This is a genomic window from Micromonospora sp. C97 (genome assembly GCF_018070385.1).
Lineage (GTDB): Bacteria > Actinomycetota > Actinomycetes > Mycobacteriales > Micromonosporaceae > Micromonospora > Micromonospora parva.
Genome location: NZ_JAGPXU010000008.1, coordinates 1 through 111,528 on the forward strand (window position 1 = coordinate 1; position 111,528 = coordinate 111,528).

At 71.0% G+C, this 111,528-nt stretch carries 110 protein-coding genes, 3 tRNA genes and 1 rRNA gene (1 of these 114 only partly in view); 64 read left to right on the forward strand and 50 right to left on the reverse strand.

The window, feature by feature from the left end:
• A 16S ribosomal RNA gene (locus KBX26_RS13525) occupies positions 1-90 on the reverse strand; the annotation flags it as partial.
• A gap of 760 nt (positions 91-850) precedes the next feature.
• Complete coding sequence (locus KBX26_RS13530; RefSeq protein ID WP_030338067.1) at positions 851-1,105, reverse strand: SCO4848 family membrane protein; 255 nt, start codon at positions 1,103-1,105, stop codon at positions 851-853.
• 377 nt (positions 1,106-1,482) lie between these two features.
• On the opposite strand from KBX26_RS13530, the gene trpS reads away from it, so the two are divergent.
• From trpS to KBX26_RS13555, 5 genes are all read left to right on the forward strand, one after another.
• Positions 1,483-2,541, forward strand: a complete 1,059-nt coding sequence (trpS, locus tag KBX26_RS13535; protein WP_030338070.1) for a tryptophan--tRNA ligase — start codon at positions 1,483-1,485, stop codon at positions 2,539-2,541.
• 64 nt (positions 2,542-2,605) lie between these two features.
• Entirely contained in the window at positions 2,606-3,817 is a 1,212-nt protein-coding gene (locus KBX26_RS13540; RefSeq protein ID WP_167337357.1) for a low temperature requirement protein A, read from the forward strand.
• 111 nt (positions 3,818-3,928) lie between these two features.
• Positions 3,929-4,276: a YciI family protein gene (locus KBX26_RS13545; protein WP_051708915.1), complete on the forward strand. Its 348-nt coding sequence runs from the start codon at positions 3,929-3,931 to the stop codon at positions 4,274-4,276.
• A 2-nt stretch (positions 4,277-4,278) separates the two neighbouring features.
• Positions 4,279-5,535, forward strand: coding sequence for an RNA polymerase sigma factor (locus KBX26_RS13550; RefSeq protein WP_030338075.1), 1,257 nt, complete (start codon positions 4,279-4,281; stop codon positions 5,533-5,535).
• Between the two features lie 231 nt (positions 5,536-5,766).
• Complete coding sequence (locus KBX26_RS13555; protein ID WP_307857809.1) at positions 5,767-6,147, forward strand: HAD-IA family hydrolase; 381 nt, start codon at positions 5,767-5,769, stop codon at positions 6,145-6,147.
• 4 nt (positions 6,148-6,151) lie between these two features.
• Here KBX26_RS13555 and KBX26_RS13560 read toward each other — a convergent pair whose 3' ends face one another.
• The 4 genes from KBX26_RS13560 to KBX26_RS13575 form a co-directional block, all read right to left on the reverse strand.
• Entirely contained in the window at positions 6,152-7,123 is a 972-nt protein-coding gene (locus KBX26_RS13560) for an NADP-dependent oxidoreductase (RefSeq protein WP_209444627.1), read from the reverse strand.
• A gap of 135 nt (positions 7,124-7,258) precedes the next feature.
• Entirely contained in the window at positions 7,259-8,338 is a 1,080-nt protein-coding gene (locus KBX26_RS13565) for a WxL protein peptidoglycan domain-containing protein (RefSeq protein WP_030338084.1), read from the reverse strand.
• Positions 8,339-8,428: 90 nt separating this feature from the next.
• Positions 8,429-10,402 (reverse strand): metallophosphoesterase family protein, encoded by a 1,974-nt coding sequence (locus KBX26_RS13570; RefSeq protein ID WP_030338085.1) that lies wholly within the window; start codon positions 10,400-10,402, stop codon positions 8,429-8,431.
• A gap of 143 nt (positions 10,403-10,545) precedes the next feature.
• The gene (locus KBX26_RS13575) at positions 10,546-12,000 is read right to left on the reverse strand and encodes a HupE/UreJ family protein (protein ID WP_245233800.1); all 1,455 of its coding nucleotides are present in this window, start codon (positions 11,998-12,000) and stop codon (positions 10,546-10,548) included.
• Here KBX26_RS13575 and KBX26_RS13580 point away from each other — a divergent pair.
• Complete coding sequence (locus KBX26_RS13580) at positions 11,972-12,607, forward strand: hypothetical protein (protein ID WP_036412792.1); 636 nt, start codon at positions 11,972-11,974, stop codon at positions 12,605-12,607. The genes KBX26_RS13575 and KBX26_RS13580 overlap by 29 nt on opposite strands.
• 72 nt (positions 12,608-12,679) lie before the next feature.
• Here the strand turns inward: KBX26_RS13580 and KBX26_RS13585 are convergent, their stop codons facing one another.
• The 3 genes from KBX26_RS13585 to KBX26_RS13595 all read right to left on the reverse strand — a co-directional run bounded on the left by KBX26_RS13585 (position 12,680) and on the right by KBX26_RS13595 (position 15,757).
• On the reverse strand, positions 12,680-14,227 hold the full coding sequence (locus tag KBX26_RS13585; RefSeq protein WP_210865562.1) for a cellulose binding domain-containing protein: 1,548 nt from the start codon (positions 14,225-14,227) through the stop codon (positions 12,680-12,682).
• 329 nt (positions 14,228-14,556) lie between these two features.
• Entirely contained in the window at positions 14,557-15,264 is a 708-nt protein-coding gene (locus KBX26_RS13590) for a hypothetical protein (protein WP_030338092.1), read from the reverse strand.
• The gene (locus KBX26_RS13595) at positions 15,257-15,757 is read right to left on the reverse strand and encodes a sigma-70 family RNA polymerase sigma factor (protein ID WP_030338094.1); all 501 of its coding nucleotides are present in this window, start codon (positions 15,755-15,757) and stop codon (positions 15,257-15,259) included. Before KBX26_RS13595 ends, KBX26_RS13590 begins: the two co-directional genes overlap by 8 nt.
• Before the next feature lie 181 nt (positions 15,758-15,938).
• Between KBX26_RS13595 and KBX26_RS13600 the strand changes: the two genes are divergently transcribed.
• Positions 15,939-19,163: a S8 family serine peptidase gene (locus KBX26_RS13600; protein WP_210865563.1), complete on the forward strand. Its 3,225-nt coding sequence runs from the start codon at positions 15,939-15,941 to the stop codon at positions 19,161-19,163.
• Positions 19,164-19,318: 155 nt separating this feature from the next.
• Here KBX26_RS13600 and KBX26_RS13605 read toward each other — a convergent pair whose 3' ends face one another.
• Positions 19,319-20,086 carry a glucose 1-dehydrogenase gene (locus KBX26_RS13605; RefSeq protein ID WP_307857810.1) on the reverse strand — a complete coding sequence of 256 codons (768 nt, stop codon included), beginning with the start codon at positions 20,084-20,086 and terminating at the stop codon, positions 19,319-19,321.
• 280 nt (positions 20,087-20,366) lie between these two features.
• Here KBX26_RS13605 and KBX26_RS13610 point away from each other — a divergent pair, with 280 nt between their 5' ends.
• Entirely contained in the window at positions 20,367-21,848 is a 1,482-nt protein-coding gene (locus tag KBX26_RS13610) for an MFS transporter (RefSeq protein WP_210865564.1), read from the forward strand.
• 168 nt (positions 21,849-22,016) lie between these two features.
• Positions 22,017-22,559: a trans-aconitate 2-methyltransferase gene (locus KBX26_RS13615; RefSeq protein ID WP_210859300.1), complete on the forward strand. Its 543-nt coding sequence runs from the start codon at positions 22,017-22,019 to the stop codon at positions 22,557-22,559.
• Positions 22,560-22,653: 94 nt separating this feature from the next.
• Here the strand turns inward: KBX26_RS13615 and KBX26_RS13620 are convergent, their stop codons facing one another.
• A complete protein-coding gene (locus tag KBX26_RS13620; protein ID WP_210865565.1) occupies positions 22,654-24,183 on the reverse strand; it encodes a non-reducing end alpha-L-arabinofuranosidase family hydrolase in 1,530 nt (509 codons plus the stop codon).
• A gap of 570 nt (positions 24,184-24,753) precedes the next feature.
• On the reverse strand, positions 24,754-25,866 hold the full coding sequence (locus KBX26_RS13625; RefSeq protein ID WP_030331585.1) for a ricin-type beta-trefoil lectin domain protein: 1,113 nt from the start codon (positions 25,864-25,866) through the stop codon (positions 24,754-24,756).
• A gap of 257 nt (positions 25,867-26,123) precedes the next feature.
• Between KBX26_RS13625 and KBX26_RS13630 the strand changes: the two genes are divergently transcribed.
• On the forward strand, positions 26,124-26,465 hold the full coding sequence (locus tag KBX26_RS13630) for a hypothetical protein (RefSeq protein ID WP_030331587.1): 342 nt from the start codon (positions 26,124-26,126) through the stop codon (positions 26,463-26,465).
• 348 nt (positions 26,466-26,813) lie between these two features.
• On the opposite strand, the gene KBX26_RS13635 is transcribed toward KBX26_RS13630, so the two are convergent.
• A tRNA-Arg gene (locus tag KBX26_RS13635) sits at positions 26,814-26,886 on the reverse strand.
• Positions 26,887-26,921: 35 nt separating this feature from the next.
• Positions 26,922-27,012, reverse strand: a tRNA-Ser gene (locus KBX26_RS13640).
• A gap of 239 nt (positions 27,013-27,251) precedes the next feature.
• Here KBX26_RS13640 and KBX26_RS13645 point away from each other — a divergent pair.
• Positions 27,252-28,490 carry a hypothetical protein gene (locus KBX26_RS13645; protein WP_307857811.1) on the forward strand — a complete coding sequence of 413 codons (1,239 nt, stop codon included), beginning with the start codon at positions 27,252-27,254 and terminating at the stop codon, positions 28,488-28,490.
• Positions 28,491-28,494: 4 nt separating this feature from the next.
• On the opposite strand, the gene KBX26_RS13650 is transcribed toward KBX26_RS13645, so the two are convergent.
• Positions 28,495-29,265 (reverse strand): CPBP family intramembrane glutamic endopeptidase, encoded by a 771-nt coding sequence (locus KBX26_RS13650; protein WP_210865566.1) that lies wholly within the window; start codon positions 29,263-29,265, stop codon positions 28,495-28,497.
• A 144-nt stretch (positions 29,266-29,409) separates the two neighbouring features.
• Between KBX26_RS13650 and KBX26_RS13655 the strand changes: the two genes are divergently transcribed.
• A complete protein-coding gene (locus KBX26_RS13655) occupies positions 29,410-30,525 on the forward strand; it encodes a globin domain-containing protein (protein WP_210859707.1) in 1,116 nt (371 codons plus the stop codon).
• A gap of 68 nt (positions 30,526-30,593) precedes the next feature.
• Here KBX26_RS13655 and KBX26_RS13660 read toward each other — a convergent pair whose 3' ends face one another.
• Positions 30,594-32,123 (reverse strand): peptide deformylase, encoded by a 1,530-nt coding sequence (locus KBX26_RS13660; protein ID WP_030331595.1) that lies wholly within the window; start codon positions 32,121-32,123, stop codon positions 30,594-30,596.
• A 325-nt stretch (positions 32,124-32,448) separates the two neighbouring features.
• On the opposite strand from KBX26_RS13660, the gene KBX26_RS13665 reads away from it, so the two are divergent.
• A complete protein-coding gene (locus KBX26_RS13665) occupies positions 32,449-33,225 on the forward strand; it encodes an IucA/IucC family C-terminal-domain containing protein (protein WP_210865567.1) in 777 nt (258 codons plus the stop codon).
• Positions 33,226-33,247: 22 nt separating this feature from the next.
• Here KBX26_RS13665 and KBX26_RS13670 read toward each other — a convergent pair whose 3' ends face one another.
• On the reverse strand, positions 33,248-35,083 hold the full coding sequence (locus KBX26_RS13670) for a hypothetical protein (protein WP_247680604.1): 1,836 nt from the start codon (positions 35,081-35,083) through the stop codon (positions 33,248-33,250).
• A gap of 213 nt (positions 35,084-35,296) precedes the next feature.
• Between KBX26_RS13670 and KBX26_RS13675 the strand changes: the two genes are divergently transcribed.
• Positions 35,297-36,007 carry a class I SAM-dependent methyltransferase gene (locus KBX26_RS13675; RefSeq protein ID WP_030331601.1) on the forward strand — a complete coding sequence of 237 codons (711 nt, stop codon included), beginning with the start codon at positions 35,297-35,299 and terminating at the stop codon, positions 36,005-36,007.
• Between the two features lie 99 nt (positions 36,008-36,106).
• Here the strand turns inward: KBX26_RS13675 and KBX26_RS13680 are convergent, their stop codons facing one another.
• Positions 36,107-36,649 carry a YbhB/YbcL family Raf kinase inhibitor-like protein gene (locus KBX26_RS13680; RefSeq protein ID WP_030331603.1) on the reverse strand — a complete coding sequence of 181 codons (543 nt, stop codon included), beginning with the start codon at positions 36,647-36,649 and terminating at the stop codon, positions 36,107-36,109.
• A gap of 128 nt (positions 36,650-36,777) precedes the next feature.
• On the opposite strand from KBX26_RS13680, the gene KBX26_RS13685 reads away from it, so the two are divergent.
• Positions 36,778-36,933, forward strand: a complete 156-nt coding sequence (locus KBX26_RS13685; protein ID WP_156057529.1) for a hypothetical protein — start codon at positions 36,778-36,780, stop codon at positions 36,931-36,933.
• Positions 36,934-37,234: 301 nt separating this feature from the next.
• Positions 37,235-38,125, forward strand: a complete 891-nt coding sequence (locus KBX26_RS13690; protein ID WP_210865568.1) for a hypothetical protein — start codon at positions 37,235-37,237, stop codon at positions 38,123-38,125.
• A 40-nt stretch (positions 38,126-38,165) separates the two neighbouring features.
• Here the strand turns inward: KBX26_RS13690 and KBX26_RS13695 are convergent.
• Positions 38,166-38,255: transfer RNA gene (locus KBX26_RS13695), tRNA-Ser, on the reverse strand.
• A 161-nt stretch (positions 38,256-38,416) separates the two neighbouring features.
• Between KBX26_RS13695 and KBX26_RS13700 the strand changes: the two genes are divergently transcribed.
• A complete protein-coding gene (locus KBX26_RS13700) occupies positions 38,417-39,415 on the forward strand; it encodes an NAD(P)H-quinone oxidoreductase (RefSeq protein WP_210857665.1) in 999 nt (332 codons plus the stop codon).
• A gap of 100 nt (positions 39,416-39,515) precedes the next feature.
• On the opposite strand, the gene soxR is transcribed toward KBX26_RS13700, so the two are convergent.
• Complete coding sequence (gene soxR, locus KBX26_RS13705; protein ID WP_030331609.1) at positions 39,516-39,989, reverse strand: redox-sensitive transcriptional activator SoxR; 474 nt, start codon at positions 39,987-39,989, stop codon at positions 39,516-39,518.
• A gap of 47 nt (positions 39,990-40,036) precedes the next feature.
• Here soxR and KBX26_RS13710 point away from each other — a divergent pair, with 47 nt between their 5' ends.
• On the forward strand, positions 40,037-40,729 hold the full coding sequence (locus tag KBX26_RS13710) for a transketolase (protein ID WP_210865569.1): 693 nt from the start codon (positions 40,037-40,039) through the stop codon (positions 40,727-40,729).
• A gap of 8 nt (positions 40,730-40,737) precedes the next feature.
• Entirely contained in the window at positions 40,738-41,631 is an 894-nt protein-coding gene (locus KBX26_RS13715) for a transketolase family protein (RefSeq protein ID WP_210865621.1), read from the forward strand.
• Here KBX26_RS13715 and KBX26_RS13720 read toward each other — a convergent pair.
• Complete coding sequence (locus KBX26_RS13720) at positions 41,617-42,324, reverse strand: glycosyltransferase family 2 protein (RefSeq protein ID WP_030331614.1); 708 nt, start codon at positions 42,322-42,324, stop codon at positions 41,617-41,619. The genes KBX26_RS13715 and KBX26_RS13720 overlap by 15 nt on opposite strands.
• Positions 42,325-42,447: 123 nt before the next feature.
• Between KBX26_RS13720 and KBX26_RS13725 the strand changes: the two genes are divergently transcribed.
• Both KBX26_RS13725 and KBX26_RS13730 read left to right on the forward strand, forming a co-directional pair.
• Positions 42,448-44,673: a glycosyltransferase family 39 protein gene (locus KBX26_RS13725; RefSeq protein ID WP_210865570.1), complete on the forward strand. Its 2,226-nt coding sequence runs from the start codon at positions 42,448-42,450 to the stop codon at positions 44,671-44,673.
• A 245-nt stretch (positions 44,674-44,918) separates the two neighbouring features.
• Entirely contained in the window at positions 44,919-46,520 is a 1,602-nt protein-coding gene (locus KBX26_RS13730; protein WP_210865571.1) for a ricin-type beta-trefoil lectin domain protein, read from the forward strand.
• 40 nt (positions 46,521-46,560) lie between these two features.
• On the opposite strand, the gene KBX26_RS13735 is transcribed toward KBX26_RS13730, so the two are convergent.
• The 6 genes from KBX26_RS13735 to KBX26_RS13760 all read right to left on the reverse strand — a co-directional run bounded on the left by KBX26_RS13735 (position 46,561) and on the right by KBX26_RS13760 (position 52,319).
• A complete protein-coding gene (locus KBX26_RS13735) occupies positions 46,561-47,160 on the reverse strand; it encodes a hypothetical protein (RefSeq protein ID WP_030331620.1) in 600 nt (199 codons plus the stop codon).
• Between the two features lie 56 nt (positions 47,161-47,216).
• Positions 47,217-48,683 (reverse strand): HAMP domain-containing sensor histidine kinase, encoded by a 1,467-nt coding sequence (locus tag KBX26_RS13740; protein ID WP_210857663.1) that lies wholly within the window; start codon positions 48,681-48,683, stop codon positions 47,217-47,219.
• Positions 48,676-49,368: a response regulator transcription factor gene (locus KBX26_RS13745; RefSeq protein ID WP_210857662.1), complete on the reverse strand. Its 693-nt coding sequence runs from the start codon at positions 49,366-49,368 to the stop codon at positions 48,676-48,678. Before KBX26_RS13745 ends, KBX26_RS13740 begins: the two co-directional genes overlap by 8 nt.
• 90 nt (positions 49,369-49,458) lie before the next feature.
• Complete coding sequence (locus KBX26_RS13750) at positions 49,459-49,965, reverse strand: hypothetical protein (protein WP_030331626.1); 507 nt, start codon at positions 49,963-49,965, stop codon at positions 49,459-49,461.
• 111 nt (positions 49,966-50,076) lie between these two features.
• Positions 50,077-51,090 (reverse strand): phosphotransferase, encoded by a 1,014-nt coding sequence (locus tag KBX26_RS13755; protein ID WP_210865572.1) that lies wholly within the window; start codon positions 51,088-51,090, stop codon positions 50,077-50,079.
• 56 nt (positions 51,091-51,146) lie between these two features.
• Entirely contained in the window at positions 51,147-52,319 is a 1,173-nt protein-coding gene (locus KBX26_RS13760; protein ID WP_030331630.1) for an acetyl-CoA C-acyltransferase, read from the reverse strand.
• A gap of 112 nt (positions 52,320-52,431) precedes the next feature.
• Between KBX26_RS13760 and KBX26_RS13765 the strand changes: the two genes are divergently transcribed.
• A complete protein-coding gene (locus tag KBX26_RS13765) occupies positions 52,432-52,860 on the forward strand; it encodes a PH domain-containing protein (RefSeq protein ID WP_210865573.1) in 429 nt (142 codons plus the stop codon).
• Between the two features lie 4 nt (positions 52,861-52,864).
• Here KBX26_RS13765 and KBX26_RS13770 read toward each other — a convergent pair whose 3' ends face one another.
• Entirely contained in the window at positions 52,865-53,776 is a 912-nt protein-coding gene (locus tag KBX26_RS13770) for a rhomboid family intramembrane serine protease (protein ID WP_030331633.1), read from the reverse strand.
• 88 nt (positions 53,777-53,864) lie between these two features.
• A complete protein-coding gene (locus tag KBX26_RS13775; RefSeq protein ID WP_030331635.1) occupies positions 53,865-54,395 on the reverse strand; it encodes a peptidylprolyl isomerase in 531 nt (176 codons plus the stop codon).
• An 84-nt stretch (positions 54,396-54,479) separates the two neighbouring features.
• Between KBX26_RS13775 and KBX26_RS13780 the strand changes: the two genes are divergently transcribed.
• Positions 54,480-55,259, forward strand: a complete 780-nt coding sequence (locus KBX26_RS13780) for a hypothetical protein (RefSeq protein WP_030331637.1) — start codon at positions 54,480-54,482, stop codon at positions 55,257-55,259.
• 67 nt (positions 55,260-55,326) lie between these two features.
• Here KBX26_RS13780 and corA read toward each other — a convergent pair whose 3' ends face one another.
• The 4 genes from corA to KBX26_RS13800 all read right to left on the reverse strand — a co-directional run bounded on the left by corA (position 55,327) and on the right by KBX26_RS13800 (position 58,937).
• Complete coding sequence (gene corA / locus KBX26_RS13785; protein ID WP_210865574.1) at positions 55,327-56,475, reverse strand: magnesium/cobalt transporter CorA; 1,149 nt, start codon at positions 56,473-56,475, stop codon at positions 55,327-55,329.
• Between the two features lie 325 nt (positions 56,476-56,800).
• A complete protein-coding gene (locus KBX26_RS13790; RefSeq protein ID WP_030331641.1) occupies positions 56,801-57,895 on the reverse strand; it encodes a PLP-dependent aminotransferase family protein in 1,095 nt (364 codons plus the stop codon).
• 106 nt (positions 57,896-58,001) lie between these two features.
• On the reverse strand, positions 58,002-58,460 hold the full coding sequence (locus KBX26_RS13795) for an ester cyclase (protein ID WP_210865575.1): 459 nt from the start codon (positions 58,458-58,460) through the stop codon (positions 58,002-58,004).
• Positions 58,461-58,544: 84 nt separating this feature from the next.
• Positions 58,545-58,937: a cyclic nucleotide-binding/CBS domain-containing protein gene (locus KBX26_RS13800; RefSeq protein ID WP_030331644.1), complete on the reverse strand. Its 393-nt coding sequence runs from the start codon at positions 58,935-58,937 to the stop codon at positions 58,545-58,547.
• A gap of 109 nt (positions 58,938-59,046) precedes the next feature.
• On the opposite strand from KBX26_RS13800, the gene KBX26_RS13805 reads away from it, so the two are divergent.
• The 5 genes from KBX26_RS13805 (at position 59,047) to KBX26_RS13825 (ending at position 62,824) form a co-directional block, all read left to right on the forward strand.
• The gene (locus tag KBX26_RS13805; protein WP_030331646.1) at positions 59,047-59,499 is read left to right on the forward strand and encodes an NUDIX hydrolase; all 453 of its coding nucleotides are present in this window, start codon (positions 59,047-59,049) and stop codon (positions 59,497-59,499) included.
• Positions 59,496-60,263, forward strand: coding sequence for a hypothetical protein (locus KBX26_RS13810; protein WP_030331648.1), 768 nt, complete (start codon positions 59,496-59,498; stop codon positions 60,261-60,263). The genes KBX26_RS13805 and KBX26_RS13810 overlap by 4 nt, the downstream gene beginning before the upstream one ends.
• 77 nt (positions 60,264-60,340) lie before the next feature.
• Positions 60,341-61,072, forward strand: a complete 732-nt coding sequence (locus tag KBX26_RS13815; RefSeq protein WP_210865576.1) for a sugar phosphate nucleotidyltransferase — start codon at positions 60,341-60,343, stop codon at positions 61,070-61,072.
• Complete coding sequence (locus KBX26_RS13820; RefSeq protein ID WP_030331652.1) at positions 61,060-62,127, forward strand: iron-containing alcohol dehydrogenase family protein; 1,068 nt, start codon at positions 61,060-61,062, stop codon at positions 62,125-62,127. The genes KBX26_RS13815 and KBX26_RS13820 overlap by 13 nt, the downstream gene beginning before the upstream one ends.
• Positions 62,102-62,824, forward strand: a complete 723-nt coding sequence (locus KBX26_RS13825) for a CDP-alcohol phosphatidyltransferase family protein (RefSeq protein WP_030331654.1) — start codon at positions 62,102-62,104, stop codon at positions 62,822-62,824. Before KBX26_RS13820 ends, KBX26_RS13825 begins: the two co-directional genes overlap by 26 nt.
• Before the next feature lie 114 nt (positions 62,825-62,938).
• Here the strand turns inward: KBX26_RS13825 and KBX26_RS13830 are convergent, their stop codons facing one another.
• A complete protein-coding gene (locus KBX26_RS13830; RefSeq protein WP_210865577.1) occupies positions 62,939-64,279 on the reverse strand; it encodes a glycosyltransferase family 4 protein in 1,341 nt (446 codons plus the stop codon).
• A gap of 24 nt (positions 64,280-64,303) precedes the next feature.
• Here KBX26_RS13830 and KBX26_RS13835 point away from each other — a divergent pair, with 24 nt between their 5' ends.
• From KBX26_RS13835 to KBX26_RS13855, 5 genes are all read left to right on the forward strand, one after another.
• Positions 64,304-65,164, forward strand: coding sequence for an Fpg/Nei family DNA glycosylase (locus KBX26_RS13835; protein ID WP_030331658.1), 861 nt, complete (start codon positions 64,304-64,306; stop codon positions 65,162-65,164).
• A 263-nt stretch (positions 65,165-65,427) separates the two neighbouring features.
• On the forward strand, positions 65,428-66,999 hold the full coding sequence (locus KBX26_RS13840; protein ID WP_030331660.1) for a sugar transferase: 1,572 nt from the start codon (positions 65,428-65,430) through the stop codon (positions 66,997-66,999).
• A gap of 39 nt (positions 67,000-67,038) precedes the next feature.
• Positions 67,039-68,265 carry a sensor histidine kinase gene (locus KBX26_RS13845; protein ID WP_210865578.1) on the forward strand — a complete coding sequence of 409 codons (1,227 nt, stop codon included), beginning with the start codon at positions 67,039-67,041 and terminating at the stop codon, positions 68,263-68,265.
• A 23-nt stretch (positions 68,266-68,288) separates the two neighbouring features.
• On the forward strand, positions 68,289-69,050 hold the full coding sequence (locus KBX26_RS13850; protein WP_030331664.1) for a LytTR family DNA-binding domain-containing protein: 762 nt from the start codon (positions 68,289-68,291) through the stop codon (positions 69,048-69,050).
• A gap of 65 nt (positions 69,051-69,115) precedes the next feature.
• Positions 69,116-69,778 (forward strand): DUF5701 family protein, encoded by a 663-nt coding sequence (locus tag KBX26_RS13855; RefSeq protein ID WP_210865579.1) that lies wholly within the window; start codon positions 69,116-69,118, stop codon positions 69,776-69,778.
• A gap of 34 nt (positions 69,779-69,812) precedes the next feature.
• Here KBX26_RS13855 and KBX26_RS13860 read toward each other — a convergent pair whose 3' ends face one another.
• Positions 69,813-70,364 (reverse strand): Uma2 family endonuclease, encoded by a 552-nt coding sequence (locus KBX26_RS13860; RefSeq protein WP_210865580.1) that lies wholly within the window; start codon positions 70,362-70,364, stop codon positions 69,813-69,815.
• A 203-nt stretch (positions 70,365-70,567) separates the two neighbouring features.
• Here KBX26_RS13860 and KBX26_RS13865 point away from each other — a divergent pair, with 203 nt between their 5' ends.
• The 4 genes from KBX26_RS13865 to KBX26_RS13880 all read left to right on the forward strand — a co-directional run bounded on the left by KBX26_RS13865 (position 70,568) and on the right by KBX26_RS13880 (position 75,245).
• Entirely contained in the window at positions 70,568-70,981 is a 414-nt protein-coding gene (locus KBX26_RS13865; RefSeq protein WP_245233621.1) for a hypothetical protein, read from the forward strand.
• Entirely contained in the window at positions 70,982-72,625 is a 1,644-nt protein-coding gene (locus KBX26_RS13870) for a cation acetate symporter (RefSeq protein WP_030331672.1), read from the forward strand.
• A gap of 167 nt (positions 72,626-72,792) precedes the next feature.
• Positions 72,793-73,557, forward strand: a complete 765-nt coding sequence (locus KBX26_RS13875) for an ABC transporter ATP-binding protein (RefSeq protein WP_030331674.1) — start codon at positions 72,793-72,795, stop codon at positions 73,555-73,557.
• A complete protein-coding gene (locus tag KBX26_RS13880) occupies positions 73,554-75,245 on the forward strand; it encodes an ABC transporter permease (RefSeq protein WP_210865622.1) in 1,692 nt (563 codons plus the stop codon). Before KBX26_RS13875 ends, KBX26_RS13880 begins: the two co-directional genes overlap by 4 nt.
• On the opposite strand, the gene KBX26_RS13885 is transcribed toward KBX26_RS13880, so the two are convergent.
• Positions 75,242-75,448, reverse strand: coding sequence for a DUF397 domain-containing protein (locus KBX26_RS13885; RefSeq protein WP_030331677.1), 207 nt, complete (start codon positions 75,446-75,448; stop codon positions 75,242-75,244). The genes KBX26_RS13880 and KBX26_RS13885 overlap by 4 nt on opposite strands.
• On the reverse strand, positions 75,445-76,230 hold the full coding sequence (locus KBX26_RS13890) for a helix-turn-helix transcriptional regulator (RefSeq protein WP_210859166.1): 786 nt from the start codon (positions 76,228-76,230) through the stop codon (positions 75,445-75,447). Before KBX26_RS13890 ends, KBX26_RS13885 begins: the two co-directional genes overlap by 4 nt.
• Positions 76,231-76,889: 659 nt before the next feature.
• Here KBX26_RS13890 and KBX26_RS13895 point away from each other — a divergent pair.
• The 12 genes from KBX26_RS13895 (at position 76,890) to KBX26_RS13950 (ending at position 88,927) form a co-directional block, all read left to right on the forward strand.
• On the forward strand, positions 76,890-77,642 hold the full coding sequence (locus tag KBX26_RS13895) for a flavin reductase family protein (RefSeq protein WP_210865623.1): 753 nt from the start codon (positions 76,890-76,892) through the stop codon (positions 77,640-77,642).
• Positions 77,643-77,819: 177 nt separating this feature from the next.
• Complete coding sequence (locus tag KBX26_RS13900) at positions 77,820-78,185, forward strand: DUF485 domain-containing protein (protein WP_030331682.1); 366 nt, start codon at positions 77,820-77,822, stop codon at positions 78,183-78,185.
• On the forward strand, positions 78,163-79,854 hold the full coding sequence (locus KBX26_RS13905) for a cation acetate symporter (protein ID WP_030331684.1): 1,692 nt from the start codon (positions 78,163-78,165) through the stop codon (positions 79,852-79,854). The genes KBX26_RS13900 and KBX26_RS13905 overlap by 23 nt, the downstream gene beginning before the upstream one ends.
• Positions 79,855-79,943: 89 nt before the next feature.
• Positions 79,944-80,921 carry an NAD-dependent epimerase/dehydratase family protein gene (locus KBX26_RS13910; RefSeq protein WP_030331686.1) on the forward strand — a complete coding sequence of 326 codons (978 nt, stop codon included), beginning with the start codon at positions 79,944-79,946 and terminating at the stop codon, positions 80,919-80,921.
• Between the two features lie 76 nt (positions 80,922-80,997).
• Positions 80,998-82,224: an LCP family protein gene (locus tag KBX26_RS13915; RefSeq protein ID WP_030331688.1), complete on the forward strand. Its 1,227-nt coding sequence runs from the start codon at positions 80,998-81,000 to the stop codon at positions 82,222-82,224.
• Positions 82,225-82,383: 159 nt separating this feature from the next.
• On the forward strand, positions 82,384-83,652 hold the full coding sequence (locus KBX26_RS13920; protein ID WP_210858681.1) for an LCP family protein: 1,269 nt from the start codon (positions 82,384-82,386) through the stop codon (positions 83,650-83,652).
• A 175-nt stretch (positions 83,653-83,827) separates the two neighbouring features.
• Positions 83,828-84,790, forward strand: a complete 963-nt coding sequence (locus tag KBX26_RS13925; protein ID WP_030331691.1) for an LCP family protein — start codon at positions 83,828-83,830, stop codon at positions 84,788-84,790.
• 58 nt (positions 84,791-84,848) lie between these two features.
• Positions 84,849-85,184, forward strand: a complete 336-nt coding sequence (locus KBX26_RS13930) for a rhodanese-like domain-containing protein (protein ID WP_030331693.1) — start codon at positions 84,849-84,851, stop codon at positions 85,182-85,184.
• A 10-nt stretch (positions 85,185-85,194) separates the two neighbouring features.
• Positions 85,195-85,983 (forward strand): glycerophosphodiester phosphodiesterase family protein, encoded by a 789-nt coding sequence (locus KBX26_RS13935; protein WP_210865581.1) that lies wholly within the window; start codon positions 85,195-85,197, stop codon positions 85,981-85,983.
• Positions 85,984-86,038: 55 nt separating this feature from the next.
• The gene (locus KBX26_RS13940; protein WP_030331697.1) at positions 86,039-87,493 is read left to right on the forward strand and encodes a PAS domain-containing sensor histidine kinase; all 1,455 of its coding nucleotides are present in this window, start codon (positions 86,039-86,041) and stop codon (positions 87,491-87,493) included.
• A gap of 67 nt (positions 87,494-87,560) precedes the next feature.
• Positions 87,561-87,980 (forward strand): ATP-binding protein, encoded by a 420-nt coding sequence (locus KBX26_RS13945; RefSeq protein WP_030331699.1) that lies wholly within the window; start codon positions 87,561-87,563, stop codon positions 87,978-87,980.
• 59 nt (positions 87,981-88,039) lie between these two features.
• Entirely contained in the window at positions 88,040-88,927 is an 888-nt protein-coding gene (locus KBX26_RS13950; protein WP_210865582.1) for a DUF5926 family protein, read from the forward strand.
• A 15-nt stretch (positions 88,928-88,942) separates the two neighbouring features.
• Here KBX26_RS13950 and KBX26_RS13955 read toward each other — a convergent pair whose 3' ends face one another.
• Positions 88,943-90,160, reverse strand: coding sequence for an arginine deiminase (locus KBX26_RS13955; RefSeq protein WP_210865583.1), 1,218 nt, complete (start codon positions 90,158-90,160; stop codon positions 88,943-88,945).
• A gap of 163 nt (positions 90,161-90,323) precedes the next feature.
• Here KBX26_RS13955 and KBX26_RS13960 point away from each other — a divergent pair, with 163 nt between their 5' ends.
• The 5 genes from KBX26_RS13960 (at position 90,324) to pheA (ending at position 93,821) form a co-directional block, all read left to right on the forward strand.
• Positions 90,324-91,061 (forward strand): hypothetical protein, encoded by a 738-nt coding sequence (locus KBX26_RS13960; protein WP_030331709.1) that lies wholly within the window; start codon positions 90,324-90,326, stop codon positions 91,059-91,061.
• A 167-nt stretch (positions 91,062-91,228) separates the two neighbouring features.
• Positions 91,229-91,687, forward strand: a complete 459-nt coding sequence (locus tag KBX26_RS13965) for a hypothetical protein (protein ID WP_030331711.1) — start codon at positions 91,229-91,231, stop codon at positions 91,685-91,687.
• 75 nt (positions 91,688-91,762) lie between these two features.
• On the forward strand, positions 91,763-92,152 hold the full coding sequence (locus tag KBX26_RS13970) for an ACT domain-containing protein (protein ID WP_210865584.1): 390 nt from the start codon (positions 91,763-91,765) through the stop codon (positions 92,150-92,152).
• 207 nt (positions 92,153-92,359) lie between these two features.
• Positions 92,360-92,854: a hypothetical protein gene (locus KBX26_RS13975; RefSeq protein ID WP_030331715.1), complete on the forward strand. Its 495-nt coding sequence runs from the start codon at positions 92,360-92,362 to the stop codon at positions 92,852-92,854.
• A 10-nt stretch (positions 92,855-92,864) separates the two neighbouring features.
• Positions 92,865-93,821, forward strand: a complete 957-nt coding sequence (gene pheA, locus KBX26_RS13980) for a prephenate dehydratase (protein WP_030331717.1) — start codon at positions 92,865-92,867, stop codon at positions 93,819-93,821.
• A 71-nt stretch (positions 93,822-93,892) separates the two neighbouring features.
• Here pheA and KBX26_RS13985 read toward each other — a convergent pair whose 3' ends face one another.
• From KBX26_RS13985 to KBX26_RS13995, 3 genes are all read right to left on the reverse strand, one after another.
• The gene (locus tag KBX26_RS13985) at positions 93,893-94,615 is read right to left on the reverse strand and encodes an AIM24 family protein (RefSeq protein WP_030331719.1); all 723 of its coding nucleotides are present in this window, start codon (positions 94,613-94,615) and stop codon (positions 93,893-93,895) included.
• Positions 94,616-94,756: 141 nt separating this feature from the next.
• Entirely contained in the window at positions 94,757-95,104 is a 348-nt protein-coding gene (locus KBX26_RS13990; protein WP_030331721.1) for a metallopeptidase family protein, read from the reverse strand.
• Between the two features lie 171 nt (positions 95,105-95,275).
• Positions 95,276-95,707 carry an OsmC family protein gene (locus KBX26_RS13995; protein WP_210859572.1) on the reverse strand — a complete coding sequence of 144 codons (432 nt, stop codon included), beginning with the start codon at positions 95,705-95,707 and terminating at the stop codon, positions 95,276-95,278.
• Between the two features lie 131 nt (positions 95,708-95,838).
• On the opposite strand from KBX26_RS13995, the gene KBX26_RS14000 reads away from it, so the two are divergent.
• The 3 genes from KBX26_RS14000 (at position 95,839) to KBX26_RS14010 (ending at position 98,733) form a co-directional block, all read left to right on the forward strand.
• Complete coding sequence (locus KBX26_RS14000) at positions 95,839-96,576, forward strand: hypothetical protein (protein WP_210865585.1); 738 nt, start codon at positions 95,839-95,841, stop codon at positions 96,574-96,576.
• Positions 96,577-97,099: 523 nt separating this feature from the next.
• Positions 97,100-97,921: an HAD family hydrolase gene (locus tag KBX26_RS14005; protein WP_030331724.1), complete on the forward strand. Its 822-nt coding sequence runs from the start codon at positions 97,100-97,102 to the stop codon at positions 97,919-97,921.
• Positions 97,921-98,733, forward strand: coding sequence for an HAD family hydrolase (locus tag KBX26_RS14010; protein WP_030331725.1), 813 nt, complete (start codon positions 97,921-97,923; stop codon positions 98,731-98,733). Before KBX26_RS14005 ends, KBX26_RS14010 begins: the two co-directional genes overlap by 1 nt.
• Before the next feature lie 2 nt (positions 98,734-98,735).
• On the opposite strand, the gene KBX26_RS14015 is transcribed toward KBX26_RS14010, so the two are convergent.
• Complete coding sequence (locus KBX26_RS14015) at positions 98,736-99,338, reverse strand: bacterial proteasome activator family protein (protein ID WP_030331726.1); 603 nt, start codon at positions 99,336-99,338, stop codon at positions 98,736-98,738.
• Between the two features lie 84 nt (positions 99,339-99,422).
• Here KBX26_RS14015 and KBX26_RS14020 point away from each other — a divergent pair, with 84 nt between their 5' ends.
• Positions 99,423-100,220 carry a S9 family peptidase gene (locus tag KBX26_RS14020; protein WP_210865586.1) on the forward strand — a complete coding sequence of 266 codons (798 nt, stop codon included), beginning with the start codon at positions 99,423-99,425 and terminating at the stop codon, positions 100,218-100,220.
• Positions 100,221-100,301: 81 nt separating this feature from the next.
• Positions 100,302-101,489, forward strand: coding sequence for an ABC transporter substrate-binding protein (locus KBX26_RS14025; RefSeq protein WP_210865587.1), 1,188 nt, complete (start codon positions 100,302-100,304; stop codon positions 101,487-101,489).
• Between the two features lie 66 nt (positions 101,490-101,555).
• Here KBX26_RS14025 and ddaH read toward each other — a convergent pair whose 3' ends face one another.
• Positions 101,556-102,389 (reverse strand): dimethylargininase, encoded by an 834-nt coding sequence (gene ddaH, locus KBX26_RS14030; protein ID WP_342446904.1) that lies wholly within the window; start codon positions 102,387-102,389, stop codon positions 101,556-101,558.
• A gap of 59 nt (positions 102,390-102,448) precedes the next feature.
• On the opposite strand from ddaH, the gene KBX26_RS14035 reads away from it, so the two are divergent.
• Both KBX26_RS14035 and KBX26_RS14040 read left to right on the forward strand, forming a co-directional pair.
• On the forward strand, positions 102,449-102,913 hold the full coding sequence (locus KBX26_RS14035) for an Lrp/AsnC family transcriptional regulator (RefSeq protein ID WP_030331732.1): 465 nt from the start codon (positions 102,449-102,451) through the stop codon (positions 102,911-102,913).
• Between the two features lie 72 nt (positions 102,914-102,985).
• Positions 102,986-103,942 carry a zinc-binding dehydrogenase gene (locus KBX26_RS14040; protein ID WP_210865588.1) on the forward strand — a complete coding sequence of 319 codons (957 nt, stop codon included), beginning with the start codon at positions 102,986-102,988 and terminating at the stop codon, positions 103,940-103,942.
• Positions 103,943-103,948: 6 nt separating this feature from the next.
• On the opposite strand, the gene KBX26_RS14045 is transcribed toward KBX26_RS14040, so the two are convergent.
• From KBX26_RS14045 to KBX26_RS14055, 3 genes are all read right to left on the reverse strand, one after another.
• Complete coding sequence (locus tag KBX26_RS14045) at positions 103,949-105,055, reverse strand: hypothetical protein (protein ID WP_030331736.1); 1,107 nt, start codon at positions 105,053-105,055, stop codon at positions 103,949-103,951.
• 81 nt (positions 105,056-105,136) lie between these two features.
• Positions 105,137-105,403: a DUF6457 domain-containing protein gene (locus tag KBX26_RS14050; RefSeq protein ID WP_030331739.1), complete on the reverse strand. Its 267-nt coding sequence runs from the start codon at positions 105,401-105,403 to the stop codon at positions 105,137-105,139.
• Positions 105,400-106,128 carry a molybdenum cofactor guanylyltransferase gene (locus KBX26_RS14055; protein WP_210865589.1) on the reverse strand — a complete coding sequence of 243 codons (729 nt, stop codon included), beginning with the start codon at positions 106,126-106,128 and terminating at the stop codon, positions 105,400-105,402. The genes KBX26_RS14050 and KBX26_RS14055 overlap by 4 nt, the downstream gene beginning before the upstream one ends.
• Positions 106,129-106,247: 119 nt before the next feature.
• Here KBX26_RS14055 and fdhD point away from each other — a divergent pair, with 119 nt between their 5' ends.
• Positions 106,248-107,102 (forward strand): formate dehydrogenase accessory sulfurtransferase FdhD, encoded by an 855-nt coding sequence (gene fdhD / locus KBX26_RS14060; RefSeq protein WP_030331743.1) that lies wholly within the window; start codon positions 106,248-106,250, stop codon positions 107,100-107,102.
• On the opposite strand, the gene KBX26_RS14065 is transcribed toward fdhD, so the two are convergent.
• From KBX26_RS14065 to KBX26_RS14080, 4 genes are all read right to left on the reverse strand, one after another.
• Positions 107,092-107,805: a GAP family protein gene (locus KBX26_RS14065; RefSeq protein ID WP_030331745.1), complete on the reverse strand. Its 714-nt coding sequence runs from the start codon at positions 107,803-107,805 to the stop codon at positions 107,092-107,094. The two genes, fdhD and KBX26_RS14065, sit on opposite strands and share 11 nt — an antisense overlap.
• A 177-nt stretch (positions 107,806-107,982) precedes the next feature.
• The gene (locus KBX26_RS14070) at positions 107,983-108,381 is read right to left on the reverse strand and encodes a hypothetical protein (protein ID WP_210865590.1); all 399 of its coding nucleotides are present in this window, start codon (positions 108,379-108,381) and stop codon (positions 107,983-107,985) included.
• Entirely contained in the window at positions 108,378-108,629 is a 252-nt protein-coding gene (locus KBX26_RS14075) for a hypothetical protein (RefSeq protein ID WP_030331749.1), read from the reverse strand. The genes KBX26_RS14070 and KBX26_RS14075 overlap by 4 nt, the downstream gene beginning before the upstream one ends.
• 61 nt (positions 108,630-108,690) lie before the next feature.
• On the reverse strand, positions 108,691-109,737 hold the full coding sequence (locus KBX26_RS14080) for a DUF4192 domain-containing protein (RefSeq protein WP_030331751.1): 1,047 nt from the start codon (positions 109,735-109,737) through the stop codon (positions 108,691-108,693).
• A gap of 173 nt (positions 109,738-109,910) precedes the next feature.
• Here KBX26_RS14080 and KBX26_RS14085 point away from each other — a divergent pair, with 173 nt between their 5' ends.
• Entirely contained in the window at positions 109,911-110,825 is a 915-nt protein-coding gene (locus tag KBX26_RS14085) for a fructosamine kinase family protein (RefSeq protein ID WP_030331753.1), read from the forward strand.
• Positions 110,822-111,528, forward strand: partial view of a GTP 3',8-cyclase MoaA gene (moaA, locus tag KBX26_RS14090; protein ID WP_210865591.1) — the 5' portion only. It continues 307 nt past the right edge of the window; only the first 707 of its 1,014 coding nucleotides appear in the window; its start codon is at positions 110,822-110,824; its stop codon lies beyond the right edge, outside the window. The genes KBX26_RS14085 and moaA overlap by 4 nt, the downstream gene beginning before the upstream one ends.

Consider the following 111,528-nt stretch of genomic DNA (forward strand, 5'->3'; position numbering starts at 1 on the left):
CGAGTACCCCGAAGGGCCTTTCCGCTCGACTTGCATGTGTTAAGCACGCCGCCAGCGTTCGTCCTGAGCCAGGATCAAACTCTCCAACAAAAAATTAGTTGAACAGCTATCCCGACAACAAACAAATGTTGCCAAAGGAATCCCAACCAGCCAAACCAAAAGGCCTGACCAGTCCGGGGTATAAATCATAATTGGCACTGGCTTTACAAGCACCCTGTTGAGTTCTCAAAGAACAACCACACACCGACCAGAAGCCCCACCTCAGTGGAACCCCGACCGGGGCTTTTCGTTCCGTGTCCCCGCCGCTCTCGCGCCGGGCACTTTTACTACGTTACCTCACCGTCTCTGCCGTGTCAAACCGTGTGTCCCGGTCTGTCATGCTTCGTACGGGTCAGCGCCGGCGCACTCACGCAGCAGCGAACCGCTGCGTCAGGTCGTCGGATTCGGCAGACCGGCCGCTGCGGTGTCCCGCAGTCTCGCCCGGTTCCCTGCCGGTCGTGAACCTTACCCGGTCGGCTTCGCCGCACCAAATCCGCCTCACGGCCGATCCGGCGAGCCCCGCCCGGACCGTGTCCCGCAGGAGTGAACCCCTGCCTGACCCGGTTGCCATCTCGTTCCGGTGCTTCAGGACCTTCGTCCCGTTTGCCCCGTTCCGCGCTGGCAGAGAGAAAGTTACGCGTCTGCGGGTTTGATCGTCAAATCCACGGGTAGCGGCGCGCGTCACATTCGCACGTCCGAGCCGTTTCCCCAGGTCAAGACCGCCGACGCCGGCCGTGGCGTGAGTGCCTCCCGGTCTACGGCGGTCACCCGGCCACCGCTGGCGCCTGATCTGCGCGAGCGGCGAGGGGAATCAGGACGTCTGCCGCCGCCGGGTGGCCAGCCAGGCCCGGACGCCGAGAACGCCGGCGGTGGTGCCGATCGCCAGCGACGCGGCGATCAGCAACGCGTGCACCCACAGGAAGCTGGTGGCCGGGCCGTCGGCCACCGTTCCGGACGCCCAGGACCGCGGGTCCTGCCAGATGGCCACCGCGAACCTCGGCCAGATCACCCAGGTCCAGACGCCGACTCCGACCAGGAAGAGGCTCCACCCTCGCGACAGCACCATGGCAGCCGAGTATGCCAGCGCACCTGCTCAGCGGCCCGCCGCCGGCAACGCGAACGCGCTGACCCGCCAACCTTCCCCCTCCCGGCGCCATCCCACGGGTAATCTGAGGCCGTGGTCCGGACGGGCAACTGCGCATCCGAGGCTGTCGACCCGGTCGACGGCCTCGACCTCGGTGCCGTGCCCCAGACCCCGACCAGCTCCGGCGACGGCCGTGAGCAACTTCTGAACGTCCTCCGTGCCGGTGGTCTGCGGTTCCGCGCCGGCGCGCGATGGCGGACGACTCGCTGAGTCGATTCCGCTGACCGACCTGGGCTGAGCCAGCCCTGGTCGGCGCGCGCCCGTGCGTGACCCACCTTCGGATAACGAGAGGCACCACCATGTCCGTCGCACGAATGCTCACCGGTGACCGACCCACCGGCCGCCTGCACCTCGGCCACTACGTCGGCAGCATCGCCAACCGGGTACGGCTGCACCAGCGTTACGAGAGCTTCTTCATCATCGCCGACCTGCACATGCTCACCACTCGCAACCGCCGCGAGGACATCGACCAGGTCTCCGGCAACGCCCGCGAGATGGTGACCGACATCCTCGCCGCCGGGGTCGACCCGGACCGGGCAACCTTCTACCTCCAGTCGGCGATCCCCGAGGTCGGCGATCTCAACACCCTCCTGCAGAACCTGGTGACAGTTCCCCGGTTGGAACGGGTGCCCTCGCTCAAGGACATGGCCCGCGACGCCGGCAAGGAGGAGATGCCGTACGGGCTGCTGGGTTACCCGGTGCTCCAGGCCGCGGACATCCTCTGCGTCAAGGGGGAGGTGGTCCCGGTCGGCCGGGACAACGCCGCTCACGTCGAGGTGACCAGGGAGATCGCCCGGCGGTTCAACCACCTGTACGGACCGGTCTTCCCGGTGCCCGAGCTGATCCCGGCGGACACGCCGAGCCTCGTGGGCACCGACGGCGCGGCCAAGATGAGCAAGAGCCGGGGCAACACCATCGCGCTCTCCGACGACGCGGCGACGGTGCGTCGCAAGGTGCTGGGCATGTACACCGACCCGAACCGGGTACGGGCCGACGTGCCGGGCACTGTGGAGGGCAACCCGGTGTTCGCGTACCACGAGGTTTTCAATCCGGACCGCGACGAGGTCGCCGACCTGGCCCGGCGTTACCGGGCCGGGCGGGTGGGTGACGTGGAGGTCAAGGAACGGCTGGTCGTCGCGCTGGAGGGGTTCCTGGCGCCGATCCGACAGCGTCGGGCCGAGATCGAAGCTGACCGGGGTCTGGTCGACCGGCTGATCGTTGAGGGCACGGAACGGACCCGCCAGGAGGTACGCCAGACAGTGCTCGAGGTGCGCCGGGCGATGGGGCTGACCGGCGCGTACCAGCAGGTGCGGCGGCGGGCTGAGCGCAGCCGACGCCGGACAGAAGCGGCAACCTGACGCCGGGCGGCGCTGAGCGAGGAGACCGGACGAAGCGCCGAGCGAAATGGCGCAGAATGCCAGGATGAGGAGGATCTCGGATATTCGTCCGGTGCCTACGGGGGTGACGCACCGGACCACGATGTTCGAGATCTTCTTCGACCTGGTCTTCGTCTTCGCACTCACCCGGGTCATCACGTTCATGGCGGGGTCGCCGGGCGCGCTCACCCTGGCCCAGGGGCTGCTCCTGCTGCTCCTGCTGCTCTACTCCTGGTCGCCGTACATCTGGGTGGGAAACCTGGTCCGGGCGGACGTCGGCCCGGTCCGCGCCGCCACCCTGGTCGCGATGGCGGCGATCTTCGTGGCCGCGCTGGTGATGCCGGACGCGTGGCAGCAGAGCCCGGAGCTGTTCGACGCGCCGCTGACTCTCGCGCTGGCCTACGTGGTGGGCCGGGCCGTGCAGCTGGTGATTCTGTTCTGGGCGAGCGCGACGAACCCCGCGCTGCGCTCGACGCTGAGGTTCTTCACGGTGCCGGTCGTGCTGGGCTGGGTTCCCCTGATCATCGGGGCCCTGCTCGGCGGTGCGGCCCAGACGGCGCTCTGGACGGTGGCGTTTCTGCTGAACATCGGCGGTGCCCGGATCGCGTCCGCCTTCCGGCCGTGGCAACTGCGCAGCGTGGACCACTTCACCGAGCGGTACGGCCTGGTGCTGATCATCGCGCTGGGTGAGTCCCTGATCTCCGCCGGCGCGGGCCCCAGGGCGATGGCCCCGGTCGGCCCCGCGCTACTGGCCGCACTGCTCGGCCTCACCAGCACGGTCTGCCTGTGGTGGCTCTACTTCGATCGGCTGGCGTCCACCGCCAGCGAGGCCGTCAGCAGCGTGCCGGGTGAGCGACGGGCCAGCGTGGCCGGCGACGCGTACGGCCTCGCGCACTCCACGCTGATCATCGGCGCGATCTACGTGGCGCTCGGCATCGAGGAGGTGATCGCCCACCTCACCGCGGAGTCGGCGCATCCGGGTCGCCTCGGGTGGGAGGCAGCGACAGCGCTCTACGGCGGCACCGCCCTCTACCTGCTCAGCAGACTGGTCTTCCGACGGCTGACCGTCGGCACGGTGGTCCCGACGCAGGTCGTCGCCGCGCTGCTGCCGCTGCCCCTGCTGCCGATCGGCCGGTCCCTGCCGCCACTGGCGGCGCTCACAGTGCTGACCGCCTTCCTGATCGGCGTGACCTGGTTCGAGCGACGGATGGACCGACGCGACGAACGATCCGACCCGGCGCGGCCACGCCTGCGGTGAGCGGTGCCGGGCAGAAAAGGTTGCCGGGCCGTGTCGATATCCGCGGTCACCGTTCGTCGTCATGCTGTACGGCGACACCGCCGCACCGAGAGGAGCCAAAACGTGAAGTACATGCTGCTGTTCATGAGTCCCATGGTCGACGGAGAGGTCGTCGACAAAGGGTGCAGCTTCGAGGACTGGATCCGCTACGACCGGGAGATGAAGGACGCCGGAGTCTGGGTCTCCGGGCACCCGCTACAGGACCTGACCACCTGTACGACAGTGCAGGTGAGCGCCGGTGGCGAGCGCACGATCACCGACGGGCCGTTCGCCGAGACCCGTGAGCTGCTCGGTGGGTACGACGTCATCGACGTGCCGGACCTCGACGCCGCGCTGGAGTGGGCCGCCCGCAGCCCCGGGGCCGCCGGTCCCGGATCGGTCCAGGTCCGTCCGATCGCCGAGATCGACGTGCAGGTCTGAGCGTGCCGGATGAGAGGGCAGCCGTCGGGTCGTCGGTGGAGGCCGTGTTCCGGGAGGAGCGCGGCCGACTGCTCGCTTCGCTCGTGCGCCGCTTCGGCGACCTCGACCTGGCCGAGGAGGTCGCCTCCGAGGCCATCGAGGCGGCGCTGACGCACTGGCCGACCGACGGCGTCCCGAGCCGGCCGGGCGCCTGGCTGCTCACCACTGCCCGGCGTCGGGCCGTGGACCGGTTGCGTCGTGACCGGGTGCTGGCCACCCGGCTCGCCGTGCTCCGGGCGGAGGCCGAGCGGGCCGATCACGCCCCGCCCGCCGACGCGGACCGTGACCTGCCCGACGACCGGCTGGCGCTCTTCTTCACCTGCGCGCACCCGGCCCTGGCCGCGCCGGACCGTGCCGCGCTCACAGTGCGGTTCCTGGCCGGCCTCACCACCGCCGAGGTCGCGCGGGCCTTCCTGGTGCCGCCCGCCACCATGGCCCAGCGACTCGTCCGCGCCAAACGGAAGATCCGTGACGCACGCATCCCGTTCCGGGTGCCGGGCGACGACGAGCTGCCCGGCCGTCTGCCCACCGTGCTCCAGGCCGTCTACTCGATCTTCACCGAGGGGTACGCGGCCAGTTCCGGCCCGGATCTGCAACGGATCGACCTGGCCGAGGAGGCCATCCGGCTGGGCCGGATTCTGCGCCGGCTGCTGCCCGCCGAGCGGGAGGCCGCCGGGCTGCTCGGCCTGATGCTGCTCGTCCATGCCCGGCGCGACGCGCGTACCGGGCCGGACGGGGCGATGATCCTGCTCGACGACCAGGATCGGGGGCGCTGGGACCGTCAGATGATCGAGGAGGGGCGCGGCCTGGTGGTGGTCGCGCTGACCGGCCGGGCTCCCGGGCCGTACGCGGTGCAGGCCGCCATCGCCGCGCTGCACGACGAGGCTCCCGACGTGGCCAGCACCGACTGGCCGCAGGTGGTGGCGCTCTACGACGTGCTGCTCGGCCTGGTGCCCTCGCCGGTCGTCGCGCTGAACCGGGCCGCCGCGGTGGCCATGCGGGACGGACCGGAGGCGGGGCTGGCGCTGCTCGACGAGTTGGCCGACGATCCGCGCCTGCGCGGCCACCATCCCTATCCGGCGGCTCGGGCCGATCTGCTGCGCCGGCTCGGCCGGTACGACGAGGCCGCGGCCGCGTACCGCAGCGCGTTGACGTTGGTCGGCACCGAACCGGAGCGCGCGTACCTGCTCAGCCAGCTGAAGGCTGTCACGAGCGGGTGAGCTGTACCCTTCCCCGGGTGAGTCTGCCGCTGCCTCCCGGGCCGTTCGCCGCGTACCTGTTCGACTGCGACGGCACCATCGTCGACTCGATGCCGCTGCACTACGTGGCCTGGCAGCGGGCCCTCGCGGAGTGGGGCTGCGAGTTCCCGGAGGACCTCTTCTACGCGTGGGGTGGGCGGCCCACCGCCGACATCATCCATCGTCGAGCTGAACGAGCAGCAGGGTCTGGCCATGCCGGTGGCTGCCGTGGTCGAGCGCCGGGAGGGCTACTACCAGGAGTTGTTGCCGCAGCTCGCCGCGGTGCCGGAGGTGCTGGCGCACATCCACGACGCGCACCGGCGGGTTCCGTTCGCCGTGGTCTCCGGCAGCACCCGCGCGTCGGTCACGGCCTCCCTGGACGCGCTGGGCCTGCTGGACCGGTTCGACGTGCTGGTCTGCGCCGACGACTACACCCGGGCCAAGCCCGACCCGGAGGCGTTCCTGCTCGCGGCGCGGCAGCTCGGCGTACCCCCGGAGGCTTGCCTGGTCTTCGAGGACACCGACCTGGGCATCCAGGCCGCGACGGCGGCCGGCATGGCATCGGTACGCGTGCCGCAACAGCGCACGCCCTGACCTCTCAGGCCACCGTCAGCAGGAGCTTGCCGGCGTAGGAGGTCTGGAGGCGCTGGTGCGCGTCCCGCACCTTGCCCAGGGGGAACGTCTCGGCGACGTGCACCACGAACGGCCCCGCTTCGATGAGTTCGTTGAGGCGCTGCAACTGTCGGGGGTTCGATTCGCCGTCGTACGCGCGGACCGTGACGCCCGGACGTTCCTGTGGCTCCGGCCGCACCCCGTGGGCGTACGCGACCACCCCGCCGTCGGCCAGCGCCTCGGTGAGCCGGTCCAGCGTCGGCCCGCCGGCCATCGCCAGGATGGCGTTGACCCCGCCCGGTGCCGCGTCCCGGATCCGGGCCAGCACCTCGGTCATGTCGCCGTGACCGTCCACCGACACGTCGGAGCCGAGCCGGGTCACCAGCGCGACGCCGTCCGCCCCGGACGCCACGGCGATCACGTTGAGGCCCTGCCGCTTCGCCAACTGCACGGCCAGGTGGCCCTGACCGCCGCTCGCTCCGAAGATCAGCAACCAGTCGCCGGCCGACAGGCTGACGGTGTCGAGGCCGGCCAGTGCGGTCAGCGCGTCGGTGGGCATGGCACCGGCGTGCTCGGCCGGCACACCGTCGGGCACCTTCGCCGCGTACTCCGCCTTGACCGACGCGTACTCGGCGTAGAGGCCGCCCTTGGGCCGGGTGGTGGCGGAGACGTAGACCAGGTCGCCCACGGCCAGGCTGGTCACCGTGCCGCCGGCCGCGATGACGGTTCCGGCACCGTCGGAGCCGGGCACGATCGGCAGTGCCGAGCCCTCCGGCACCAGCACACCCTCCCGCTCGTACGCGTCCCACACCCCGACGCCGGCGCTCCACACCTTGATCAGCACTTCGTCGTCGGCGACCTGCGGGATCGGCAGCTTGCGCAGGGTGATCACCTCCGGCCCGCCGAACTCGTCGAAGGCCGCGGCCTGCATCCGCTCTGGCACACCCCCGTCAACCATGTGGATTCCCCCTCCGTGCCGGCGTCACCGTCGCAGCATGCCGGCTCGGGAACGGGCGCGCTCCGGAGCTGAGGGCCGTTCACCCACAAGGACTAACGTGCAGGCTCGCCGAACCTTTTGGGGCGGCTGCGGCGATCAGGAGGCCTGCGGCTCCGGGCCACGAAGCGCCTGCTCGACGGCGTCGCGGACGCGGGCGTCCTCGCGCGCCTTGCTCAGCGCCCGGTTGCGGCGCCGGTACAGGTACGCCCCGACGAGCACGGCGATCAGCACGACGAGGGCCAGCACCAACGTCCAGGGCAGGGCCCAGCCGTGCGCGGTGGCCTGCACCGGCTTGAGCGGGGTGGTGGAGCCCGAGGCATCGGTGAGCAGCGGCGTCAGGGTCGCGGTAGCGGCCAGCGAGATGACCGGAGCCACCCCGTGTACGGGCACCGTCACGTTCCAGCTCTCACCCGGGAGCAGCTCCGGCGGCGCGGCGACGTCATCGGCCCGGACCCGCAGCAGGCCGAACGGGCCGGAGACGGTCACCGCCTGGTTTCCCGACAGGGCCGCGTTGCCGACGTTGTGGACCTTGTAGGTGATGGTGGCGTCACCCTTGCTGAACGGGTTGGTCGGTCCGGCGTACGTCACGTGCAGGTCCTCGATCGCGAGGTTCGGCTTCAGCTCGCCGCCGACCCGCAGCTTGATCCGGATACCGAGGCGCCGGTCGACGTTGATCCCCTCAGCCTGGTCGGCCTGGGTCAGGGTGGTGAGGATGCCGCCGACGTAGTCCCCGGGCGTGGCGTTCTCCGGAACGCTGACCGTGAACGGGACCTGGGCGGTCTTTCCGGGCTGGATCACGACGCTGCCGGCGTTCGGCTTCACCCAGGCGCCGATCGCTGTGGACTTCTGGTCCTTGGTGAGCAGGTCGAGTTGGCCGGCGTCGGTGGTGAAGCCGTCGGCCGCGTACACGGAGAGGGTCAGCGGGGCCGCGCCACGGTTGGCCACGACCATGGCGTCCTCGACGGCCCCACCCGGGTTGACGTTGTAGCTGTAGCTGGACCGGGCCTCGCCGTAACCGTTGGACGCCGTCCGGACCGTCCAGGCGACGTTGCCGTCCGCCGCCCGGGCGGGGCCGGCACCGACGCCGACTGCCGCGACGACGGCGAGCAGGGACAGTGCTGTCGTACGGAGGAGTGCGGTGGGCCTGGTCTTCCAGCGCGTGACGGACGGGTACATGTCGGTTCCTTGAGGTGATCTTGGACGGATGGCAAATGGGTGGCGGGGTAGACACCCGAAGGTGCCTACCCCGCCCATGGAACTGTTCGGTCAGCTGCTCAGCGCGGTGATCGTGAGGGTGGTGCGGTAGCTACCCTTCGCGATGCTGTCCGGGATCTTCAGATCCAGGTCGGCGCCGAGCTTCGCGCCACCACGCGGGTGACCCTGCGCGGCGGCGGCGAGGGCGCTGGAGACCGAGAGGCCCTTGCCCTGGTCGTCGTAGGACGACAGGACCGGGGCACCGGCCTCGGCGCCCGCTCCGGCGTCGAGCACGTACGGGCTCCAACCGAGGTAGGAGCCGGAGAACTTCTTGTCGGCGTCGGAGAAGTCGCCGACGTTGGCCGAGATCGACCACGGGGCGAGCGAACGGCGGCTGTCCGACACGAGGATCGGGTTGATCTTGCCGTTGGCCTGGAAGTAGGTGCCGTCGCGCTCCTGCGCGGTGCCCAGGTCGACCAGACCGTTGTAGCCGTCGATCGTCCAGCCGAACTCACCCGGAGCCGGGTTCGGCACGTTGACCTGGATGGCCTGGCCGTCACCGTGGTACGGGTGCACCGTCACGTTGTCGACGATCGAGCCGACCGGCTGCCCCTCCGGGGTGTTGACGCAGGAGAGGCCCTTCTCGACCGCCGCGTTCGGGGCCGCGCAGGTGCCGCTGCGGACGTTCGCGAGAACCAGCTTGTCGTTGCGCACCTGCACCTTGACGTAGCTGCGGACGTGCTCCTGGTTCTGCACGGAGTTGTACCAGTACTTGTTCGGGTCCAGCGGGTCCGGCCCGTTGCCGCGGATGCCCGTGCCGGAGCTGTCCGGCTTCTTGATGTCGTAGTACTTCGAGCCGGAGGCCGAGTTGGCCGTCACGTAGATGACGCCACCCGGGCCGGGGTAGACGTCGGCAGCGCCCGGCTTCTCGTCCGGGTTCTCCTTCTGGCCGTTCTTGATGGAGTAGCTGCGGGTGTAGCTGTGGTCGTGACCCTGCAGCACCATGTCGACGCCGAGGTTGGAGAACGCGGTGGTGAAGTCCTCCCGCCGCTGCTTGTTGTCACTGTCGGTCGCGTGGCTGGCCGGCGAGTAGATGGAGTGGTGGTAGACCAGCACCTTCCACTTGGCCTCGGAGCCGTGCTTGTTGATGACGTCGGTGACGTACGCGACGTGCGCCGCGTCGCCGCCGGCGGAGCCGTCCGCCGGGTTGACGTAGCTGTTGCTGTTCAGGTCGATGAACAGCACGTCCTTGTGGATGAACCAGTAGTCGCCGCCGGACCGGGTCGCCTGGTCGCCGTTGTAGTACTGCGACGAGCGGTCGGTGTTCGGGGTGAAGTGGTGCTGCTCGTAGGACTTGCCGCCGACGTCGTGGTTACCGATGGTGGCGACGAGGGGGACCTGGCGCAGCTGGTCGGGGGCGAGGAACGAGGTCCACTGGCCCTCGTCGTTGGCGCTCTCGACGTGGTCGCCGGCGGACACCAGCAGCTCGGCGTTCGGGTTGGCCGCCGTCGCGACCTTCAGGGTGTCCTCCCAGCCGGCCTGGTCCTTCAGCCGGTCACCGGAGGAGCCGATCTGCGGGTCGCCGAAGAACAGGAAGTCGTAGTCGCCCTCGAAGTCCCGCGTCTTGAAGGAGTACGCCGGGGACCAACTGCCCTCGGCGCCGACCCGGTACGAGTACGCCGTGTTCTCGCGCAGGTTGCTGATCGTGGCGTGCCGGTTGAACCCGGTGGTGGAGGTGTTCGCCGCACCGACGGCGTCGAAGCTGACGGCGCCGGCCGGGAACTCGCCGTTGACGATCTCGGCGGTCGGGGCGAGCTGGATCTTCTGCGCGGTGTCGGCGGAGGAGTACCAGCTCACGATGCGCTGGGTCTCGTTGGCGCCGACGCCGAGGACCACACCGGTGATCGTGGTGGACTCGGCCGCGCTCGCGGTGGCCATCAGGCCACTGCCGAGAGCCGCGCCCATGCCCAGGAAGCCGGCTGCGACCCCGGCGACCAGGCGACGCCGTACGAGCGCGGAAGCCCGTGACGAGGTGCTCAATGTCATCGACATTGTTCCCTTTTCAAATAGAGAAATGGATGTGCCTTCACCCGACGCTGGGGAAGCAAATCCACGCTTTCGCTGCCCGATGAACCGACCGTGAACGTGATCTTGCGAAAGACTGCACTTCACGAACTACTTAGCCTTACTCATGATCCAGAAATGCGCTGCACAAACCAGATCAACCCCATAAGGGACACGCCCGCAGAAACGGCCCCGGTCGCCCAGAGGCCGGCTTTGGGCGCACGACGCCGCAGCACGAACAGCAACGGGAAGACGACCGCGATAATCGTCAACTGAACGACTTCGATGCCGATGTTGAACACCAGCAGGGACCACAGCAGGGTCCACGACCACGCCTCGTCGATGCCCAACGCGCCAGCGAAGCCCAGGCCGTGCACGAGACCGAAGCAGAACACCACGCCAAGGCGGATCCAACCGGCCCGGTCCAGGTTGAAGTGACCGCGCCCGGCCGTCTCCAGGTCGGTCGCGTGCTCACCGCGCCGCCAGATTCCCCACAGGTGCCAGCCGGCGACGACGGCGATCGACAACGCGATGATCGGCTCCACGATCGCCCCCGGCACCTCGACCAGGCCGAGCGCGGCGAGCATGAACGTCACCGAGTGCGCCACCGTGAAGCTGGTGGCCGCGAGCACGATCTCCCGGAGCCGCCGCGACCCGGCGATGAGCGCCAGCAGGAACAGAATGTGGTCGATACCGCTCAGCAGGTGCTCGGCGCCCAGGACGAAGAACTCCCCGAACCGCTCGTACCAGGCCTGCGCGGTCGAGAAGGACGGGTGGGCGGCGTCGAGCGCCGCACTGCCCGACCGGCCGTCGATCTCGTAGGTGACGATCGTCTTCGTGCCCTTGACGTAGCCCTCGCCGTCCGGGAAGAGGCCACTGCGCACCACGTGCTCGTCGACCCGCTCGGGGCAGGTCCAGTCGAGCAGCAGGTCCGCGTACGGCACGCCCTCGCGGGCGCCGATCGTCGCGTCACCCACCTGCGTCGGCCGGCAGGCCGCACCCCGGGAGCTCACCGAGAACCGGTCGGAGACGTAGCCGAGGACCGTCGACGCGTGGCCCTTCAGGGCGGCGGCCTGCGCAGCGGTGTCACCCGCCTCGAACGCCGCGGTTCCGGCCTGGAAGAGCGGGTCGTCGTGGCCGGCGTCCGCGGCGGAGACGACGAGGAGGTCGTATTCGAGCTCCACCGCCGTTCGAATGTGACCCTCATCTCCCGCCGTTATTTCCGCGTACACAGTCGACGAAAAACCGTGCGCGGACGCCGGTTCGGCGGCCAGAAACGGAACCACCGCTGCGGCGAAACCGACAGCGGCGACGATAACGGTACGGCGGATCCGGCCTGACATTCGACTCCCTCGGTTGGCCAGTGCACGTTGCATGTCGTTGGTGAACACCAACCCGCGTACCGACGAACCGCCGGAGAACAACATCCCCGAACCGCCGCCCACCGATTGCCGGTGACCGGAATTGAGATAGGAATACGAAGAAGTACGCGCACATTCCGCCACCACCCGGAGGACGATCACCTTGCGCCCCCCGCTTCGGGCCGTCGCCATGCTGGCCGCGACCGCCGCGCTGGTCACCGCCTGCAACTCCAGCGACGACTGGTCCGAACCACGTCCGGCGCCCAGCGCCATCGGCACCCTCGGCCCCGGGTTCGTCGACCCCTCCACGAAGCCCGCGCCGGAGGCGACCATCACCCCGCAGCCCGGCTCGTGGGCCGGTGTCCACCCGCCGAAGGACTACCGGGTCGTCCTGCTGACCAGCGGTACCGACAACCCGACCAAGGCCCTGGTGACAGCGGTCAAGGAGTGGGCCGACGACGAGCATGTCGACCTCAGGACGATCGTCGTCGGCAACGCGCACGAGGCCGTTCCCAGCATCGCCAAGGCGATGGAGATGGGTCCGGACCTCATCGTCAGCGCGGGAAACGATCTCATCGACGGGCTCGCACTGGTCACCCCGAACCACCTGGACGAGAAGTTCCTGGTGGTCGGCGCGGAGCTGGCCGAGCCCACCCACAACGTCACCGCCGTCGACTGGGAGGGCGCGTCGTTCCGTGGTGAAGGGCTCGGCATGTCCTCGACGTACGACCCGAACTCGTTCACCGCGGAACGTTGCGCGGCGGCCATCCGGGCGGGCGTGGCCGCCGTCCTCAACGACCTGACCGGGATCGTGGTCTGGCTCTGACGACGAGGGCTCGCCCTCGGGGCCGCCCGGCCCGGTGCGGAGGCCGGTGAACCTCCGCACCGGGCCGGCGGGTCACCCGGTCGAGCAGGTGGCCGTCATTCCCGTACCGGTGCCGGTGCCCTGGTAACCGAACTCGGTCGACTGCCCTGCGGCGACCGAGCCGTTGTAGGCGACATTCGTGAACTGGACGGTGCCGGTGGTGCCGCTGCGGTTGGCGCTCCAGACGCTGGTGATGCTGGCCCCCGAGGGCAGGGTCATGGCTACCGTCCAGCCGTTGATCGGCGCGGCGCCGGCGGTCACCCGCACCGTGGCGACGAAGCCGCCCGTCCACTGGTTGACCGACACCGACGCCACACAACCCGCACCGGTCGGCGGCGGGGTGGTCGGGGGAGGCGTGGTTGGCGGCGGGGTGGTCGGCGGGGGCGTGGTCGGCGGCGGGGTGGTCGGGCCGTCAGCCAGGACCGGGGTCGACCAGTCCCGCCAGTCGGCCAACCGACCGAGCGCCCTGCTGGAAATCCGGATCACGCCCGGCTCGTTGCCCGTCTTCAGCAGGAACCTGCGGATGCTGTTCTGCAACGGGGTACGCCACTCGGGGCGGTTGGCGCAGTGGGTGCCGTCCTGCACGTCGGACCAGTAGGTGATGTTGTCGCCGGCGCCGAGCGCCCGGTAGACCTCCGCGCCGCCCAGGGCCGCCACGCTCGCCGACCGCGGGCCGAGGTTGGCGATGTGCGGGTTGTCCATGATGAACAGTCCGCGCGGTGCCACCATGGCGACCATCTCGTGCGTGTCCACCGGGAGCCGGTTCGGGCTGCCGGTGAAGGAGCCGAACGCGTCGCCCAGCCAGGGTTGCTCCCCGTACGCGCTGCTCAGGCTCTGCGCGCCCTCACCGGGGATGCCCCGGAAGATGGGCACGCCCGCGCTGCCCGATTCGATCGGCATGGTCAGGGCGATGCGTTGGTCGAACACCCCGATCGCGAAGGCGCCCTTGCCGTACCGGGAACAGCCGGTCACACCCATCGCGTCCGCCTTGAGGATCCGGCCGTCGGACTGCTCGATGACGTCGATGATCCGGCTGACGCCCCAGCCCCAGGCGGCGAGCAGTCCTGTGCTGCTCGATGAGCCGTAGATGCTGTAGAACGCGCCCTGCTTGTTGTTCCGGGGGGTGCCCTCGCGGCCAACCGCCAACGGGTCGTAGCTGATCACGGCAGCGCCGGCGGCCTTGATGGTGGCCGTGTCCGCGCCGAACCCGCCGACGACCACGACGGCCGGGAAGGGACCGGTGCCGCTGGGCAGCTCGACCCGTGCCGAGAAGCTGGTGCTCCTGCCGTTGTGTGACACGTTGACGGTGATGGTGCTGTTGGACACCGTCCCGGTGACCGTCGCCGGTTTGGCGGGCTTCTCGCCGAAGACGAACTTCTCCGCCAGTTCCTTGATCTCCGCCCGACGGCAGCGCCAGTCGGACTTCGAGGTGATGGTCTGGCCGTTCAGCTTCTTGAAGGGGTCGGGAAGCTTGGCGTTGGTGGGCAGCGAACCCAGGTCCGGCAGGCCGGACACCGCGCAGTCGGCGCCCTCGTCCTCGACTGCGGCGGCCAGTGGGGCCACGGCGGCGTACGCGCCCATGGTTCGTGTTGCTACCGATGCCGATCCGGCGACCGTGAGCGCTGCTACCGCCAGCGCGACGACCACCGATCGGGTGGTAGAGCGGCCCGAGCTGATGACCACGGGGCTCTCCTTCCGAGTGGTGATGGAAAAGGAAGGAACGAAACGTGATCGATGATCACGAATGCCAGCCAGGTAAAGCTTGAGCGCTTCGATCGGGAAGTGTCAATATTTTGCCGAAACTTTCGAGCCTTCCCACCGCCTCAGACGACGCTGGGACCGGCCGCCGGGGCAGCCACGCGGGTGAGATCACGGATCCTGCGCGCGGCAGATATCGAAAGTTTCGACGGTCAGCGCGGGGTCGGCCCACGATCCTCGAACTCGTACGTGGTGGTCAGGCCCTCGGGCAGGTCGGGGACCAGGGCGTTGGTGCCGTCGACCACCTGGACGTAGCGCCTGCCCTGGAAGATCGAGTAGCTGCCGTCGGGAACCTGATCGATCCGGAAGAGCTGCGTCGACGCGGCGGCATCACACGCCCGGCCGCGTACGCTGCCCGGCGCGGCGTCGTGCACGACGGTCATGCAGACCTCGGTGGCACCGGCCGCCAGCAGGATCCGATACCTGTCGCCCTCGGGGCGCAGCACCCACAGCGCCCGATCGTCGATGCCCTGGTCGGTGGTGGCCCGCACCTGGTCGCCGTCGCTGTCGATCGCCAACGTCGCGCCGCGCATGCCGGGCAGGGTGATCTGGACCTGCCGCCGGCCGCCGAGGATCTCCTGCGGTCCCGCCGAGGCGGTCGCGGACGGCACCACGGGCGGGGTCACGGGCGGCGCGACCTGGGTCGCCGGGCCGGCGTCCGGCGTCTCGACGTCGTTCCGGATCTGTGACAGGGCGGTGCCAGCGGCGACGGCCACCACGGCCAGCCCCGCCGCGCCAACTGCAGCCCGACGCCGCCGACGCCGGTCGCTGCGCTGCCGCAACGCCTGCGCCCCCGGCAGCGTGGCGACTCGCCGGACCTCGTCCACGATCGCGGTGAGATCGTCGCGCGGATCAGCCATGGGAGGTCTCCTCCTGGTGCGCATCGGTCAGCAACCCGGCCATCGCTCGCCGGCCACGGGCGAGGTACGTCTTCACTGTCCCGACGGGCGCCCGCATCTCGGCTGCCACCTCCGCGACGCTGAGATCGTTGAGGTGGTGCAGCACGACGGCGCGCCGCTCGTTGGGGCTCAGCCGTTGCAGCGCCTGCAACAGCGCGACGTGGTCCTCGTTCAGGCCGGGCACACTCTGGTCGACCGCGGCCCGGCGGTGTGCGCGTACCCGGTTGAACGCCTTGCGCCAGCTGCTCACCGCGATCCGGGAGGCCACCCGCCGGACCCACGCCTCCGGGCTGTCCGTCTCCCGCACCGTCCGCCACCGCTGCCAGGCCCGCATGAACGCCTCGGCGACGGCGTCCTCCGCCTCGGCGCGGTTGCCGGTGAGCGCGTACACGTGACCCACGACCCGACCGGCGCAGGCCGCGTAGAGGGCGTCGAACTCCTCGGCGTCACGCATCCGACCGGTGCCCTCCCACGCTTCGTCCCCTGGTCACCGCCGCATGGAACTCGGCTGGCTGGACCGGTCGCGTCGGCGCGGGGCGAGATTGTGGCCCGCGTCACACCGGAGTGATCAACCCGACGACCCGGCCAGGCGTCATCGTGCCGACCCGGGAGACGCCCGTGGCGGAGAGGACGATGTGCGACGACGGCAACGACGCGCCCTGACAGCCGGCGTACTCGCGACCGCGCTGGTTACCGCGGGGCTGACCGCCCAACCGGCGAGCGCGCAGCCGACGCCCCCGACTCCCGGCACCGCCGGGACCTTCACCCTGATCACCGGGGACCGGGTGTCGCTGGACGCGGCGGGTCGCCCGCAGATCCAGCGCGGCCCGGGTCGGGCCGCCATGCGGTTCGTCAGCAACCGGGAGGACGGTCACCAGTACGTCATCCCGGTGGACGCGGTGCCGCTGGTGCGGGACGGGCGACTCGACCGCCGCCTGTTCGACCTCACCACGCTCGCCGAGTTCGGCTACGACGACCGGGCCGCCGAGTTGCCGCTGCTGGTCGCGTACCCCGAGAACACGGCGGCGCGGGCGCGGACCGCGACCACCGGGGGTGCCGGGCGCGTGCGGGCCGACCTCCCCGCCGCCCACGCGCTCGCGGTCCGGGCGGACCGGGACGACCGGGTGACGCTCTGGGCGTCGCTGACCCGGGGTACGCCATCCGCGCGCACCCTCACCGCCGGCGTCACCCACATCTGGCTGGACGGCAAGCGCACGGTCTCCCTCGATCGCAGCGTGCCGCAGATCGGTGCCCCGGCGGCGTGGCAGGCCGGGTTCGACGGCACCGGCGTCACCGTCGGCGTGCTGGACACCGGGATCGACGCCAACCACCCCGACTTCGCCGGCCACCTCACCGAGGTCCGGGACTTCACCGGCGGTGGCGACCCCAGCGACTCGGTCGGCCACGGCACTCACGTGGCGTCGACGATCGTCGGCAGTGGCGCCGCCTCCGGCGGCAGGTACCGCGGCGTGGCGCCGGGGGCGAAACTGCTGGTCGGCAAGGTCTGCGCCACCACCGAATGCCAGGACTCGGACATCATCACCGGCATGCAGTGGCTCGCCCCGCGGACCCGGGTGGTCAACCTGAGCGTGGGCGGCGACGACACGCCCGGCCTCGACCCGCTGGAAACCGCGGTCCAGGAGTTGAGCCACCAGTACGGCACCCTCTTCGTGGTCGCGGCCGGCAACGAGGGCAAGCCGAAGTCGGTCTCCTCGCCGGCCTCCGCCGACGACGCTCTCGCCGTCGCCGCTGTGGACGCCGACGACCAGCGGGCCTACTTCTCCAGCCGGGGTCCCCGGATCGGCGACAACCACATCAAACCCGAGATCAGCGCACCGGGCGTCGACATCGTGGCCGCGGCCCCCGGCGGCGACTACGCCGCCATGTCGGGTACGTCGATGGCGACCCCACACGTGGCCGGCACCGCAGCGATTCTCGCCGGGCAGCACCCGGACTGGACCGGCCCGCAGCTCAAGGCCGCCCTGATGGACTCGGCCAAGCCGACCGGCGAGGACACCCTCTACGAGCAGGGCGCCGGCCGGGTGGACATCGCCCGCGCCGTCGCCCAGCCGGTGGCCGCCGACATCGCCGCCATCGACTTCCCGGTGCAGCGCTGGCCACATGCCGACGACAGCCCGATCACCCAGGTCGTCGGCTACCGCAACACCGGCACCACAGCGGTCACCCTGACGCTGGCCATCGCTCCGGCCCCGGCCGGCATGCTCACCGTCAGCCCGGCCACGCTGGTGGTTCCGGCCGGTGGCCACGCCGAGGCGACCATCACCGTGGACACCCGGGTGGACGCCCCGGACGGCGTCTACCAGGGAGCGCTGACCGCCACCGGCGCCGATGACCTGCGGGTACGCACGCCGTTCGCGCTGAACCGCGAGATCGAGAGCTACGACGTACGGCTCGACCACACCGGACGCGACGGCAGGCCGGCCACCGAGTACACGACAGTGGCGGCGAACCTGACCACCGGCGAGTTCAGCACCCTCGCCGTGGCACCGGGCGGCGGCGTCCTGCGGCTGCCCAAGGGTCGTTACGCGTTGTACAGCACCATCCACGAGGGTTCCGTGTCGACCCTGCTCGCACAGCCGGTCCTGGACGTACGCGGCCCGGTCACCGAGGCGGTCGACGCCCGTGCCGCCAAGCCTGTCGCGTTGACGGTGCCGCAGCACGACGCCGCGCCGACCTCGATCAACGTGAGCGCCAACTGGGATGACGGCCTTCGCTACCCGGGCGTCCAACTCAGCGGGCTGTCCTTCGCGGACCTCTTCTTCGGCCGGATCGGACCCGCCGTCACCGCACCCGAGTTCACCGCGACGCTTGGCGTCGGGCTCGCGCGACCGGGCAGGGACGGCACCTTCCGGAACAGCCCCTACACCTACGACCTGGCGTACGTCCGGCAGGGCGACATGTTCACCGGCCTGACCAGGAAACTGTCGCCGAAGAACCTGGCCACCGTCCGGGCGACCTACCGCAGCCAGTCCAGCACGACGACGGCCACCCGGTTCCACCGCGCGTCGGGTCCCGGAGGCTCCGGTCCGGTCGGGTCGAACACGCCCGTCGACCTGCCGTTCAAGGGTGTCGAGTACTACAACACCGACGGGGGCGTCGTCTGGACGTCCACCTTCCTCGAAGGGGACAACCTCACCGCCCAGGACTCGACCTTCGTAGCCGGCCGGACGTACACCCAGACCTGGAACGCGGCACCGTTCGGGCCGACAGTGACCCAGGCGCCGGCCCTGTCGCCACTGGGGTACGCGGGCCGCGACGGCGACACCATCTCGATCGCGTCGCTGCCCCTGTTCGGCGACGCGTCAGGTCGCCCCGCCAGCCGCGACGACCAGCCGGTGCGGATCCGGCTGTTCCGCGACGGTAAGGAGGTCGGCAGCTCGGACAGCCCGTGGGCCGAGTTCGCGGTGCCCTCCGGCAGGGCCACCTACCGACTGGAGGCGGCCGTCACACGCGGCGCCCCGGACACCCTGTCGACGTCGGTGTCGGTGGCCTGGACCTTCACCTCGGCGCACACCACGTCACCGGAGCGGTTGCCCCTCAGTACGGCTCGACCGACCCCCGTGCTCGACGACACCAACACGGCACGGATCGGCCGGGTCATGGCGATCCCGGTGACGCTGGACCGGCAGGCCGGTTCGACTGCCACGCCCAACCGCACGCTCAGCGTGTCCGCGTCCTTCGACGACGGCCGCACCTGGGTCGGGTTGCCGGTGCTCCGGAACGCCGCCGTGATCAGTCATCCGCGACGGGCCGGGTTCGTCTCGCTGCGACTGGCCGCTACCGACACCGCCGGCAACACCGTCACCCAGACGATCCAGCGGGCCTACCGGATCTCCTGACGCGTTGCAGCGTCCGGGGTGGCGGCTGCTGGAGCCGCCACCCCGGGCAGGACGGTCACTGAGGTGCCGCGATGCGCCGGCCGCGGAAGGCACCGTCGAAGCCTCAGGCGCGGCGGACGCCGTCGAGGCCTCGGACGCGGCGGGTGCCGTTTGCCTCAGGCGGTGAAGGCGCCGTCGATGGCGATGGACGCGCCGCTGATGAAGGTGGCCTCGTCACTGAGCAGGAACGTGGTGAGTGCGGCGACCTCGTCGGAGGTGCCGGCGCGGCCGGTCGGCTGCGTGGACAGGTAGCGCTGCGCGGCCTCCGGGGCCTGGCTGACCACGTTCTGCCAGAGCGGGGTGTCGATCAGGCCGGTGACCAGGGCATTGACCCGCACATTGGAGCGCGCCACGTCGAGGGCGGCCGAGCGCGTCAGACCGATGACCCCGTGCTTCGCCGCGTTGTAGGCGGCCTGCGTCGGGTCACCCTTCACGCCGGAGACGGAGGCGTTGTTGACGATCGCGCCCCCACCGGAGGCGATGATCGCCGGAAGCTCGTACTTGAGTCCGTAGAAGACGCTCGTCAGGTTGAGGGCGAGCGACCGCTGCCAGTTGTCACTGTCGGTCTCGCGCACGCTGGCCATCGGGCCACCGCCGGCGTTGTTGAACGCACCGTCCAGCCGCCCGTACTCCGTCACCGCGGCGTCGACGAGCCTCGCCATCTCTTCCTCCACCGTGACGTCGGTGGGCACGAAGAGGGCGGCACCGCCCGCCGTCCGGATCTGCGCCGCGACCTCCTCGCCGCGGTCCTTGTCCCGGGCGCCGATGACGACCCGAGCACCTTCCGTGGCCGCCCGCCTGGCGAACGCCAGGCCCATGCCCTGCGTGCCACCGGTCACGACCAGCACCTTCGATTCCAACCGTCCAGACATCTCGCCGCACATCCATTCGAGTGATGAGCCGCCGCAGAGCGCGGGGCTTCGCGAGACGGAACGCTAGCCTTATCTGGAACGTTCGACAAAGTAACCGCCCTCACAATTTGAACGCTGCGTAGTGAAGCTGCTCGCCATAACCCGGCTTTTGGCGTCAAAGCGGTCGCCCGAACGGTGTTACCTGGCGATGCAGATCCTGTAACCGCACGCACATTCTGTGGCGATCGTTCCATAACCTCACTAACGTGGGGCGGGTCGCTAAATCCCAGCAAATCACCCTTAAGGAACAGTCATGCCCACAGCTCACGCCGCCCCGGAGTCCCACCGGTGGGAGGCCCTGCTGTTCATCTCCATCGCGCAACTGATGGTGGTGCTCGACGGGGCAGTCATGAACATCGCTCTCCCCTCGGCGCAGCAGGCGCTGCACTTCACCGACGGCAGCAGGCAGTGGGTGGTGACCGCGTACGGTCTGGCCTTCGGCGGCCTGCTGCTCGTCGGCGGCCGCATCGGTGACATGGTCGGGCGCAAGCGCACCTTCCTGGTCGCGCTGGCCGGCTTCGCTGTCGCCTCGGCGATCGGCGGCCTGGCCGCCAACGCCGCGATGCTGCTGCTCGCACGGGCGCTACAGGGTGTGTTCGCGGCCCTGCTCGCGCCGGCCGCGCTGTCGTTGCTCTCCCTGTCCTTCACCCAGCCCAGGGAACGCGCCAAGGCGTTCGGCGTGTTCAGCGCGGTGTCAATCGCCGGCGGTGCTGTCGGCCTGATCGTGGGAGGGCTGCTCACCCAGTACCTGAACTGGCGCTTCGCGATGTTCGTCCTGGTGCCGATCGCGGTCGTCGGGATCCTCGGCGCCAGCCGCACCGTGCACGACGACGGCGAGCGGCACCGCGCCCGACTCGACCTCCCCGGCGTCCTGCTGGCCAGCTCCGGGCTCGTCGGCCTGGTCTACGGGTTCGGCGTCGCCGAGAGCCACGGATGGTCGGCAGGCGTCACCATCGGATCCTTCACCGCCGGGGTGCTGCTGTTGGCGACCTTCGTCGTGGTGCAGGCGCGGGTCCCGTCCCCGTTGCTGCCCCTGCGCGTCCTGACCGAGCGCAACCGGGCCGCCGCGTACCTCTCGGTCGGCCTCGCGATCGTCAGCATGTTCGGGATGTTCCTACTGCTCAGTTACTACTTCCAGCAGGTCAAGGGATGGTCGCCGGTGATGGCCGGGCTGGCGTTCATGCCGATGGCCGTGCCGCAGGCCATCGGGGCCACGCAGATCGGCGCCCGACTCGCGCACCGGATCGCCCCTCGACCGATCATGGTCGGTGGATACCTCGTCACCGCTGTCGGTCTGGTACTGCTCGCGCTGCTCGACGCGGACAGCGGCTTCCCGGAGATCGCGCTCGCCGAAGCCGTGATCGGGCTCGGCATCGGCACCGCCTTCATGCCCGCGATGAGCATCTCCACCCACGGCGTCGAGCCCACTGACGCCGGTGTCGCCTCCGCGATGATCAGCTCGTCGCAGCAGGTCGGCGGATCGATCGGCACCGCGCTGCTCAACACCATCGCGACCAGCTCCGCCGCCACCTATCTGCTCTCGCACGGCGGCCCGGCGGCCCAGACCCAGGTACGGAATGAGGCGCTGATGCACGGCTACTCGGTCGCGTACTGGGTCGCCGTCGGATTTGTGGTCACGGCGGCCCTCGTCTCCGCGACCATGGTGAACGCCGGCGCTCCGAAGCACGTCCCGGCCCCGCCGGACGCCCTCGGGGACGTCGCGCCCGTGCACTGATCGCTGTCGTACCTGTCAGATGGGGCGCGGTGACCGAGGACACGGTGCACTGACTCCGTCGAGAGAGTGGAATCAGAGCTGTGAGCAGAGAAGGCACCGGCGAGTGACGTGGTGAGGCCCGCTCTTTCGGCCCACGATCGGGGTCCGTCCCGTCCTGACCCGACGCCCGTGGCGAGCGAATCGGTCCGGGTAACTGCCGGGCACCGCCAGCGCTGGGCGGTGGAGACCATGGCCGTGGCGCCCGACGACCAGGTGCTGGAGATCGGGTGCGGCCGGGGAGCGGCAGTGTCCCTGGTCGCCGGTCAACTCACCACCGGCCGGATCGTCGCCATCGACCGCGCCGCGACGATGGTACGGCTCGCGACCCGGCGGAACCTCGGCCACATCGACGCCGGCCGAGCCGAGATCCGGTGTGCCGGGTTCGAGTCCGCGGACCTCCCGACCGAACACTTCACCAAGATCTTCGCGGTGAACGTCAGCCTCTTCTGGTTGGGCGACGCGGCGCAGCTGATCGCTCGGATGCGAAGCCTGCTGGCGCCGGGGGGACGGCTGTACGTCTTCGGCGAACGACCCAGCGCCGCGCACGCCACCGCGAACCTCGCCGCCACCGAACTACTGCTCGCAGCCCAGGGGTTCGCGACGACCACATCGAGCGTCACCCGTGGTCAGGGCCGGGTGCTGACCTGCGTCATCGGCACGCCTGTCGAATGAGCTGGGGCGTGACCGCGTATCCAACGTGAGCCGGGCGGGCTCGGCGTCCTGCCGAGCCCGCCCGTGCCCTGTCAGTCGAGTGTGATCAACCGGGTCAGCGCTGCAGCGTCAGCAGACCCGGCCGGTACGGCAGCAGACCGTAGTCGACGCCGTTGGAGCTGGGGGAACGACCCTGGTAGAGCAGTTGCAGGTTGCAGGCGTTGACAGTCATCGTCTGGTCAGCGCTGGTCCGCAGCAACTCACCGTGGCTGATGTCGTTGGTCCAGGTCGCGCCACTGTTCGCCTTACCCGCGAACGGGTTGCTCTCACTGGTGGCCTGCGGCGTCCACGAACCGCCCAGGCTGGTGGCGGTGAACGACCGGAAGTAGCGACCCTGCGACCCGATCGCCTCCACGATCATCAAGTACTTGTTCAGGCCCTGCAGCTTGTACACCTGCACCGCCTCGAACAGGTTGTTCGTCGTGTCACTCATGATCGTCGTGTAGTTCGACCCGAAACTGCCCGGGAAGTTCCCGATCGGCATACTCGCCCGGTAGATCTTCCCGTTGTCACCGGCGAAGAACAGGTACATGTTCTGGCTGTCACCGATCACCGCCTGATCAATCGGACCCGTACCCGAACCAGTGATGCTCCCACTGAACAACGTCTGCGGCGACGACCACCCATTCGGGTTCGTCGGATCCGACGACGTCCGGTACGAGAACGCCGGCCCACCCCACTGATACGCCAACACCCAGATGTTGCGCGGCGCGAAGTAGAACAACGACGGCGCCACCGTCCCCGAGTTCATCGCGTTCTGACTCGCCGAACCCATCTGCGAGTAATTCGAGAACAGGCCGAAGTTCATCGAACCCCAGCTGCTCCCGAAATCGTGGGTGGTGGCGTAGACCAGCTGCTGACCGTTGTACGGCGCGACGGTGAAGTCCTTCAACGACACCCATCCCGACCTCGGCTGCGCCAACGCACCCGTCGACGACCACCGGTACGTCGAGGGCAGGTCACAGGTGCCGGTCGGCGGCGGCGTGGTGGGGTCGGTCCCACCGTCGACGCGGACGAACTGCCACTGCTGGTTGGTGCCGTTCCAGTCGTCGTACTGCACGATGTTTCCGCCGTCGGCGGTCGAGGCGCCCTGCACCTCCATCACCTTGTTGCTGTTCCGATTGATCAACCGGACGTAACCGCCGTCCGAGTCGGCCAACCGGAACTGCTGGTTGGTGCTGTTGTTGTCGCTCCACTGCACGATTGCGCCGCCGTTGGCGGTCGAGAAGCCCGAGACGTCCAGCACCTTGTTGGACAGCCGCGACTTCACCCGGTAGTAGCCTCCACCGGAGTCGACGAACTGCCACTGCTGCTGGTTACCGTTGTTGCGGGTCCACTGCGTGATCCGCGCGCCGTCATTCGTGGCCAGGTTGTACACGTCCAGGGCCTTGCCGCTGTTGCGATTGATCAACACGTACCACGCGTTCGTGTCGACAGTCGCCGCTGCGGCGGGCGACGACACCACCGCTACGGCGGCGCCACCGACCATCAACGCCGCCGCGCTGGCGGCGAGGAGACGGGGCAACCACCAACGTTGCCGCCGCGACGGCGGTGCGATTGTTGGAGACCTATCGAGGGCAGACATGATCCTCCTCCAATGACCAAGAGCCGAACGGCCTGCCCGGGGGTGGGCGTACCGCGACGCGTGGCCGAGCAAACAGGCGTCAAGAAGTTAGCGTTAACAAGATGCCGGCGAGCCCTGGCGCACGCCTGATTCGAGATCGACGAGGCAGGGCTTGCCCGGAAAGCCAAGGTGTCGTCGTCCTTAGGCATCGACTGTGAGCGATAACATGCCGTTCGTCAAGACGTAACGTGCTGGGAACATCAACCGTCGTCGAACCACGGATCTTGGAGCGGAACACCCTCGACCGACTTCCCGCAGGCATCGCCCCAGATCCCCGCCCAGAGCACGACCACCACCCTTGAGGCGGCGTCGAGCGCGCGTTAACATCGACGTTTGCCCATCGCCTGGGGAGCCGTGCGCCGTGGCCATCAGCGCGGGCGTCCTGGTCGGCATCACCCTCACCGACACCCGGCGCCAACGGCGTGCGGTGTCGGCGGCGCCGGGTGGACGGAGTGGTTGATCCCGCAGTCCAGCCGTCTGTTGACGTCGAACGTGGGGATGCGGTCCGACCACCCGGCGCGAGCGCCCGAACTATCGGCGGCTCCACTGCTGGTTGGTCTGTCCGGTGCAGGTCCAGAGGACGAGCTTCGTGCCGTTGCCGGTGCCCATGTTGTAGGGGTCCAGGCAGAGGCCGGACTGCACCCCGGTGATGGTGCCGTTGGCGTTCACGTTCCACTGCTGGTTCGTGCCGCCGTGGCAGTCGTAGATGGTGACCTGGGTGCCCGGGGAGGTGCCGTAGCCGGCGGCGTCGAGGCACTTGTTGCCGTACACGGTCAGGGCCTTGCCGCTCGTGTAGGTCCACTGCTGGTTGGTACGACCGTGACAGTCCCACAACTGCACCTGCGTGCCGTTGGTGGTGGACGAGCCGGGGACGTCGACGCAGCGGCCGGACAGCGCACCCACGATCGCGTTGGTCTGCCCGGAGCCGGTGCCCGGGTCGCCGATGCTGCCGGGCACCGACTGCAACGCGCTGTACCAGCGGGCGGCCATCTTGTCGTAGCCGCCGGAGGTGGGGTGGATGCCGTCGATCAGGTCGCCAGTGGTGAGGGCGCTGTGCATGTCGACCAGGCGCACGCGCTTGCCGGCGTTCACCTTGCTCTGCACGATGCCGGGGATCGCCGCGTTGAACGTGCGGACGGCTGCTTCCTGGTTGCTGTTGGACAGCGGGATGATCTGCGCGACGAACACGTCAGCGGTGGGAGCCGTCGTCGTGATCCGGTCGATCAGGGTGGAGAGCCGGTTCGGCGCGGTGCTCACGTTGTAGTTCTGCAGGATGTCGTTGGTGCCGATGTGCAGCAGGACGGTCCGCGGCCGTTGGGTGTTCAGCCAGCCGACGATGTTCGCGTCGATCTGGTCGATCCGCCAGCCCGGGTGCCCCTGGTGGTCGTGGTCACCCAGGCTGGCCGGCCCGTTGAACTGCGACCCGACGAAGTCCACCGTGTACCGACCGTTGACGAGGCGCTGCCAGAGCCCGATCCGGTACCCACCCGGCACCTGGGTGCCCTCGGTGATGGAGTCGCCGAGCGGCATCACCCGTACCCCGCCGTTGGATTCCGCGCTGGCCGGACCGGTCGAGGTCAGCACCCCGGCGAGGACGACCCCGAGCGCGGCGGTCGCCGCGAGCCATCTTGCCCTCGTTCGCATAGATTTCTCCCCTGCAGTGGTAGTGCTGACCGAGGAGTCAGGCCGTGGCGACCGTCACCACATCGGCATGACGATGCCGTCGCAGCACTGGGACGGGTTTGTTAACGCTAACAGCGATCCATGTAAATTCTTGTCGCTGACCTCGCCCACGTCAAGCGTGCCAGCACCCTTGGGTAGCGGCGCCGAACCAGCGCGACGCCCGCGCCCCTGCTGGCGGCGGTGATCCACGTCAACCGAGCCGACAGATCAACCAGTTCGTGGCCGTAGAGAGCCGGATCAGCGAGAACGTCGCCAGCACGAACAGCACCATCGAACACGGCGGCGGCGTCTACAACGGCAGCGGCACCGTCGTACTGCGCCGCACCCACGTCGACCGCAACCGGGCCATCGGCTCAAGCTCGCAGGGCGGCGGGATCTACAACAACGCCACCCTCAACCTCACCGAAAGCAAGATCACCGACAACATCTCCACACTGGCACCCGGCGGGATCTTCAACGACGGCGGCCAGGTCACCGTGGACCAGAAGACGGCCATCACCGGCAACCGGCCCACCAACTGCACACCCAGCTCACCGCCAGTGCCCAACTGCTTCGGCTGATCAGCCGAGGCGCACGGCACGTGGGTTGTCAGACGGGCATCCGGTCCCGCACGGATTCGATCATGACGATCGGACCGCTGCGGGACCGGACACCTGTCTACGGGACGACCTCAGCTCGGCCCCGCAAAGCGGGGACACCAACTGACGGTGCAGGGCGCATTGCGGCGACCCGAACTGCGCAGACCTACGCCCGTTCAATGCCCCCACCAGGAGAGCGGGGCCACCAACCGACGACCCAAGCGTGATTACGGAAAGCGACGACACCAACCTGGCAGCCAGCGCCCGACGGGGGTGGCCAACAAAAAACGTCTGGCCGCGTTTCCGCAGGCCAGACGTTTTATGATCTTGTGCGCCCGAAGGGACTCGAACCCCTAACCTTCTGATCCGTAGTCAGATGCTCTATCCATTGAGCTACGGGCGCTTGTGCTCAGCCAGTGTACACACCCGGCTTTCGCGCGGAGACTCCGGGATTCGAACCCGGGAGGGGCTTTAAGACCCCAACCGCATTAGCAGTGCGGCGCCATAGACCAGACTAGGCGAAGTCTCCCTGGTGATCCTCAGACCACCGCGCCCGAGGATACAGGTCGCCACCCACCGGGAGCAAAACGACTTCCGGGGTACGCCCGCCAGGGCCACCCGCCCTCGGTGATTCCACGCTGTGCGACGGCGTGATCGGGACTACGCTCCATCGATATGCAGGAGCAGCCGCCCAGCGAGTCGACCCGTCGAGAGCCTGCTGAGGGAGCGCGTCGGCGCTCCCCACGGGCCACCTTCAGGCCGCCGATCGTGGCCGAGCCGACGGTGGCCGAGGAGCCGACCGGGACGGCGGAGTCCACCGAGGCGGCGGCATCCCCGGCAGCCGCGCCGGCGAGCCCGCGTCCTCGACGGGCCAAGGCCGCCCCGGCGGTGCTCTTCCAACCACCGGATCCGGACCGCCCACTGCCCCGACAGCCTGGACGCGCACCGGCCGACCTGACCACCGACGCGACAGCGGGTCAACCAGAACCGTCGAACGGTGACGAACCAGGCCCGCCGAAGGCCCGCACCACCCCCACCCGCAAGGCAGCTGCCCGGAGCGCGGCCGAGCCGCCCGCCGAGGCGATCCCGACCACGCCGGCACCGCGCAAACGTGCCGCGAGCCCCACCAAGGCCGCGAACACCAGGGCCGCGAGCCCCACGAAGGCCGCGAGCACCACAGCCACGAGCCCGAACGAGGCGACGAGCCCTAGCAAAGCGGCGACCCCGGCCAGAGCCGCAAAGGCCACCAAGCGCGCGGCCGCCCCGCGCAAGAGCACCACGCCGGCCGAGCCCGCCCCCGAACCTGTCGCCGAGCAGGTCACGGCACCGGCGGCGCCCGTCGCGCGGCAGGCTGAGCCGGCTCTGGGGCGTACCCCGGAATCGGAGCTGCGGGCGGTCGCCGCGCGCGTGCTCGACCACCCTGGCTTCGCGCCGGAGCTGTTGGCGCTGGCCGCGGTGCGGGCGTTGGGGCCCGGCGCGGCCGGATGGGCGGCGGGGTTGCGCACCCGGTATCCGGACGCGTCGGCGGACGGCCTGGGACGGTTGGCGACCCGGCGGTTCGTCCGTTCGGCGGGTGCGGGCGGGGCGACCGCCGCGCTTGCCGGTGTCTTCGCGCCGCTGGCCGAGTTGGCCGCGGTGCTGTGGACGCATGCGGAGCTGGTGCTGCACCTGGCCGCGGCGTACGGCAAGGATCCGACGCATCCCGACCGGGCCGTCGACCTGCTGGTGCTGACCCAGGTGCACCCGGACCGGGCGAGCGCGGTGGCGGCCCTGGCCGCCGCGGAGTCGGCGGGCGACCCGGTCGAGGGGGCGTGGCCTCGGGCGGCGGAGGCGGCCTGGCGGTTGGCCGCGCCGCTCACCGCGCAGGCCGGTGGTTGGGTGGCGTTGCGGCTGGTGGCCCGGTTGCTGCCGGGGGCGGCGGTGCTCGCGGCGGCGCTGGGTGACGCGGCGGCGGCCGACCGGCTCGCGGCCCGGGCGGTGGCCGTCTATCGACCCGGTCGGGGCTGACCGGTCAGAGCCAGTCGAACCATTCGCGGGGCAGCAGCGCGTAGCCGACGAAGGCGAACACGTCGAGCAGTGTGTGCGCGATGACCAGCGGCATCACCCGCCGGGTGCGCAGGTAGAAGAGGCTGAACACCACACCCATGACGGCGTTGCCGACGAACGCGCCGAAGCCCTGGTAGAGGTGGTAGGAGCCGCGGAGCAGCGCGCTGGCCGCGATGATCGCGGCCAGCCGCCAGTGGAGCTGGCGCAGCCGGGTGACCAGGTAGCCGACCACGATCACCTCTTCCAGCACGGCGTTCTGCACGGCGGCGAGGATCAACACCGGGACCGCCCACCACACGTCCGGCAGCGCGGCCGGCACCAGCGTCGCGTTGAGGCCCAGGTGGGCCGCGACCCAGAACAGCGCCAGCCCGGGTAGGCCGATGAGCGCCGCCAGGCCGGCACCGCGCGCCACGTCCTGGCCGGGCCGCCGGGCGTCCAGGCCGAGGGTCCGCGCCGGGTCGCCGGGGTCACGGCTGAGCAGGTGTACGGCGAGCAGCACCGGCAGCAGCGCGAACACGATGCCGAGCAGTTGGTACGTGAGGTCCAGCCAGGGTCGGGCCGACGCCGAGGTGTTCAACGAGGCGGTCTGCTTGGAGAGCGGACCGTCGGCGGTCAACTTCGCGATGATCGACACCACCGCGTAGATCGCGGACTGGCCGAGGGAGAGGCCGAGGACCAGCAGCGTCTCGGTGCCCAGCAGTCGGCGGGACACCGGGCGGGTCAGCTCAACGGTCACCGCACCACTCTGCCCGACGGGCGGCGGCGGTGACATGGCCGACCGGCCAGCATGAGCCGATCGCACATTCTGTGCGACCAGTCGACACTCTCCGTGGAGATTCTATGGGCGCCCGATCCGTTGCCGTCTGGAGAAGGAGCGCCCGTGGACAACCTCGCGCGGTTGCTGAAGGAGAGCTGGGCCCTGGTCGAGGACGACCGGGTCCGGTTGAGCGGTCACTTCTACGCTCGGCTGTTCCTGCTCGACCCCGCCCTGCGGCAGCTCTTCCCGGTGCAGATGACCGGCCAGGGCGACCGCCTGCTCGAAGCGATCATCGCGGCGATCCACACCGTCGACGACCCGGAGAGCTTCGACGAGTTCCTCCGGGCGTTGGGTCGCGACCACCGTAAGTACCACGTCGACGAGCAGCACTACGCGACGATGGGCACCGCGCTGCTGGACGCCTTGCGCAGCATCGCCGGTGACGGCTGGAACCTGGAGTACGACCAGGCGTGGCGGGAGGCGTACGCGGCGATCGCCGCCCTGATGGTGGCCGGCGCGGCCGCCGACGACGACCCGCCGTTCTGGCACGCCGAGGTGCTGACCCACGAGCGGTACGGCCCGGACACCGCCGTGCTGACCTGCCGGGCGTTGCAGCATCCGCTGCGCTGGCAGGCGGGGCAGTACGTGAGCCTGGAGGTGCCCCGCTACCACCCCCGGGTGTGGCGCAACTACTCCGTGGCGAACGCCCCGAACGACGACAACGTGCTGGAGTTCCACGTGCGGTCTCCCGGGGCCGGCTGGGTGTCCGGCGCGCTGGTCCGGCGGGTGCGGCCGGGTGACCTGCTGCGCCTGGCGGCGCCGATGGGGTCAATGACGGTGGACCGCGCCTCGGAACGGGACATCCTCTGCGTGGCCGGCGGCGTCGGGCTGGCACCGATCAAGGCGCTGGTGGAGGAGCTGGCCACCTTCAACCGGACCCGGTGGGTGCACGTCTTCTACGGCGCCCGGCAGGCGGCCGACCTGTACGGCCTGGCCGCGTTGCAGGAGTTGGTGGCCGTACACCCGTGGTTGTCGGTCACCCCGGCGTGCAGTGAGGACCCGGACTTCGACGGCGAGCAGGGCGACATCCCGGACGTGGTGGCCCGGTACGGCCCGTGGACCACGCACGACTGCTACGTCTCCGGTGCCGCCCGGATGGTCCGGTCCACCCTGCGGGTGCTCGCCGCGGACGACGTACCGCCGCCCCGCATCCGCTACGACACCTTCGGTGACCTCTAGACGTTCCTCCCCCCACACCGGGGCGCGTGCCCCTGCCCCCTGGGGCACGCGCCCCGGTCCCTCGTCGGTCAGTAACTCCACGGGTGGGCGGTCTCGCGGTACTCCTCCACCGGCACCAACGGCACGCCGGGTGCCATCCGGTCCACGTAGAGCCGGCCCTCCAGGTGGTCGACCTCGTGTGCGACAAGGCGGGCCATGCCGAACTCGAACGAGGTGATGATCCGGCTGCCGTCCCACCGGGCGTGCTCCACGTCCAGGCGCAGCGGTCGGGGCACCAGGCCTCGGTGGTCGAAGAAGGAGAGGCAGCCCTCGTACTGCTCGTCGGTTTCCAGGTCGGCGTCGACCACCCGGGGGTTGAGCAGCACGACCGGCTCCGCCGCCCGGTCGGGGGGCCGCACCACCGCTGCCGCCCGGTCGATGCCGAACTGCGGGGCGGCGACCCCCACTCCCTTGCTGAACGGGTGCAGCTCGTCCAACCGGGTCAGGATCGCGGTGAGCCGGTCGACAACGGCCCGGGCCCCCCGTTCCTCACTGGGCAGATCGAACGGGCGGGCACGCTGGCGGAGCAGATCGGCGCCGCGTTGCAGCACGCCGAGGCCGCGCATCCGGTCGCTGGGTCGGACCCGGGTGGCGCCGGGTCCGACGTCCGGTTCGGTGTCCGGTCGGGCCCGGAAGCGCCACTGCATCCGGTAGCGGGCGTTCAACGGCGGGTCGTCGGTCTGCCAGTCGTAGATCGCCCGGTCGTCCTCGTCGTGACGCTGCGGGGCCGTCCGCAGCGGGCCCTCCTCCGCGCTGAGCGAGGTCTCCACGCCCCAGACCTGTGGGTCGAGCGCCGCCGGCAGGTCCAGGCGTACGGCCAGCTGCCGGGTGGGCAGCCGGACGGCTCGCTGGAACCAGAGGCCCCACTTCTCGTGCCCGACGCTGTACGCGTACTCGACGGTGGCCCGGTCACCCGGGTAGAGGGGGAAGCGCCGCTCTCCGTTCTCGAAGAGCAGCCAGATCTCCTTGAACGCGTCCCGGTCGTGTTTGGCCCGCCAGTGCATCGGCTCCGGGTCCCCGCCGCCGTCGTCCCGGCGGGCCTGTATCTGCAGCTCGGCGAAGGTGAGGGGGTGCTCCCGGTGGTGCCGGTTGGAGCGGCCGGGGTCGTTCGGGTAGCGGTCGACGGCGACCCGGACCAGGTAGCGGGTGACCGGCTCAAGGCCGGCGTTGTACAGCTCCCGGCGGATGACGCACCGGTAGCCGTCCTCGGTGTGGGTGAGGGTGGCCAGTTCCCGTTCCACGACCAGCCCGGTGCCGGGTGGCAGCCACTGTCCCGGCAGGTACGGCCCGCGGTGCGGCTGGCCCACCCGGGCGTGCCGTAGGTCGTCGTACTCCCGGAAGCGTTGCCAGATCGCGCCGCTGGCTTCCAGGACGGCCTCGGCTCGGCGGGCGAAGTCCTCGGTGGGGCGGTGCCGGCGCCCCTCGACGTGGCTCACGTAGGACGGGTCGAACCCCATCAGAACGGCCAGTTGCTTCTTTGACAGCCCGCGCCCGGTCCGTTGCCGGGCGAGTTCGGCCGCGAAGGAGTCGGCAGCCCGTTCGAGGGGTGAGGTCGTCATCAGCTTCCTCGTGGCCGGGGATATAAGTTTCACGTTCCGTGCCCGAGCACACACTCATGTGGCATCTTTTCGACACACCGCTTGACAATTCACCGAAGACACCAGCCGTGTGGCGGCGTTTCCCAGCATCGGCTCCGGGTAGTAGCCGAGGCGTCACACCCGCCGGATGCGGAGTGACCTGCACCTCCGGGATTGGACCAAGGTGAGCCTTCCCTTACGGTCGCAGGTCTGGTTAGGCTAGCCTTAGCTCAGGACGGCACTCGTTCGTCCGCCGGGGCGCACTCCTCGGTCACAGAGACAGGGGACGACTCAGGTGACAGCGGTGATGCCGAGGCGGGAGGCCGCCACCACGCCGCTCGCTCCCGTCACCGCTGCGCTCCGGGCCATGTTCGGCACCGACGACCTTCCCGGCCTCGCCCGGGGTCTGCTGGTCGAGGACGAGTTCGGCTGGTCGCCCGCCACCACCCTGATCGACGGCAGCCGACTGCCGGAGCTGCTGAACGGCGCCGCCGTCCGCTGGGGCGGCACCCCGCACGCCTGCGCGGCACTGGCCTGGAAGTCGTACAGCTACTGGGCCGCCCTGCCGGTCGTGCTCGGCTGGGCCTCCGCCCGGCGGGTGCCACTGCTCGATCCGGCCGACCTCCTGATCCACTTCGAGGACCACCGGCAGCTGCTCACCATGGGTCTGCGGCGGGGCACCACGGTGGCGGTGCTGCCGAACGACCCGCTGGCGCTCGCCGGCCTGCCGGAGGTGCGGGTCGTCGCCGACGAGGCGGAGCTGCTCGCCGCACTGCGCGCGTCACTGCTCGACGCCCATCTGGCGCCGCTCATCACGGCGATCCAGTCCGAGGTCCGGGTGGGCACCCGGACGCTGCTCGGCTCGGTCGCCTCCGGCATCGCGCACGGCATCCTGCGGGCCGCCGACGGTCTGCCCGGCTCCACGGTGCAGAGCATCGAGACCCTGCTCGGCGCACTCGGCCTGACCGACCTGATCGAGTTGGTGCCCGGACCGACCGGTGAGCCGACAGTGCAGCGGCGTACCTGCTGCCTCGCCTTCACCCTGCCCCGGCCGAAGGTCTGCCAGGGCTGCTGCGTCCGCTAGGTAAGGGCTGGGCAGACGCGGCTCAGTCGGTCAACGACCGGACGTCCCACACCCACACCCCACCGGTGAAGACCGGTTCGATCCCGGTCAGCTCGGTCATCCCCCGACGCAGCGCGGCCTCGTGCTCGTGTGGCCCGAGGATCACCACCCCCGCCCGCCAGTAGCGCAGGTCGTCGACCGCTCGGACCCGACTCTGCGGGGTGATCGGCGGCACCGCGCCGGTGCGCCGGATGGTGGCGAAGAAGTTGCTGGTGGGGCGCGGAACCGCCCCGAACAGCGCGACCTTCGGCGGGTCGGCGTTCGGGCGGGTGTCCGGGCCGAGGAAGTAGCCCCGTGCCAGCGGCATGTCCAGCCGGGTCGACGCGGACCAGCGCAGCGGCTCCGCGTACGTGGTGTCCGGCAACGGCAGGGTGACCACACTGCGCCCACCGCTCACGTACGGACGCCAGGCCCCACTGGTCACGAAGGTGGGGATCGGGTCGAGGCGGGCCACCGGCAGCGGGGTGGGAACGATCGGCAACAGGGCCATCGTGAGCATGGTGGCGGTGACGAAGCGGATCTGTCCCCGGGCCACCGGGTGCGCGTACGCCAACTCGCGGGCCCGTTCGGCGCCGTAGGCGAGCAGCAGCCCGATGATCGGGGTGATCGCCAACGCCCAGCGCGTCGGCACCACCGAGTGCAGGATGGGCAGGTTCTCCAACGCCGCCCAGGGGCCCGGCACACCGGTACCCCGGTTGTTGAAGCGGACCTCCCGACCCAGTGAGAGCACCGCGAAGAGCAACCCGAGCCCGGCCAGCGCGAGCACCACTATCGAGCGGCGCAACCACCAGACCAGGGCGATCACCAGCACCACCAGTGCCCAGCCGAAGAAGCTGTTCTCCTCGGTCGGGTTCTTGGCCAGGCCCGCTGCGGTGCGCGCGTTCCCGGCGAGGGACTCCCGGGAGTACGCGACGAACGAGGCCAGGTCACTGGAGTAGCCGCGGATCAGGCGGGACAGCCCGGAGTACGCGTCCGGGCCGAAGAACTGCACGTACAGGGGGTACGCCAGCAGGAGCGCGGCGATCCCGGCGGCGAGGGCCAGGCCGGCGAGGAAGGACCGGGCCCGTGACCGGATGTCCGCGCGGCCGACGGCGAGCACACCGATGACCACGCCGAGCCCGATCGCGGTCATCAGCAGGATCTCCAGGTTGAGGAATGCCTGCCAGACGATGACGAGCGCGAGGAGGACCCCGTTGCGCAGCCAGCGGCCCGGTTCGCCGAGTCGTAGCGTGCGCCAGATGATCAACGGGACGACGAACTGCGACACGATGTTCGGGTGACCATTGGCGTGCGACACCATCGCCGGCGCGAACGCGCAGAAGCCGGCGCCCAGCCAGGCCGGTCCCCGGCTGCCGATCAGGACCCGGGAGAGCACGAAATACCAGGCCGTGGCGGTGGCAATCATGCCGACGGTGAGAAAGACCAGGAATGAGGCGCGCGGCCCGAACAGCAGGGTGATCGGCGTCATTGGCAATGAAATGGATAATACGGACGTATTGGCCATCAGATTCACGCCGTCGGGCACGTTCATCTGATTGGAATGGAACGGATACGCAAAGTGCGTGACTACTCGCGCACCGTGGGCCATCATCCATTCGAACTGCGACTGGTCGGACTGGTTGTCCCGCACATCGCTGCCCGGGTCCAGCCAGAGTCGACCGGTGACCCAGAAGCCGAGCACCACGAAGCTCAGCACGGCGGCCAGATCCGCCCATTTCCCCCTGCGGGAAGGCCGAACGGCACCGGAGGCCCCCTCCGCCGGCGGCGCGGCGGCCGGGCCGTCGCTGCCGCTGGGCACGTCCGATTCAGGAGTAGTCATGACAATTCATAGGGTAGTCAGCGCATGGCACCGCCGTGACATGTTTCGGGGTACTGCCGTACTATGTGCCGGGTTCGCCGACCGCCGATCACGAATCCACCCCCCCGACCACAATTCGGCCACCCCGATGCCCCGATTCTTCTGCCGTCCCAGCGGATGATTCACTCTGTCGGTCCAGGCACGGGTCGAGTTCATATCGTGAGGAATCGACGCATGGCAGAAATCACTGGGGATCAGCGCGTGCAGTCCGAGGTGCTGGAAGGCCTGGCAACCGCTGTCAACCACCGTCGCTGGTTCATCGAGCTGGCCGTGCCGTACCTCGGCGACGACCCGATCGAGATCGGCAGCGGCCTTGGTGACTACGCGCTGGAATGGTCAGAGCGGCTGCCCCGGTTCACCGCCACCGAGGCCGACCCGGACCGGCTGGTGCAGCTCAAGGAGCGCCTCGCCGACCGTCCGAACATCGACGTCCGGCAGATGCTGCTGCCGCACAACGGCCGGGGCGACTACAGCGCTGCGGTCTCGTACAACGTCCTGGAGCACATCGAGGACCACGTGGGCGCGCTGCGGAGCATGCGCGACCTGGTCCGACCCGGCGGCGCCGTGATCATCATCGTGCCCGCGTTCCAGTTCGCGATGGGCCCGGCCGACATCGCCACCGGGCACGTCCGCCGCTACACCAAGAAGACGCTCGGTGCGGCGATGGCCGACGCCGGCCTGACCGTCGAGAAGATCCACTACGCGAACGCGCTCGGGCTGATCGGCTACTTCATGGCCACCAAGGTCTTCCGGCTGATGCCGAAGGAGGGCCCGATGGTCAAGGTGTACGACACCCTCGTCCTGCCCGCCACCAAGGCCGCCGAGCAACTGGTCCTCCCACCCTTCGGCCAGTCCGTCTTCGCCGTGGCCCGAGTCCCCTCCTGACCCCACCGCCGCGCGATCTTGCGCTTTCGGTCGTCGCTATGCCCTTTATGTCGGGAAAGTCGGGACAGAAAGTGCAAGATCGCGGCGGCTGGGCGGCGGTTACTCCTTGATCTGGTACGTGGGGCGGATTACCGCTCTCGCCAGGGTGTGGAACGTGAGGTTGAAGCCCACGTAGGCGGGGGTGGCGTCCGGGGTCAGGTCGAGGCGCTCGACGTCCACGGCGTGCACCGCGAAGACGTACCGGTGCGGGCGGTCGCCGGGGGGCGGAGCCGCCCCGCCGTAACCCTGGTCGCCGTAGTCGTTACGCACCGAGAACGCCCCGCCGAGGTCGGCGCCCGCCGCGCCGCCCGCCCCGCTGGGCAACTGGGTGACGCTGACCGGCAGGTTCACCAGCACCCAGTGCCAGAAACCGCTACCGGTCGGCGCGTCGGGGTCGTAGCAGGTCACCGCGAAGCTCTTCGTCTCAGCGGGAAAATCCGACCAGGTCAGCTGCGGCGAGACGTTGTCGCCCCCGGTGCTGCCATGCGCGTGCCGGGCGTCCATCGGCTCGCCGTTCTGCACGTCGTCGCTGGTGAGCGTGAACGAGGGCAGCGTCGGCAGCAACTCGTACGGGTCCGGGGCGATCGGTCGTTCCAGGGTCATGGGGACGCGTCCTTCCGATGTGCGGAGATACCAGCCCCTTCATACCCCGCTGCGGCCTGTCCGACGAGCGGCACTGTGGTTTTCCGGAGCTACGGTGGAGTTTCGGGCAACGTCCTCAGGGGGACATCGTGGCCGGCATCTGGCGGGACTTCGTGGTGGCCGTCTTCACCGCGTTCCGCCGCCGGGACGAACAGGCCATCGCCGACGAACGGCGACGCGCGGTCGAGCGACTGGCCGACGAGACGATCCGCCAGCAGCGTCGGACCACCGACCCTCCGCAGTGACCGGAACGTGGGGCCCAGCGGCAGCACAGGGCTGCCGAATGAGCCTTCCACCGGCTCCCGGAAATGGCGTCGTCAGCGTATCGCCACCATCAATCCCCTGGCCGGTGCCGATGTCGTCTACCCGACCTTGGCTGACCCTCAACGAGCGAACCTGCTATCTCTGAATAACGGCGAGACGTCGGCGATATGAGGCGGCAACCCCGCTCGACTGCTAACGAATCCGTGGAATATTCACCGGCCGGGCAGAGACGACGGCAGGGTGTGGGCGACTGATCAGTAGGCCGAGTCACGGAGGAACCGAGTGACTGTCATCGCGGACGGCATCCTGGTCGTCAACTCTCTGCGGTACGCACCACAGTGGGCAGCTGCCGAAATCTTCGCACTGGCGAGAGCGGGACACCTCACACTCGAATCAACAGCAGAGGGTGTGGCAATCACCCGCACCGACAAGGCCACCACCGGCATGGAGCTCGAGGAGCGACTGCTGCTCAATGCCGTCTCGCCACAGGCCGTGCTGCACACCGAACACCAGGTGCCGGTGGCGCAGACAGTCACAGCGCTCACCTGCCAGTTGCTACGCCACCGGGGGCTTGCCCGCAAGCTGAGCCCCCGCCGGTTCATGCGCCGGGTGAGCATCTGCAGCTATGCCTTCTCGACCGCCCTCGGGATAGCGCCGATCGCCATCTTCCATTCCGTCAATTCGGTGTGCCTGGGGCTCGCGCTCTTCGCGACGGGGGTCATGAGTTGGAACACCAACGCCGGTGTCAACAAGGCGAGGGCGCGGGCCGTGCGCTTCACACGGCAGGGAAAACGGCAACACAAGCGGCTCAAGAAGCTCAGCCGTCGTCTGATATCCAGGTCCGAGCCGAGCCAGGAGGATCTACTTGCCCACGAACTGCTCTGGACCATTCACGTTCCACTCGTTCATGCCCCGACCGAGGCACCGCAATGGTTCACGGGCGATTGGCCCACGGATGCGGCGGAACGAACCGCATTGCTGCGCACGATGTTCGAATCCATCGCGACGGGATTGAACCAGCCCGCCGACAAGAAGGGCCGTTTCGCGTTGGACGAGAACACCATGAAGGAAGCCGAGCTGTATCTGACCATCGATGGCATCAAGGAGACGGGTCAGATCCTGGTCGGTGTCGACACCGGCACGGACGTCGACTTCTCGCCGGGCGGCTCGTAGTCAACGCCCCCGGCAGCCGAGCTGATCACCACCGGGTTGGTGGCGGAGGGTGTGGGATTCGAACCCACGAAGACATCGCTGCCTTACCGGTTTTCAAGACCAGCGCCATCGGCCACTAGGCGAACCCTCCTGGACCGCCACCCGTGGGCGTACGGCCACGCATAGTCTGCCACGGCTCACTCCGGGCGGCCCAGCGTCCCTCCCCGCTGCGCCGGCCAGGCATCTTGTCCCGTCCACTGTGGGCTGGAGGGTGCGCCTGCGGCACCGGGTGAGATCGGGAAGACTGGCCCCATGCGAGCCATCACGATTCCGGAGCCCGGTGGTCCCGACGCGCTGGTCTGGGCCGAGGTGCCCGACCCGGAGCCGGGCCCCGACGAGGTGATCGTGGATGTGCGGGCCACCGGGGTCAACCGCGCTGACCTGCTGCAACGGCAGGGGCACTACCCACCACCGCCGGGCGCGTCGGCGTACCCCGGGTTGGAATGCTCCGGGGTGATCACGGAGGTCGGCGCCCAGGTCGCCGGGTGGGCGGTCGGGCAGCAGGTCTGCGCGCTGCTGTCCGGTGGCGGGTACGCGGAGCGGGTCGCGGTCCCCGCCGGGCAGTTGCTGCCGGTGCCGGCGTGCGACCCGGTCGACGCGGCGGCGCTGCCCGAGGTGGCCTGCACGGTCTGGTCGAACCTGGTCCAGGTGGCCCGGCTCGGCGCGGGCGACACCCTGCTGGTGCACGGCGGGGGCAGCGGGATCGGCACCTTCGCCATCCAGTTCGGGGCGGCCCTCGGCGTCACGGTGCTGACCACCGCGCGCGAGGCCAAGCACGCCCGGCTGCGCGAACTGGGCGCGGCGCACACGATCGACTACCGGGAGCAGGACTTCGTCGAGGAGGCCCGGAGGGTCACCGACGGGCGCGGCGTGGACGTCATCCTCGACATCATGGGCGGGTCCTACCTGGGGCGGAACGTCTCCGCGCTGGCCACCGGCGGCCGGCTCGTGGTGATCGGGATGCAGGGCGGGCGCAGGGCCGAGTTGGATCTCAGCGCGCTGCTGGCCAAGCGGGCGAGCGTCGCCGCGACGTCGCTACGGTCCCGACCGCTCGCGGAGAAGGCGGAGATCGTCCAGGGGGTACGCGACGAGGTGTGGCCGCTGGTCGAGGCGGGCCGGATCCGGCCGATCGTGGACCGGCGGCTGCCGATGACCGAGGCGGCGGAGGCGCACCGGCTCGTCGAGTCGAACGACCACTTCGGCAAGGTGCTGCTGACCCGCCCGCCGGGAGGCGGGTCAGCCGTCAGCTGAGCGAGCCCGCCGGGAGGCGGGTCGGCCGTCAGTTGAGCGAGCCCGCCGGGAGGCGGATCGGCCGTCAATTGAGCGAGCCCGCCGGGAGGCGGATCGGCCGTCAGCTCAGCGAGCCCGCCGGGGTTGGGGCGTCCGTCGGTCGGGGCAGCACCAGTCGGGCACCCGGGCCCTCGCCGGCCAGCGTGTCCTCGGGGTTGTTGAGCGTGCAGCGCTGCAAGGACAGGCAACCGCAGCCGATGCAGCCGTCCAGGTCGTCGCGGAGCTTGGTGAGCAGCCGGATGCGTTCGTCCAGTCGGCTCCGCCAGCTCGCCGAGAGCCGCGCCCAGTCCTGTGGGCTGGGGGTGCGGGCCTCGGGGAGCGAGTCGAGTGCCTCCCGGATCTCGTCGAGCGAGACGCCGACCTGCTGGGAGATCCGGATGAAGGCGACCCGCCGCAGCTCGGCGCGGGCATACCGGCGCTGGTTGCCGCCGGTGCGGTCGGCGCGGATCAGCCCGAGTCGCTCGTAGTAGCGCAGCGCCGACGGCGCCACCCCGGAGCGGGCGGACAGCTCACCGATCGTCAACAAATCCGGCATCACCAGGTCCTTGAGTTGAAGTGCACTTCAACTCACACAGTAGTGGCATGACCACCGCACTGACCACCGACAGCAGCGCCCGCCTACCCGGGTTGATCCGCCGACTGACCGGCGACGAGAAACACGCACCCAGCGCGCACTCCACCATCGACGTCCTCCAGGTGCTCTACGACCGGGTGTTGCGGGTCACCCCCGACACCGTCGACGACCCGGAGCGGGACCGGTTCCTGCTCTCCAAGGGCCACGGACCGGCCGCCTACTACGCGGTGCTCGCCGCGCACGGCTTCATCCCGGACACCTGGCTCGACGACCTGGCCGGGCCGGCAAGCCGGCTCGGCCACCACCCGGACCGGCTCCTGGTGCCCGGGGTCGAGATCGGCTCCGGCTCCCTCGGGCACGGGTTCGGGCTGGCCGTCGGCACCGCGCTCGGCCTGCGCGCCCAAGGGCTGAGCAAACCCCGGGTGTACCTGCTGCTCGGCGACGCCGAACTGGACGAGGGATCCAACCACGAGGCGATCGCGTACGCCGGAGCGACCGGCCTGGACAGCCTCACCGCGGTCGTGGTCGACAACGCGTCGGCCAGCCACGGGTGGGCCGGCGGCATCGCCAGCCGGTTCACCGTCAACGGCTGGACCGCCGACACCGTCGACGGCCGGGACCACGAAGCCCTGTACGCGGCGTTGACCGGGCACCGGCCACGACAGCCGCACCTGGTCGTCGCCCGCATCGGGAGCAACTGATGACCGACATGCGTACCGCCTTCATCGACACCACCACCGCGCTCCTCGACGAGGATCCGCGTACCGCACTGGTGCTGGCCGACATCTCGGCGAGCCAGTTCGCCCCAGTCGGGCACCGGCACCCGGACCGGGTTCTCAACGTGGGGATCCGGGAGCAGCTGATGATCGGTGTGGCCGGCGGGCTCGCCCTGACCGGGCTGCGTCCGATCGCGCACTCGTACGCGACGTTCCTGGTGGACCGGGCGTACGAGCAGATCAAGTTGGATCTGGACCATCAGGGCGTGGGCGCGGTCCTGGTCAGCATCGGCGCGTCGTACGACGGGTCGGCGGAGGGCCGCACCCACCAGTCGCCCGGGGACGTGGCGCTCTTCGACTCACTCGGCGACGGCTGGACGGTCCGGGTGCCCGGTCACCCGGACGAGGTGGTGCCGCTGCTGCGCACCGCCGCCACCACCGACGATCCGATCTACCTGCGCCTCTCCGAGCAGCGCAACGCCGAGGCGTACCCGGATGCCGCCCGGCTACGGGTGCTCCGGCGCGGCGGGTCGGACGCGCCACTCGTGGTGGCGGTCGGGCCGATGCTCGACCCCACACTGGCGGCGACGGAGGGGATGGACGTGACGGTGGCGTACACCCACACACCCCGGCCGTTCGACACGCGCGGGCTGCGGGCGCTCGTCCACACCGACGTGGTGCTGGTCGAGCCGTACCTGGCGGGGACGTCGAGCGCGCTCGTCAGTCGGGCGCTGGCGGACGTACCTCATCGGCTGCTCGCCCTCGGGGTGGGTCAGACCGACCTGCGACGGTACGGGAATCCGGCCGACCACGCCCGGTGGCATGGTCTGGACGCCGACGGTCTGCGGCGGTCGATCAGCGCGTTCCTGGGGTCAGTTGGCGGCTGAGGCGGTGGGGCGGCGACGAGCGCGCTCGCGCCCGAGGATCCAGATCGCCTCGACGCCGTCCTTCCAGGTGATCTTCTTGCCCTCTTCCCGGCCGCGCGCCCGGTAGCTGATCGGCACCTCGTACGGCCGGATCCGGCGACGCAGCAGCTTGCCGGTCACCTCGGCCTCCATGCCGAAGCCGCGCGAGCGCACCTCGAGCGACCGGTAGAGCGCCACCGGCATCAGCTTGAAGCAGGTCTCCAGGTCGCCGATGTAGGAGTTGAACAGCACGTTCGCCGCCATCGTGACGCCCTTGTTGCCCATCACGTACCAGAAGCTGTAGGCGCTGTGGCTGCCGAAGGTGCGGTTGCCGTAGACCACGGTGGCCCGCCCGTCGAGCACCGGGTCGAGCAGCTTGGGGATGTCCTGCGGGTCGTACTCCAGGTCAGCGTCGAGGATGACCATGTAGTCGCCCTCGGCGTTGTCGACCGCCGTCTTGATGGCGGCACCCTTGCCGGCGTTGCGCTGATGGGTGATGACCCGCAGGCGGGCGTCGTCGGCGCGACCGAGGACCTCCCCGGTGCCGTCCCGGCTGCCGTCGTCGACGACGACAAGCTCGACCTCACAGGGATAGTCAACCGCCAGTGCCTGCTTGAGGGCATCCGCGATGCGTTCTTCCTCGTTGTAGACCGGCATGAGGATCGAGAGCTTCACGGGGATCTCCACGGTGGCGGCAACACGTCGGCCATAGCCTAGCCTGGTTGGTTTGTTCATCACCTACCGCCACTGCGGGGCAGTCGACGTGGCGGGTTCAGATCAATGGTGTTTACTTCCGCCATGTCGGCTGCCGGCTCCCTGCTCGCGGTGGTTCCCGCCGCCGCGGTGCTCCTGCTCACCGTCGCGGCGAGGCCACGCACGGTGGGCGCTGTGGCACCGCTGCGGCTCGCCGTGGTGCGCGCCGTCCTGCTCGCCGGGGCGTACGCGGTGCTCGTCGTCGAGGTGCTCGGCGCGACCCACGCGCTGACCCGGCCCGCATTCGCCGTCGCCTGGCTGTTCTTCCTGGTCGCTGCCGCGCTGGCGGCAGGTCTGCGCTGGCGACGGGAGACCCGCCGCGGGCAGTCGGCGGCCGCCGTACCGCTGGCGGTGCCGGTCGGCGCGGTGGTGTCCGGTGGTGGCTCCGAGGTGTCCGCCCCGACCGCCGAGCGCGGTGAGCCCGCGCCCGCGCCGCCCCGGGCCGGTCGGGGGCCTGCCGGTCTGCTCGCCTCAGCGGTCGACACCTGGCGTACGGCCCGACCGGTCGAGCGGCTCCTCGCCGCCACGATCGGCGGGCTGGTCCTGGTGGAGTTGCTGGTCGCGCTGCTGGCCGAGCCGAACAACTTCGACTCGCAGACGTACCACCTGCCGAAGGTGGAGCACTGGGTGGCCCAGGGTGACCTGGACTTCTGGCCCACCGCTATCCACCGGCAGGTGACCATCCCGCCGGGGGCCGAGTACCTGCTGCTGCACCTGCGCCTGCTCAGCGGCGGGGACCACCTGTACAACCTGGTGCAGTGGGTGGCCGGGGTGGTCTGCCTCCTGGTGGCCGCACGGATCACCGCTCAGCTCGGCGGTGGCCGGCGGGCCCAGTTGCTCACCGCGTTCGTGCTGGCGACCACGCCGATGGTGGTGCTCCAGGCGACCAGCACGCAGACCGACCTGGTCTGCGCGGCGTGGGTGGCCTGCGCGGCGACCCTGGCGCTGGACGGGCTGCGTCGACGGACCGGCTGGGGCACCCTGCTCGGGCTGGGGGCGGCTACCGGGCTGACCGCGGTGACGAAGACCAGCGGCCTGATCGCTGTCGGTCCGCTGCTGGTGCTCTGGGGGTTGGCCCAGCTACGGCTGGCCCGCACCGGGAGCGCGGCGACGACCGAGCCGGCGGCGCGGAGCGCGGCTCGGCGGTCCCGGCCGGTCGGCGGGCTGGCCCGCACGGTCGGCGGTTCGGTGCTGATCCTGGTGGTCGCGGCCGTGGTGGTCGGCCCGTTCCTGGCCCGGGTGACAGTCGAGTTCGGCCACCCGCTGGGGCCACCCCGGCTGCGCGAGTCGATCCCGATGGAGCGGCACGACCCGGCGTCGGTGGTGGTCAACGCGCTGCGGATCGGGCACACCGCGTTCGACACGCCGCTGGCGCCGCTGCGCCGGGCCGGGGCCGAAGTGATCATCAGTGGTGCCGAGGCGATCGGGGTCGATCCGCAGGACCGTGCGATCACCTTCGGCCGGGAACTCTTCCCGGAGCCGGCCTGGTACCCGGACGAGGACCGGGTGGCGTTTCCGCTGGGCGGGGTGTTGGCGGTGATCGGCGCGGTGATCGCGCTCGGCCGGCCACGGCAGATCGCCCCCGAGCGGGCCGGGTCGCTGCGGGCGTACGCGGTGGTGGTGCTGACCGCCGTGCTGCTGCACACCGCGATGATCAAGTGGCAGCCGTGGGGCAACCGGCTGCTGCTCTACGCCGTGGTGCTCGCCGTGCCCCTCGCCGGCCTCTGGTTGGACGCGCTCTTCCGCCGCCGCTCGGACGACCCCGCACCAGCGGCTGCCGGCGGCGCGTCGGTGGGCGGTCGGGGACGTCGTTCGGTGGCCACCGTGGCTGCGGTCACCGTGCTCGCCACCTCGGCGTTGGCCGGAGTGCTCGCGCTGTCGTACGGCTTCCCGCGCCGGCTGGTCGGTGCGGGCTCGGTATTCACCACCTCGGACTGGGACACCCGGTTCCTGCGCCGACCGCAGTGGGCCGACGAGTTCCGCTGGGCGGCGACAGCGGTCCGGGACAGCGGTGCGCGCCGGATCGGGTTGGTGCAGCAGAACGACAACTGGGAGTACCCGTGGTGGCTGCTGCTGCGGCAGCCCGACGGTGGCTCGCCTGAGCTGGTGGCGTTGCAGTCGGTGCTGCCGGAACGACCGCCGGCCGATCCCGCCTCGGTCGACGCGATCGTCTGCACCGGCGGCAAGGCGGCCTGCGCCAAGCTCGTTCCGGCCGGCTGGCGGCTGGAGTTCCGCGGCTACGTCGGCTACGCGCTGCCGCCGGGCCGCTGAGCGGGACGGCCGACCGGACGCCGCCGGGTCCGGAGCCCGGTGCCGTCGACCTCGGACGGTCCGCCCCGGCCCGGAACGGACCGGCACGGCCGCCGGACCGCTGGACCAGAGGCCCGGATAGTCCGATCCGGGCGGTTCTGCATCCCGCGCGCAAGGATCCGAAGCGCATTCACATCTGTTGATCCGCACGTTACCGTCTGGTAACTCAATCGACGTCCCGCGATTGAGCCGAAAGGAGTGCGTCGATGCCTGCAATCCCCGCCAGGCCCGAACGCGCGACCCGACGACGGGCCATCGCCGTCGCCGTCGCCGTCGCCGCTCTCGTGCTACCGATGCTCGCCGGACCGGCCACCCCCGCCAGTGCCGCCGACCGACCGACCGTCCAACCACTCCCCGCCAACCTCGAAGCCATCCGGGCCGCCGAGGCGACCGCCCTCTACGGCAGCCCCGCGATCCGCCCGATCGAACAACGCCGCACCGCGTTGATCACCATGGGTGACAGCGAGATCTCCGGTGAGGGGGTCGGCAACTACGTCCCCGGCACCCACCAGGACGGCAACTGGTGCGACCGCTCGTACGACCAGGCGGTGTTCCGCACCGGCATCACCTCGGACGCGCAGTACAACATCGCCTGCTCCGGTGCCACCCCCTGGAACCTGATCGCCGGCGGCCCCACCCAGCACAACGAACTGAACCAGGGCGACTACCTGGGCATCAAGGCACGCAACACGCACGTGAAGCTGATCTGGGTGGTGGTCGGCGCGAACGGTGACGGCACCATCCAGTTCGGCCCGGTCGCCACCGACTGCGCCGTCCGCAGGGTGTTCTTCCAGGGGGCCTGCTACCCCACCTACACCGACCAGTGGACGATCCGCACCGACGGCAGCCGACAGGCGGTGGAGTCGGCGCTCACCGACATCCGGCAGACCATGACCAAGGCCGGCTACCTGCGCTCGGACTACGAGCTGGTGCTGATGTCGTACCCGAGCCCCGGCAGCCCCGACGTCGAGGACAACCCCAACTTCCCCGGCTGGTACGCCGGCGGCTGCCTGCTCTACCTGGCCGACGCGGCGTTCGCCCGGAACAAGGCGGTGCCGATGTTCGAGTCGGCGCTGCGGTCGGCCGCGGCGAACACCGGCGCCCGCTACCTGGACGCCAGCCGGCTCTTCCACGGGCACGAGGTGTGCACCGACAACACGTCGGTACGCGGCCTGTACATCGAGGTCGGCATCTGGAACGAGAACGCCGCCCGCCAGTCGTTCCACCCCAACGCCCGTGGGCACGGCATGTTCGCCCAGTGCATCACCCAGTTCTGGAACTCCGGGCAGACGCGGGCCAGCTGCGTCGACCCGGCCAGCACCGGCAGTGGTGTGCTCTACCCGGGGCTGCTGGAGTTCAAGCAGTTGCGCAACCTCGCCACCGGCACCTGCGTCGACGGCAAGGGCTACGACTCCCGCAACGGCACCGTGCAGCAGCCGTACTCCTGCCACGGCGGGCGCAACCAGGGCTTCTGGTACGACTCGACCCGGCGGTCCCTGCACTCGGAGCTGTCCCACGACCGGTGCCTGGACGTCGCCAACAGCTCGATGACCGCCGGCACCGCCGTCAACATCTACGACTGCAACGGCACCGGCGCGCAGCAGTTCGTCTTCTCCGGCAACCAGATCAGGCCGGCCGCCGCGAGCAACCTCTGCGTGGCGTTCGACAACCCGTTGCTGGGCAGCTCCCGCCTGCGGTTGGCGACCTGCTCCAGCAGCACCCGACAGCAGTGGTCGTTCGAAGCCCGTACCGCCGCGAACCCGGTCGGCTACGGACACGACGACTTCATCGGCTCCCGCGTCTACTGAGTGGGGGCAGGGGCCCTGGCGTCGACCAGGGCCCCTGCGCTCACTTGGCGCGGGGAACGAGGATCAGCCGGGCCACGCCCTTGTCGCCGTCCTTGGCGCCGGCGACGCCGAGCGTCGCGCCGACTTTGACCTCGCTCGGCTGCACGGTGGCCCGCCGCTCGACGACCCGCAGGTCATCGCCGAAGGTCCAGGTCATCGTGAAGCCGTCGGAGGACTTGACGGTCATCGAGTCGCCGTCGATCGCCGTCACCTCACCGCGCTGCACGGCGACGGTCCGCGTACCGCCGTCCTTCGTCTTCACCACCGCCTCACCGTGCAGGGTGTTCTTCCGCAGCAGCACGCGGGCCTGGCGCCGCTTGCGCCACTCCTCGCCGCGCTTCTCCCGGCCCTTCTCCTGGGCGGCGGGGGATCCGCCCGGCGTCGGGGTGGCCGGTGCGGCGACGGTCAGTACGTCCAGGTCGTCGGCGTCGAAGCCCATCGCGGTCAGCGCCTGACCCTCGACCCCCATGGCGGCGGCGACCTCGACGGCGGTGTCCCGGGCGGGCTGGCTGGCCACCTCGGCCGCGCCGCAGCCGCTGACGCCGAGCGCGACCGCCGCGAGCAGTGCCGTGGTGCCGGTGGCGATACCCCAACGTGGCATGACTCTCCCTCTCGTCAGTGGAGCCCTCAGCCTTCCCGGAAACGACGAGCGGAGCGTCAAGCCGATGTTCGGGTCAGGTAAGGATCACCGGGCAGCCGGACCGTGAAGGCGGCACCGCCCTCCGGCGCGTGCCCCGCGGTGATCTCCCCGCCCAACCGGCGGACCAGTCCGGCGGCCAGCGCCAACCCCAGGCCGCTGCCCACCTTGCGCACCCCCCGGTACCGCTCGTGCAGCGCGCCGCGTTCGAAGGCCACCGCCAGGTCGTCGTCGGTGAAGCCGGGCCCGCCGTCGCGGACCTCGAACACGCCGCCGTGCGCCGGGTCCGCGCCGGCCGGCCGGACCGCGAGCACCACCGGCGACCCCGGGGGTACGACCCGCAGCGCGTTCTCCAGCAACCCGTCCAGCACCTGCCGGATCCTCCCCGGATCGGTGTACCCGGGCACCGGCCGACCTGGCGTCTCCACCCGGAACGGCACGCCCACCGCCGCGCACCGAGCGACCCAGGTCGGTTCCGCGTCCACCGCCAGCTGGGTCAGGTCCACCGGCACCGGTTCAAGGGGGAAGTCGGCGGCCTCCAGCCGGGCCAGCGCCAGCAGATCACCGATCAACCGGTCCAGGTGCTGCGCCTCGGCCAGCACCGTCCGGCCGGTGTCCACCGTGTCGTCGGCACCGAGCACCCCGTCGGCGAGCGCCTCGGCGTACCCCCGGATCGCTGTCAGCGGGGTGCGCAGCTCGTGCGAGACGGAGAGCAGGAACTCCCGCTGCCGGCCCTCACTGGTGGCCAGCGCGGCAGCCAGCCCGTTCAACGCCTCAGCCAGGTCGGCGACCTCGTCCGGCGGCTCGACCGGCACCCGGACGGCGCGGTCACCCGCACGCAGCCGGGCGGCGGCGGTGGCCGCGACACGGATCGGCCGGGCCAGCCGGCGGGCCAGCAGCAGCCCGGCCACCACACCGGCGGTCAACCCGGCCAGCAGCGGCAACCAGAGACTGAGCAGCACGCGCGCCCACAGCCCGGTGGCCAACGGGCGGGAGAGCACCACCCCGTTGCCGCCGGCCAGCGCCCGACCCTCGACCAGTGCCCACTCACCGTTGACCGAACGGCGAGCCGACACGTTGCGGCCCTGCCCGATCCGCTGCACCACCCGGGGAGGCAGACCCGGCCGGTCGGCGGCACCGCGCCTGATCAGGTACGCGTCGATGCCCTGGTCGCGCAGTTGCTGGATGAGGCGTTCCTCGTCGGCGCTGCGACCCCGGTCGAGGCGGGTCCGCAGCACCTCGGCGGCGAGCCGGGCCTGGGCGGCGAGCGCCTCCTGCTCGCCCCGCTGCACGCCACGGATCGCCAACGGCACCGCCACGATGGCGGTGACCAGCACCGACACCAGCGCCACCGCACAGGTGACGAGCACCGCGCGGGCGGTCAGCGTACGGCCGAACCGGCCTCGTCGCGGTGCGGCGGGTGGGGTGGCGCCGACCACCGGCAGGGCCATGGTCGGCGACTCGACGTGCCCACGGTGATCACGCATCGACCGCGTACCCCACCCCGCGATGGGTGCGGATCACGCTGGCCGGCCCGAGCTTCGCGCGTACCTGGGCGACGTGCACGTCCACCGTCCGGGTGCCGGCGTGCGCCGCGTACCCCCAGACCCCGGCCAGCAGCTCCTCCCGGGTGAAGACCCGGCCGGGCCGGGCCATCAGGTGGGCGAGCAGATCGAACTCGGTGGAGGTGAGCTGTACCGGGGCGCCGGCGGCGGTGACCGTACGGCGGGCCGGGTCGAGCGTCACCGGGCCGACGACACGTGCCCGGTCCGCGGCCTCCGGGCCACCGGCGGTCCGGCGCAGCACGGCGCGCACCCGGGCGACCAGCTCCCGTGGGCTGAACGGCTTGGTGACGTAGTCGTCGGCGCCCAACTCCAGGCCGATGATCCGGTCCACCTCGTCGTCGCGGGCGGTGAGGAAGATGACCGGAGTCCAGTCGCCGGCCTCGCGCAGCCGGCGGCAGATCTCGGTGCCGGGGAGGCCCGGCAGCGCGATGTCCAGCACGCAGGCCACCGGACGCAACCGGCGGGCCGCGCTCAGACCGGCCTCGCCGTCACGTTCCAGGTGGACGCCGAACCCGTCCCGGGTGAGGTAGAGCCGGACCAGGTCGGCGATGGCCGGCTCGTCCTCCACGACGAGGACGAGCCCGCGATGCGGCGTTTCGGCGGTCACCGGCCCATGATTGCCGACCCGGTGGGCCGGGTGCGATCGGTGCGTGTTCGAGTTCGGTAAAGGCGGTGCGAAGCCCGACGGGGCGTCAGCTCACCAGGACGGAGCGAACATCCCGGGCCGCGCGGCGGCCGGCGTGTCACCGATGCTGGCGACGACCCGCGCGCCGGTTGGCCGCAGGCGGGTCCGGAACGCCTGGTTGAGCAACGCGTCGAGCTGCCAGACCTGCTTCGGGTGGCTGGTCCGGATCAGGAACCGCTCACGGATCCCGTCGATCGCGGTGGCCGCCATCTCGACCGACTGCAACCGCGGGTCCGGGCTCCAGGTGACGTTGCTCAGCTCGCGGAGCTCGGTGTTGAGGTGCAGGCGCAGTCGGTGCAGGAGGCGGGTCTGCTGGGTCACCACCAGTCGGCGGTGCGTGAGCAGCAACAGGTAGTCGCCGGTGACCGGGCGGTCGGGGCGGCTGCAACGGGTGACCAGGATGGTGGCGTCACCGGAGCCGACGCAGCGGCGGAAGACCGGCATGTGCCGGCTCACCGTCTGCACGGCCAGGCCAGCCTCGGCGGCGGCCGGAAGGAACGTTCGGGAGAAGACGTCCATGACCTGCCCAACGACGTCCCCAGCGGGGTGACGTGGGTCACGGAGCTTTTTTGGAAGTTCCACGCCGCCAGACGCACTGCCTGTCCGATTTTCGACTCGGACGGGTAGTGGTCAGAAGGTGGGCTGAAGTGGACTGGCGGCGAACAGCTCCTCCAGCCAGCCCGGGACCGCGGCGGCGTACTCGGCGCGGGACTCCGCCGCCGTGTCCAGCGCGCGACGCCAGGAGAGCGACCGGCTCACCGGCCCCAGGGCGATTGCGAGGTCGGCGGCCTCCACCAGGGTCCGCCGGTCGTACCGGTCGGTCCACGCCTCCAGGTAGGCGTCTCGCAACCGAACCAGTTGGGCGTCGTCGGTGGCGAGCTTCCTGGCGTCCGCGACGGCACGCAGGGTCACCAGCAAGGTGCCGAACGGGTGCGCCACCGAGGCGTCGCCCCAGTCGAAGTAGCGGTAGCCGTCCCGACCCGCGAAGACGTTGCCGTCGTGCAGGTCGTCGTGTTGCACGGTGGCCGGGATGCCGATGTCGGCGAGCCGCCGGCACCGCTGCGCGTACGACGGCACCTCGGCCCGCAACCGCTCGTGCAGCTGCGGGCTGAGCCCGCCCTCGGCACCGATCAGTAGCGCCTCGCGGTCGTCGAGCAGCTCGACGAAGAGGTCGGCCAGCACCTCCGGCCGCTGGTCCGGCACGCCCCGGGCGACCAGCTCGTCGGCGTGCGGGGCGCTCGCCAGTTGCAGCGCCGCGTACCCGGGCAGCGCCCGCTCCCAGTGCGCCAGATCACTGTCGCGCGCCAGCACGTCGCGCAACGACTCGCCACCGTCGGGCAGCAGCGACCAGCCCTGCTCCGGGTCCACAGCGATCGGCGCCAGCACCCGGTCGGGCGTCAACTCGGCGAGCGCCGTGATCAGGACCGCCTCGTGCACGGTGCCGGGGTTGTTGGCCTTGAACCAGACCGGGCCGTCGTCGGTGGGCACCCGCCAGACCAGCGACCAGGGCCGCTCCCGAGGCTCCACCAGCCCGGTCACCCGGCGACCGGCCCGGCTCAGCTGCGCGTCGACCCAGGAGCAGGCCCGCATCTGCCACCGTTCGTCGGACCAGTCGGGGGTGCGCTCACCGGGGATCGTCGTCACACCGGGCACCCTAGGTGGCCCTTCCCGGCCGGGGCCACGTCTTTTCCGACCGCGAGTCAGACCAGCTCGACGATGGTGGCGTTGGCCATGCCACCGCCCTCGCACATGGTCTGCAGGCCGTAGCGGATCCCGTTGTCGCGCATGTGCTGGAGCATGGTGGTCATGATCCGGGCACCGGAGCCGCCGAGCGGATGACCGAGGGCGATCGCCCCGCCGCGCGGGTTGAGCCGCTCCGGGTCGGCCTCGGTCTCCGCCAGCCAGGCCAGCGGCACCGGCGCGAACGCCTCGTTCACCTCGTACACCCCGATCTCCTCGATGCCCAGCCCCGCGCGGCGCAGCGCCTTCGCGGTGGCCGGGATGGGCGCGGTGAGCATGGTGACCGGGTCGTCGGCGGCGACCACGGCGGTGTGGATCCGGGCCAGTGGGCGAAGGCCGTGCCGGCTGGCCCAGTCGGAGGTGGTCACCGCGAGGGCCGCGGCGCCATCGGAGATCTGGGACGCGGAACCGGCGGTCACCACGCCGTCGGCGCGGAACGGGGTCGCCAGCTCGCCCAGCTTCTCCAGGGAGGTCTCCCGGCGGATGCCCTCGTCGGCGGCGAACTTGCCGCCGTCGGCGAGCGGCACCGCCGCCAGCTCCGGGTCGAACGCGCCGGCGTCCTGTGCGGCGGCCGCCTTCTCGTGGCTGGCCAGCGCGAACTCGTCGAGCTGGGTACGCGAGAGGCGCCACCGCTGGGCGATCAGCTCGGCCCCGACCCCCTGGTTGAACGGCAGCGGCGCGTCGTCGGCGAAGCCCTCGACGCCCCGGTAGCGGGCGCGCAACTGGTCACTGAACGGCATGCCGCCGGCCACGCTGGAGCCCATCGGCACCCGGGTCATCGACTCGACCCCACCGGCGACCACCAGGTCGGCCTGGCCGGAGAGCACCGTCGCGGCGGCGAAGTGCAGGGCCTGCTGGCTGGAGCCGCACTGCCGGTCCAGTGTGGTGCCGGGCACCGACTCGGGCCAGCCGGCGGCGAGCACGGCGTTGCGGGCGATGTTCCACGACTGCTCGCCGACCTGCGACACGCAGCCCCAGAAGACGTCGTCGACCTGGGCCGGGTCGAGCCCGGTGCGCTCGGCGAGGGCGCGCAGGACGTGCGCCGAGAGGTCGACGGGGTGGACGCTGGCGAGGCTGCCCTTGCGCCGCCCGACCGGGGTACGAACCGCGCCGACGATGACCGCGTCACTCATGTTTACTCCCCGGTAACTTGGGCTGCCCCGATCCTACGTCGTCCCCGGACCGACCGTCCGGCCACACCTGCACGAGGTGCCGGAATCCGGGGGCCGCTGGCATGCTGGGCGGGTGGATGAGACCTCCCCGGTACGACAGTGGCGAGTGCCGTCGACCCTCCCGGCGGCGAAGCTGGCCGGTGCCGTCCTGCTCGTCGCGCTCGGGTTGCTCTTCGCCGACGGCGACCCGGTCCGCCTGACGGTGGCCGCCCTGGCCGCCGCGGCGCTGGCCGGCTGGGCGGTACGTGACCTGGTCGCGCCGGTCCGGTTGGCGGTCGACCCGACGGGGCTCACCGTCATCCACGGCTTCGCCGGGCGGCGGCTGCTGCCCTGGTCGGCGGTCGAGGCCATCGCCGTCGACCGACGACCCCGGCTGGGGCTGACCAGCGAGACCCTGGAGATCGACGCGGGCAACTCGCTGCACCTGTTCGGCCGCTACGACCTGGGGGCCACCCCGGAAGAGGTGGCCGCCACCCTGCGGGCCGCCCGCCCGGTCAGCTGATCTGTCAGCTGAGCAGTTGGGCGGTGCGGAAGAGGACCAGCGCGAGCAGCACCGCCAGGATGATCGCCCCACCGGCGACCTGCACCAGCGTCCGCCGACCACGCGGCGCGTACGCGAGCACCAACGCCATCAACGCGCCGACCGCCAGCCCGCCCAGGTGCCCGGGGATCGAGATGCCCGGCACGGTCAGCGTGAACACCAGGTTGATCACCAGGATCGGGATCACCTGAGAGATGTCCCGACCCAGCTTGCGTTCGATGATGATCAGCGCGGCGAAGAGGCCGAAGACCGCCGTCGACGCGCCGGCCGTGGCCGAGTTCTGCGCGCTGAACAGGTAGGCGGCGACGTTACCGCCCAAGCCCGCGATCAGGTACAACGCGCCGAAGCGCAGCGGCCCGAGGTTGGCCTCCAACGACCGGCCGAGCACCCACAGCGCCCACATGTTCAGCAGCAGGTGGATTACGCCGTAGTGCAGGAACATCGCGGTGACCAGCCGGTACCACTCGCCGTCGGCGATGCCACCGAGCGTGCCGTCCGGGAAGAACGCCAGCCCGAGCACCGAACCCCAGTTGGTCAGCGGGGTGCTGCCACCCATGAGGCCGCCGAAGCCGGAACCGCCCACCGCCGCGTCCCCACCCCGGTCCGAGGCGATGGAGAGCAGCATGAGCAGAACGTTCAGGGCGATGAGGCCCTTGGTGACATAGCCGTGCCGGCCGGCCGTACCGCCGCCGAAGGCGGTACGCGCCGGCCGGACACTGCGACGCCCCTCGTTGACGCACTCCGGGCACTGGTGCCCGACCGAGGCCTCCCGCATGCAGTCCGGGCAGATCGGCCGGTCGCAGCGGGTGCAGCGGACGTAGGTCTCCCGACCGGGGTGCCGGTAGCAGACCGGGGTGGTCGGTGGCGACTCGCTCACCGGGCCGACCCTCCGTCCGCCGCCGCGCGGTCCACCGGCCATGCTCCGGAGCGCTCAATCATGCGAGCAAAGGTACCTCGCCGGTCGCTCAGGAAGCAGACCGCTCGATCTCGACCCGCTCGATGACGACGTCCTGGAGCGGACGGTCGCTCGGGCCGGTCGGGGTGTTCGCGATCGAATCCACGACCTTCACCGACTCCTCGTCGGCGACCTGGCCGAAGATGGTGTGCCGGTTGTTGAGGTGCGGCGTCGGGGACACGGTGATGAAGAACTGCGAACCGTTGGTGCCCGGTCCGGCGTTCGCCATCGCCAGCAGGTAGGGACGGTCGAACCGCAGCTCCGGGTGGAACTCGTCGGCGAACTTGTAGCCCGGCCCGCCCCGACCGGTGCCGGTCGGGTCGCCCATCTGGACCATGAAACCGCTGATCACTCGGTGCGAGATGGTGCCGTCGTAGTACGGACCGTTGCCCGGCTGACCGGTGCGCGGGTCGGTGTACTCACGGTTGCCCTCGGCCAGGTCGACGAAGTTGCGGACGGTCTTCGGCGCGTGGTTGGGGAAGAGCTCCAGCCGGATCGGGCCAGCGTTGGTGTGCAGGGTGGCGTAGACAGCCTCGGCCACGGGTACTCCTCACTCGTTGGTCAGTTCCATGCGGATCCTCCCATGTGCCCGATCTGGCATCGCGGAGGCATCCGAAGGTGGAGGATGACGAAGGAACAACTCCCAGGAGGTAGGACCGTGTTTGGATTCGGGCGGCGGCAGTCCCAGGCGCAGTTGGCGAAGGCCGAGCTGAACCAGAGCATCAGCCACCTGATGCAGGCAGCCAACCACGCCGCGAAGGGCGCCGGCGCGACCGTCGGCCCGCGGGTCCAGGTGGCCCGGGGCTACGTCGGGCCGACCGCGGTGAAGGTACGCGACCGCGCGGCGACCGGCTGGGGCACGACTCTCACCACGCTGGCACCGCTGGCGGCGGCAGCTCGTGACGGCGCCGCTCAGGCAGGGCCGCTGACCAGGAAGGCCAAGTCGAAGACCATGCGGATCACCGGTAAGAAGAAGCAGCCGCGTCGTCGCGGCTCGATGATGACCGGCCTGTTGGCGGCGGGGGCCATCGCCGGCCTGGCCGGCGCGGTCGCGTTGCGCCGCCGTCGGGAGCAGCAGGAGTGGGCCGAGTACGACCCGACCCGCAGCACCCTGGAGCCGATGCGCGACGAGGTCGACTCGATCGAGGTCCGTACGCCGTCCGCCGCCAAGGGGTCGGACGGTTCCGCCATCTCCGGCGCGGCGGGGATGACCGGCGCGGGCAGCTCGGCGGTGGCCGGCGGTTCCAGCGCCAGCACCACCGCCCCGGCCAAGCAGACCGGTGTCCGCCCGACCGACAAGGTCCCGTCGGTCGCCGAGGGCGCCACTGACGTCTCCGGCCGGCCGACCGACGACCTCACCAAGGCGCTGGGCAAGGACACTGCCCGCACCAACGGCCGCCGCTGAGGTCAGCGACAGCGCGTGAAGCGCCGACGAGTGGGTCCCCCCGCTCGTCGGCGCTTCCGCGTCACGGTCAGAGCCAGCCGTTGCGGCGGAACCAACGGTAGAGGGCCAGCGAGACGCCGAGCATGAGGGCCAGGACGACGGGATAGCCGTACGTCATCCTCAGCTCGGGCATGTTGTCGAAGTTCATCCCGTAGATGCCGGCGATGGCGGTCCACACCGCGGCGATGCCTGCCCAGGCGGCGATCTTGCGCATGTCGTTGTTCTGGTCGACGGTGACCTGGGCCAGCCGCGCCTGAAGGATCGAGTTCAGCAGGTCGTCGTAGGAGTTCACCTGTTCCACGGTGCGGCTGAGGTGGTCCTGCACGTCCCGGAAGTACTTGCGGATCTCCTTGGGCACGTCCCGGTTGACCTGCGAGGTCAGCGTCATCAGCGGCCGTTGCAGCGGCACCACCGCCCGCTTGAACTCCACCAGCTCCCGCTTCATCTGGTAGATCCGCTGGATCCGGCCGTGGCCGTGCCGGTCGAAGACCTCCGCCTCCAGCATGTCCAGGTCGTCCTCGATCTGGTCGGCCACCTCCAGGTAGAGGTCGACCACCCGGTCGGTCACCCCGTACGCCACCGCCCACGGGCCGTGCAGCAGCAACTCCTGCTTGGTCTCCAGGTCGGCGCGGATCGGGGCGAGTCGGCAGGCGTCCCCGTGCCGGACGCTGATCACGAAGTTCGGGCCGATGAAGAGCATCACCTGCCCGGTCTCCACCACCTCGGAGTTCTCGGTCAGCTCGGTGTGCTCGCAGTACCGGGCGGTACGCAGCACCAGGAAGACGACGTCGCCGAACCGCTCCAGCTTGGGGCGCTGCTCGGCCTTGACCGCGTCCTCGACCGCCAGCTCGTGCAGGCCGTACGTCTCCGCGATGGCGGTCATCTCGGCCAGCTCCGGCTGGTGCAGACCGATCCAGACGAAGCCGTGCTCCTCGCGGCGGGCCGCGGCCAGCGCGTCCGCGTACGTCCAGTCGCCGGGCTGCCGTTTGCCGTCGACGTAGAGCGCGCAGTCGACCACCGCGCTGCGGCCGGGGCCGGTCGGTGCCGGGACGGGCGGCGAGCCGTCGGCGTTGAGGATGCGGGTCATCGCCCGCACCGGGGAGGGCCACGCCCGAGGTCGCAGCACCCGACCGGTGGTCGACGGTGCCGTCCGGTCCCGCTCTGTCCGATCCGTCATCGCGTCACCTCCCGCGCTCAGCTGCGGCTTGCAGGCTACGCCGACCGGAGTCGAGGACCGGTGTGACGGCGGTCGCGTGGGGGGCGGCGCCGGGCGGGCCGGGCCGCATCGGGGGGTGTGCGGGGGACGACACGGCCCGCCCGGCACCTGTGGGGGCGGGAGGTTGTGCTGCCGCGTCCACCCGGGCGGGGCCGGCCCGGGGACCGGGCGGTGATGTCCGCAGCTGACGGGGTGACGCTCGCAGCATTGTGGGCCAGCCGGCCGCCCGGAGGGGAGCCCCGGGACGGCCGGCATCGTCGTTCTGTCGGGAACCCGACAGATAATGTCAGTCCCGGACGGCCTCGACGGCCTCCGCGAGCCGCCGGACGCCCTCGTCGATCCGGTCGGCGGTCACCGCCGAGAAGGCCAGCCGGAGCGCGTGCCGCCCGCCGTCCACCATGAAGTCGCTGCCCTTGACCACGGCGACGCCGCGCTCGGCCGCCGCCGGGGCGAGCCGGTCGACAGACACGTCCTGCGGGAACTCCACCCACAGGAAGTAGCCACCGTCGGGCTCCACGAACCGCGCCTGCGGCAGGTGCCGGCGCAACGACTCGGCGAGCACCTGGGCCCGTTCGCCGAGCGCCGCCCGGACCGTCTCGATCGAGCGGTCGATGTCACCGGAGACGCAGAACTGGTGCACGATCGCCTGGGACACCATCCCGGGGGAGATGTAGAGGCTCGTCGCGTTCTTCGCGATGGCGGCAATCAGGTCGGCCGGTCCGACCAGGTAACCCACCCGCACACCCGGGCAGACCGTCTTGGTGAAGCTCGACGCGTGCACCACCACGTTGCGGGTGTCCAGCGAGAGCATCGACGGCAACGCCTCACCACGGAAGCGGATGTCCGCGTACGGGTCGTCCTCGAAGATCGTGAACTCGTACTCGGCGGCCAGGTCGAGCAGCTCCCGGCGCTTCTCCAGCGACAGCGTCATGCCGGCCGGGTTCTGGTAGTTCGGGATGACGTGCGCGAGCCGGGGCCGGACCCCGGACTCCAGCAACTTGCGCAGCTCGGCAGTGTCCAGACCATCCGGCTGGACCGAGATGCCGTGCAGCTCGCTGCCCATCCGCTGGAGGTTGAGCAGCGTCCGGTCGTACGTCGGGCGCTCCACCACGACCGCGTCGCCGGGGCGGACCAGGTGGTCGAAGAGGAACGCGTCGGCCTGGAGAGACCCGTTGGTGACCAGCACCTGGTCGGCCTCGACCCCGTGCTTCTCGGCGATCCACTTCCGCAGCGGGAGATACCCGACGGAGGTGCCGTACGCCGTCACCCCCGCGGGGTCGGCGTCGAAGGCGCGGACGGCGGCGGCCTTGAGCCCCTCGACATCGACGATGTCCAGCGAGGGAGCCCCACGGGCAAAGGAGATCAACTGCTCGGCGGTCATGGATGTTGAGCGTACGGGCGGCGACGGGGAACGCGCGGTCGGCACGGCGATGTCCGCATCCTGAGCCACCGGGTCGGGTGACCCCGCTGGACCGGTCGGCGGCAGATCAGACCGGAAGGGCGAGCGCGTCGTGCTGCGCGGCCCGGGAAAGTCCCCCCAGCTGCACGCCGAGCGCGTCGAGAAGCTGACTCCAGTCGAAGTAGGAACGCCAGGCGGTGATCCGGCCCTTGCGGGCCCGGACCACGTCGGCCACCTCCCAGCTCACCACCCGGCCGGTGGGAGCGACGGTGCCGTACGGGGAATGCAGGGTGCCGGTGTGGGTGCCGGTCAGCCGCAGCTCGACCGCCGCGCCCCCGCCGGTGCGGACCGAACCCATCGGGTCGACCCGCAGATCTCCGAAAGCGCCGGTCCAGGTGCGCAGCAGCGCGGGCAGCTCGATCGGACGGACCGTCACGCCCGGCATGGCGTAGAACGCCTCCGGTGCGTAGAGATCCGGCAACCGGGCCACGTCCCGACGCAGAAGCATCGCGTACTGCTGCTCGACCAGCCGTTCCGCGTCGCGCATCGGGACCTCCCCCGCGGGCCACGGCATTTCCGCGCCCGCACGGGGATGTCTACCCATCGATCCGGCCCGGCACACCACCTCCGGTCAGGTCGTGGCGACCGCCTGGTTCTCCGACCAGACCCGCATGATGTCCCGCACCGAGATCACGCCGGCGACCTCCCGGCCGTCCAGCACCACCAGGTGCCGGAATCCGCCCCGGGCCATCGCGGCGGCGGCCTCGGCCACTGTCCACTCCGGCCCCGCGTAGACAACGTCCCAGGTCAGATGGGCACCGGTGCGTTCCACGTCGCAGTCCAGGCCGGCGCCGATGGCCTTCAACACGTCGCGTTCGGTCATGATCCCCACGCCCTCGGAATCCGGGTCGATCACGACCGCCGACCCGACACCACGGGCCGACATCATCCGGGCCGCCTGGCGGAGCGTGTGCTCCGGACCGACGACGAGGACCTGGCTGGACATCGCATCCCGTACCTGCATCACGCATCACTCCTTTGGGACGGTGGCATTCGGTACAGACATGGTGGTCGGTGGATGTTTCCGGGACAAGAGCGGCATCGCACAAGCTGCGGACGCTGGCTACTGTCGGATGGTGTCCACCGAGCCCCTGCGCTGCGCCGGCGCGCTGATCGTCGACCATGACGGCCGCATCTTCTTCCAGCGCCGCTCACCACACCGACGCCTGTTCCCCAACTGCTGGGACATCGTCGGCGGCCACCTGGAGCCGGGCGAGGACATCGACGAGGCGCTCCGCCGGGAGATCACCGAGGAGACCGGTTGGGTCCTCTCGCACGTCCTGGGCCAGGTGGGCGAGTACAGCTACGTCGGCGACGACGGCCTGGCCCGGACCGAACACGACTTTCTGGTCCGCGTCGACGGTGACCTCGACCGCCCGAGGTTGGAAGCCGGTAAGCACACCGAGTACCGCTGGCTGGCCGAGCACGAGCTGACAGTGCTCGACGAGCACCGCGACGTCAACGACGGCCTGATCCGGCGGATCGCCGAGGAGGGCTTCGCCGTCCTCCGGTCGATCGGTCTGTGAACACCGTCGCGCTGGCGCCCCACCGGATCGCCGGGCTGCTCGCACCGGCGGTGGACCGGACCTTCCGCGCCGGCATGCTGGCCGGCCGGGACGGTGGTGGCGCCGAACTGTCCCAGCGCTACGGCGGGGTCACGGCGACCGGCTTCCTGGTCGACCTGCGCACCCGACTGGCCGCACCCGGTGGCACCGTCGACGGGCCCGGGTTCGCGGCGATCACCCGGTACCACGACCCGGTCGTCTGCCGGCGAGCCGTGGACAAGCAGGTGGCCCACGGGATGATCTACCGCAGCCCGGACGGCACCCTCTCCGCCACCGAACGCGGCGCCGCCTTCCTCGCCGAGCTCTACCAGGTGCACGCCGAGGTCACCGAGGAGCTGTGGGCCGGTCACGACGACCGGGTGGCCCGACTGGTCGCCGTGCTCGGCCGACTGCTGTCGTACGCCCTGGTGCTGGCCGACGAGGAAGAGGACCGGGGCGGGTCGGCCTTCGCCGCGCTGGCGCCCCCGTACGAACCGGACGGCACCCCGTCGGGCGTACTGCTGCTCAACCGGCTCGGCGCGCTGCGACACCACCGGGCCGACGCGCACGCCGCCGCCTGGGCCGCCGCCGGGCACACCGCGTCGAGCATCGCCGCCCTGCCGCCCGGCCCTGAACGGCTCGCCATCGAACTGGAGACCGACCGGCGGGCCGCCGGCCCGTACGCCACGCTCGGCGCGGAGGAGCGGCTGACCATGCTCGCCGACCTGGCGGCGTTGCCCGGCTGACCGGTTGGCCGGAGCGACGCACCCGGCCGGGGCTATCCTCCAGCGGTGACCGGAGCAGGACGAGGGAGGATGTCGCGATGATCGGAATGGTGCTCGCGGCCGGCGCGGGACGACGGCTGCGCCCGTACACCGACACCCTGCCCAAGGCGTTGGTGCCGGTGGACGGCGAGACGACGATCCTGGACATCGCGCTGGGCAACCTCGCCGAGGTCGGGCTCACCGACATCGTGATCGTCGTCGGCTACGCGGCGGACGCGGTCCGCGACCGGCAGGCCGACCTGGAGAAGCGGTACGGGGTCACGCTCACCCTGGTGTACAACGACAAGGCCGAGGAGTGGAACAACGCCTACTCGCTCTGGCTGGCCCGGGAGTACTTCGCGCGCGGGGTGCTGCTGGTCAACGGGGACACCGTGCACCCGGTGAGCGTGGAGAAGACCCTGCTCGCCGAGCGTGGTCCGGGCATCCTGCTCGCCGTGGACACCCTCAAGCCGCTGGCCGAGGAGGAGATGAAGACCACCTTCGACGCCGCCGGCCAGCTCACCCGGATCACCAAGATCATGGATCCGGGCGAGGCGTACGGGGAGTACATCGGCGCGACGCTGATCGAGCCGCAGGTCGCCGACGCCCTCGCCGACGCGCTGGAGGCCACCTGGCGACGGGATCCGAACCTCTACTACGAGGACGGCTACCAGGAGTTCTCCGACCGGGGCGGGGAGGTGCGGGCGGCGCCGATCGGTGACGTCCCGTGGGTCGAGGTCGACAACCACGCCGACCTGGCCCGCGCGCGGGAGATCGCGTGCCGCTACTAGCTCGTAGCGTCCTCACCCCGCTGCACATCGACGTGCGACGCGGGGCGGTCGCCGACCTGGGCGCGATCCTGGCCGACGGGCGGATCTCCTCCGGGGGCGACGTCGCGGTGGTGGTCGGTCCGGGTCAGGGTGCCCAGATCGCGGAGCTGATCCGACCGTCGCTGCGCTCGGCGGACGTCTTCACCGTCTCCGGCGGGACCTTGGACGCCGCCGACGACCTGGGCGGCAAGCTCCGCGCCCGGTCGTACGACGCGGTCGTCGGCATCGGCGGCGGCAAGACCATCGACGTGGCCAAGTACGCGGCCACCCGTCGCGGGCTGCCGATGGTGTCGGTGGCGACCAGCCTCGCCAACGACGGGATCGCCTCCCCGGTGGCCAGCCTGATCACCGACGGGATCAAGGGCTCCTACGGCGTGCACATCCCGATCGGGGTGATCGTCGACCTGGACTTCGTGGACAGCGGCCCGGACCGGCACAACCGGGCCGGCATCGGCGACGTGATCAGCAACATCAGCGCGCTGGCCGACTGGGAGCTGTCCCGGCAGGTACGCGGTGAGCCGGTCGACGGGCTGGCCGCCTCGCTCTCGCGGGCGGGCGCCGAAGCGGTGCTCAACCACCCGGGCGACATGAGCGACGACGCCTTCGTGATCGTCCTCGCCGAGGCGTTGATCTCCAGCGGCCTGGCGATGGCTGTCGACGGCACCAGCCGCCCGTGCAGCGGCGGCTGCCACGAGATCATGCACGCTGTCGACTCGCTCTTTCCCGGCACCGCCTCGCACGGCGAGCTGGCCGGGCTGGGCGCGCTGTTCTGCACCTGGCTGCGCGGAGACCTCCGCCGCTTCGGCGAGATGTCTGCCTGCCTGGCCCGACACGGTCTGCCCCGGCTCCCCGCCGAGGTGGCGCTCACCGACGACCAGTTCATCGAGGCGGTGCAGTTCGCGCCGCGTACCCGCCCGGACCGGTACACCATCCTCGAACACCTGGCACTGTCGCCTACCGAGACCCGGGAACGGCTGGCAGACTACGCCGGTGCAATCCGCGACCAGCTTGGCTGACCCCCGTCCCACCATCGCCGACTTCCACCGGGTCAACCGGGGTGGCGGCCTGTTCAGCGAGTCGATCAGCCAGTGGCTGGGGGCCGTCTTCGCGCTGGTAGCCCAGCGGCTCGGCCTGCGACCGACAGCGTTGACCATCACCAACCTGGTGCTCGGGCTGGCCACCTCGGTCACCGTGGTGGCGCTCGCCGGCCCGGTCGCCGCCGGGGACGTACCGGCCTGGCTGGTTGGTCTGCTCGCCCTGATCGGCTGGCAGGTGGCGTACTCACTGGACTGCGCGGACGGGCAGCTGGCCCGGGTGACCGGCCAGGGCAGCGCGGCCGGCGCCCGGGTCGACGTGCTCTGCGACGTGGCCGCGCAGATCGCCCTGGTGGCCGCCCTGGCCGCCACCGCCGTGGCGCAGCAGCCGTCCACGCCGACCTGGCTGGTGGCGGCCTTCGCCGGCACCTGGATGGTCAACCTGGTCACGTCGGTGATGCAGGCCGGGCCGAACGCGGCCAGCATGGTCACCTCGACCTCGCTGCCGGTGCGCCTGGTGAAGCTGGTCCGCGACTACGGCGCGGTGATCTTCGTGGCCGCCCTGGTGCTCGCGGTGGCCCCCGCGCTGGCCCTCTGGGTGATGATCGCCTTCACCATCGTCAACGGCGGTTTCCTGCTGGCCAGCATCGCCTTCTCCGCCCGCGCCTCGCTACGCTGACCGCCCCGCCCCCCGGCCGGGCATCCGCCCCGCCCCGCTCCAAGATCCACACAACGTCCCTGATGTTGCTGCCTCCAGCCGCCGGCACACCGCAACAACCCTGAAGTTGCTGCCTCAAGCCGGCGGCGGGGCGGCGAGCGGCGCGGGTTCAGACGTGGTGGGGGCACGGGACAGGCCCGCGTAGATGTCGATGAGCCGCTTGGTGACGACGTCGGGGTGGAAGGTGCGCTCGTAGCGGGCGCGGGCGGCCGAGGCCAGTCCGGGCGCACCGGCTCGGGCGACCGGCAGGGCGGCTGCGAGCGCGGCTGGCTCCGGCGCGACCACCCAACCGGCCTCGCCCTGAGCGATACCGGCCGGCATCGCCGACCGCCCGACCCCGGGGGCGATCGGCGAGGCGACCTCGGACGCGACAGGTGAGGCGACCGTTGAGGCGACGGCGGCCGGGCCGGTGCCGGCGGGCTCGTGCGGGGCGTCGGCCCCGACCAGGTACGGAATGCCGCCCAACGCCGTACCGAGCACCGGCCGGCCGCTCGCCAACGCCTCGATGATCACGGTGGGCAGCACGTCGTGCCACATCGCGGCGGCGATCACCACAGCGCTCGCCTCGACCGCTGCCTGCACGCCGGCCCGGTCGAGCTGACCGAGGTAGACCACGTCGGGCCGCTCGGCGGCGGCTGCCTCCACCAGGTGGCGCAACTCGCCGTCACCGGCCACCCGCAGCGTGCCCAGCGAGCCCACCGGGTGCCGACGCCAGGCGTCCAGCAGCAGGTCGACGCCCTTCTCCGGGGAGAGCCGGGCCATGTAGAGGAACCCGTCACCGAGCGGCGCCGGCCGACCCGGGTCGGGTACGGAGTTCGGCTTCACCACGATGCGTTCGTCCGGGATGCCGTAGTCGCGCAGGTGGTCGGCGATCGCCGAGGTGAGCGCGATGTACCGGTCCACCGAGCGCCAGGTGCCCCGGTGCACGGCCAGGGTGGTCGCCATCAGCGCGCTCTGCACCGCCGAGTCGCGGTAGCAGCGGTGCTTGATCGCCGGCACCCCCAACGCCCGACCCTTGCAGTCCTGGCAGATCACCCCGTCGCGGAAGTAGATCCCCGAGGAGCAGACCTGCCGGTAGTTGTGCACCGTCTGCACCACCGGCACGCCGTGTCGGTGCGCGGTCCGCACCACCCAGGGCGAGAGCAGGGGGTACGGGTTGTGCAGGTGCAGAACGTCCGGCCGGTGCTCGGTGAGCAGGCGGCTCAGGTCGTGCTGGGCGCGCGGAGCCCAGATCGGCGAGATCGGCAGCAGCGCCTTGGCCGCCTTCGACATCGACGGGATCTCGTCCGAACTGCGGATGAAGGGCAGCACCTCGACGCCAGCGGCGGTGAGCTGAGCGATCTCCGAGTCGACGATCGTGTTCTCACCGGAGGGCTGGGCTTCCCGGTACCGGTTGTGCGCCACCACGATTCTCACGGGAAAGAAGGCTACCGTTGGGTCGTGCCCGAGCTACCGGAGGTTGAGGCGCTCGCGGGTTACCTGCGACAGCGCGCGGTGGGGCGGCGTGTCGATCGGCTGGAGATCGCCGCGATCAGTGCCCTGAAGACGTACGAGCCGGCGCCGACCGAGGTTGCCGGCCGGGCGGTGGTCGACGCCAGTCGGCACGGAAAGTTCCTCGATGTCCTCTTCGAGGGTGGCCTGCACCTGGTGGTGCATCTGGCGCGGGCGGGCTGGCTGCACTACCGGGAGGCGTTCCCCGCCACCACCCCACTCCGCCCGGGCAAGGGCCCGATCGCGGTGCGGGTACGCCTCGACGACGGTTCCGGCTTCGACCTCACCGAGGCGGGCACCCAGAAGAAGCTGGCCGCATATCTGGTCACCGACCTCGCGGCGGTCCCCGGGGTGGCCAAGCTGGGCCCGGACGCGCTCGCCGCGGACCTGCCCACCTTCACCGAGCGGTTGCGGAGCCGGCGGGGGCAGGTCAAGGGGGTGCTGACCGACCAGTCGGTGCTGTCCGGCGTGGGCAACGCGTACTCCGACGAGATCCTGCACGCGGCGAAGCTGTCGCCGTTCGCGATCACCGATCGGCTCACCGACGCCCAGCTCGCCACGTTGCACGCCGCCACCCGGCAGGTCCTCGGTGACGCGGTCGAGCGGTCCCTCGGTCAGCGGGCCGCCGAACTCAAGGGCGAGAAGCGCTCGGGTCTGAAGGTGCACGCGCGGACCGGTCTGCCCTGCCCGGTGTGCGGGGACACCGTGCGCGAGGTGTCGTTCGCCGACTCCAGCCTCCAGTACTGCCCGACCTGCCAGACCGGCGGGAAGCCGCTCGCTGACCGTCGGTTGTCCCGTCTCGTACGGTGAGTAATTACACTCGGTGATCACCGAGTGGAATCGCCCTCACTGTGCCGAAGCTCCGGTCCGCCGGTCCCGCCGTTCGGGTATCCATCGGTATAGTGGCCCGGTCCCCGGCTTCTGAAATGGTGTGGAGCCGGCCAGATCCCACCGTAACCATCGGTCGCCAATCTCCTTCGGGGCGGCAACCGGTCGGGCTCGCGTGGGAGACTGGGACGGTGGGCGACCCGGGCCTTCACGCCGAGTGAGCGGCCCGTGTCATGCGGGAGGACATGGGTGAGGTGACGGCAAGCCTCCAGCGCCCGGTATCCAACGAAGGCCGGAGCAGACTCGTGCGGCACGTCGACAGCTTCGAGATCCAGCCGCCGACGCCGACTACGCACAACGGTGTACCCCGGTCGGCGTGGGCCAGGGCGCGACGTCGTGTCTCCCGCTGGCACCGCCCCTACACGGCCATCCTGGTGCTGCTCGACTTCGGCGCGGCGGCGTTCGCCAGCTGGATCGCCATCCAGCTCTTCGACCAGGCCGCCTCCGGGTTCTCCGGCACCAAGCAGGACCCGACCTGGTTCCACACCATCTCCTACCTCCTGCTCCCGCTCGGCTGGGTCGTCATCCTCTGGGGCAACCGGGCGTACGACCGGCGCTATCTGGGGCTCGGGCCCGACGAGTACAAGCGGGTCATCCGGGCGTCGGTGACGGTGGCCGCGAGCGTCTCCTTCCTCGCCTTCGCCACAGTGACCCAGCTCTCCCGGTTCACCGTGGGCACCGCGCTGGTCGGTGCGGCGCTGCTGATCCTCTGGGGCCGGTTCGTGGCCCGCTGGGCCCTGCACTACATCCGCCGGCAGGCCGGCCAGGCCGCGCACCGGATGGTGCTGGTCGGCACCCTGCCGGAGTGCCTGGAGGTCTACGCGGCGGTCACCCGCAGCCCGTCCGCCGGGCTGATGCCCGTCGCCATCCACATCACCAACGGGTACGCGGCGGCCCGGGGGATGCCGACCCCGGTGCCGGTCTACTCCGGCCGAGACGTGCTGGCCCTGGTCCGTGAGGTCGGCGGGGACACCATCGCCGTCTGCGGGTCGGCCAGCGCCGAGCCGGGTGAGCTGCGGCGGCTGGCCTGGCAGCTGGAGGGTTCCGGCGTCGACCTGGTGGTCGCCCCGCAGCTCACCGACATCGCCGGCCCCCGGGTGCACATCCGGCCGATCGAGGGTCTGCCGCTGCTGCACGTCGAGGAGCCGACCCTTTCCGGGCCGGCGCTGCTGGCCAAGAACCTGCTGGACCGGGTCGCCGCCGGCCTCGGTCTGCTGCTGCTGATCCCGCTCTTCCTGGCCATCGGCGTGGCGATTCGGATCTCCGACCCCGGGCCGGTCTTCTTCCGGCAGCCTCGGGTGGGGCACGAGGGGCGCACGTTCCGGGTGTGGAAGTTCCGGACCATGTACGTCAACGCCGAGGAGCGGCTGGCCAGCCTGGTCGACCGGAACGACACCGACGGCATGCTGTTCAAGATGAAGGAGGACCCACGGGTCTTCCCGGTGGGCCGCTTCCTGCGGGCCACCTCGCTGGACGAGCTGCCCCAGCTGATCAACGTGCTCTGGGGCGAGATGTCGCTGGTCGGGCCCCGCCCGCTGCCCGCCGACGACGGCGACTTCCTGGGTGACGTGCGCCGCCGCCTGCTGGTCCGCCCCGGCATGACCGGGCTGTGGCAGGTCTCCGGCCGCTCCGATCTGTCCTGGGACGAGTCGGTCCGACTGGACCTCTACTACGTCGACAACTGGTCGCTCGCGTACGACCTGAGCATCCTGTGGCGCACGGTCGGGGTGGTGCTCGCCCGCAAGGGCGCGTACTAGAGGCTTGGCGCGCCGGCCCGCAGGGGCGAGGATCGCTGCGTGGCTGCCAACCTCTCCGCCGTGGTCGGCGTCGTCTCGCTCGTCACCGCGCTGACCGCGGCCCTGTTGGCGGTGCTGCGGCTGCGGGCCCGCCGGGGCATCGCCACCGCCACCCAGCGGGCCACCTACGAGGTGCTGCACACCGCCGGTCTGGCCGCCGAGCCACTGCGCGCGGGGCTGAGCGAGGCGGGCGCGACGAAGGCCGTACGTCATCTGCGGGCTCTGGTGGGCGCGGCCGGTCTGGCACTCACCGACGCCGACCGGTTGCTGGCTCTCGACGGGCGCGGCACGCACCACGGGGAGCAACTGCTCGCGGCGGCCCGGCGGACGGTGGACACCGGCCGTTCGACGGTGCTGGGTGAGCAGGATCTGCACTGCGACCGGGTCGACTGCCCGATCCGGGGGGCGGTGGTCGCACCGTTGCTGGGGGCGGACGGCCGGGTGGTGGGCGCGCTCGTGGCGGTCGCGGACAGCCCACCGCCTCCGGGGTTGGTGCAGGCCACCCTGGAGACGGCGCACTGGGCCGGCAACCAGCTCGCCCTGGCCGAGTTGGACTCGTCGCGGGAGCGGCTGGCCCGCGCCGAGATCCGGGCGTTGCGGGCGCAGATCAGCCCGCACTTCATCTACAACGCGCTGACCGCGATCGGCTCGTTCGTGCGCACCGACCCGGAGCGGGCCCGGGAGCTGATCCTGGAGTTCGCGGAGTTCACCAGGTACTCGTTCCGGGCGCACGGGGAGTTCACCACGCTGGCCGAGGAGCTGCGGTCGATCGACCGGTACCTGACCATCGAGCGGGCCCGGTTCGGCGACCGGTTGCAGGTGCGGTTGCAGATCGCCCCGGAGGTGCTGCCGGTGACGCTGCCGTTCCTCTGCCTCCAACCGTTGGTGGAGAACGCCGTTCGCCACGGGTTGTCCCGTAAGCCGGGCACGGGCATGGTGAGCATCGAGGCCCGGGACGCGGGGGCCGAATGTCACATCACGGTGGAGGACGACGGAGTGGGAATGGATCCGACCACGCTGACCGCCGGCATCGCCGAGCTGGCTCGCGGCATCGGCGACCCGGGTGACGACACGAGCCAGCACGTCGGCCTCTCCAACGTCGACGAGCGGTTGCGCTCGGTCTTCGGTGACCGGTTCGGTCTGGTCGTGGAGACCGGGCTGGGTTCGGGTACGAAGGTGAGCATGCGGGTGCCGAAGTTCCACCCCGGCGTGCGGGCCGGCTCGTGAGCGAGCGAGCCGGGACGGGTGTGGTGAACGCGTCCGGTTTCCTGCGCGTCCTCGCCGTCGACGACGAACCGCCCGCGCTCGACGAGTTGGCGTACCACCTGCGGGCCGATCCCCGGGTGGCCCGGCTGCACACGGCCTCCGACGCCACCGAGGCGTTGCGGTTGTTGCGCGACGCCGACGTGGACGTGGTCTTCCTGGACATCCGGATGCCCGGCCTGGACGGCATGGAACTGGCCCGGGTGCTGCGCCGCTTCGCCCGCCCACCGGCGATCGTGTTCGTCACCGCGTACGACGACGGCGCTGTGGACGCCTTCGATCTGGGCGCCACCGACTACGTGCGGAAACCGGTTCGCGCCGATCGGCTGGCCGAGTCGTTGCGCCGGGTGATCGGCTCGCGGGTGGTGCCGTCGCATCCGGCGGCGTTGGCCCGAGCGGAGGAGGACCCGACCATCCCCATCGAGTTGGCCGGCACCACCCGGATGCTGCCCCGCTCGGCGGTGCGGTGGGTGGAGGCGCAGGGCGACTACGCCCGCTTGCACACCGCGGAGGGGTCGCACCTGGTGCGGGTCTCACTGGCCACGCTCGCGGAGCGCTGGGCGGATGCCGGTTTTGTTCGGGTGCACCGGTCGTACCTGGTGCAGTTGAAGTTGATCGCGGAGTTGCGGCTGGTCAACTCCGGCTACGTGGTGGTGATCGACTCCACCGAGCTGCCGGTGAGCCGGCGGCACACCAGGGAGTTGAAGGACAAGCTGGTCAGGGCTGCGAAACAGGACTGGAGTCGCTGAGCCGGGAATGAGAAGCGGCGTGCCGTACGTTGTACGATAGGTCGTACGACTTCCGGGAGGCCTGCGTGACCGAGACCCCGTTCAACGCCGAATCCGAGTTCGACAACCAACTCGACCGACTGGTGCAAATCGGCTATCCCGCCCTCGCCGGGCTGACCGAGAACGCCTTCCGCGACCTGGTCGCGCCACTGCGGGCCAGGGCGGTCGAGGGCACCGCCGGGCTGCCCGCCCCCACCGACGCCCGGGTGCCGTTCGTGCTGGTCATCACCCGGGATCTGATCGGGGTGCCGGAACGGGTGGCGCTGACCACAGTGGCCGGCAAGCGCAAGCCTGGCGTCGTCGACCGCAACTACGCCGAGGACGACCTGCCCCGCTTCGACCCGATCAAGGAGTTGGAGGTGCCGGCCGGGCCGGCGTACCTGCTCTTCGACGTCGACCGGGGCGAGGAGTTCCGCAACCTGGCACCTGCCACGGCCATGGAGGGGATCACCGCCCAGGGTCGACTGCCGCTGAGCATCGACGAGGGGCTCGCCTTCATCACGCTGCACCCGGCCGCGTTGGCGAGCAACAGGTGCTTCTCGCTGGTCGGCTCCCGCTGCGGCGACAAGCGGGTGCCGGCGCTCTGGATCAGCCAGGGCGCGCCCAAGCTGGGCTGGTGCTGGTACGGCAACCCGCACACCTGGCTCGGCTCCGCCTCGGCCCGGCCGGAGCGCATCGGCCTGGACTGACCGTCGACGGGGGCCGGCGGCTTCCGGTGACGGGTCAGAAGATGTCGGCCAGCGGCAGGGCGAGAGGGAACGGCCGGTCGGCGCGGTAGACCTCGCCGACCGGCAGAACGACCTGCTCGCGGTAGCCGCCCGCGCCGTTCACCAGCACGGTCAGGGTCTGCTTGCGGGGCTCCACCAACCAGTAGAGCGGAATGCCGACGGCCGCGTACTCGTGACGTTTGAGGACCAGGTCGCGGCCGGCGTTACTTGGCGAGATCACCTCGACGACGAGGAGCACGTCGGCCGGGTCGAGCGCGGCGCCGCCGCTGTCCAGTGCGCTCTCCGTGGCGACGAAGAGATCAGGCACGAAGTACGACGAGCGTTTCGCGCTGACCCCGATGTCCTGACCGACGAGCACACCGGCGGGGGCCTGCCGGTCGAGGGCACGGCGGAGGCGGTTGGCGACCGCGCCATGGAAGACGTCCGCATGGGGGGACACGAGCAGGCTCCCGTCGAAGATCTCGTAGACCTGGTCGTCCTCGGGGAGGCTCTGGAGGTCGTCCACCGTCCAGGCGTCGCCCCAGCCGGGCCGGGCAGGGTTGGTCACCGTCACACCTCCTCTCTACCGGACCACCCTGACAGCTCAGTCGGTTGTCCACAACGAGCCTCGGGAGTTCCCACACGCCAGCCGGGGTGATCCCCGAGTTATCCACAGGCGTGAGCGGTTCTCCACAGGTTATGCACAACGCCACTTACCGATGTGCACACCGCACTGCTTGACAATCGCGTACGGCCGGCGAGACTGCCGGGGTGGCCAAGCAACTCCCGGACGTGGGGTCAGGCGCTGCGGTGCCGCCGCCCCGGCGGTCCCGGATCGTGCTGGCCGAGATCACCCGGCAGGACACCCGCGCCGAGCGGACCCGCACCGAACTGGCCCAGCAGACCCAGGTCGGCGAGGCGCTGGTCCGCGGCCTGGTCCGGGCCCAACTCGCGTTGGCGCTGCGGCTGTCCCTGGTGGTGGCCATCGGGTTGGGCGGGCTGCCCTGGCTGTTCGCGATCGCGCCCTCGCTCGGCCGGACCACCGTGGCCGGCGTCAACCTGCCCTGGCTGCTGCTCGGGGTGGCCTCCTTCCCGTTCCTGATCGCCGTGGGCTGGGCGTATGTGCGGCTGGCCGAACGCAACGAGCAGGACTTCACCGACCTGGTGCAACGGCCGGAGCGCTGAGTGGGCAACGACTTCGTGGTCCCGGCCATCGTCGCGGTCACCCTGGTCACCGTCGGGATCGGCTTCTACGGGCTGCGGTTGGCCCGGACCACGTCCGACTTCCTGGTGGCGTCCCGGGCGATCAGTCCGACGTGGAACGCCGCCGCCATCGGCGGGGAGTACCTGTCGGCGGCGAGCTTCCTGGGCATCGCCGGGCTGGTCCTCAAGTACGGCGTGGACGTGCTCTGGTACCCGGTCGGGTTCGCCGCCGGCTATCTGGCTCTGCTGCTGTTCGTGGCCGCGCCGCTGCGCCGCTCCGGCGCGTTCACCCTGCCCGACTTCTGCGAGCTGCGGCTGGGCTCACGTCGACTCCGCATCCTGGCCACCGCCTTCGTGATCTTCATCGGTTGGCTGTACCTGGTGCCGCAGCTCCAGGGCGCCGGGCTGACCCTGGCCACGGTGGCCGGCTCCCCGTACCCCCTCGGAGCCCTGCTGGTTGCCGCCGTGGTCACCGCGAACGTGGCGCTGGGCGGGATGCGCGCGATCACCTTCGTGCAGGCGTTCCAGTACTGGCTCAAGCTGACCGCACTCGCCGTACCGGTGATCTTCCTGGCGCTCCAGTGGCAGGCCGACGGGCGGCCGGCGGTGACCCCACCCGACGGGCCGACGTTCCGGGCCGCGACCACCGTCGTGGTCGAGCACCGGGCGACCCTCACCCTGCCCGACGGCGACATCCGGGAGGTACGCCCCGGCGACGAGCTGACCTTCGCCGCCGGTGACCCGGTGCCGGCGGTGTCCGGGGCGGCCACCGACGCCAACGACTGGTTGCTGCCCAGCGCCGCCGGTGCCGACGACCGGGGCCTGTTCGCCACGTACTCGCTGATCCTGGCCACCTTCCTGGGCACCATGGGCCTGCCGCACGTGCTGGTGCGCTTCTACACCAACCCGGACGGCGCGGCGGCCCGCCGGACCACCCTGGTCGTGCTGGCCCTGGTCGGCGTCTTCTACCTGCTGCCCACCCTGTACGGGGTCCTCGGCCGGATCTACACCCCGCAACTGCTGCTCAGCGGCCAGACCGACGCGGTGGTGGTGCTGCTACCCGGCGCGGCCCTGGGTGACGGGCTGGTCGGGCGGCTGCTCGCCGCGCTGGTCGCCGCGGGCGCGTTCGCGGCGTTCCTCTCCACCTCGTCCGGGCTGCTGACCAGCGTCGCCGGGGTGATCTCGACGGACGTGCTCGGTCGGGGCTCGGTACGCGGTTTCCGGCTCGCCACCGTCATCGCCGGTGGTGTGCCGGCGGTGCTGGCACTGCACGTCTCCGGGCTGGACGTGTCGCAGGTCGTCGGGCTGGCCTTCGCGGTCGCCGCGTCGAGCTTCTGCCCGCTGCTGGTGCTCGGCATCTGGTGGCGCGGGCTGACCGACGTGGGCGCCGCCGCGGGTGTGGTGGTCGGCGGCGGCGCGGCGATCGGCGCGGTGCTGGTCACCGTCCTCGGCCCGCCGCTGTCCGGTTGGCCGGCCACGCTGATCGCGCAGCCGGCCGCCTGGACGGTGCCACTGGCCTTCACCGTGATGGTCGCCGTGTCGATGGCGACCCGCAGGCGGGCCCCGGCCGACATCGCCGCCACCATGCTCCGCCTGCACACCCCCGAAGCCCTCCGTATGCAGTAAGCGCCAGGACCGCGCCGATCTTGCACTTCCGGTTGTTGATAAAGGTGGTTATGTGCCTTGTGTCGGGACAGGAAACGCAAGATCGCGATGTGGTCCGCCTCAGGGAGGATCGCGGGTCCGGCCGGCGGCGGAGGGCGTGACTGGCGATGGGCGGATAACGTCGGCGCATGACTGTTGAGCACCCCGCGCTCGCACTGCGTGGCCTGGCCAAGCGGTTCGACGGCACGATCGCGGTGGCCGGCGTCGACCTGGACGTCCCCGCCGGCTCCTTCTACGGCCTGCTCGGCCCGAACGGCGCCGGCAAGACCACCACCCTGTCGATGGCGGTCGGGCTGCTGCGTCCGGATGCCGGCTCGGCCTGGGTGCTCGGCCACGACGTCTGGCAGGACCCGGTGACCGCCAAGCGGTTGCTCGGCGTGATGCCCGACGGGGTCCGGCTGTTCGACCGGCTGACCGGGGCGGAGCTGCTGGCGTACAACGGCTTGTTGCGGGGGATGGACCCGGCGGTTGTCGACCAGCGGGCAGCCGAGCTGCTGGACGTGCTGGCGCTCGGCGACGCCGGTCGGACCCTGGTGGTGGACTACTCGGCGGGCATGAAGAAGAAGATCGGCCTGGCCTGCGCGCTGCTGCACGGCCCCCGGGTGCTGGTGTTGGACGAGCCGTTCGAGGCGGTCGACCCGGTCTCCGCGGCGCTGATCCGGGACATCCTCACCCGCTACGCGGCCGGTGGCGGCACTGTCGTGTTCTCCAGTCACGTGATGGAGGTCGTCGAGCGGCTCTGCTCGCACGTGGCGATCCTCGCCAGCGGCACCATCAAGCGGGTCGGGACGATCGACGAGGTCCGTGGCGACCGCTCGTTGGAGCAGGTCTTCGTCGAGGTGGTCGGCGGGCGCACCGCGACCGGCGAGGAGTTGTCGTGGCTCTCCCGGTGAGCGCTGACGCCACCCCCGCCGCGCCGGCACGGCCGGTCTCCGCCCGCCACTTCGTGCGACTGAAGCTGCGGGTGATGGCCAACAACTTTCGGGGCCAGGGCTGGCGGATCGCCATGTTCATCGGCGGCGCGTTGCTCGGGCTCTGGTTCGCCGCCAGCGGCTTCTTCCTCTTCGCCGCGCCCGGCCTGACCGACAACGGCCGGTACGCGGTGCTGGTCGCGGCGGCCGGCGGCGGGCTGCTGGTGCTCGGTTGGCTGCTGCTGCCACTCGTCTTCTTCGGCGTGGACGAGACACTCGACCCGGCCCGGTTCGCGCTGCTGCCACTGCCCCGGCGCACGTTGGTGACCGGCCTGTTCGTGGCGGCCCTGATCAGCGTCCCGGTGGTGGCGGTGCTGGTCGCGGCGTCCGGGCTGGTGTTGACCGCCTGGTCGCTGGGTGGCTGGTCGGCGGGGGTGGTCGCCGCCGTGGGGGTGCTCGCCGGTTTGCTGCTCTGTGTGGCCGCCAGCCGGGCGGTGACCAGCGCCTTCGCCACCATGCTGCGGTCCCGACGGGTCCGCGACCTGGCGGCCGTGCTGTTGGCGGTGGTCGCCGCGTTGCTCGGCCCGTTGCAGATCTTCGGCCTCGCCGCGCTGCGTGAGGCGGACTGGGATCGGCTGGCAGGTGTGGCGACGGTGATCGGTTGGACGCCGCTGGGCGCGCCGTGGACCGCCGGCATCGACGTGGCCCAGGGGCGGGTGTGGGCGGCACCGGTCAAGTTGCTGATCACGGTGGTGGCGCTCGTCGCCCTGCTGGCCTGGTGGTCCCGTTCGCTGGAGTCGGCGATGGTGGGTGCGGCGAGCGCCGGTAAGGCCCCGGCACGACGAGGGGTCGACGGTGGCGCGGTCGCCCAGCTGTTTCCCCGGGTCGCCGGCTGGGCCCGCCGGGACCGGTTCGGTGCCCTGGTCGCCCGGGAGGCCCGTTACTGGTGGCGGGACGCTCGCCGCCGGGCCAACCTGATCACCATCGCGGTGGTCGGCATCTTCGTGCCAGTGATGATCAACGTTACCGGCGGGGACTTCGCGGCCGTCGGCGACGAGGGCTTCACCGCGGCTGCCAGTGACAGCTCACCGGTCGTGGTGACCATCTCGATGGTCTTCGTGGGGGTGCTCGCGGCCGTCACCCTGGCCAACCAGTTCGGTTTCGACGGCAGCGCGTACGCCGCGAACGTGGTGGCCGGGGTGCCCGGCCGGGTCGAGCTGCGAGCCCGGATCACGGCCTTCTCGCTGTACGTCCTGCCGATGTTGACGGTCGTCGCGGTGGTGCTGTCGTTGCTGCTCGGTGAACCGGGTTGGATCGGGCTGACCGCCGGTGCCCTGGTCGCCACCTACGGCGTCGGGCTGGCGGTGAACTGCCTGGTCTCGGTGCTCGGGGCGTACTCGCTGCCGGAGACGAGCAACCCGTTCGCGATGAACAGCGGCGCGGGCCTGACGAAGGGGCTGCTCACTCTGCTGGCCATGCTCGCCTCGGCGGTCGCCGCGGTGCCGATGGTGGTGGCCGCCGCGCTGCTCGGTGACGCCTGGCTCTGGCTGGCCCTGCCGGTCGGCGCCGGTTACGGGCTCGGCGCGGCGCTGCTGGGCGCGTACCTGGCCGGCGACGTGCTGGACCGCCGGATGCCGGAACTGCTCGCCACCGTCACCCCGCGCCGTTAACCGGCGCGGCGGCCCGGGGTTTGGGCGGCGTCGGCGACGAAGCCGCGCCAGGCACCCGGGGCGAAGGCGAGGATCGGGCCGGAACGGTCCTTGCTGTCCCGGACCAGCACGATGCCGGGCAAATTGTCGGCCACCTCGACGCAGGCACCGCCCGTGTCGCCGGACCTGGTCGACGTCCGCCAGCGGGGTTGAGCAACGGTCATGGCGTCACCTTCAGCTTCCGGATCAGATCCAGCGAGGCGCTTGTAGAGAGTGCTTCGCCGAGCAGGCTATCCCATTTCCGACCAATCAGACGGACGACGTCCGGGTCGTCGATGACGTGCCCACGAGCGACATCCTCAACGTAGGTGACCCGTTCCCCGTCGGGCAGTTCAGCGAGCAGAAAGCCGCCGGTCAGCCCGACGTGAGCACCGGCGTCGAGTGGCACGACGTGCAGCCTGACGCTGGGCATGACGGCGAGTTCCATCAGCCGACCGAGCTGAGCGTCCAGTACCGCCGGCCCGCCGACCGGGCGGCGTAGAGCCGTCTCGTCGAGGACGAAGACGCACTGCGGCGACTCCGCCCGCTGCCACAACTGCTGTCGTTCCATCCGGACCGTGACCAGCTCGTCCACCACCTTGGTGGGATTCAGTCCACCAGCGGAAATGACCGCGCGGGCGTAGTCCTCGGTTTGCAGGAGCCCCGGAATCAGGCACGGCTCGAACTCGCAGAGCCTGATCGCCTGCTCCTCATGATTGCGCCATGGAACGAACCACGTCGGCAGCCGCTGGCGATCGGCAGCACGCAACAGTTCGGCGAGGAGGCCGCCGGTGGCTAGGGCCTCGTCGGCGGCGACCGCGAACTCCATTGTCGGTCGACGTCGGCCGGTCTCGATGGCCGCCACTGTGGATGGACTCCACTTGGTGAGGCCCGCCAGAGCTTCCTGGGACACCTCGGCACCGGCTCGGGCGGCCTTCAACGCCCGCACCCACATTTCGACGTTCATCCTTACCTCTCCGGTAAGTACGTGACTGCGTTGCGTAGTAATCCCTGACATCCTCCCCTGTCCGCGCCTTTCCGTCCAGGGTGGAGAGCACGCGGCCCGGCCGGTGGAGGCGACGTCCCGGCGACTGGGTCCTGCGTTCGGGCCGCCCCGGTCATCCCCCCGATCGGGGCGGCCCTCGTCGACCGGGAGGAGATGAGCCATGTTCCGATTCATCCGGGGCAGGAACGAAGCGCGGTGGTCGTACCGGAAGAAGAAGGTTGCGGCACCGGCGGCCGTGCCGGGCGCGACCGGCTCGGAGCGCTCGGCAGGCCCGCCGGATCGAGCACCCGCATGGGCGAACGGGCCGACGGTCGCCTTGCCGCGACCAGGCCGGGCCGGGTGGCTGACCCCGGCGCAGACCTGGCGGGCGAACGGTGGTCGCTGGTGAATCCCGCAGCCCGGCAGCCGGAGCGGGCCCCAGACGGCGCAAGCGACCGGACGGAGCATCGCCGCAGGGATCGGTGTGTCACTGCGAGCGTGATGTCCCTGAGGCATCAATATGACTCAGCGGCATCACGGTCATTCGGGCATCGCCCTCCGGCGAGCGGGGCGCGCCGGAGCCGGGCGACTCCACCGCCCCGGACGGCCGGAGAGCCGAGGTGAGCAGGCCGCACCTGCCGATGCGGCCGCTCTGGCGGTGTCGCGGCTGCGGGGCGCCCTGGCCGTGCCAGCCGGCGCGGCTGGCGCTGCTCGCCGAGTACCGGCACGACCGGGTGGGGCTGCTGGTCTACCTGGGTGCCCTGATGACGGAGGCCGGCGCTCAGCTCACCCGGCTCCACGGGCGACCCGCCGACCTGCACGAGCGCTTCCTTGGTTGGGCGCGGGGCCGGGGCGGCACAATGTTTCACGTGAATCATGAGCCGGGTGCCGAGATCCACCACACCGATCCGTTCGCGGTGCCGACCGGGCAACGGTCGCCGGTACGCCGGCTGCGTGGTCGGCTCGCCGCACCGGTGACCCTCTGGACGGCGCCCGGTCCGGCCGGGCTGACCGTCTCGTCGACCCTGGTGGCCGAGGGGGAACCGGACCGACTGCTCGGGTTGATCGACCCGGAGTCCGACCTCTGGGCGGCCGTCGAGGAGTCGGGTCGGTTCGCGGTCACGCCGCTCGGTCCGCCGCACCGGCAGCTCGCCGACCGGTTCGCCGGCCTCTTTCCGGCTCCGGGCGGGCTGTTCGCCACCGGCGACTGGGTCGAGACGTCGTACGGGCCGGTCCCGGCGGACGGCGGCGGCTGGGCCGGGTGCCGGCTGGACACCGCCCGGGAGTACGGCTGGGGCCTGCTGGTCGAGGCCACGATCGAGGCCGTCGACCTGGCCGAGGAGTCCGTCCCGCTGCTGCACTACCGCGGTCGCTACCACGAGTTGCCGGCCTGACCGGGGCGTCTCGTCCGGGCCCGACCGATCACCGCAGTGACCTGAGTCACTTGGCGCAGCCAGCCAACCGCTCGGCGCACTCGCCGACCGTCGTCGATCTCAGCCTTCCCTGCCGGGGAGTGCGCTCTTTACGGTGCGCGAAACTCCTCTGACGCCTGTGAAGGTGGTGATCCACAGATGTCCACGGACACACCCGCTCCGGCTGCTTCCGAGTCGGACAAGTACCTGGCCGTACAACGGTCGGACGAGTTCGCCGGGCTGCGGCGTGCGCTGCGCGGCTTCGTCTTCCCGATGACCGTCGCGTTCTTCCTGTGGTATGCGCTCTACGTCATTCTCTCCGCGTACGCCCGGGACTTCATGGGCACGAAGCTGTTCGGCAGCAACATCAACGTCGCGCTGGTCTTCGGCCTGCTCCAGTTCGTCTCCACGTTCCTGATCGCCTGGCTCTACTCCCGGTACGCGGACCGGAAGATCGACCCCATCGCGGACCGGATCCGCGCCGAGATCGGGGAGGTGACCCATGAGCACGGTCCACGCGGTTGAGACGTTCCTCGCGGCGGAGGCGGGCAACCACACCGCCCGCAACCTGACCATCACGCTCTTCCTGGTCTTCGTGGCGGTGACCCTGGGCATCACCATCTGGGCCAGCCGGCAGACCAAGACGGCGACCGACTTCTACGCGGGTGGCCGGTCCTTCTCCGGTTTCCAGAACGGCATGGCGATCGGCGGCGACTACATGTCGGCCGCCTCGTTCCTCGGCATCGCCGGCATCATCGCGCTGTACGGCTACGACGGCTTCCTCTACTCGATCGGCTTCCTGGTCGCCTGGCTGGTGGCCCTGCTGCTGGTGGCGGAGCTGCTGCGGAACTCGGGCCGGTACACGATGGCGGACGTGCTGGCGTTCCGGATGCGTCAGCGTCCGGTGCGTACGGCGGCGGCGGTCTCCACCATCACGGTGTCGATCTTCTACCTGCTCGCCCAGATGGTGGGTGCCGGCGCGCTGGTCGCGCTGCTGCTCGGCATCCGGCCGGGGACGACCTTCCTCGGCATGGACGCGGACACCGCGAAGGTGGCCACCATCATCATGGTCGGCGCGCTGATGATCATTTATGTCACGGTGGGTGGCATGAAGGGCACCACCTACGTGCAGATCGTCAAGGCGTTCCTGCTCATGGGCGGTGCGCTGCTGATGACCATCCTGGTGCTGGCCAAGTTCAACTTCAACCTGTCGGCGCTGCTGGGCCAGGCGGCCGAGGCATCCGGTAAGGGCAGCGCGTTCCTCGAACCCGGGCTGCGGTACGGCGTGGAAGTCGCCGGCAACTCGACGCAGACCTTCTACAACAAGGTTGACCTGCTGTCCCTGGGCATCGCCCTGGTGCTCGGCACCGCCGGTCTGCCGCACATCCTGATCCGCTTCTACACGGTGCCGACCGCCAAGGCGGCCCGCAAGAGCGTGCTCTGGGCGATCGGCATCATCGGCACCTTCTACCTGCTCACCCTGGCCCTCGGCTTCGGTGCGGCGGCGCTGGTCGGCAGCCAGGCGATCACGGCGCAGGACAAGGCCGGCAACACCGCGGCGCCGCAGTTGGCCGAAGCGCTCGGCATCGACTTCTTCGGCGGCGAACTGGGCGGGGCAGCCCTGCTGGCGATCATCGCGGCGGTCGCCTTCGCCACCATCCTCGCGGTGGTCGCCGGGTTGACGCTGGCCTCGTCGTCCAGCCTGGCGCACGACTTCTACGCCAACGTTCTGAAGAAGGGTGAGGCGTCGGAGCGGCAGGAGGTGCGGGTCGCCCGGATCTCCGCCCTGGTGATCGGCGCGGTGTCCATCCTGTTGTCGATCTACGCGCAGAACCTCAACGTGGCGTTCCTGGTGGCGTTGGCCTTCGCCGTCGCCGCCTCGGGCAACCTGCCGGCGATCCTCTACAGCCTCTTCTGGCGGCGGTTCAACACCTCCGGCGCGGTGTGGGCGATCTACGGCGGGCTGCTCTCGGCGGTGCTGCTGGTGTTCTTCTCGCCGGTGGTCTCCGGTGCGGCGACGTCGATGTTCCCGGACCACGACTGGCAGTGGTTCCCGCTGTCCAACCCGGGCATCCTCTCCATCCCGTTCGGTTTCCTCTGCGGGTGGATCGGCACTGTCATCTCCAAGGAACACGACGAGGACAAGTACGCCGAACTGGAGGTGCGCGCCCTCACCGGTGCTGGCGCGCACTGACAGCGGTACCCGACAGGGGGTCCCCTGTTGACGCACGACGTCAACAGGGGACCCCCTGCACCAATTCGACGGTCGGTAGGCTGAGCGGTATGAAGGTTGCTGAGCGCTTTGGTTCCGGTCACCGCGTCCTCGTCACCGGCGGAGCGGGCTTCGTCCCGTCGCACCTGGTAGACGCCCTGATCGCCCGAGGTTGCACAGTGGTGGCGCTGGACAATTTCGTGACCGGCTCCAAGGAGAACGTCGCCCACCTGCTGGACCGGCCGACCTTCACCCTCGTCGAGGCCGACATCTCCGAGGGTCTGCCGACCCACCACCCCGCGCTGGCCGAGCGGTTCGACGCGATCCTGCACATGGCCTCCCCGGCCAGCCCCACCGACTTCGCCCAGCTGCCGGTGGAGATCCTCCGGGTCGGCTCGGTCGGCACCCTGCACCTGCTGGAGCGCGCGGTCGCCGACGGCGCCCGGTTCCTGATGGCCTCCACCTCCGAGGCGTACGGGGACCCGAAGGAGCACCCGCAGCGCGAGACCTACTGGGGCAACGTCAACCCGATCGGGGTCCGCAGCGTCTACGACGAGGCCAAGCGCTTCTCCGAGGCCGCGACGATGGCGTACCACCGCTACCGCGGGCTCGACGCGGCGATCGTCCGGATCTTCAACACGTACGGCCCGCGGATGCGCCCGGACGACGGCCGCGCCATCCCCACCTTCATCTCGCAGGCGCTGCGCGGCGAGCCGATCACCGTGCACGGCACCGGCAACCAGACCCGGTCCATCTGCTTCGTCGAGGACCTGGTGCGCGGCATCCTGCTGCTGCTCGACTCGACCGAGACGGGCCCGGTCAACTGCGGCACCGAGCACGAGCTGACCATGCGACAACTCGCCGAGTTGATCGTGTCGCTCTCCGACAGCAGCTCGAAGGTGACCTATGTCACCCGGGGCTCGGACGACCCGGAGATGCGCCGGCCGGACCTCACGCTCGCTCGTGAACTGCTCGGATACGAGCCGTCGATCGCGCCCGAAGATGGCCTGCGACGCACCATCGAGTACTTCCGGACGCGGCTCGGCTGAGCGGATCCGCGCGTACCGGCCGTCGCTGAGTGTCGCCTGAAGGCGGTAGTGGCTCCGGCTACGTACCCTGAGTTACATGTCCGCGACCTCGTCTGCCGGCGTCCCGCATCCGTACCTGCACCGCAGCGCCGGGCGCGCGTCGGTGCCCGGCCCCGACCGGAGCGCCTCCGGGCGTGCCCGCCCGAGCGAGGCGCGCTTCTACCCGTCGCACGACGAGGAGCAGCTGCGGCCCGGCGGCCCGAACGGGCCCACCGGGCCTGGGGGCCCGGGTGGCGCCGGTGGGCCGGGACGGCGTGGCCCGCGACCGCGCTGGGGGCGGATCGCCCTGGTGGCGGGGGTCGCGGTGCTGGTGCTGGCGCTGCTCGGCAGCGTCGGCGCCTGGCTGTACGCCCGCAACCTCAACAGTGACCTGGCCCGCACCGACCCGTTCGCGGAGATCACCGGCGGTCGACCCGCCAAGACCGTCGATGGCGCGCTCAACATCCTGCTGGTCGGCAGCGACTCGCGGGATCCGGACGCACCGGTCGACACCAAGAGTCAGTGGCGCGCCGACACGATCATCGTCATGCACATCCCGGCCGACCACCAGGAGGCCTACCTGGTCTCCATCCCCCGGGACCTGTACGTGCCGATCCCGGAGAGCGCCGGAGCGGACTGCGGCTCCGGTTCACGCGCGAAGATCAACGCTGCGTTCGCGTTCGGTGGGCTGCCGCTGGCGGTACGCACCGTGGAGTGCTTCACCGATGTTCGGATCGACCACGTGATGGCGATCGACTTCGGCGGTTTCAAGGAGGTCACCGATGCCCTCGGCGGGGTGGACCTGAAGGTGGAACGCACCATCACGTCGATCCACAAGCCGTACCGGACGTTCACCAAGGGCACCAACCACATGGACGGCGCGGAGGCGCTGGACTGGATCCGGCAGCGCAAGCAGTTCCCGGACGGGGACTTCGCCCGGATGCGGCACCAGCAGGAGTTCCTTCGGGCGCTGATGGACAAGGCGGCCAGCACCGGCACGCTGGCGAACCCGAAGAAGCTCAACGACTTCCTCAAGTCGGTGACCGCGGCCGTAACCGTCGACCAGTCTTTCTCGGTTACAGACATGGCGCTGCAGTTCCGTAACCTGCGCGGCCAGAACCTCACCTTTGTGACCAGCCCGAACTCGGGCAGCGACACCATCAACGGCGAGTCGGTGGTGGTGTCGGACCGGGAGAAGGCGCTCGCGATGTACCAGGCCATGTCCGCGGACAAGATGGCCGACTGGGTCAAGGCCAACCCGCCGAAGAGCAACGACGGCGGCTGACGCCAACCCGAGGGGCACCAGCCGTTCGGGTCATCGAACAGCGACGATCGTCTGAGTCTGCGAAATTCGACGTCCGGATTGACCCGGGATGAACTCGCCAAGTCGATTTGATGTACGTACAGTGGTGCCGCCCCCTCCTGATCACGAGCTGGAGCACGCATGCCGGTTCAGGCCAGTCGTCGCCCTTCTTCCCCCGGGTCCGCCGCCCCCAGCGGTCGAATCGCTGCGGCCATACCCGCACAGTCGCGCCCCGGTGGTGGCGGGCCAGGCTCGCGCCCTCCGGGCGGCGGCGGTGACGGTGGTGACGACCGCCCGGGTGGCGGTGGGGCGAAGAAGCGGACCAAGCGCAAGGACCCGCTCTGGGCCAAGCTGACAGTCGTCTTCGGTGCCGTGTTGATGCTCAGCAGCGGCGTGGCCATCGTCGGCAGCAAGGCGCTGATCGGGCAGGCGACGGGCGGCATCGCGAAGGGCAACCTGCTGGGTGAGGCGGGCAAGTCCGACGCCGAGGGCGGGGCGAGCCTGGACGGCCCGATCGACATGCTGCTGCTCGGCGTGGACGCACGGGAGCGCTGGGCCGCCGACGACGTCCGCTCGGACAGCATCATCATCCTGCACATTCCGGCCACGCACGACCAGGCGTACCTGATCTCGATCCCCCGGGACACCGAGGCGCAGATCCCGGCGTTCGAAAAGAGCGGCTACGGCGGCGGCTCCGGGAAGATCAATGCCGCGTTCCAGGCCGGCGCCGCGAACGGTGGCGGCTGGGAGGGTGGCGCCCAGCTGATGGCCCAGACGATCAAGCGGCTCACCGGGATCAGCTTCGACGGCGCGGCGATCATCAACTTCGGTGGCTTCAAGAACGTCATCGACGCCCTGGGCACGGTGCGGATCTGCGTCACCCAGGAGGTCAAGTCGCTGCACATGTCGTACGTCGACGGCAAGCCGATGTGGAACGCGGACGCCAAGAAGACCGGCAAGCAGCGGACCCCGGTGGTGCACAAGAAGGGCTGCCAGGAGATGGAGGGTTGGGCCGCGCTCGACTACTCCCGCCAGCGCAAGACCCTCAAGAACGGCGACTACGACCGGCAGGCGAACCAGCAGCAGCTGATCAAGGCGATGGCCAAGAAGGCCACCGAGGGTGGGATGCTGACCAACCCGGCCAAGATGAATAACCTGATCAAGGCGGCGGGCAAGGCGTTCGTGCTGGACACCGGCGGCGTGCCGATCGAGGACTTCATCTTCACCATGCGCGGGGTCACCGGCAACGAGCTGACCATGCTCAAGACCAACAACGGCACGTTCAACGCCAACGGCAACAACACCGAGGGCTTGAACGAAGAGACGATGGCCATGTTCCGGGCGGTCAAGCAGGACAAACTCGCCGAGTTCGTCTTCACCCACCCCGAGGTGATCTCCACCCGCAAGTGACGCCGGTAGTCGCGGAAAAGCAGCGACGACCCCGTCACCGCCCGTAGCCTGACGTGAGCAGGTTTCACGTATCGGCTGCGGGGAGGCGGTCACGTCCAGGTGGGGACGGAACGCAGCGGGCCGGGCCGGAGCGGCCCCGTCCGCCCGGTCACCTCGCGCCCGTGGGTCGCGCATCATGCTCGGCGTCGGCCTGGCCCTCGTCCTGCTGGCCGGGCTCGCCGTGGCCGGGCTCAAGACGCTCAGCCACCGGTACGACCGCACGGTGACCAAGGAGCAACTGCTCGACCCCGACGCCCGTACCGCCCGCACCGACCTGGACGGGCCGCTCAACTACCTCCTGGTCGGCTCCGACCGACGACCCGGCGACAGCGGCCCGGACCAACGCTCGGACACCATCCTCATCGTCCACGTCCCCGCCGGGCAGCGGGAGGCGTACCTGGTCTCCATCCCGCGTGACCTGCTGGTCGCCATCCCGCCCGCCAACGGCTTCGGCGGTGGCCAGGACAAGATCAATGCGGCGTACGAGCACGGCGGCGGCGGGCAGGCCGGCGCCCAACTGCTCTCCGCCACCCTGCACCGGCTCACCGGAATCCAGTTCGACGGCGCCGCGTTGATCGACTTCTCCGGCTTCCGGAAGGTCATCGACCTGCTCGGCGGGGTACAGATGTGCGTGGACACCGAGGTCCGCTCGATCCACACCAACCGGGTCTTCACCACCGGCTGCCACCAGATGGACGGCGCGCAGGCGCTGGACTACGTCCGACAGCGCTACGACCTGCCCGGCGGTGACTACGACCGGCAGCACCACCAGCAGCAGTTGCTCCGGGCGATGCTGGACAGCGCCGGCAGGGCGGACCTGCGAAGCAACCCCGTCAAACTCGACCAGGTGCTGCGGGCGGTCGGCAGCTCGTTGACAGTCGACACCAACGGCGTACCCCTGGAGGACCTGCTCCTCGCGCTGCGCGCGCTGCCGCCCGACGGGATGCGCGGCGTCCAGGTGCCCTCCTCGCCGCAGACCATCGACGAGGTCTCGTACGTGGTGCTCGACAACGGGGGCAACGGGCTGTTCGAGGCACTTCGCGACACCCGGGTGCCGGCCTGGGCGCAGGTCAACCCCCGCTGGGTGACCCGGTTGTGACGGTGTCGACGGCCCGGTCGGTGCCGAACCGGGCCACGAGGATCTAGTGTTGCTTCCTGTGTTCGGACCCCAGGTTCCCACCGTGCCCGTGACCGAGATCGCCGACGAGACCTACCTGCTGGACGTGCGGGAGGACGACGAGTGGGCGGCCGGCCACGCCCCCACCGCCCACCACCTGCCGATGATGCAACTGCCGGCCCGACTGGCCGAGGTGCCCACGGACCGGGAGGTGGCCGTCGTCTGCCGTTCCGGCGGGCGCTCCGCCCAGGTCGTCGCCTACCTGATCAACAACGGTTGGGAGCAGGTGCGCAACGCCGACGGCGGGATGCGCCAGTGGGCCGCGGTCGGCCGACCTGTGGTCGACGCGAACGGGCAGCCCGGCCAGGTCATCTGAGGCCGGCGCAATGGGCGGGCCACTGGTCTTCGCGCACCGCGGCGCCTCGTTCGACCTACCCGAGCACACCCTCGCCGCGTACCTGCGCGCCCTCGACGAGGGTGCCGACGGCCTGGAGTGCGACGTCCGGCTGACCCGGGACGGGCACCTGGTCTGCGTGCACGACCGACGACTCGACCGCACCAGCAACGGCCGCGGTCTGGTCAGCGCGCGCACGCTCGCCGAACTGGACGCCCTGGACTTCGGCTCGTGGCACCCCGGCAGCGCGCCGGACGGCGACCTGCCACCGGACGAGTCGCACACCCGGCTGCTGACCCTGGCCCGACTCCTGGACGCGGTGCTCGCCGCCGGCCGGCCGGTCCGGCTGCTGGTCGAGACGAAACACCCGTCCCGTTACGGCTCGAACGTGGAACGGCGACTGGTCAACCTGTTACGCCGGTACGGGCTGGCCGACCCGACACCGGGCGATCCGGTGCAGGTCACCGTCATGTCGTTCTCCCCGTTGGCGGTCCGTCGGGTGCGCGAGCTGGCCCCGACGCTGCCCACCGTGCTGTTGCTGGAGGTGTTGCCGCGCTGGTTGCGGTTGGGTCGGCTGCCGTTCGGCACCCGGATCGCCGGGCCGGGCATCAGCCTGGTCCGGGCCCGCCCGCAGCTGCTGCCCGCACTGCGCGCGGCCGGCAACCAGGTGTACGTCTGGACTGTCAACGAACCGGCCGACCTGGAGTTGGTGCTGACCGCCGGGGTGGACGGGGTCATCACCGACCGGCCGGCGTACGCCCTCGCCCGGCTGGACCGCTGAGCCGATCGGCCGGGCGGGGGTGCCCAAAACCGGGACGGCGGGGCAGACTCGGCACATGCCGGAGCGTATCGATTTCCCCGCTCTCATCGCCGGCCACACCGTCGTGATCGAGATGATCAACTCTGGGGACGCGGGCCTGCCGGTCCTCACCCAGCTGCTCCGGGTGGCCCAGCCGGCGCTCGGCGCGACCGGGATGGCGTTCGTCGAGTTCGGTCCGACAGGTGGCCGGGTGATCGCCGCTACCGGCGTGGCCGAATGGGCCCTCGGCCGACCACTGGCTGTCGACGACCCGGACACCGTCTGCCTGCTCGCCGGGCCACGGGTGCGCCAGGTGCGGGTGGGTGACCTCAACGGCAAGCTCGCCGGCGAACTGGCCGGCAGCGGCCTGCGTCGGATGGTGGTCTCCCGGGCCGAGATCGGCGGCCACACCGTCGGCAGCCTGCACGCGCTCTATCCCGGAGACGACGAGCCGGGCCCCGAACAGCAGGGGGTGGTCGGCTACCTCGCGTCCTGCGTCGGGCACATGTACGGCGACCAGAGTGGCCTGCCGGTGCACGGTGACGGCCCGGTGGTGGCCGCCCTCGCCGACGGGCTGGCCGTCGTCGACCGGGACGGGCACGTCCGACTCTGGAACCCGGCCGCCGCCCAGGTCACCGGCCGGACGGTCGAGCAGGCGCTGAACCACCCGTTGCCGTTCCCGCTGCCGCCCTCCGGGCAGGTTCGCGACCACCGACTGCCGGACGGCCGCTGGCTGCGGATCACCTCCGGCGAGCTGCCCGGGCCGGGCACGTTGCGGGTGGTCACCTTCCGCGACATCACCGACCAGCAGCGCCGCGATCACGACCGGGAGCTGTTCGTCGCGGTGACCAGCCACGAGCTGCGCACCCCGGTAACGGTGATCAAGGGCTACGCGGACACCCTCACCGACCACTGGGAGTCGCTGACCGACGTCGACCGCCGGCAGGCCGCCCGGGTGATCGGGCAACGCGCCAACGAGCTGGCCCGGCTGGTCGACCGGCTGCTCAGCTCCGCGGCGGAGGTGGGGCCGGGCGACGACCCGCCCACCCCGTTCGACCTCGCCGAGGCGCTGCGTTCCGCCGTCGTGGACCTGCCGGCGGAGCTGCGCCGCCGGCTGGTGCTCCGCCTCCCCGGCGATCTGCCCAAGGCCCTCGGTCACCGGCCCAGCCTGGCCACCGTGCTCACCGAGTTGACGACCAACGCCGGTAAGTACTCGGCACCGGACTCACCCATCGAGATCACCGCCTCGGTCGACGGGCAACTGGTCGCGTTCCGGGTCAGCGACCAGGGCATCGGCATCCGACCCGAGCACGTGGAACGGGCCTTCGACAGGTTCTGGCAGGGCGAGTCCGGTGACCGTCGCGGATACCCGGGTGCCGGGCTCGGCCTCTATCTCGTCCGCCGGATCGTTGAACAGCAGAATGGATGGGTATCCCTACGTCCGAGGAACGGCGGCGGTACGGTCGCAGAGGTGCGGCTACCACGCGGTTGACCGAGGGTGGCGCGACGTGGAGGCGACGGTGGCAGCGGCAGCGGTAGCGAGGGATCAATCCTGGTGTGTGGTGGTTCCCCACCACCCGGGTGGGGCACGGCTGGCCCGACACCGGCTCGCCGCGGAACTGGCCGACGCCGTACCCCCGGCGCTCCTGGCGGACCTGATCGCGGTGCTCGCGGAACTGGTGGGCAACGCGGTACGGCACGCCAGGCCGCTGCCCGGCGGCGTGATCCGGGTCGCCTGGCGGCTGCGGCCCTCGGCCGAGGGCGCACTCATCCAGTTGCGGGTCACCGACGGCGGCGGCGCGAACAGCGGGCCCCGACTCCGGACGGCCAGCCCGGACTCGGCGGACGGGCGCGGGCTGCACATCGTGGCCGGCCTGGCCACCCGCTGGGGCGTCGAACAGGACGGCATGGGCCAGCGCGTCTGGGCGGAGTTCGACCTGGCGCCGGCACCCCGACCCGACCTGGTGCCGGCGGGCTGAGGACGGCCCGGGCGGGTCCCGGCCACGGCGAGCCGCTCGGGGCTCTAGGCTGTGACGCCGTGAGTAAGCGTCGAAAGAGCCAGCGCACCGCCGCCGACACCACCCCCCGCCGCGACAAGGTGCGGGACGTCTTCGTGCCGCGTCCGTTCGACGGGCTGGTCGACGAGTCCGAGTGGATCGCGCTGCGCGAGTTGGTGCCCGCCGCCTCCGCCCCGCTGCGGCTGGCGCCCGCCGTCATCGAGGAGTTCGGTGACCGGGCGGTGACGCTCGCCACGGTGCTGCCGATGGCCGCCCCGGCGATCACCAAGCCGGACGGCCGGGTGCTCATCGGTCTCCAGCGCCATCAGCAGTCCGGCGACGTCTCCCGGGATCTGGCCGACGCGTTGCTCAGCGCGTTGCGTACCGAGCCGGGCGGTCAGGTGGCAGTGCCGCCACTGCCCGGGCCCGGGCCCCGCCTGCAGGACATCCTCGTGGACGGTCCGCTGGACATCACCATGCACGACGGTTTCGAGTTCTGGCTCGACCCCGGGGCCGCCGACGACCCGACCGTCCAGGCGTCGCTGGAGCGGGCGAACGCGGCCATCTACCCGACGGTGCGGCTGACCGCGGCGAAGGCCGCGTACTGGTGTCAGGTGCCGGAGAAGGCGCACGTGCGCTGGGTGCTGCCGGACGACGAGGACGGCGCCCTCGACGCGTTGGCCCGCCTCGGCGCGGCCGGCACCCTGACGCTCGGCGAGCAGACCAAGTTCGCCGGCATGTTCCGCGCGCACGGTCGACTCGTACCGGTCTGGGACCTGCCGGAGGACACCCCGGCGGCCGAGTGGGAGGAGCCGGTGGCGCAGTTCGCCAAGCGGTACGCCGAGGCGCTCACCGTCACCGACCCGCTCGACGCCGCCGACCGTCGGGCCCGTCAGGGGCTGCTCGGCCGCCAGCTCACCCTGCGCTGAGCCGGGCGGTCCCGTTCAGCCGTTGACGGGTAGCGGCTCGCGGGTGATCGGGCAGGACATGCAGCGCGGCCCGCCCCGGCCGGAGCCCAGCTCGGACCCGGCGATCGGGATCACCTCGATGCCGGCCCGCTCGAGTTGGGCGTTCGTCTCGGTGTTGCGCTCGTAGCCGACGCAGAGCCGTGGGGCCAACGCGAGGGTGTTGTTGCCGTCGTCCCACTGCTCGCGTTCGGCGGTGACCGGATCCAGCCCGGTGTCGATGACCCGGAGCAGGTCGAGGTCCATCGCGTCGGCGGCGGCCCGCAGGAACGGTGCCGGCCCGTCCACCCGCGGGTCCTCGCCGTCCCCGCCGGCGATCACCGTGTACGCGGACAGCGTGCTCGCGATGTTGGGATACATCAGCACGGCATCCACGTCGACCATCGTGCACACGGTGTCCAGGTGCATGGTGGCGCGCTCCTGGGCGATCGGCACCACCAGGATGGTGTGGGCCAGCCCGGCGGCGAAGACCTGCCGGCCGAGGCGCTCGGCGCCGGCCGGGGTCGTCCGCTCGCCCACCCCGACCGCCAGCACCCCGGGTGCGAGCAGCAACACGTCGCCGCCCTCCAGGTGCTCCAGGCTGGGGCGGTAGACGAACTCGGTGCCGGCGAACCGGGGGTGGTGGCGGTAGATGGCGTCGGTCAGTGTGGTTTCGCGGCGGCGGGCCGGCATGGCCAGGCTGGTGACACCCACCCGGTCGCCGATCCACAGCGACGAGTCGCGGGTGAACAGCAGGTTGGGCAGCGGGTCGATGACGAAGTCGTGTCGGTCCATCAGCGTGTAGACCAGCCCACCCGGCCGCTCCGAGCTGATCCGCAACTCCTCGTGGGCCAGCCCGGCGGTGAGCACGTCGGCCAGGGCGGCCGGGTCCAGGTAGGAGAGATGGTCGGCGACGCGGGCGCGCAGGGTGTCGCCGAGCCGTGGGGAGCGCAGCACCTCCTCGGTCAGCTCGGCCCGGGCGTCCTCGACGGCGAGCGTCTCGGCCAGCAGGGTGGCCAGGTAGAGCACCTCCACGCCGCGCTCGCGCAGGGCGGCGGCGAACGCGTCGTGCTCCTCCTGGGCGCGTCCCACCCAGGGGATCGCGTCGAACAGGAGCGAGTCGTTGTTGCGTGGGGTGAGCCGGGCCAGTTCGGGGCCGGGCCGGTGCAGCAGTACGGTGCCGAGCCGCCCGACTTCACTGTCGACGTAGTGGGTCACTCCCGCAGCGTAGGGCAGGGTTTAGCGGCATCCGAGAAAAGAACTGTGGATGAATATGGCATTCATCCACAGTCACTCCGGCGTTCCGGCTTGCCGAACACCGGTAGTGGCAACGTAGGGTAGTGAGGACATAACTTCGAGGGACCTTTTGCCGGAGGTCGCGATGACTGTCTTTCCCGCACGACGAGCCGTACCGTCCGCTCGGGCACTGCCGCCCGTCGCGGTGCCACACCCCCGCGTCGAGGCGCCGGGGGTTCTGGAACCGGTCCGTCCGACACCGCTCGAATGGGCCCGCCGTCGTCGGGCCGAGCGGGGTGCCCGCCGCCTGGAGGCGGCCGGGGCACGGGCGTTGGGCCAACTCGACCATCTCGGGCCCGCCTGGCACGTGATCGAGTGGCCGCGCACAGACGTGACAGACGTGCTCGACCGCGGGCAGGACGACCGGGCCGGGTTCCTCGCCATCGGGCCGAGCGGTCTCTTCGCCGTGACCATCGCCGACCACGGCCGGGCCAGGGTGCTCGTCGCCGGCGACGTCGTGCAGATCAACGGCAAACGGCCCCCGTACGTGGCCGAGTCCCGCCGGGACGCCAAGCGGGCCAGCAAGGCCCTCTCCGACGCGGTGGGGCTGCCCGTCCCGGTGACGCCGGTGCTGACCTTCGTCGGCTCCGGCGTCATCAGCGTCTACGGCCTTCCGAAGGACTGCCTGATGGCCACCCACCGGGAACTGGACCGGTTGCTCGTGGCCGGAGGCAGCCGGATCAGCCCGGCCACCGCCGAAAAGCTCTCCCGGGTCGCACAGCACCCCAGCACCTGGCTGAACGGCACGTACCGTCCAACGGCCGACTACCGGTGGTACGACGAGGGCCGAACGGCCGCTGACAAGCCGGCCCACCGCCGGTAACGTCACCGGCGACGCCACGCGGCTCCGGTCCCCCTTCACCTCACCGGTCTCCGCGCCGTCGCCGGTCGCCTCGGTCAACCCCGCGCGGCCCGGTGACCCGGTGCGCTCGGTGATTCCGTCGGCGACCCGCTAGCGTGGACAGTCGATCGGTGCACATAGGAGGCGCGGTGGCCCACGTCGAACTTTCGCTCTCGGAAGCGTTCGTGCCGGCGGCGCGGGCCTCGACAGAGCCGGAGTCCGACAACGTCGGCCAATGGTCGTCGACAGTCTCCCGGGCCGATGAGCCGTGTCTGCTGATCGACGCCGACACCCGGGTGGTGGCGATCTCCACGGCCGGCTGCGACCTGCTCTGCCTCGGCGAGCCGGACGGGCTGATCGGCCGACCGCTGCTCGACGGCGGGCTGCGCCTGCTCGACTTCACCGCCAACCGGGGCGAGCTGACCGAAGCCGAGATCGACAAGATCCCGCCCCTGCTGGCGCTCTCCTCCGGCCGGCTGGCCCGTGGGCTGCTCCGGGTGCAGGCCGCCTCGGCGAACAGCTCCGACGCGACAGTCGACGCGATCTCCACCCCGCTGCTCACCGACGGCACCGTGGCCGGTTCACTCACCTTCTTCTCCGAGGTCTGACCTGCGGCGGAGTGTGTCGTGTGCCGCACGCGGCGTTGCCCGGGCGGGCCCGCCGGAAGGCCGTAGGGTGCCTTCATGCTCGATATCGCCCTGTTGCCGGGGGAATACGCTGTGTGCCGGATGGCCGCCGGCAGCACCCTGCCGTACGCGCTGTCGAGCGGGCTGCACGGCGCTGACGTGGTGACGGTGAGCTGGACCTCCGACGGCATCTCCGTGATCTGCCCGATCGACCGGGCGCCGGCACAGGCCGTACTGGAGACGACCTGGCGTTGTCTGCGGGTCACCGCCCCGGTGGCGCTGGCCGGCGCCGGCAGCCTGGCCGCGCTCGTCGACCCGCTCGCCGAGGCCCGGGTCAGCGCCGTCACGTTCTCCACGTTCGACACCGACTATCTGCTGGTGCCGACCGTCCGGCTGACCGAGGGAACGGCGGCCCTCCAGCGTGCCGGGCACCGCGTCACCGGTTGACCTTCACCCGATCGGCCGCTCACCCTACGATGGGCTCGGCCACCCCGGCCGCGACGAATTCTCCGATGTCCCGAGGATCGGCCCGTGCCGTTCACCCCACCCCACCCCGCTCCCCCCGCACCGCAGGCGACGATTCACCCCCCACCGGCGACTGACGAGCGAGCAGCGCATCGCGTACCCACGCCGGCCATCACCCGGGTCCTGCCGATGGTGCTCGCCGTCGCGGTGCTGGCCGGCTGCGGTGCCCCACCCGGGCTGGGAGAGCCGACGGGCGTGGCCACGCACACCGCGAGCCCGACGACACCCGCCCCGAGCACCGCACCCACGACCACGCCGCCCACCGCACCGCCGCTCGCCACTGTGACGCCCACCGCGGACGCCGGGTTGGTCGCGACCGCGTGCCGCAACGGGCCGACCGGGCAGCGGGTTCAGCAACTCTTGCGCGGCCAGGCCGGAGTGCTTCCAGCGAACGTCCGGGTGCGGGTCCGCACCGGGCCACTCTGTGCCGGCGACTGGCAGTTCACGGTGCTGGAGGTGACCGGGCACGAGGAACTCCAGGTGGTCACCCGGGGCAGGGCCAGCGCCCCGGTGCTGGTAACCGCCGGCACCGACGTCTGCACCGTCGAGGTACGCGCCGTCAGTCCGGCCGGGATCCGCACCCTGGCCTGTGACGCCGGCCCGGCCAACGGGCCAGGTGCGTAGGCTGATCGGCATGCCGGGAACACCGCCGACGCGATTCGTCTACCTGGGGCCGGAGGGCACCTTCGCCGAACAGGCCCTGCGCTCCCTGCCCGCCGCCGAGCGCGGCACCCGTACACCCGCCCGGAGCGTCGGCGAGGCGCTGGACAGCGTCCGGGCCGGCGACGCCGACGCCGCGCTGGTGCCACTGGAGAACTCGATCGGCGGCGCGGTGGGCGTCACGCTGGACGAGATGGCCGAGGGCGAGCCGTTGGTGATCACCCGGGAGGTGGTCCTGTCGGTGGAGTTCGTGCTCGCCGCGCGACCCGGCACCTCGCTGACCGAGATCCACACCGTGGCGGCCCACCCGCAGGCGTCCACCCAGTGCCGGGGTTGGCTGCGCGACCACCTGCCCGACGCCGTGGTGGTCGATGTGCTCTCCAACGGCGCGGCCGCCGCCGGTGCCGGCACTGGCGAGTACGACGCGGCGATCTGCGCGCCGATCGGCGCCTCCGGGCACCGGCTCACGACACTCGCCGACAAGATCGCCGACCACCCTGACGCGGTGACCCGGTTCGCGCTGGTGTCCCGCCCCGGGCCGCCCCCGCCGCCGACCGGTGACGATCTCACCTCGCTCGCGGTCTACATCGCCCACGACCGGGTCGGCGCGCTGCTGTCCGTGCTGATGGAGCTGGCCGTCCGGGGCGTCAACCTGACCCGGATCGAGTCCCGTCCGACCGGCGAGGCGCTGGGCCGCTACGTCTTCTTCCTGGACTGCACGGGCCACGTGGCCGACGTACGCCTGGGCGAGGCGTTGCAGGGGCTCCGTCGGGTCTGTGCCGACGTCCGCTTCCTGGGCTCCTACCCCCGGCACCGATGGGCCGGGACGGCGGGCCAACGCCCGGTCCCCGCGCCGGCGGGCCTCTCCGACGTCGACTACGCCGACGCGGCGGCCTGGCTGACCCGACTACGTACCGGTGAGCTGACCTGACCGGCCGGGCGCCCCCGAGAACCGGGAGCGCCCACGCCGCTGTGGTGGTCAGCTCAGCGCCGCCGTCGTGGTCAGCTCAGCAGGCCGCCGAGCAGGCCGCCCTCCTGCTGCTGCTGGCCGCTGCCCATGACCGGCGGCTCCTCGGACGGCTGCACCACGACGAAGCCCTGACCGGCGAAGCTCATGGTGAACGACTCACCGGTGCGACGGCCGAGCAGCGTGCCGAGGCCGAGCTGCTCGGCCCGGTGGTAGCCGGTCTGGAGGTTGGCCGACCAGCAGACGGCGGCCTGCGGGTCGACGTACGTCGGGGCGTCCACGTTGAGCACGACCGGGGTGCCCTTGGTGGTGATGGCGATCCGCCCGTAGCCGCTGAAGACACAGTTGAAGAGGCCGGAGGACGACGCCATCCCGGCACCGCCGACCATCCTGATGTCGTACTGGAGGGTGGAGTCGAAGGCGAGCACGCTGCTGCCGTTGATGGAGAGGGCGTCGCCCGGCTCCAGGTCGATGATGTGCACGTCCTTGGCCAGCTCGGCGAGGAAGACGTCACCCTGGCCGGAGACCTTCATCAGCGGGACACCCTCGCCGGTGAGCTTCTGCTTGAGGAACTTGCCCAGCCCGCCCGAGCCCAGCGCCTGGAACTGCACATTGCCCTGGTAGGCGACCATCGACCCGACCCGGGCCATTGCCTCGCCGTTGAGCTCGATCTTCAACATCTTGGAGTTCTGCAACCGCATGCCGGGCTGCGCGGACTCCTTCTCCAGATTCTCCGTGGAGAACAGCTCGCTGCGCATGAAAGGGCCTCCTGAATAGGGTCGCGTTCGCTGCACCGACGGTAGGCGACCCCGGCAAGCACCAGCCATCGGTTGGGCGGCGCGTCGCGACCGTCGAGCGGCGGGGGCGGGGGCAGGGGCGGCGGGGCGGCGAGCCCGGGCTCAGCCCCAGCCGAGCGCGTGCAGCCGCGCGTCGTCGATGCCGAAGTGGTGGGCGATCTCGTGCACGACTGTCACCGCCACCTCGTCGATGACGTCCTCGTCGTTGTCGCAGATCCGCAGGATGGGATGGCGGTAGATGAAGATCCGGTCCGGCAGCACCCCGGAGTAGTCCCAACCGCGCGCGGTGAGCGCATGCCCCTCGTAGAGGCCGAGCAGGTCGGCCTCTCCCGGTGGCGGGTCGTCCTCGACCAGGATCACCACGTTGTTCATCAGGCCGAGCAGTTCCTCGGGCACCTCGTCGAGGGCTTCGCCGACCAACTCCTCGAAGCGCTCACGGCTCATCTCCACCGGCACCTCGCCCATTGTGCCCGACGCGGGGGCAGGCGGCCCGGCTCTGCTGGACGACTATGGCCGTCATTCGCCCCCGCACGCCGTCATTCGCACCCGCACGGAAGAAGCGACCACCCGGGAACGGGCGGAGGCTTCTTCCGTGGACGTACGCGGTGTGGGTCGGCTTGCTCAGGCGGCCAGGCGGGCGCTCAGGGTGATCTCGGCACCCGGCGAGAGCAGACGGGAGATCGGGCAGTTGGCCTTGGCGGCCTCGGCGAGCTTCTGGAACTCCGCCTCGTCGATGCCCGGGACCTGGCCGACCGTCTCCAGGTCGATCCGGGTGACGGTCATGCCGGCGTCGGTCTTGTCCAGGTGCACCTTGGCGGTGGTCTCGACCGAGGTGGCCGTCGAGCCCGCGTCGGCAAGCGCCTTGGAGAACGCCATCGAGAAGCAGCCGGCGTGCGCGGCGGCGATCAGCTCCTCGGGGTTGGTGCCCTCACCCTCCTCGAAGCGCGACTTGAAGGAGTAGTTGCCGGACAGGCCGCCCTTACCGGTGCGGACGGTGCCCGCGCCCTCGGTGAGGTTGCCCTGCCACTGTGCTGAAGCGGTACGGATTGGCATGGGGCAAACGCTAGCGGAAACGCGACCGCCGAGCGACAGACCGGCGCGCTCGCCAGCCCTGCGATCCCTGTCACCACCAGCTTGCTGTGCCATGATGCGACCCAGGCCCGAGACCGGCGGAAGGGTGGCCGATGTCCGAGGAGCTTCCAATCCCCCGGCAGGGCGATCGGTCCGAGGCCCCCGCCGTGATCGAGTGGGGTGCCGTCGACACGACCCGCCGGGGCCGGTTCGCCTGGTCCCTGGCCGGCTTCGCGCGGGATCCTCGGCTGCCGCTGCTGCTCGCCGGTCTGGGCGCGGTGGCCGCGATCGCCTCACTTCTCGGTGAGTGGCTCGTGATGAGCCTGCCGAACGGCGGGCCCGAGGGGAACTCGACGATCGAGGTGCCCGCCGGGGTGTCCGAGGTCGGTGGCTTCGGGGTGGGCTACCTGGTCGGCCTGCTCGCCCTCGTCTGCACCGTGGTGCTGGCGTTGCGGGGCACGGCGGCCGTGCGGCCGAACGCCCGGCTGGCCGGTCTCGCTCTGGCCGGTGCCCTGTTGGCACTGCTGGTGGCCGCCACTGCCACCCTCGACGACCCCAGCCAGCGGGACTTCTTCTACTCGCCCGACGACGGCTTCCGGGCCGAGTACGGCCGTGGGCTGGTGATGGCGTTCGCCGCCTGTGTGCTGTTCGCGGCCGCCCTGCGGCTGGCGCCTGCCGCACCCCCCGGCGCGTTCGACCCGCCGGACGAGGACCGGTCCGCCGACGGGCCAGCACCGCGCCCCTGGCGCCGCCGCCGCAACCCCGACCCGATCGAGGACGGCCTGCCCGCCCCCGCCGACCTGACCGTCACCCCCGCCGCCCCCTTCACCCGCCCCGACCCACAGCACTGACCTCCACCGTCACCCCAGCCCACGTCGATAACAGCGCCCCACCACGCCCGGGTCCCCGGCCCCCGGCCCACCGCGGCCTGCTCCCAGGCCCCGGCCGACCCCCCACGGTCCCGCGCCCAAGCCCTCGGCCCACCCCCGCCAAGATCGTGCTTGAACATTGATGTAGTGGTATCCGCGCGGCCCGCAGGCCACTACTTCCTTGATTGAGCACGATCTTGGGATGAGCGGGGAACTGGCGGTCGCACCGGCCCCGCTCGCAGCCCGACATAAGGCCCAAACACAGCCCGGCGGCCCAAAGCACGGCGACCCCAAGCGCGAGATCACGGACAGCGCGAGGCAGCCGAGGCAGCGCGAGGCTGCGGCACGCGGGGGACACCGCAGGGGTGCCGGGGGTTGGGGTCCGATTCGCCTGGAAGCCATGGTTGGGGCCCTTTTCGCGAGGTACGGTTGCTGCCCGCCGTCACGCCGGGCCGCGCTCTCCCTGGCCATGGCAGGTGCGACGGCGGCGGGCGAAGGAGGAACGATGACCCGCCCGGGACTGCCCAAGTTGATCGCGACCGACCTCGACGGGACGCTGGTCCGCAGCGATGACACCGTCTCCGCGTACACCCATGGGGTGCTCGACCGGGTGCGCGCCGCCGGAATTCCGGTGGTCGGCGCGACCGGACGCGGCCCTCGGTTGAGCGAACTGACCCGCAACGACATCCGCGCCGCCGACTTCCTGGTCATGGCCGGCGGCGGATGGGTGGTCGACCAGAGCGACCCGAGCGGCCCGGTGGTGCTCCGCGACGAGCGGTTGCCCGCCGAGGTGCTGGCCCGGCTGCTCGCCGATCTGGAGGCGCAGGTCGGCCCGCTCACCGTCATGGTCGAGGCGTCCGACGAGCACGACGCCCCGCTCTGGGGTGACTACCACGAGAGCTGGCCCTACCAGGACCGCTTCGAGGCGCGCACCCGTGACGAGTGCCTCGCCTCCGACGTGATCAAGGCCTTCGCCCGGACCGCCGACCACCACGTGGACGAGCTGCTGGCGGTGGCCCGCGAGATCATCCCGCCGCAGGTCGCCACGCTCACCCAGGCCGGGCTCGGCTTCGTCGAGATCTGCCCGCCCGGCGTGGACAAGGCGACCGGGCTGACAGTGGTGGCGCAGACCCTCGGGGTCGACCCGGCCGACGTGCTGGTCTTCGGTGACATGCCCAACGACCTGCCGATGTTCGGATGGGCCGGCTGGTCGCGGGTGGCAGTGGCAAACGCGCACCCCGCGCTGCGCGCCGTCGCCGACGAGGTGACCTTGCGCAACGACGACGACGGGGTGGCGGTGTATCTCGACCGGCTACTGTCCCGGTAATGGGAAACACGCCCCGCCTCATCGCCACCGACATCGACGGCACGCTGATCCGCGACGACCACACCGTCAGCCCACGCACCGCCGACCTGCTCGCCCGGATCTCCGCGGGAGGCACGCCGGTCGTCCTGGTCACCGGCCGTCCGGTCCGCTGGCTCAAGATGGTGTACGACCAGCTCGCCCGGCCGCTGCCGGCGGTCTGCGCCAACGGCGCCGTGGTCTACGACCCGTTTGAGGACGAGGTGGTGCGGGCCGACCCGCTCGCACCACAGCACCTGGCGGAGGTGGCCCGGAGGCTACGGGCCGAGGTGCCCGGGATCAGCTTCGCCGTGGAGATCCTGGACAGCCGGGAGATGCGGCACGAGGCGCACTACCCGCTGCGCTGGGACGCCGACGCCGACGGCATCCGGCCGATCGAAACGCCGGAGGAACTGCTCTCGGTGCCGGCGGTGAAGCTCCTCGCCCGCGCCGGTGAGCAGGACCCGGACGCCTTCGCCGAGCTGATCGCCACGGCGGTGGCGGGGCTGGCCGAGGCCACCCACTCGTCGTCCTCTGGGCTGGTGGAGATCTCCGCGGCCGGGGTGACCAAGGCGGCGGGGCTGGCCTGGTACTGCGACCAGCTCGGGGTGGCAGCGGCGGACGTGCTGGCCTTCGGCGACATGCCCAACGACGTACCGATGCTGACCTGGGCCGGCCGTGGGGTGGCGGTGGCCAACGCGCACCGCGCCGTCCTGGCGGTCGCCGACGACGTGACGACGGCGAACACCGAGGACGGCGTGGCGGCGTACCTGGAGGGGATCTTCGGGGTGGACTGAGGTCAGAGGTACTGACCGGTGTTGTGACCCTCGCCGCCGCCCGGCTGGCCGATGCCCGGCATCCCGGGGACGATTCCGCCGGGGCCGCTGGGCAGCGCCTGCCGGCCGCCGCGCATCTGCTCCAGCTGCACCCGGGCGGCCATCTGCTGGGCCACCAGCGCGGCCTGGATGCCGTGGAACAGGCCCTCCAGCCAGCCGACGAGCTGGGCGTGCGCGATCCGCAGCTCGCCCTCGCTGGGGGCCTTGTCCTCGGTGAAGGGCAGCGAGATGCGCTCCAGCTCGTCGCGCAGCTCGGGGGCGAGGCCCTCCTTGAGCTCGACGATCGACCGCTCGTGGATCTCCCGCATCCGGTGGCGGCTGGCGTCGTCGAGAGGTGCGGCCTTCACCTCCTCCAGCAGCTGCTTGATCATGCTGCCGATCCGCATCACCTTGGCCGGTTGTTCGACCAGGCGGGTCGGGTCCTCACCCTGGCCCTCGTCGGTCTGCATCGTGCCGATCGGCCGACCGTCCGGGCCGACCACCACCACGGTGCCGGACTGGCCGGAGTCGTCGGGGCCGGGCTCGTCGTTCTGTCCAGCTGAGCGCGCTTCGGTCATGGGGTCCATCTTTACCCAGTGGGCGCGGGCCATGCCCCCCGGGACCGACTCCCGGGGCCGAACCACCCCTGCGGGGCGCGCTACCGTCGCGCCATGCCTGTCGACCCGCGCGCCGTGTTGACCCGGCCCGCTCCGGAGCCCGACCGGACCGTGGCGTACGGGGACGACCCGAATCAGGTGGCCGATCTGCGCCTCCCGACGGGGACCGGCCCGGCCCGGCCGCTCGTCGTCGTGCTGCACGGGGGGTTCTGGCGGGCCGAGTACGACCGGCGGCACACCGGCCCGCTGGCCACGGCCCTCGCCGCCCAGGGCTACCCGGTGGCGCAGCTGGAATACCGCCGGACGGGGCAGCCCGGTGGCGGCTGGCCGGGCACCCTGACCGACGTCCTGACCGGGGTGGCCGAACTGCCCGTGCTGGCGGCCGACGCGCTGCCCGGCCGGGTGAGCCCGACCCCGCCGATCCTGGTCGGGCACTCCGCCGGGGGTCACCTGGCGCTGTACGTGGCGGCCACCGCCCCGGCCACGGTGGGCGGGGTGCTCGCCCTGGCCCCGGTGGCCGACCTGGGCGAGGCGTACCGGCGCGATCTGGACTCGGGCGCGGTCGCCGCGCTGCTCGGCGGCGGCCCGGAGCAGGTCCCGGACCGGTACGCGACGGCGGATCCACGGATGTTGGTACCGATACGAACACGCACAGTAGTTATACACGGTTCAGACGATCATCAGGTGCCGGCGGACATGAGCCGGGATTTCGTAGCGGAAGCCAGTGCCGCAGGATCCGATATCTCCCTTGTTGAACTGCCTGGATGCGAGCATTTCGGGCTGATCGACCCGGAGTCCGTCGCCTGGCCCCAGGTCCTCGCTGTGTTGCGGTCCCTGCACGATGATCACTAGCCATTGACGCAGCGTCGCGGACCAGGTAGAACGCCGGAGGGGCGGTGTTCGGCCCTGTAACGCTTCCTTGGAAGGAACTCGGTGTCGCAGATGAATCGCAGGCGGGCGCTCCAACTGTTGGCCGCGCTCGGTACCACCGGGTTCGTCGCCGGGTGTGGCTCAGACAGTGACGCCGAACCGACCGCCAACCACAGCCCGGTCAAGATCGGGTTGATCACGCCGCAGGCCGGCGGTTTCAAGAGCATCGGCGACGACATCACCAACGGCTTCCAGCTCTTCCTCGACCTGCACGACCAGCGGCTGGGCGGCCACCCCGTCGAGCTGCTGACCGCCGACGAGGGCGACACCGCGAAGACGGGCAAGGCCGCCGTCGAGGGCCTGCTCAAGCAGGGCGTGCTGGCGCTCACCGGCGTGGTCAACTCGGCGGTGATGGTCGGCATCCGGGACACTGTGGAGCAGGCCCGGGTCCCGCTGATCGGCTCCAACGCCTCACCGAGCAGCCTGCAGAGCGTCTTCTACATCTGGCGGACCTCGTACGTGCTCGACGAGGCCGGCCGGGCGCTCGGGCGTTACCTGCGCGACCAACTGCCGGCCAACGGCCGGGTCGCGATCATCATGCCGGAGAACGTCGGCAGCCCGGACGTCGTACGCGGCTTCAAGCAGGAGTTCGGCGCGACCGACCCGCGGATCAGCGACCCGGTGACCTACACCAACGCCACCGGCAACCCCGGCAAGACGACGTACGCCTCGGACATCTCCAAGGCGCTGGCCAAGAAGCCCACCGCGGTCTTCTGCTTCTTCGCCGGGGCGGCCGCCGTCGAGTTCATCAAGCAGCTGCGGGAGAAGTTCGCCGGGCCGATCTACGCACCGGGCTTCCTCACCGAGGGCACCGTGCTGGAGAACCTGAAGGACAACGCGCTGGGCATCCAGACCGCGCTGAACTACTCGGCCGACCTGAACAACACGTCGAACCGGGTCTTCGCCTCGGCGTACCGCAAGAAGTACCAGGTCACGCCCACCACGTACGCGATGGCGTCGTACGACGCGGCGCAGGTGCTCGACCAGGCCATCCAGCTGACCGGCGGGAAGCCGACGCCGCAGCAGGTCAACCTGGCCCTGGGCAAGATCGGCCAGATCGACAGCCCGCGCGGCATCTGGCAGTTCAACCAGCCGCGTACCCCGCAGCAGAAGTGGTACCTGCGTGAGGTGCAGCGCGACGGTCAGGTCATGTCGAACGTGCTGATCAACGAGCTGGCCACGCTGGGCTGATCGCCCGCGCAAGCACGGTTCGGGGCCGGTCTCCCACTGGGAGACCGGCCCCGAGACGTTGGTGGGTCAGTGCCGCAGCTCGGCGATGCAGCACTTCACACTGCCGCCGCCCTTCTTCAGCTCGGCCAGCTCGACGGGGACCGGCGTGTACCCGGCCGCCTTGAGCTTGCCGGCCAGGCGGGTGGCCTCGCTGTTGAGGACCACGTTCGCGCCGTCGCTGACCAGGTTGAGCCCGAAGGCCATCGCGTCCTCGTCGTCGGCGATCACCGCGTCCGGGAAGAGTTGGGTGAGCACCCGCTGGCTGGCCGCGGAGAACGCGCCCGGGAAGTAGACGATGTTCTCGTCGTCGATGGCCGCGAGCGCCACGTCCAGGTGGTAGAAGCGCGGGTCGATCAGGCGCAGCGACACCACCGGACGACCCAACGCCTCCTGCGCCTCGGCGTGCGCGGGGATCTCGGTGCGGAAGCCGTGCCCGGCCAGGATGAGTCCGCCGTGCGCCTCCGGCACGTACGCGAAGTCGCCCTCGCCCTCGTTGGTCTCGCTGGGTGCGATGAACCGCCAGCCCTGCGCCTCGTAGAAGGCGTGGTGGGCGGCGGCCTCGGCGGCCCGCTGCTCGTGCTTGAACCGGGCGCCGTAGACGCTGCCGTCCACCACGAAGCCGCCGTTGGCGGCGTAGACCATGTCGGGCAGGCCCTGCTCGGGGGTGAGCAGGTGCACCTCGTGGCCGAGGCCGACAAGCGTCTCGCGCAGCCGGTCCCACTGCTTGACGGCCAGATCCCGGTCGACCGGGGTGGTCACGTCCATCCACGGGTTGATCGCGTACTCGACCGCGAAGTAGTCCGGCGAGCACATGAGATATGTCCGCTTTCGCGGGAAACGCTGCTGGTTCACGGTCACCAAGAGTAGGTACCGTGGAACGTTGAAAACAGCCACAAGTGTTGCTTCCCAGAGGCGGAACGTTGCAGATAGACGCGGTAGACCAGCGGATCATTGCGTTACTTGTCGCGGACGCCCGCGCGTCGTACGCCGACATCGGCGCTCGGGTGTCACTCTCCGCCCCAGCGGTCAAGCGTCGCGTCGACCGGCTACGCGCCACCGGCGTGATCAGGGGATTTACGGCCGTCGTTGATCCGGCCGCCGTCGGCTGGACGACGGAAGCCTTCGTCGAGCTGTTCTGCGCCGGCCGGACCACCCCGGCACAGATCGGTGTGGCCGCCCGCCGACACCCCGAGGTGGTCGGCGCGTACACCGTCTCCGGGGAGGCGGACGCGCTCGTGCACCTGCGCGCCGCCGACATCGCCCACCTGGAGGCAGCGCTGGAACGACTGCGGGCCGAGTCCTTCGTGACCTCCACCCGCAGCACCATCGTGCTCTCCCGGCTGGTCGAATCGCCCGGCGTCGGGCCGTCCGCCGGCACCTCTTGACCTCAACCCGAGTTGAGGAGATGGACTGACCCCGAGTGGGCGAGGCAGCCCATCGAGGCCGAGGGGGCTGTCATGCGGGCGATCTGGTTACGGGAGTTCGGCGGACCCGAGGTGCTGGTCCCCGGCCCGGCGCCCGACCCGGTGCCCGGACCCGGGCAGGTGCTGATCGACGTCGCGCACGTGAACATCACCTTCATCGAGACGCAGCTACGCTCCGGACGCCCCGGCCCGTTCCGGCTCACCCCACCGCTGATCCCCGGCAACGGCGTCGGCGGGGTGATCACCACGGTCGGGTCGGACGTCGACCCGGCGCTGACCGGGCGCCGGGTCGTCAGCGCCACCGGCGGCTCCGGCGGGTACGCCGAACGGGCGGTGGTGGACGCGTCCGCGCCCTTCGAGGTGCCGGCCGGGCTGGCACTGGACGACGCGGTGGCCCTGCTGGCCGACGGACGGACCGCCACCCTGCTGGTCGGGGCGGCCGGCGTTCGCCCCGGCGACCGGGTGCTGGTGGAAGCGGCGGCGGGCGGCGTGGGCAGCCTGCTCGTGCAGCTCGCGGCGCGCGCCGGCGCACAGGTGATCGGGGTGGCCGGCGGCGCGCGCAAGGTGGACCTGCTGCCCGGCCTCGGTGCCGACCTGACGGCCGACTACCGCCTGCCGGGCTGGACCGACCGGATCCGGGACGTGGTGGGCGGAGTCGACGTGGTGTTCGACGGCGTCGGCGGCCCCATCGCCCGGACGGCGTTCGAGCTGCTGGACCCGGGTGGCCGGATGGTCAGCTTCGGGCTGGCCAGCGGCGGGTGGTCCCCGGTGTCGGCGGAGGACGCCACGGCGCGGCACGTCACGCTGGTCCGATCGGACGTGCCGCCCGCGCGGATGCGCGCGTACACCGATCAGGTGCTGGCGGGCGCGGCGGCCGGCCAGCTACGGCCGCTCATCGGCCAGCGCTTCCCGCTGGAACGCGCGGCGGACGCGCACGCCGCCATCGAGGCGCGCGCGACAGTCGGCAAGACCCTGCTGGACGTGAACTGACCGGGTTCAGAGGTACATGCCGGTGCGGTGCTCCGACTCGTCGCGCCGGACCGGCTTGTCACCCTCACCGAAGAACCGCTTGCCGCCGAACTCGCCGTGTAGACGGTCGTCCAACTCGTCGGCGAGACCGGTCATCACCTGCACCGCGAGCATCAGATGGGTGGCCTGGAAGTTGCGGCCGAACACCGGGATGGACGCCCAGACCGTGTCATCGGCGCAGTAGAGGCGGCCGATCGGCATCCGGTTCGTCAGCTCGGAGAGCTTCACGTAGAGCCGCTCGGTCGGCTCCACCTCGGTGAGCACCGGGGAGAACACGTCCACCAGGGGCGGGTTGTCCCGCACCCGCACGAAGACCATCGCCGAGCCGGCGCGGATGGTGATGTCGCCGTCCGAGTCGATCTGCAACCGGTCGGTGTCCGACTTCAACATCGTGGAGACCACGGTACGGACCCGGTCGGCCAGGTCGAGCACGTCGTCCCGCTCGACCTGAGCGGCAGCCGCCTCGGCCAACGCCTCCTCCAGGTCCGCCTCGACATCGGCGTCCGGGCCGAACTCGCTACGCGCGGTGCCCAGCGGGTCCACCGTCAGCGGTTCGCCCTCGGCGTCGTGCACCAGGTAGACGAGGAAGGCCGGGTGCGGGGCACCGTAGACGTCCCGCAGCGTGCGGGAGAGCAGCGTGGCCACCTGGGTCGACTCGCCCGTCGTGGCGTTCAACCCGAAGGAACCGCCGGAGCCGGCGACCACCCCGGGCGGCGACCAACCGAGCGCGACCATGTCCGCCACCGCGCCCCGGTCCAGTCGGTACCCCGCCGGCAGGGTGGCGTTGCCGACCGCGCGGGCGGACAACACCCGGTCCGCGTCCACGTCCACGCTTATCGAGTAGACGGCGTCACCGGTGCCGGAGGCCGTGGGATCGAGGGTCACGTCGAGGTGCGCGCCGACGGGAAGTTCCCGCAGCCGCACGGCGAGCGCGCGGGCGAACTCCCGCCACGCCTCGGTCACCTTCGCCCGCAGGTCGGTGGTGCTGGGCTCGTCGAGCAGGATCGATTCCGCCGGCTCGGTCGAAGCGCCGGGCAGCTCACCGTGCGGGGCCGAGGGGTGGTCAGCCGTCATGATCGCCTCCGTCCGTCACGATCACCCTACCCACGCCGCCGGTAGGCCGAATCAGCCCGGACCGGGATCGGACAGCGGCGGTCAGCGGGCCGTCGGGTCCGCGGGGTCGGCACCCAACTCGACCGGCCAGGTGCCCGCCAGCGCGCTGAGCCGGGCCGCGGCGTCCGCCGGCTCGGCACCCCGGCCGACCGCCAACCCGAAGAGGTACGCGGTCACCGGCGCCCCGGGACGCAGCACCTGGTGGGCGACGTCCCGGGCCAGATCGAGCACCGCCGGCACCGGCACCGCGGCCGGGTCCAGATCCAACTCGGCGCACACCGCCGTGACCCAGTCGTCCATCACCGTCATGGCGCCCACTCCTCCGCCCGGCGTACGTCCTCGTCAGTGTCGCAGTCGAACCACGGCGGCGGGCCCTCGCCGGACCAGCCCACCTCCCGCACCACGAGACCCGCCAGCAGCGCCCGGACCGGCGCCCCGGACAAGCTCCCGCCCCGCTCGACGGCCAGCCGGTCCAACGCCGCCCGCAGCGCCGCGACCCGCCAGACACCACAGAGCGACTGCCGCCGCCCGTCCCCGTCCACGAAGCACACCCCGTCCGGTCCCCGCTCGCCGCCGCTGGGCGGCGGTGCCGACGCGGAGCGGTCTCCGGCCGGTTCGGTGCGTGCGGACTCACCGTCGAAGTGGTTCAACAGGTCACTGATCGCGGCCCGGGTGAGCAGCGGCAGATCGCCGGCGAGCAGCGCGACAAGGGCGGTGTCGGGATCCAGCAGCGCCAGGCCGGCCGCCGCCGCGGGGACCGGGCCCCCGCCGGGCGGGTCCTCCCGGACGACCCGCACACCCGCCGGCACGCCCTGGGCCGCACCGACCAGCACCCGCGGCGTCGCGTCGGCGACGGCGGCCAGCACGCGGTCACGCATCGGCCGACCACCGACCGGAAGCGCGGGCTTGTCGACCCCGCCCATCCGTCGGGCGGCCCCACCCGCGAGCACCACTGCTGCGTACGTCCCCACCCGGCCACGGTAACCGTGCCGGCGCTCGGATGCGCCAGCCCAACCCCTCACCCCGGTGATCATGGAGTTGTCGCTCGACACGCCGACAACACGCGCGGACAACTTCATGATCAACGCGCGGGGTGGGGGGTGGGTGGGGTTGGGGTGGGTGGTTCGGGGTGAGGTGGGGGGAGGATGGCGGGATGGGACGGGCAACTGATCGCAGGGGCGTACTCCGGATCGACCTGGACGCGGCGAGCGCCGGCCGCGGGTCGGTCCGCCGGCCGGACACCCTTGCCGTGGAAGAGCCGCTGGAGATCCGGGTCGGCGCGGCCGGCCCCGGCCGACGGCGGCCGCTCGCCGTCACCATGCGTACCCCCGGCGACGACCTGGACCTGGCCATCGGGTTCCTGCTGACGGAGGGGCTGATCCGGTCGACCGACGACGTGCTGACCGCGCAGCTCTGCGCCGGCGCGGAGACACCGAACACGTACAACGTGGTGGACGTGGTGCTCGCCCCCGGAGTGCCGGAACCGACCACCGACCCGTCCCGGAACTTCTACACGACCAGCTCCTGCGGGGTCTGCGGCAAGGCCAGCATCGACGCGGTACGCACCCGGTCGCTCTTCCCGGTCTCGGCGGACCCTCTCAGCGTGCCGGCCACGCTGCTCGCCGACCTGCCCGACCGGTTGCGCGCCGCCCAGCGCGGCTTCGACCGGACCGGCGGGCTGCACGCGGCCGGCTTGTTCACCCCCGACGGCGAACTGGTGGTGCTGCGCGAGGACGTGGGCCGACACAACGCCGTGGACAAGGTGATCGGCTGGGCGGTGCGGGAGCGCCGGCTGCCGCTCGCCGGGCACCTGCTGCTGGTCTCCGGGCGGGCCAGCTTCGAGCTGACCCAGAAGGCGTGGATGGCGGGGCTGCCGCTGCTGGCCGCGGTGTCCGCCCCGAGCACCCTCGCCGCCGAGTTGGCCGAGGAGGCGGGCATGACACTTGTCGGCTTCCTGCGCGGCAACACGATGAACGTCTACGCCCGCCCCGAACGGATCACAGTCTGATCACCAACTGGTCGAGCAGGTCCAGCCGGATCACGGCGTCGCGGGCCAGCAGGAAGCCCGCGATGCCGAGGATCCAGCCGAGCATGCCGCCGGAGTGGCGCGCGATCCAGGCGTTGAGCCGGCCCAGCACCGGCTCGACCAACCTCGGCCACGCCATTCGCGCTCCGAGCAGCAGCACCGCCGGCAACACCATGACCACGCAGTAGGCAGCGAGCAGACCCACCATCTGCGCCGCACCGACCTCGGAGGTGGTCAGCAGGCCGACCGCGCCGAGGTACGGCAGCATCGTCGCCACCTCCGCGAGCGCGGCGAGGAGCGCCAACCCCACCAGCCAGCGCACCGAGGAGTCGCCAGCTGTGACGCGGTCCCGCCACCGCAGCACACCGCCGCCGCGTGGGCGTCGTTTGCCGTCGTACCGGAAGCTGAGCGCGAACAGCCCGACCCCGAGAACGAGCTGCGCCCAGAGCACCGGCCGGTTGTCCATCGCCCCGCCGAGGACGTCGGCCAACTGACTGCCACCCAGGGCGAGCAGCAGCCCCACGGCGAAGTAGAAGACGGCGATGGTGCCGAGGTAGACGAGGATCCGCCGCGCGTTGATCGTCCCGGGTGCGAGCAGCAGCCAGACCGGGATGAAGAGGGTGCCGATGCTGGTGCTGTCGATCAACGCCAGCCCGGCCAGCGACAGCAGCAACTCGGGGGTCATGTCGTACCGACACGGTTAACGGCCACGAGATCATTCTCCGGCGGTGGTGAGCCGGCCGCGTCGGCCGTGGACAGGAGCAACGCGTACATCCTTCGACGGAGGGCGGTGCCGAGGGAAGCGGCCAGGGCCCGCCCTGCGCATGATCGACTCGGGTTCGCGTCGCAGCCTTGTCGCTCGTCAGGCCAGCTGGAAGATGCTCCAGTTGGTGGGGAGCACCTTCGCCGCGGCCTCGGGTCGCGCCGTCGCGTAGTGCGCCTCGTGGGTGAGTGCCGCACGGGCGGCATGGCCGAGCGAGATGTCACCGTCCCCGGCGCGGGCCAACGTGCCGGTGTCTCGCACGTCCTCGGCGTCGAGAGGCAGCAGGCGGATCATCGGGGCGGTCATCATCAGGGCCAGCAGCGCGGCATCGATCTCGTCGGTCGCGTTTGCGAAGGCGACAGCCAGGCACGTCGCCGGTACGGCCACCTGCCGACCCTCGTCGGCGACCTCCAGCATCAGCTCCCCCACCGATGGGTTGCCCTCGAGGTAGGCCGTCAACGCCGACGCGTCGAAGACGGCAGCGATCTGATCGCTCATCCCGCGCGGCCCAACATCCGGCGTCCTTCGGCCAGGGCGTCCGCCGGAATGGGCGTCGCCAGCCGCTCCCGCCACCGCGCCCGGCCCGCCTCGGTCACCTCGATGCCGGCACGCCGCAGCACCTCGTCGAGGTGCATGACCTCCATCTGGGCTCGTACCGCCGCGGTGATGGCGGCCGAGACGTTGGGCTGCCGATCCAGCCACTCCGCGACGTCGTCGGGGAGGCTCACGGAGCGCTTGACGGTCATGTCCGCCAGCCTACCAATTCTGGTAGCACCCGCGGTATTACCAAGCGTGTGATCGGACCGGTCAGCGGCGGCCACGTCGGCTCCGTCTGCGGGGACGGATGACCCCGGGCATCCCGACCGACGGCCAGCCGTCCAGCTCGGCCGGGGGCACGCCGCGCCGGATCAGGTCGTCCAGCAGCAGGGCGAGCGAGTAGCCGGGGTGCAGACCGAGCGTGCGTTCGAGCGCGACCGCCGCCAACGCGCCCTGCCCGGCGCGCCAGGCAGCGAACGCCAGCAACGCACCGGGCGCGGCGGTCAGCTCCGGCTCGGCCCGGCGCAGCACGTCGGTCCACAGGGCGATGTCCCGATCGCGACCGTCGGTGCGTTCCCAGGCGTGGTCGCGCACCGGCAGGTGGGTCAGCAGCAGGCACAGCCAGGCGACCTCCGCATCGTCGAGCCGTTCACCGCGCCGCTGCCGGCGTTGCGCCTCGCGAACCGCCGTCACCCCGGCGGAGCGCACCGCTCGACCGCCGAGCAGATCGCTGGCGGGCGCGCCCTCGATCAGGTCGACGAGCCGTTTCTCGGCCCCGACGGCGGCCGCGCGCAACGCGTCCCGGGCCGGCCCTTCGACCGGCGACACCTGCGCCACGAGGGCGGCCCGGTCCGGGAGAGCCACCTGGCCGGCGAAGACCGCCGACGCCGTCACCTGGTTGATCTCCGGGTCGTAGCGGCGACCCTCGGGTGGGCAGCACTCGGCCTCGGTGCAGAGGTAGGACCACCACCGGCCGTCGGTCACCCGCAGCGCGTCGAGCACCTCCAGGCCGACACCGGTCAGCGCGGCGCGTACGGCATCCACGCTCGGGGTGACCCGGTCGGGCGGGCCGTAACCCACGACCGTGGCAGCCTCCGCGCCCTGCCGGTGGATCACCCCGGCCAGGTGTCGGGCCCGGTCGAGGGGATCCGTGGACGGCTCGGGCAGGTCGGCGCGGGCGGCGAAGATGATCTGCCGACCGCGCAGCGCCACCGCGACCACGCTGTCGGCGGGGTGGAAACCCAGCAGGTACGGCACGGCGGCGATCAGGTCGGCGGGTGAGCGGACGGCCAACTGGGGGCGTTCGGTCGAGGTCATGTCGGAAGCCTGCGGCGGGGGCACCGGGCCCGGCCACCCCTGTGGACGACACGCGGCTTATCCACAGTTACGCAGCGTGTTTTCCCTGCTCATGCCACACCGACGAGTGCCGAAAGAGCGCCGATGTCGTCGGGCGACACCTGGCTGTCGTAAGGAGCGGTTACCGTGCGCTGATGGACCTGGCGTACCTGCGCGCGCATCCGGCGCACCTCCCGACCTTCCGGACCCATCAGCGGCTCCGGGAGACGCCGGTCGCCGGTGGAGACATCTGCGCCGCCGCCCGGCTCACCCTCGACGACGGCCACTCCGTCTTCGCCAAGTCCTGGCCGGAGAACGCCGACCGACCGGTGCCGGAGGGCTTCTTCGCCGCCGAGGCCGCCGGCCTGCGCTGGCTGCGGGAGGCGGGCGCGGTCGCCGTACCCGAGGTGATCGTGGTGTTGCCGGAGCTGCTGGCGCTCGACTGGGTGGAGCCCGGCGAGCCGACGCCGGAGGCCGCGGAGCGCTTCGGCCGGGAGTTGGCCGGGTTGCACCGGGCGGGCGCGACCACCTTCGGTGCGGCCTGGCCCGGTTTCATCGGCGCGCTTCCCCAGGACAACACCCCCACCGAGGGGCGCTGGTCGACCTGGTTCGTCGAGCGGCGCCTCGCCCCCTACCTGCGACGCTCGGTCGACGGCGGTGCGCTCAGCGGGGCCGACGCCGATCTGGTCGAGCAGGTGATCGGTCGCCTCGACGGGCTCGGCGGCGACGAGCCGCCCGCGCGCATCCACGGCGACCTGTGGCCGGGCAACGTGCTGTGGGGGGCCGACGACCGGGCCTGGCTGGTCGACCCGGCGGCGCACGGTGGGCACCGGGAAACGGATCTCGCCCAGCTCGCCCTCTTCGGCGGCATCCCCCACCTGGGTCGGGTGCTGGCCGCCTACCAGGAGAGTTGGCCGCTGTCGGACGGTTGGCGGGACCGCGTGCCGCTACATCAGCTGCATCTGCTGCTTGTGCACACCGCGCTCTTCGGCGCCAGTTACCGAGATGCGGTCGTCCGGACCGCCCGCGCCGTCCTGGGCCGGGCCGAGCGCGCTACGGTCGACAGGTGAGCGCCGCCCCGGGGTCCGACGGCGTCCTCGTCGACCGGTACGGCCGCGTCGCCCGGGACCTGCGCGTGTCCCTCACCGACAAGTGCAACCTGCGCTGCACCTACTGCATGCCGGCGGAAGGGCTGCCCTGGCTGGCCGGCCCCGAGCTGCTGACCGACGAGGAGATCGTCCGGCTGGTCCAGGTGGCGGTCGAGATGCTCGGCGTGACCGAGGTGCGGTTCACCGGCGGTGAGCCGCTGATCCGACCCGGGCTGGTCGACATCGTGACGGCCGTCGCCGCCCTCCAGCCCCGCCCCCGGGTCTCGCTGACCACCAACGGCATCGGCCTGGACCGGCTGGCCCCGGCGTTGCGCGCGGCCGGCCTGGACCGGGTGAACGTCTCACTGGACACCCTGGACCCGGACCGGTTCACCACGCTCACCCGCCGTCCCCGCCTCGACGCGGTGCTGGCCGGGCTGGCCGGGGCGGCGGCAGTCGGCCTCAGCCCCGTGAAGATCAACTCAGTGCTGATGCGAGGTGTGAACGAGGACGAGGCGCCAGCGCTGCTCCGCTTCGCCCTCGATCACGACTACCAGCTGCGGATCATCGAGCAGATGCCGCTGGACGCCCAGCACGGTTGGGCCCGCGACACCATGGTCACCGCCGAGGAGATCCTGGCGTCCCTGCGTACCGCCTTCGATCTCAGCCCCGACCCGGCCGAGCG

What these genes read in the sequence shown, in the direction of transcription:
- KBX26_RS13530 (WP_030338067.1), bottom strand. Translation starts at nt 1,105, where the DNA reads ATGGTGCTGTCGCGAGGGTGGAGCCTCTTCCTGGTCGGAGTCGGCGTC.
- trpS (WP_030338070.1), top strand. Translation starts at nt 1,483, where the DNA reads ATGTCCGTCGCACGAATGCTCACCGGTGACCGACCCACCGGCCGCCTG.
- KBX26_RS13540 (WP_167337357.1), top strand. Translation starts at nt 2,606, where the DNA reads ATGAGGAGGATCTCGGATATTCGTCCGGTGCCTACGGGGGTGACGCAC.
- KBX26_RS13545 (WP_051708915.1), top strand. Translation starts at nt 3,929, where the DNA reads ATGCTGCTGTTCATGAGTCCCATGGTCGACGGAGAGGTCGTCGACAAA.
- KBX26_RS13555 (WP_307857809.1), top strand. Translation starts at nt 5,767, where the DNA reads ATGCCGGTGGCTGCCGTGGTCGAGCGCCGGGAGGGCTACTACCAGGAG.
- KBX26_RS13560 (WP_209444627.1), bottom strand. Translation starts at nt 7,123, where the DNA reads ATGGTTGACGGGGGTGTGCCAGAGCGGATGCAGGCCGCGGCCTTCGAC.
- KBX26_RS13565 (WP_030338084.1), bottom strand. Translation starts at nt 8,338, where the DNA reads ATGTACCCGTCCGTCACGCGCTGGAAGACCAGGCCCACCGCACTCCTC.
- KBX26_RS13570 (WP_030338085.1), bottom strand. Translation starts at nt 10,402, where the DNA reads ATGACATTGAGCACCTCGTCACGGGCTTCCGCGCTCGTACGGCGTCGC.
- KBX26_RS13580 (WP_036412792.1), top strand. Translation starts at nt 11,972, where the DNA reads ATGCTGGCCGCGACCGCCGCGCTGGTCACCGCCTGCAACTCCAGCGAC.
- KBX26_RS13585 (WP_210865562.1), bottom strand. Translation starts at nt 14,227, where the DNA reads ATGGGCGCGTACGCCGCCGTGGCCCCACTGGCCGCCGCAGTCGAGGAC.
- KBX26_RS13590 (WP_030338092.1), bottom strand. Translation starts at nt 15,264, where the DNA reads ATGGCTGATCCGCGCGACGATCTCACCGCGATCGTGGACGAGGTCCGG.
- KBX26_RS13595 (WP_030338094.1), bottom strand. Translation starts at nt 15,757, where the DNA reads ATGCGTGACGCCGAGGAGTTCGACGCCCTCTACGCGGCCTGCGCCGGT.
- KBX26_RS13605 (WP_307857810.1), bottom strand. Translation starts at nt 20,086, where the DNA reads ATGTGCGGCGAGATGTCTGGACGGTTGGAATCGAAGGTGCTGGTCGTG.
- KBX26_RS13610 (WP_210865564.1), top strand. Translation starts at nt 20,367, where the DNA reads ATGCCCACAGCTCACGCCGCCCCGGAGTCCCACCGGTGGGAGGCCCTG.
- KBX26_RS13620 (WP_210865565.1), bottom strand. Translation starts at nt 24,183, where the DNA reads ATGTCTGCCCTCGATAGGTCTCCAACAATCGCACCGCCGTCGCGGCGG.
- KBX26_RS13625 (WP_030331585.1), bottom strand. Translation starts at nt 25,866, where the DNA reads ATGCGAACGAGGGCAAGATGGCTCGCGGCGACCGCCGCGCTCGGGGTC.
- KBX26_RS13660 (WP_030331595.1), bottom strand. Translation starts at nt 32,123, where the DNA reads ATGACGACCTCACCCCTCGAACGGGCTGCCGACTCCTTCGCGGCCGAA.
- KBX26_RS13665 (WP_210865567.1), top strand. Translation starts at nt 32,449, where the DNA reads ATGCCGAGGCGGGAGGCCGCCACCACGCCGCTCGCTCCCGTCACCGCT.
- KBX26_RS13670 (WP_247680604.1), bottom strand. Translation starts at nt 35,083, where the DNA reads ATGACTACTCCTGAATCGGACGTGCCCAGCGGCAGCGACGGCCCGGCC.
- KBX26_RS13675 (WP_030331601.1), top strand. Translation starts at nt 35,297, where the DNA reads ATGGCAGAAATCACTGGGGATCAGCGCGTGCAGTCCGAGGTGCTGGAA.
- KBX26_RS13680 (WP_030331603.1), bottom strand. Translation starts at nt 36,649, where the DNA reads ATGACCCTGGAACGACCGATCGCCCCGGACCCGTACGAGTTGCTGCCG.
- KBX26_RS13700 (WP_210857665.1), top strand. Translation starts at nt 38,417, where the DNA reads ATGCGAGCCATCACGATTCCGGAGCCCGGTGGTCCCGACGCGCTGGTC.
- soxR (WP_030331609.1), bottom strand. Translation starts at nt 39,989, where the DNA reads ATGCCGGATTTGTTGACGATCGGTGAGCTGTCCGCCCGCTCCGGGGTG.
- KBX26_RS13710 (WP_210865569.1), top strand. Translation starts at nt 40,037, where the DNA reads ATGACCACCGCACTGACCACCGACAGCAGCGCCCGCCTACCCGGGTTG.
- KBX26_RS13715 (WP_210865621.1), top strand. Translation starts at nt 40,738, where the DNA reads ATGCGTACCGCCTTCATCGACACCACCACCGCGCTCCTCGACGAGGAT.
- KBX26_RS13725 (WP_210865570.1), top strand. Translation starts at nt 42,448, where the DNA reads ATGTCGGCTGCCGGCTCCCTGCTCGCGGTGGTTCCCGCCGCCGCGGTG.
- KBX26_RS13730 (WP_210865571.1), top strand. Translation starts at nt 44,919, where the DNA reads ATGCCTGCAATCCCCGCCAGGCCCGAACGCGCGACCCGACGACGGGCC.
- KBX26_RS13735 (WP_030331620.1), bottom strand. Translation starts at nt 47,160, where the DNA reads ATGCCACGTTGGGGTATCGCCACCGGCACCACGGCACTGCTCGCGGCG.
- KBX26_RS13740 (WP_210857663.1), bottom strand. Translation starts at nt 48,683, where the DNA reads ATGCGTGATCACCGTGGGCACGTCGAGTCGCCGACCATGGCCCTGCCG.
- KBX26_RS13750 (WP_030331626.1), bottom strand. Translation starts at nt 49,965, where the DNA reads ATGGACGTCTTCTCCCGAACGTTCCTTCCGGCCGCCGCCGAGGCTGGC.
- KBX26_RS13760 (WP_030331630.1), bottom strand. Translation starts at nt 52,319, where the DNA reads ATGAGTGACGCGGTCATCGTCGGCGCGGTTCGTACCCCGGTCGGGCGG.
- KBX26_RS13780 (WP_030331637.1), top strand. Translation starts at nt 54,480, where the DNA reads ATGACGAAGGAACAACTCCCAGGAGGTAGGACCGTGTTTGGATTCGGG.
- corA (WP_210865574.1), bottom strand. Translation starts at nt 56,475, where the DNA reads ATGACGGATCGGACAGAGCGGGACCGGACGGCACCGTCGACCACCGGT.
- KBX26_RS13790 (WP_030331641.1), bottom strand. Translation starts at nt 57,895, where the DNA reads ATGACCGCCGAGCAGTTGATCTCCTTTGCCCGTGGGGCTCCCTCGCTG.
- KBX26_RS13795 (WP_210865575.1), bottom strand. Translation starts at nt 58,460, where the DNA reads ATGCGCGACGCGGAACGGCTGGTCGAGCAGCAGTACGCGATGCTTCTG.
- KBX26_RS13800 (WP_030331644.1), bottom strand. Translation starts at nt 58,937, where the DNA reads ATGCAGGTACGGGATGCGATGTCCAGCCAGGTCCTCGTCGTCGGTCCG.
- KBX26_RS13805 (WP_030331646.1), top strand. Translation starts at nt 59,047, where the DNA reads ATGGTGTCCACCGAGCCCCTGCGCTGCGCCGGCGCGCTGATCGTCGAC.
- KBX26_RS13815 (WP_210865576.1), top strand. Translation starts at nt 60,341, where the DNA reads ATGATCGGAATGGTGCTCGCGGCCGGCGCGGGACGACGGCTGCGCCCG.
- KBX26_RS13840 (WP_030331660.1), top strand. Translation starts at nt 65,428, where the DNA reads ATGGGTGAGGTGACGGCAAGCCTCCAGCGCCCGGTATCCAACGAAGGC.
- KBX26_RS13875 (WP_030331674.1), top strand. Translation starts at nt 72,793, where the DNA reads ATGACTGTTGAGCACCCCGCGCTCGCACTGCGTGGCCTGGCCAAGCGG.
- KBX26_RS13885 (WP_030331677.1), bottom strand. Translation starts at nt 75,448, where the DNA reads ATGACCGTTGCTCAACCCCGCTGGCGGACGTCGACCAGGTCCGGCGAC.
- KBX26_RS13890 (WP_210859166.1), bottom strand. Translation starts at nt 76,230, where the DNA reads ATGAACGTCGAAATGTGGGTGCGGGCGTTGAAGGCCGCCCGAGCCGGT.
- KBX26_RS13895 (WP_210865623.1), top strand. Translation starts at nt 76,890, where the DNA reads ATGCGGCCGCTCTGGCGGTGTCGCGGCTGCGGGGCGCCCTGGCCGTGC.
- KBX26_RS13900 (WP_030331682.1), top strand. Translation starts at nt 77,820, where the DNA reads ATGTCCACGGACACACCCGCTCCGGCTGCTTCCGAGTCGGACAAGTAC.
- KBX26_RS13905 (WP_030331684.1), top strand. Translation starts at nt 78,163, where the DNA reads ATGAGCACGGTCCACGCGGTTGAGACGTTCCTCGCGGCGGAGGCGGGC.
- KBX26_RS13910 (WP_030331686.1), top strand. Translation starts at nt 79,944, where the DNA reads ATGAAGGTTGCTGAGCGCTTTGGTTCCGGTCACCGCGTCCTCGTCACC.
- KBX26_RS13915 (WP_030331688.1), top strand. Translation starts at nt 80,998, where the DNA reads ATGTCCGCGACCTCGTCTGCCGGCGTCCCGCATCCGTACCTGCACCGC.
- KBX26_RS13920 (WP_210858681.1), top strand. Translation starts at nt 82,384, where the DNA reads ATGCCGGTTCAGGCCAGTCGTCGCCCTTCTTCCCCCGGGTCCGCCGCC.
- KBX26_RS13925 (WP_030331691.1), top strand. Translation starts at nt 83,828, where the DNA reads ATGCTCGGCGTCGGCCTGGCCCTCGTCCTGCTGGCCGGGCTCGCCGTG.
- KBX26_RS13935 (WP_210865581.1), top strand. Translation starts at nt 85,195, where the DNA reads ATGGGCGGGCCACTGGTCTTCGCGCACCGCGGCGCCTCGTTCGACCTA.
- KBX26_RS13940 (WP_030331697.1), top strand. Translation starts at nt 86,039, where the DNA reads ATGCCGGAGCGTATCGATTTCCCCGCTCTCATCGCCGGCCACACCGTC.
- KBX26_RS13960 (WP_030331709.1), top strand. Translation starts at nt 90,324, where the DNA reads ATGACTGTCTTTCCCGCACGACGAGCCGTACCGTCCGCTCGGGCACTG.
- KBX26_RS13970 (WP_210865584.1), top strand. Translation starts at nt 91,763, where the DNA reads ATGCTCGATATCGCCCTGTTGCCGGGGGAATACGCTGTGTGCCGGATG.
- KBX26_RS13975 (WP_030331715.1), top strand. Translation starts at nt 92,360, where the DNA reads ATGGTGCTCGCCGTCGCGGTGCTGGCCGGCTGCGGTGCCCCACCCGGG.
- pheA (WP_030331717.1), top strand. Translation starts at nt 92,865, where the DNA reads ATGCCGGGAACACCGCCGACGCGATTCGTCTACCTGGGGCCGGAGGGC.
- KBX26_RS13985 (WP_030331719.1), bottom strand. Translation starts at nt 94,615, where the DNA reads ATGCGCAGCGAGCTGTTCTCCACGGAGAATCTGGAGAAGGAGTCCGCG.
- KBX26_RS13995 (WP_210859572.1), bottom strand. Translation starts at nt 95,707, where the DNA reads ATGCCAATCCGTACCGCTTCAGCACAGTGGCAGGGCAACCTCACCGAG.
- KBX26_RS14000 (WP_210865585.1), top strand. Translation starts at nt 95,839, where the DNA reads ATGTCCGAGGAGCTTCCAATCCCCCGGCAGGGCGATCGGTCCGAGGCC.
- KBX26_RS14005 (WP_030331724.1), top strand. Translation starts at nt 97,100, where the DNA reads ATGACCCGCCCGGGACTGCCCAAGTTGATCGCGACCGACCTCGACGGG.
- KBX26_RS14010 (WP_030331725.1), top strand. Translation starts at nt 97,921, where the DNA reads ATGGGAAACACGCCCCGCCTCATCGCCACCGACATCGACGGCACGCTG.
- KBX26_RS14015 (WP_030331726.1), bottom strand. Translation starts at nt 99,338, where the DNA reads ATGGACCCCATGACCGAAGCGCGCTCAGCTGGACAGAACGACGAGCCC.
- KBX26_RS14020 (WP_210865586.1), top strand. Translation starts at nt 99,423, where the DNA reads ATGCCTGTCGACCCGCGCGCCGTGTTGACCCGGCCCGCTCCGGAGCCC.
- KBX26_RS14040 (WP_210865588.1), top strand. Translation starts at nt 102,986, where the DNA reads ATGCGGGCGATCTGGTTACGGGAGTTCGGCGGACCCGAGGTGCTGGTC.
- KBX26_RS14045 (WP_030331736.1), bottom strand. Translation starts at nt 105,055, where the DNA reads ATGACGGCTGACCACCCCTCGGCCCCGCACGGTGAGCTGCCCGGCGCT.
- KBX26_RS14050 (WP_030331739.1), bottom strand. Translation starts at nt 105,403, where the DNA reads ATGACGGTGATGGACGACTGGGTCACGGCGGTGTGCGCCGAGTTGGAT.
- KBX26_RS14055 (WP_210865589.1), bottom strand. Translation starts at nt 106,128, where the DNA reads ATGATCACCGGGGTGAGGGGTTGGGCTGGCGCATCCGAGCGCCGGCAC.
- fdhD (WP_030331743.1), top strand. Translation starts at nt 106,248, where the DNA reads ATGGGACGGGCAACTGATCGCAGGGGCGTACTCCGGATCGACCTGGAC.
- KBX26_RS14065 (WP_030331745.1), bottom strand. Translation starts at nt 107,805, where the DNA reads ATGACCCCCGAGTTGCTGCTGTCGCTGGCCGGGCTGGCGTTGATCGAC.
- KBX26_RS14070 (WP_210865590.1), bottom strand. Translation starts at nt 108,381, where the DNA reads ATGAGCGATCAGATCGCTGCCGTCTTCGACGCGTCGGCGTTGACGGCC.
- KBX26_RS14075 (WP_030331749.1), bottom strand. Translation starts at nt 108,629, where the DNA reads ATGACCGTCAAGCGCTCCGTGAGCCTCCCCGACGACGTCGCGGAGTGG.
- KBX26_RS14080 (WP_030331751.1), bottom strand. Translation starts at nt 109,737, where the DNA reads ATGACCTCGACCGAACGCCCCCAGTTGGCCGTCCGCTCACCCGCCGAC.
- KBX26_RS14085 (WP_030331753.1), top strand. Translation starts at nt 109,911, where the DNA reads ATGGACCTGGCGTACCTGCGCGCGCATCCGGCGCACCTCCCGACCTTC.